A 111,792-nucleotide genomic window follows, 5' to 3' on the forward strand; every position below is an offset into this window, starting at 1 on the left:
ACCGCAGTCCGGTCAATTGCTTCGCCAACATCCTGTGTGGGCTGATTGCCTATTGCCACCAGCCGAAGAAGCCTGCTCTGAGATTAGATTGGGCTTTGTCTCCTGCGGCTTAACCATAACTGAGGTTATTTCGGTGTTTGAGTTGTTGAATGTGCTCTCCACGAATTAGTGTCAGATCAGGGAGCGGTTTTTAGGTTCTCCCCGTACCTCTAGCTCCAGCCCATGTCCCCGTATGCGATCGGTTCCCAACAGCAGAGCAAAAAAGAGGAACAACCGATTCGCAATTTGAACGTTTTTTCCCGATTCGGGTGGCAGCTCAATTAGCTCTCCATTAAATAGCTCATACAATGCATCCGTCCCGTCGTTGTAAGACAGGTACTCGTCGAAGCTGAGGAATCGGTGCTTAGTCTGAGTCATGAAAACAGCATAGATGAAATGACGAGATTCAGTGCGCCCAGAGAGCCCACAACATAGCGCCCATAACTCGCAACAATTCGCTAGGGCTAAGGCACAGAAGATAAAGCATCAAGAATCAGCATGGATGACATGGACTCAGTCATTGGGGAACTCGACTGTTAAACTTTGTTCCAGAGTTCAGCGTGCATCTTGAGCCGATCGCCCCTCAAGCGATTTACTGAATTAGCAAGATACTGGTTTGTATCTCGCATGGTTTGTTGATCGCAAAGCAAGATTGAGGATTCAGTCAATGCGCCAAATTAATTTTGTTGTCATATTCGTCATTTGCTTGGCTCTGGTTTTGTTTGGGATTGAGAACACAGAACCAGCCGTCATTCACGTGGTGCAAGGCGTCGATTTAAAGGCACCCCTGTCTATTGAGCTGATTCTCTCAATGGGAATTGGCGCTGTGCTTGCCTGGATCTTTAGCGTATGGACCCGTCTGCAAAACATGTTGGAATCGGGACGAAAACTCCAAGAGCGCGACGATCGCATTCAAGAGCTAGAGCAAGATGTGCAGCGGTACAAGGTCGAGCTTGAGGAACAGCAGCGATTGTTGCCTGCCTCCAAGCCCCAAGCCGAAGAGATTGAAGTCACTGAAGTTTACTCATCTTAACGACAGTTTCGGTTAAGGGCTTTTCTGAGATTTGCGCGACGTGCAAATCTCAGAAAAGCCCATGTTTGCGTGTGCGACGCGCGCAAACATGGGCACTGCAGTTTATCCAAAACTCAGGTATTTTAGGTTGGGGCATTAATTTGGGGTGCAATTCTTGGCACACCAAGGATTTTTCGCCCACGTTTGTGAACCAGGCTAGGGGCTGGCTCAGTTGGTTCAAGCTTTCAACTGAACAAGCTTTCACTTTCACTAGGCATGATGGCAGCCTCTAGTGCCCAGTTTGGGTTAATGCATAACTATCTATCCGGCCCCATTCATCAAAAGACCTCCTGCACAAATGGCGTTTGGGGAACATAATTTGGGGAACATAAATGGTTGTGCGGTTCCACCACACAACCATTTATGCAAGAGTTCTAAAGATCTAACCATTGGTTTGGCTTCACCATATGCATTCATCGCTGGTGCTGTTAGAGTTGGTGATTAAGCCCCTGAATTTATGGAGCTTGTGGGTACCGATCGCACTGCTGGGGCTAATTATTGCGATCGCCATCTATTTTGTTCGCCTTCCTCAGTAGAAGCACAGTTCTGCATGGCTCTTTCCCTTGCTCAAAATGCGATCGCTCTACTGATTGACTTAGCAGAACGCGGCGAGATCGACCCGTGGGATGTCAAAGTTATTGAAGTGATTGACCGCTTTTTGAGCCAGCTCAAGCCAACTCAAACGGTAGAAGATGGCCGGGCTCCATTCGAGGCCGATCTGTCAGAATCGGGTCAAGCCTTCTTATATGCATCCATGCTGGTGCTGCTCAAAGCCGACAGCCTTGCCCGGCAAGACATCACCCCCGTCGAAACTGAAGAAGACGCTGAATTTATTGACGACAATCCCTTTAGCGATGCCCTGCTACCGCAAACGCTAGAGCGTCGCATTCGCCGCCGAGCCGTTGCCCGCCCCTACGAAAATCGTCGCGTTACCCTGCAAGAACTGATCTCCCAGTTGGAAATGATGGCCGCTGCTGTGACAGAGCAAAAGCCCCGCAGCCGCAAGCGCCGCCCTCGCCCCCAATCACGCTCTCAGGCAACCCGCACCATTGCCGAACTAGCCCACCAAGAAAATCTCTCGGAAATTGCGGCTGCACTGGAACAGTTTTTGAACGAGCAGTGGGATGAGGTTTCACAAGGCGAAGCCTGGATTGAGTTTGAGCACCTGCTCGATTTGTGGAAGGATTCGGAAGCCTGCCAAGTCACCCGAGGAACTGGTAGCCATCATGGCCCTCAGAGCGATCGCGTTGGCGTGTTTTGGGCGCTGCTATTTCTCTCGGCTCAGTCCAAAGTAGAGTTAGCACAGCAAGAGTTTTACCACGATCTCAACGTGCGCAGCCTAGCCAACCTCTCAGACGAAGCGCTGGCGGATCTCGCTAGCTTTTCTCTCCCCGATTAAAGAAACCCGCGCTAGGATTTGGGCAAACTTGTTTGCACACGGGCGTTCAATGTAGATTATGCAAACTTATTTGGAAATACCCGGGTATTTCAGTAAAACTGTGGAACACTAGTACAAAGCTGTAACGTACTGCAACATTTCTTCAAAGACCTATTCGAAGACCTAGCCGAGGGGTAGTGAACCGTTTATGAAAGCCATGATCCTTGCCGCCGGGAAAGGGACTCGTGTCCGTCCTATCACATACACGATTCCCAAGCCAATGATTCCAATTTTGCAAAAACCGGTGATGGAGTTTTTGCTGGAGCTGCTGCGGCGACATGGGTTTGACGAGATCATGGTCAACGTAAGCCATCTCGCCTACGAAATCGAGAGCTACTTTCGTGACGGGCAGCGGTTTGGGGTACAAATTGCCTACTCGTTTGAAGGTCGTATTATTGATGGCGATCTGGTAGGTGAAGCCTTGGGTTCTGCTGGCGGAATGCGCAAAATTCAGGACTTTTCGCCCTTCTTTGACGATACGTTTATCGTAATGTGCGGCGATGCGCTGATTGATTTGGACCTATCTGAGGCGGTGCGCTGGCATCGGGAGAAAGGTGCGATCGCCACCATCATCATGAAGTCGGTTCCCAAAGAGGAAGTATCGAGCTACGGCGTGGTCGTGACCGACGAAGAAGGCCGCATCAAAGCATTCCAAGAAAAGCCCTCGGTCGAAGAAGCCCTGAGCACCGACATCAACACCGGGATCTATATCTTCGAGCCGGAAATCTTCAAATACATTCCCTCGGGCGAAGAGTACGACATTGGTGGACAGCTTTTCCCCAGACTCGTAGAAGAGAATGCCCCCTTCTACGGCCTCAGCATGGACTTTGAATGGATCGACATTGGAAAGGTACCCGACTATTGGCAAGCCATTCGCAGCGTGCTCACGGGTGCCGTTAAAAATGTTGAAATTCCCGGCCATGAAGTGGCACCCGGCATTTACACCGGACTCAACGTGGCGGTGAATTGGGACAAGGTCAACATTCAAGGCCCGGTCTACATTGGAGCCATGACCAAAATTGAAGATGGAGCCACCATTATTGGCCCAGCCATGATTGGCCCCAACTGCCATATTTGCAGTGGTGCTACGGTGGATAACAGCGTCATCTTCGAATATTCGCGCTTGGGTCCAGGAGTGCGATTGGTCGATAAGCTGGTGTTTGGTCGCTACTGCGTAGACAAGACCGGAGCCTCAATTGATGTGCAGGCCGCCGCATTGGATTGGTTGATTACCGATACCCGCAGCGAAATGCCAGATAACCCTCCGTTTGAGCGGCAGGCGATCGCCGAACTATTGGGAACCGACGCAAGTTAGGGCGATCGCGCTCAACCAGCCAAACCGTTAAACTGCAACGCTACGCAGCTTACGCGTGTTTTCTACCAGGCTCTGGGCAAACTGGTCAAATCGTTCCGATAACTTGTCATCCACTAAGTTGCCGTTGGCGTCAAAGGCTTTCCAAGCTTGCCCAACGGCAATTTGTTCTGGGATGACCCAACCATGCACCCAGCGCATAATCACGCGCAAATCGTTCAAGGCGTTGCTGTTGGACTGCCCTCCCAGAACGCTAATTAACCCTGCCACCTTCCCCGACAGTTCATCAAAGCTCATCAGATCCAGCGCATTTTTCAGCACGCCGCTCAAGCTGCCGTGGTACTCGGGAGTTGCCAAGATCAGTCCATCCGCGGCCTTCACTGCTTGCTGCATGCGCGCCACATCCGGGAAATCGGAGTAATCGTCTCCGCCATCGCAAAACGGCAGCGTGAGCTGACGCAAATCTAAAATTTCGACCGAGGCACCCAATGCCTGTACTCTCTGGGCCGCGATCGCCAGTGCCAGCTGACTGTAGGAATCGGACCGCAGACTACCACCAATGCCAACAATTTTGACTATTTGTCCGCTCATATCTTGTCCGCTCATATCTTGTTCGCCCATATCTCGCTCCTGCTGCGTTTTGCGTTGAAGTCATGATCTGCGCACTCTATCCAGAATTCAATGGGTTCGATGAGGCTAGGTAAGCCAAACTGCCGAACCCTCAAATTTGCGCCATCGCCCTAAGCAAATTCGATCAGGACTTACGCAAGCCCACTAAATCTAGTAGTTGGTGTTGTGGGGTGGGTGCGACGCACCCTACCCACAACACCAATGCGTAAGTCCAGTCGATGACGTATGGAGTCAAAGTATCGCGGATCTTTACAACCATTATAAAGTAAACTCATAATGAGTACGAGAAACGATCGCAGCATCAACCCCGATGCCGGGTTGATAAGGTTACACTAATGACAAGGCGGATTAGGGCTGTCCTGAGCAACGCCTAAGCCGCGCCATGAAACCATGCCATTGGTGAACAGGGAGGGCATGTGCTGCAATGCCAACTTCCGGCGATCGCACAGATCGGCACCCCAGCACCATTGGTGGGCACTCAATCCGAAGTCAGTTCGTCATGGCGATCGGTTACTGCCGCAGACAACAGGCCGCATACACCCGTTAGAACATGGCTAGATTTCTAGCTGCCGAGAGAAGGTTGAAGCAGGTATGAACAAGGTTCGCAAAACAGAGTTGGCTGGGCATACGACAATTCAGCATTTCGCAAGCCATTCCCCCAAACCCAAGGCTGCTCCAAAAAAAGGCGCGGCTATGGCCGGGGCAGTCACAGCCATTTGGCTGGTGTTGCAAGCGGCGATCGCCAGTCCGCCTGCCCTGAGCCAAACCAACCAAACGCGCCCTGAGCCCCTCACCTACACCGGGCTGCTCGAAAAAATTGAAGATGGAGATGTCTCTCGGCTAGAGGTAGACTCGGCCCGTGGCGTCGCCCAAGTTTATCTCAAAGGCCAGCCGGAAGCACCTCAAGAAGTGGCCTTGTTTGCTAATCAGGCAGATAATGACTTGATCATTGAGGCCGCTCGCAGCAATGGGGTAGAACTCGCCGCCCAATCATCCGCCGATAGCAATGCGGTGGCATGGCTGATTACCCACGCGCTGCTGGCCTTTTTGCTGATTGCGGGTCTGCTGATGATTTTACGGCGATCGGCCAATGCGTCGGGTCAGGCGATGAGCTTTGGCAAATCGCGGGCTCGCTTTCAAATGGAAGCCAAGACGGGCGTTTTGTTTGATGATGTGGCGGGAATTGAGGAAGCGAAAGAAGAGCTGCAAGAAGTCGTCACCTTCCTGAAAAAGCCCGAAAAATTCACAGCCATTGGTGCCAAGATTCCCAAAGGGGTGCTGCTGGTTGGCCCTCCAGGAACAGGGAAAACCTTGCTAGCTAAGGCGATCGCAGGCGAAGCGGGTGTTCCTTTCTTCAGCATCTCCGGTTCTGAATTTGTGGAAATGTTTGTTGGGGTGGGTGCATCGCGCGTCCGCGACCTGTTCAAAAAAGCCAAGGAAAACGCTCCCTGTATCATCTTCATTGATGAAATTGACGCCGTAGGCCGTCAGCGGGGCGCTGGCATTGGCGGGGGGAACGATGAGCGCGAGCAAACGCTGAATCAGCTGCTCACCGAAATGGATGGCTTTGAAGGCAACACGGGCATCATCATCATTGCTGCCACCAACCGTCCGGATGTGCTCGATTCGGCCTTGCTGCGTCCCGGTCGTTTCGATCGCCAGGTGATGGTCGATCTCCCCGGTTACAAAGGCCGTTTGGGCATTTTGCAGGTGCATGCCCGCAACAAAAAGCTGACTCCAGAAGTATCTCTAGAGGCGATCGCCCGTCGCACTCCTGGCTTTGCCGGGGCAGACCTAGCCAACATGCTGAATGAGGCTGCCATCCTTACGGCACGACGCTGCAAAGAGGCCATTTCGCCCCTGGAAATTGATGATGCCATCGATCGCGTCACCATTGGAATGACTCTGGCTCCGCTGATGGATAGCCGCAAAAAACGGCTAATTGCCTATCACGAGATTGGCCATGCGCTGTTGATGACCCTGCTGCCCCATACCGATGCGCTGGATAAAGTCACCATCATTCCGCGATCGGGTGGTATTGGCGGATTTGCCAAGCCCATTCCCACCGATGAGGACATTGTGCTGGAAACCCGCGCTCAACTCATCGATCGCATTACTGTCTTTTTGGGTGGACGTGCCGCCGAAGAAGAAGTCTTTGGATACGATGAGGTAACTCAAGGTGCCCAAAGCGATATTCAAGGTGTGGCCAACTATGCACGCAGCATGGTGACGCGCTATGGCATGTCGGACTTGGGACCCATGGCCCTAGAGCGATCGGGTGGCGAGGTCTTCTTGGGTCGCGACTTGATGAGCCAAGCGCCCGAATATTCGGAGGAAATGGCGACGCAAATCGATCGCCAGGTTCGCGAAATTGCGGTGCGCTGCTATAGCGAAGCCCGCCGACTGATTCGCGAAAATCGCCAGCTCGTGGATAAGTTGGTCGATTTGCTGGTGGATCAAGAAATTATTGAGGGAGAAGAGTTCCGCAAGCTTGTGGCGGAATACACCACCATTCCAGAGAAGGACTCTGTTCCCGTGGCGGCAAAGGTTTAATCCCCTTGTAAACCACATGTAAACCCACACTTCAAAGCCTGGTGCTGCAAGTCAGCACCAGGCTTTAATTTTTTTCATGCCCCCATGGGTGAATCTCACGTTGGTTCTGAGTAAACCGAAGCACCCATTTTTGCTTGTCGGTTGTGCTCATCACAATGGGCAGGTCTGAGGGGGTGCGCACTGCCCAACCCTCAGACCTACCTGGAACCGAAACTGACACAGGACTAACGCATTTGAATGATGTTTGGAGCGCTAAGCGCTCCAAACATCATTCAAACCCCTTGTTTTTCGGATGAAGTGCGTAAGTCCTATGACATTAACGCTGAGCAGATTGCATTGGGGAAGCAACCCGACGCTGCTGCAACTGCTGCATGTGGTAGAAGAGTTGCCAGCAGTAGGGTTCTGGCAAACCACAGGTTGCAGCACCGCGCATGACCACGCCAAAGTACCAATCATTTGGGGCGTGCTCTTCGGTCGTTTTTTCAATGACGGTGTACGTGCGAACGTTGGCAAAGGAACGATCGCCCTGATGTACGGTCACCAATTCGTGACAATAGCCTTCTTCGCGTTGGTCGAGGCGATCACTCAGCCGCATGGGCAACCGATACAACACCCCCTCCACCGATGCCTGCGGATCGGGCACCACATCCAGCACGCCACAGTTGCGAAACAGCGATCGCCGGAAAAACCCCAACCGATATCCCCGCAGTGTTGCATGGCCAATCACATAGGGATGCGTGCTCTCACCCAGCGATCGCTTGAGATCAACAGGGCACATGCAGGAACCATAGGCAAAGTAATAAAACCATTGGTCTCCTGACTGAGCTGGCGATGCCGGATGGGAGTTGACGAAGCGAGGGTGGCTGTGGGAAGCAGGCTGGTAGTCACGGTTCGACTGCTGGCTCATAGCAACTTAAAGAGGAGTGAAGTATTGGGGGATGAACACAAGCTCGTTTGAGGTTAAGCACGATTGTAACCGATCCATTTTCGTTTTTACATATTCCCGATGGGTTTATCGTAGATTCATAAACAACCGTAAAGCAGGATTGACGAGAAGCGACATATCGTTCGGAACTCATGCATGGAAGGTCGGGTCTGAATCAACCGAAGCGTCGATATTTGCAGGATTGCATACGCCAAAAAGCGCGATGGAATTGGCGATCGCCCTTCCTACCCTCAGCCTCTCACTCCTGGGAGCCATCTATCACTCCCGAAAAGTCTGCCTGGTTGAACATGGTTGGATCAAACCGAGCTTGGGTAATGTTGGCTCCAGCAAAAGAGGTGCCAGTTAAGCGACGCATTGCATCCCTGGCGGCGCGTAGAGCCCTCACAACACACCAGATATAGATCAGAGAAATGGTGCCCAAGAGGAGGCTCCATCCGTAGCGTTCGGTCTGCAACCAGGCGATCGCCACCGTCCACACTAAAAATGCAAACCCATAGGCCGCAACAGCCCCCATCGCTGGCATCACCACAGCCATCCTTTTGGCAAAACGCACCCTCAGAGCTGCCATCACTCCAGCCCCAACAACGGCTCCAGCGATCGCCGCTTGAGCATTCTCATTGGCGGCACTGCCAACGTAGAAAAACCCCGTCAGCGCCCCCGAGCACATTCCCGAAATATCCATTGCCCAACGTCCCAGTGGAGAATGCCATCTCAACAGAGGCCGACTCGCGGCTCCGGCCCCCGCCATCCCCAAAAACAGGTGCAGCACCACAACCGACAACCAGGCTGGCTGCTCTGGAGTTTGCCCCAAAGACGCGAACACCAAATGCGAAGCGCCATAGGCCAACATCCCTGCAAACCCGAGCGCCATCGCCACCAGAGGCAGCAGTTGTTGGCTAGTGGCTCCGGCTCTGGCTTGTTCAAAGTTTGCCCCAATCAGCTCGGCATTGCCAAAGTTGCAGCCTCGAATATCAGCGCCCCGAAAGTCTGCACCGATTAAGTTTTTTCCTTGAAACGAGCGATTTCGCAAATTGCGATTGCTAAAATCGAGGCGACTGACATCACTCATACGCAAACCTGTGGTGAAACGACTTGGGCAATGCTGGCAGGCTCAATACTGGCAGGCTATTGTTGCAATCGGTTTGATGCTGCCGTTGCTGGTGTATGCCCTGTTGGCGTTTCAGTTGCCTCCTAGGGCTCCGTACCAGCAAATGCTGTTTCCTGGCATGGATTATCAACGGTTGGTGTTTTCTTCGCCGCGTCCCTACATTCTGCATCTGGTCACCGTAGATTTGACTACTCCTGGCCTACAAGCGTTTGTCACTCCAGGACGGGCTGTGGATCGGCGTGGCGAAACTGTGGCCCGCACCACGTCGCAGTTCTTGCAGGAATTTAATCTGCAATTAGCTGTCAATGCAAACTATTTTTATCCCTTTCGGGAAAAAACTCCGTGGGACTTTTATCCCGGTGTGGGCGATCGCGTTAATGTTGTCGGCCAATCCATTTCCAATGGCGATCGCTATGCCCCGGGGCGAGATGATTGGGCAGCATTGTGCATTTCCACCAGCAACCGTGCGCAGATTGCTGCCCATGGTAACTGCCCTAGCGATACGGCCCAAGCCGTTGCCGGACGAGAAGCACTCTTACTCAATGGCAACCCCATCCCAGCTAAACCCGATGCCGAACCCGACAAGCCCTATCCTCGAACGGCGATCGCCCTCGACACCACCGGAACCACGCTCTGGATTGCGATCGTGGATGGCAAACAACCCCTCTATAGCGAAGGTGTAACGCTAGCAGAACTTACCCGCATTTTTCAAGAACTCGGTGCGGATTCAGCCCTCAATTTGGATGGCGGCGGCTCAACAACATTAGTCGCCAATTTGCACTCAAAACCCACCGTCTTAAATGCCCCCATCCACACCAAAATCCCCACACGAGAACGCGCGATCGCCAACCACTTAGGCTTTTATAGTCAACCGTAAAATTGGGCATTGCTTTAATGTTGTTCAGCAATCAGGGAACACGTAGAGAGCAATTGATTAGGTTTAAATACTCACAATAGTCACTTGTGGAGCAATCTTTATAAACGGGACATAAAGCTTGTGTGATTTCCTAAAAAATAATTGATATCGAGAATAAATAAACATCTCAGCGCGGGAACACTACAAACAGCAGTAAACGTGCCTGGAAGCGCCCACCTTATGACTACCACAACCAGCAGTCTTCGAGCCGCCTTAAAAAGCCTTCCTGAAAACGCCCCAGAAGCCGTTGTTGATCAGCACTTTTCAACACAATTACTGGAAACATTGGGATTTACCTCTCAAGAAATTCTTCCTCAATATCCTGCTGGTAACGGCTCAGTTGATAAAGCAGCTCGAAAGACAGTTGGGGACGATGTCTTCTTATATACAAGAACCAATCCCTATCTTTTTGTAGAGCTGAAAGGGAGGGATGTAAATCTATCGAGCGGTTCTGCACAGTATCAGAAGACAGTTAAGCAGCTGAAAGGCTATCTTCTGGCACCAAACTGCGAAACAGCTCAGTGGGGCATCATTACTAATTCTTGTCACATTCAACTGTTTCGTAAGCATGGAAAAGTCATTTATCCGGCTACTCCGTGTCTCGAAATCAATGACGAGAAAGTTGATGAGATTGCCGCTTTAATCCGCAAAAAAATTGAAAGACCTAACAAAGCGCTAACGATCACCGTTTACAACAATAAAGGTGGGGTTGGAAAGACAACTACTGTCGTCAACTTAGCGGCTATTTTGACGCTTTTTGGTAAGAGAGTACTAGCGGTTGACTTTGATCCTAACCAGCAAGATTTGACCAGCTCATTAGGCATTCCATTAAGCGAAGGAACAGTCTTTAATGCGCTCACACAAAAAGACATCGAGCTTCAAAGTGCTGCACACACTTATAAATCTCCTGTAAGAAGTAGAAATTCAGAACTTAAATTTGATGTGCTTCCGGCTGACATAACACTAGAAGATCAGCCTCAAGTACAGCTTCGGAGTTTGTTAAAGACCAACGCATTACATCGAAAACTAGAATCTGCACGACAAGAATACGACTACATCTTGATTGATTCCCCACCAAACTGGAGGATATACAGCCAACTTGCCGTCTATGCAGCAGATGTTGTTCTTATTCCTGCTAAGCACAACAATCTTTTCTCATTAGAGAATGCAGCCATGGCCATCAAGCAGTTTCTTCCCGATGCGCAAAGTAAAAAGGGGGATGGCACGCCTGTTGCATTACCTATTTTCTTCAACGGAGAAAAGATTACACCAGCTCAGCTAGAAATTGCACAAAAAGAGATTCAAAACATTCTCAAAGCTGCAAAGAGTGAGGGGTTTAACTTACTACCTTATTTTTACTCTAGATACACCAGCTCCAGACGAGATCTGCACATTCCTCATGTGCCAAGCTATGCCAATATCGCAGGCGCTGCATTTTCTCGAGTCCCAGCAGTTTATCGCGATCGGTACGCCCACGAATATTACACAAACCTAGCTAAGGAGTACTTTTTACAATGAGTAATCTCAGTGATATTGGGAATCTCATGCATCTCTATTTAGATGAGATTGATCCCGGCGAAGGAACAAGTGCTCCAGAATTTTTAATTACAGCTTCTGCTCATCTACTGAATCAAAAAGGGGGCAGAAATTGGATTCCCGTCATTGTGAAAGAAACTGGAGAAGATCAGTATCAAGTGATTGGAAACTCATTCATATATGCAGTTGCAGAGGAAGCTGGCTTAGAGAGGGTTTGGTGCATCATTGCAGATGACAGTGACGACACAGCCGAAGTCGTCAAAGTCTTGACGGGAGAAGAGATTCCTAAGATTAACCTCTCCAAAGCATCCAGAGATGAAATTCAAGCAGCTATAGAATACCTAATTAGTCAACCCGACAGCGCGCTTAAAACCGTCAAGGCAGCGATCGCAGTCAATCGGATTGATGAAGCACCCCGCCAATACTGGAACTCTTTTGATCCAATCACTGGCTTAAAGTGTGGCATCACAAGAGGCAAAAAACTTGATGCTCTGAAGCAAGTTTTCTATTTAGATCCTCAACCAATGCCAGAGACAATTACTGATGTTGATATTCTCAAAGGAATGTCAACATCCGAGCTAAAAGCAATGGCCAAGAAGCGAGGAATTACAGGCATTAGCAAAATGAAAAAGGATGATCTCGTTCAGCTGCTTAGTAAATCTTGAATTCCGGTAGTGAAGATGAGAATTGGCTGAAGACGTTATCAGGATTTGTTCAGCTTTTTCTCAGAGACAAATCATGGCTAGCTCATTCAACTCCCTTGAGCCAGGGCTAAGGTGAATGCCATATCCAGCACACAGACCCGGAAACAGTAAATTCGCCTTTTATCACTGTTGCTGTTCAACATTCATTCACATGTTTAACAGCAGCGATGAAGAGAGAAGGGCTTGATTTGTGTTGCCCAGCTGATGTGCATTGCGCACCGATTAGGGAGATACCCGATGATGAAGCCCAACAATTTGAACCGCCCCAACTTTTGGATGGGAGCTGCCCTGGCTGTTGTAACCAGCGTTGCCCTTGCTCCAGAAGCGATCGCCCAATCTGTTCACTTCAATTCACAAAACCGAGCGGATACAGCCATTACCATTGCCCAGGCCCAGCGCGAAACCATCACAGCCAGAGTCGTAGAAACCTCGCCTCGCGAAGATACGATTACGGTTCAACTGCCCAATGGCAACCTGCGCATGTTGTTGGTTTCCGCCCAAGACATTCGCAGACTGGAGCTAGCAGCCGGAGTAGACGTAACCCTAAACATGGAAGGAAGCCGCGTGATCACCATGTCTCGCATGATGTCGATTGAGCCTCAAGAAAACATGAGCGCCACAATTTTAGATACCTCTCCCGATGAGGATACAGTGCGCGTTCGGCTAGCAGATGGCGGCATTCGCAGGCTGTCGATTGCGGCTCATGAGCAACTGCGCCTGGGGCTATCGCGCGGCTCCGAAGTCACCTTAAATATGCGAGGCACCCGCATTGTAACCATGGCCCGAAACAACATGACCGTGACCGTGACTGAGGATGCAGCTCAGGCGTTCTAGTACCTGTCCGAACTACCCATCAAAAAAAGCCCAGTTCACTAAGTGAACTGGGCTTTTTTATGCCCCCTACAATGAGGACGTTTGCTAGTTGCAACCTACTCCAAAAATTTTTATGCGTATTAAAGTTATCAACCCCAATACGACCGAGGCCATGACCGCTGCGATCGGTCATATCGCCCAGGCCCATGCAGCCTCCGGCACCGAAGTCGTGGCAGTTAACCCGGCACGGGGTCCCATCTCCATTGAGAGCTTTTATGACGAATATTTGGCCATTCCCGAAGTGCTAAAGGAAGTGCAGCGCAACGAGTCGGAGTTTGATGCTTATGTGCTGGCCTGCTGGGGCGATCCGGGGTTGGATGCCGTGCGCGAAATCACCCACAAGCCTGTGGTGGGCATTGCCGAAGCCTCAATGTATGCAGCAAATGCGATCGCCCCTCGTTGGTCGGTCGTCACCACCCTCAAGCGCAGCTACCACATGGTCGAACACGCCGTACAAAAAGCCGGATTGCACGATCGCTGTGCTTCAATTCGCTGTGTAGATATGCCCGTGCTGGCTTGCGAACAAGACCCCAGCGCAATCATCAAAGGATTGGAAGAAGGAGGCCGCTTAGCCTTGCAGCAAGATGGAGCCGAAGCCATCATTTTAGGCTGTGCAGGCATGGGCGGCATGGATGAGAAGCTGTCGTTTTTGCTGGGGGTACCCTGTGTCGATCCGGTGGCAGCAGGCATTCGCTTTGCCGAAATGCTGGTTGGCATGGGGTTGCAAACCAGCAAGTGGCTCACCTACCGCGCCCCCGAAGTGAAAGAGCGTAAGGGCATGGAGTAGAGCGATCGCTACGGATGTACATAGCCACAGAGCAAGAACATGGACAAAGTTAACCTAAATGATAAGCTGGCTCAGTTTTCGGAGTATTGGTCGCCAAGAACGGTGGCCCAACTCAATCAATACGATGTCATGGTGGTTAAGGTTAAGGATGAGTTTGTTTGGCACAAGCACGATGACACCGATGATTTCTTCTTTGTGCTGAAGGGTCGGCTTACAATCCAACTGCGCGATCGCGACATTCACTTAGAACCTGGCGAACTGTTTGTCGTGCCGCGTGGCGTAGAGCATCGCCCCGTTGCCAACGAGGAGGTGCACCTCCTATTAATTGAACCAATGGGAACACCCAATACTGGAGACAAAGCGACAGCCGCTCCCCGACAAGTGATTTAACATGAACAGGACTTACGCGAGTCCACTAAATCTGGTGTGTTGGTGTTGTGGGTAGGGTGCTTCGCACCCTACCCACAACACCAATGCGTAAGTCCAGATGAATTCGAGATAAGCTGGAAAGCCCAGTTTTGCCTGCGCGTAACGCAGGCAAAACTGGGCTTTATCCAAGGTCGCACGTCGGGCGACCTTGGATAAAGCTCTTGATCCGAACTGACGTTGATTTGGGATTATTGCAGAGCTGACTATAGCGTGGCTAGGCTGGCCACCGATTCCTCCATACCCAACTCTTGCTCTACAAAATCCTGCACGATTGCCCGATATTCCCGCAGCGTTTCGTCAACCCAGCCGCGATCGCCACTATCGGCATACAAATGCACCAGCGGCTCTCCGGCATCCGGCAAAATCAAAATCCAGCTATCGTGTTGCGGGTTAAAGATTTTGACCCCATCAATGAGTTCCAACCGATCGGAGGCGTGGGTTTCAACCAGGTGCCGCATGAGTGAGCCCTTCACCGTCCAGGGACAGCGAACGGTCAACGTTTTGTGGCAGACGCGGGGCAAGTCGGCGCGAATTTGGCCCAGCGTTCGCATCTGGCCACCATTGGTCGGATGCTCCTGCAACGCCAGCAGCTCAATCAGCTTAGCAATACAAAACATGGCATCAAACCCGGGGTGCAACTGGGGAAAGATGAAGCCCATATCGCCACTGCCGCCCAGCACCACACTCGGGTTGGAATGGGATGCCTCCATCAGCGCCGTTGGGTTGACCTTGGTGCGCACCACCTCTCCCCCGTGCCGCCGCGCAATTTGCTCGATCGCACTCGAGGCATTGACAGGCACCGCGACGGTGCTGCGGGGATTCTGCATCAGCATCATGTGCACCATCAGCGCTGTCAACACTTCGCCACGAATAGAGCTCCCCGACTCATCCACCAAAATCAACTGTTCGCCATTGCCCGAAACCTGCACCCCAAAGTTTGCCTTGAGCGCTTCTACCACATGCCCTAGCTGGCTCAACAATGCTTCGCGATCGGCAGCGGTGGGGGCGGTTTGGTTTAGGCTGGCGTTGAGCACTACGGCATCGCAACCAAACTTGGCCAGCAGTTGCGGCAGCACCGCACCGGATACCGCATAGGCGTAGTCGATCACGACTTTAGAATTGCTGTGACGAATCGCATCAACCTTGAGCATGCGCTCAAAGCTGGTGCAGTAAATATCCGCCGCCTGATCCACATACATGATGTTGCCAATTTCCTGAACCAGCGCCCGCCGAAAGTCTTCCTTAAAGTACGCGCCTTCAATCTTCTTTTCTCGCGCTTTGGAGAGGTTAATGCCTTTGTGATCAAAAAATTCGATGAGAATATGATCCGATCGCTCAGGATGAACCCGCACATGAATGCCACCTGCCACATGGCGCGAGGGAGCCAGCGATCGCGACAACGGAATTGCCGTAGCTTCCAAGTTTTGAATGTGCACCCCAACCGACATTAAGCCTGAGATGAGCGATCGCGACACCATGCGCGAGATATTGCGCTGATCGCGAGACACAATCACCTGGGAACCAGGACGCAGCGTAGAACCAAACGCCGCCCCCAGCCGCACCGCAAACTCTGGCGTAATATCCACATTGGCCAAGCCCGAAACCCCACGTTGACCAAACAGATTGCGATGAGCCGCCTGTCCCCAAATCAGGTTCATGTTGACGATCGCCCCCGGCTCAATGCGTTTGCTAGGCCACACTCGCACATCGGGATTGATCAGCGCCTCCTCGCCCACTACGGAGAGCGAACCCACAATCGCGCCTTCCAGCACATGCGCCCGCCGATCGATCCGAGCGCCCCGCGCCGCCACACAGGCCCGCAGGTGCGCCTCATCGCCAACCGTTACACCATTCCACACAATGGGCCGCTTCAAATCCGCATCGGCTCCCACGGTCACGTTGTCGCCAATAACCGTACCCGCATCAATTTGAGCACGGGGACCAATGCGGCAATTGCTGCCAATCAGCACCGGAGTTTCGATTTGGGCCGTCGCGTCAATAAAGGTGTTTTGGCCGATCCACAATCCGGGCGATCGCTCCTCATAATTTGGGTCGAGCCGGACCCGTTGTTGCAAAGCGGCGTACTGAGCCTCCCGATACGCATCTAGATTGCCCACATCGCACCAGTAGCCATTGGCCACATAGCCATACATGGGCAAGCCTCGATCCAGCAACATGGGAAACAAATCGGTCGAAAAATCAACCTCTTGATGGGCTGGCAAAAAGTCCAACACTTCTGGCTCCAAAATGTAGATGCCAGTATTGACCGTGTCAGAAAAAATTTCGCTACTCGAAGGTTTTTCCAAAAAGCGTCGAATGCGCTGCTTGCCATCGGTAATGACTACGCCAAATTCCAGCGGGTTGGGCACCACCGCTAAAACGAGGGTTGCTTTGGATTGATGTTCTTTATGAAATCGAATCGCCGCCGACAGGTCAATATCGGTCATGCTGTCGCCGCTAATAACCACAAAGGTTTCATCTAATAAATCGGCAACATTCTTGACACAGCCCGCAGTTCCCAGCGGTTGGTCTTCCTCAACGGCGTAGGTCATTTGCACACCAAAGTTGGTGCCATCTTGAAAGTAGTCCCGCATGACATCGGGCAAATAATGTAGGGTTGCAATGATTTCCGTGATGCCATGCCGCTTCAACAAATTCACAATATGCTCGGCAATGGGGCGATTCAGGATGGGCACCATCGGTTTCGGCAGATCGCAGGTGAGCGGTCTCAGTCTGGTTCCCGATCCACCCGCCATTAATACTGCTCGCATATCATCCTCCTAATAGCCTGTGGCGATCGCGCAATGCGGCATTCTGCGAACATTTGTTAACCTTTGCACCTTGCGTCTTCTTCAACTGTGACAGAAATCTTCAGAAGCTTCAGAATCTATCGGCTTTTTTTTAATAGATAAGGCTTGATCCCTGTTGCTCTATTCGGTCTTCTGCCTAAAGCGTCGCGCCAGATTTCTCAGGCTATCTATTGATCATGCAGGATTCTCTCGCCATAGGCTGGATTCCATCAGTTCGGGTTTCTGGATAGATAGGAGGGGTTACGAACCCAGGATGCTCCTTTACACTGGAATCACATGCGCTTGCATTCATTGAATCGTTGGCAAATCGTTGGCTCAAGGAAGGTTGGATTCCATCGCATTGCCGATTTCAATGACGCGATCGCCTATCCACTATTGCGAACTGAGGAGATGCTCCGGTGAACTTATTAGCCATCATTTTGCTTGGGGTATATGCCTGGGGCGGCTGGAAGTTTTGGAATGGCTTTACCCGCACCAGCTTTAGCCAAAATCGCTTGATGCTGACGCTGGCGTGGCCTGTTCTGTTGTTCAATCCATCCTACCGACAAAACTTTAATCGGGCGCTCAAGGGCTAACGTTACAGTTTTTGGGGCGATCGCCCGTCTGGTATCGGGTTTTGCGATGGGTGTGCTAGGCTGTCCAACACAGCAATTTCGCATGGACAGCACCCTCATCACCGCATGGCTAGTTCATCTAAATCTTCGGGTGGCGGCAATCTTTCTGGATTTCTATCCACCACACACAGCTACAAGGGCGATCGCTGGCAGGAGCAACTGTCGGCGATCGCCCTTCGGTTTAACAAAGAGTTGCAGCGGCAAGACTTTGACCTACCCGACGAGGTGAAGGCGTTGCCCGTCTATGAAGAGTGGACTTCGGGTCTGCTCGCCGCCAAAATTGCTTCCCCTTTTTGGGAAGTGTCCCAGCCCAAAAAGAATCAGCGCTGTCTGGATTTGGGCTGTGGCGTTAGCTTTTTGATTTATCCCTGGCGCGAGTGGGATGCCTACTTTTACGGGCAAGACATTAGCACCTTTGCGCGAGATACGCTCAATGCGCGGGGCTCCCAACTCAACTCCAAACTGTTTAAGGGGGTGCAGCTCGCCCCTGCTCATCAGCTCGATTACGAAGCCAACCAGTTTGATGTGGCGATCGCCACTGGCTTTAGCTGCTACTACCCGCTGGATTATTGGAAAGAGGTAATGCAAGCAGTCAAGCGCGTTCTCAAACCCGAAGGCGTGTTTGTGTTTGATGTGCTCAACCCCGATGCACCACTGGCGGAGAACTGGGCCATTCTCGAAACCTATCTGGGTGCCGAAGTCTTTTTGGAATCGCTAGATGCTTGGAAAGCCCTGATCAAAGAATCCAACGCCAAAATCGTGAAGCAAAAACCCGGCGAACTCTTTCACTTATTTAAAGTGCAGTTTTTGTAGAAATTAGAGCGATCGCTTACCACTCGACACCTTCCAATGCTTGTCCAACCCTCTTGAATCAACAATCGACTGTGGGGCAATCACATGACCCAGCTCTTAGACAAACCCACTGAACAGCGATTTGTTCAAACCGGGATTAGCTGGGAGAGTTTTAAGGCAATTCAACAGGGATTTGCTAACTCTCCTGGAGTTCGGCTGTTTTATTACCAGGGAGAGTTAGAAATTTTGTCGACCTCGCCAGAACACGAAATTGTCAAAGGCAATATTGGCTATCTGGTTGAGGATTACCTGTTGAATCAGGGATTGGACTTTATTGCCACGGGCTCGTTTTCTCAGGAAAAGGAAGCGATCGCCTCAGTTCAAGCCGATGAATCTTACTGCTTTGGCGAACGAAAACCGATTCCAGATTTGGCGATCGAAGTAGTCATTACAAGCGGCGGACCCAACAAGCTGGCTCGATACCAAGCCTTGGGAGTGCCAGAGGTTTGGTTTTGGGAGAACGGCCAGATTCGCATCTATCAACTAACCGAAACAGCGTATCAAAAAACCAATACAAGCCAGTTTGTTCAAGGTATTGACATCGCTCGGCTAGCTGAATGTGCAGCGCTGGAATCGCGATCGCAAGCCGTACGAGTTTTCAGACAAAGCGGTTGAACATTAACTCCTAACTTGAACCGGCATAACGAGGTAGGTCATCTTCACGCCGCCGAGGGGGGTGAGGATGCAGGGGCTGGTGGCGGTGTTGCACTGCATTTGCACTTCGCTCGTGTTGAACACCTTCAGTCCTTCCAGCAGGTAGCGCACGTTAAAGGCAATTTCCAGGTCATCGCCCGAAATTTGGGCAGGAATCACTTCACGACCGCTGCCCACATCTGGCGCATCTACGGAAATCGTTAGCGATTGACCGCTGCTATCCAGGTTTAGCTTCACAATATTGTTCTTTTGGTCGGCCAGAACCGCAATCCGCTCCAACGCGGAGGAAAACAGCTTGCGTTCTACCGTCATTTGGCGCGAAAACTGGCGCGGAATCAGCTGGCGATAGTTGGGATACTGTCCATCCAACAAGCGGCTAGTAATGCGCTGATGCTCCCATTCAAAAATCATTTGTCCCTGGTCAAACCGCAGGGCGATCGCCTCGGTAGAAGGGTGCATTTGAATCATGCGTTCCAGCTCGCGTAGGGCTTTTCCAGGAACCGTCACATCAAATCCCTCCTGGGTCGATGCCGTCCCAGCCTCCTCATTGGTGGTTTGCACCACCGCCAAGCGGTGACCATCCGTTGCGGCAAACTCCATCGCCTCCGGTTCTACCGTCAGGTGCACCCCTGTCAGCACCTGCTTTGCCTCATCGGCACTGGTAGAAAACAGCGACCCACGCAATCCCTCAATCAATGCCTCAACGGGGAGTGTACGGCCATCGCCCGCCTCGATCACGGGCAGCTCAGGATACTCATCGGCACTCATGCCCCGCACTTGGTAGCGGCCCGACGAGGCCGTAAGCGTAGCCGCCATATCTTCCGATGCATCCAGCGTTAGCTCGCCATCGGGCAAGCGCGACACAATATCCCCAAACAGCTTGGCTGGCAGCGTTAGCTTGCCTCCATCCTCCACCTGAGCCGCAAAACTCGTTTGCACCCCTAAGCTCAAATCAAACCCTGTTAGGCTAACCCGCTGCGTTTCCTCATCGGCAATCACCAACACATTGGCCAGTACTGGGTGGCTCGGACGAGACGGAATTGCCCGGCTGACAAGAGACAGGTGGGTATTGAGGTCGCTTTGGGAACAGGTCAGTTTCATATCTAGGACGTGATGGGTGGGATGGATCGGATTGGCATGGAAGGTGATCCTATCACCCTTATTTCACCGGGACAACGCAACCAAAAACAAAAAAATCGCGCGTCTTTTTTCTTGTTTTAAACTCCGGATCTCTTGTTTAAAACCTTTTAAAGAGAGTAGTAGTAGAGCATGTGGAAACTGTGGAAAAACCGTTGGGATCGCTGCGGAGTCTTCGGATCGCATGTTTTCAACCTGTGGAAAAAGTGTGGAAAAACTGGAAGGTTATCCACAGGTTGAACGGGCTGTCAGAACTTTTCCAGACCAAGGGGGTAGTTTTCCACGGTCTTTCCCCAAAGTTTTCCACAGAAAGGGGATAGTTTTCCACAGGCGATTCCGCTAGATTTAGCGCTAATTCTTGCCGCACGACACAAAAGTTTGAAAATGCTCAGCTCAGCGTTCTCGCTGGTAAAACCTAGTGAGTAGATCCAGGTTTGGCTTGAATTGATGACGACCCCTCGGTAGACTGTTAGAAAGGTTTGATTACATTTCGTCATACATCGCCAACTAGCATTCCCAAGCTCGAAACACTGGGGTTGCTTATGGCGATCGCTCTCTGTCTGGAATGCTGGGGTGATAGCAGACTGGCTAGAGCTTTTTTGAATGTATTGCAATTGAGCAGATGACGATGACGATGGTAGTTGCTGAAATTTGTGCAATGGCTGCTGCACCAACCGCAGCGCCAACAAAATCGAGTCAAACGGTTCGCAAGACCTACCCCAACTACAAGGTGATCGTGTTGAACGATGATTTCAACACGTTTCAGCACGTGGCGGAATGCCTACTCAAGTACATTCCCAATATGACGAGCGATCGCGCTTGGAGCTTGACCGAAAGAGTCCACTTCGACGGTCAGGCAATGGTGTGGGCTGGTCCACAAGAGCAAGCCGAGCTGTATCACCAGCAGTTGTCTCGTGAGGGTCTAACCATGGCTCCTTTAGAAGCCGCCTAGAGCTATTTATTGAGGATTCCAAACAATGAATTCCCGCTTGAGCAAGGACAGAAACGCCCGTGGGTGACCAGCAACGACGCGATCGCAAATCATCCGCATCGGCTAAACAAAACACCTCAACCGGGCGTTTAGTTTGGAATCACTCTACCCATGTTCCGGGGCTGATCCCAATTTTGACCACGCTGACGCAGGTTTCTGGAATTCAGACCATTACGCCAGCGGTGATTGGGCATGCCCGGTCGAATTCGCCAGCACTCAAACTGAGAGTGTCTGTGCCAATTCGTGGCGGCTTTAAGCTGATTGCGCGCAAAGGCAAGCTGTTTCAAGAAGTTTTTGTGATGACGCAGCTGAGTCAGGCTGAGCTTGAGCATGCGATCGCCCACGTGCTCAAGGCATAGCGTCGGAAGCCTACATCACTTCAATTCCGTCAATCCGGCGCATATCTCGATCCACTTCGTACCACAGCTCTCGATTGCGCGGATCGGTGCGGAGTGCTTTGTTGAGATACAGTTTTGCCTTCTCGGGCTGATGGGTATCAATCAGGTGGCGGCCCCAACGTTGGTAGGCGATCGCCATCCACTGCCGTACTTCCACATCATTGGGCAAGCGCTGTGCCAGTCCTTCTACTAGGGTGATGGCTCGGGGAAATCGCTGTTCGCGCAGCAATCGCTGAAGCTGGCGATACACGGCTTCTTTAAGCTGCTGATCGGTTTCGGTTGAGGTGGAATAGGTGCGAAAGGTGGTGGTTTTGTAGCGGGGTGTGGTGGCCGTGGTGGCGGATGTAGGCGCAGAGACGGTGGTGGGTGAGCTGGTGTTCTTCGTCTCCAAAATGCCTTCGGGCTTAACGGCATCTAGAAGCTGCTTGTACGCCTCTGCCAGGTGGATAAACTTTTCTTGGGCTTCTCGGCTGTTGGGGTTGGCATCGGGGTGATAGCGACGTGCCAAGCGCCGATACGAGGCTTTAATGTCCTCGTAGGATGCACCATCGCGCAAGCCCAACACCCGATAACAATCCGTCAAGTTCATTCAGTCTGATTCGTTCCAAGAGAGCAAGCGTACAATGTCTGTTTAACCCTATCTGTTTAACCATTGGCCACCATGACCATCGGCAAACATCAAGCAGAGTTATCTGAATTCTGCCACCATAACTGAAAAAAAAATCAAACTCTTTTATAAAGCCTAGAAAATTCGAGCCTTGGGCGGCAGTTCTCGTGAGCTAGAGGCTCTATCAGCGGGAGGGGAGTGGGGCGATCGCTGCATCTCCAGAGACATCTCCAGAGACACAAATGGAACCCGCACTTGATACAGGTTCCATAAGGACAGCCATCAATTAAGAGACGGTGAGGAACAAACTAGTTTGCGCCACCCTTATCTTCAATCACCCGATCAATAAGGCCATAGGCCATCGCTTCTTCTGCCGACATAAAGTAGTCGCGATCGGTATCTTTTTCAATTTGGGCAACCGATTTGCCTGTATGAAAGGCCATCATGTCGTTCAGCTCTTTTCGCACGCGCAAAATTTGCCGAGCTTCGATGTCAATATCCGTCGCTTGTCCGCGACCTGTACCGCCCATGGGCTGGTGGATCATGATGCGAGAATGCGGCAGCGCCGTGCGCTTACCCTTGGCACCTGCCGCCAGCAAAAACGCCCCCATCGACGCGGCCAAGCCCACGCAAATGGTGACGACTTCGGCTTTGATATGCTGCATGGTGTCGTAAATGGCCATGCCCGCCGTGACCGAACCACCGGGTGAGTTGATGTACAGATAGATGGGCTTTTCAGGATCATCGGAGTTGAGATAGAGCATGGATGCGACGATGCCGTTGGCAATGTTGTCATCCACTTCGCGGCTAAGGAAGATAATGCGCTCTAAGCTCAGGCGATCGTAAATGTCGATCCACTGCTCGTAGGCGCTGCCAGGAAAACGGTAGGGGACTTTAGGAACACCAATAGGCATAGGACATCCAGAAGTAATGCAAAAGGACAGTGGACGAAATGAAACAGGCTAGGCGTGAACTGACTCTAGAAGGGTCTGGGACGTTCTAAGATGCCGTAGCGGCCAACGCATCGATTTTGTGAGAGCGCAGGATGTGATCGACGAGGCCGTAATCTTTCGCTTCTTGCGGCGAGAGATAGAGGCGGCGATCGGTATCCTTATCCAGCCGTTCGACGGCTTGCCCAGTATTCTTGGCAAAGATATCGAGCACGATGGATTTGTCCTGCAGCACCTTATTCGCCAAAATTTGGATATCGGTGGCTTGGCCCCGGGTGCCGGTATAAAAGGGATTGAGTACCAGCTCGGCATGGGGCAAACAGGCGCGGTAGCCCTTGGTGCCCGACGACAGTAGCATCACCGCTGTACCAGCCGCCATTCCCAAGCAAATGGTGTGAATGGGGGCTTTGACCTGTTGCATCGTGTCGTAAATGGCCAACCCTGCCGCGACCGAAGCCCCGGCTCCCATCATGGCGACATCGCCGGGGGAGTTGATGTACAGGCTGATGGGCTTGCTGGAATCTTCGGCATCCAGGTGTAACAGCACGCTCACAATAAAGTTGGCCAGGTTGGCATCGATCGCACTATCCAAAAAAACAATGCGCTCAAAGAACAAGCGGGTGTAAATGTCGACCAACTGGGTATTGGTGCTGCCAGGATAGCGATACGGAACTCTCATAGGCGCGTCAACAGCAAAAGTTGAGATAAGAAAGCAGAAGGGCGATTGCACAAGGGTCGCCCAAGAAACCAAACGAGCTGATGGAGACCCTTCGAAACCGTTTGCCTGAAGACTAGACCATGGCCGGTAAAGACTTCGGTAAATCTTTGCTGCTTTCTAGCACTCGGTCAATGAGGCCATATTCCATGGCTTCGTAGGGTGTGAGATAGAAAGTGCGATCGGTGTCTTTGGCGATTTTTTCGGCGGGTTGGCCCGTGTTGCGCGACAAAATATCCAGCACAGCGGTGCGGTTTGCCAACACTTCTTTCGCTCGAATCTGAATGTCGGTGGCTTGGCCCTGAGCTCCCGCTTTGGCTTGATTGAGCACGATGGTGGAGTGGGGTAGGCTGGCCCGGTAGCCCTTAGTACCTGCCGACAAAATCATGGCGGCGGCTCCCTGCGCTAGGCCAATGCAAATGGTGTGAACAGGTGGCTTAATGTAGCTCAGGGTGTCGCACACGGCAAAGGCTTCGGTCTCAAACCCAATGGTTTCTCCGGTGTACCAGGTGGTGCCAGTGGAGTTGATGTAGAGGAAGATGGGCTTTTCGGGATCTTCGAACTGAAGATAGAGAAGTTGCGCGATAATCAGTCGGGTAAAGTCTTTGCGAGGGTCTAGCTTTTCGTCATCGAGGGAATGCAAGGGGCCGCCCAAATAGACAATGCGCTCCTTGAGCAGCAACGATGGCAGATCCGGCGGAGGGGTGCGGGTATACGCATCGCCGTAGAAGGAGGACTGAACAGCCTTAATCGGTTGATTCATACGTTGCGATTGGTTGCAGTTGCTTGAGCCAATGCCCGGTTGATGGGCATTCCTCTTACCATAGTAGCGTGAACCTGAGAGGGGGATCGGGTTTCGGAGTTTTGGCGGCGATCGCCCCTGATTTTTCTGGACTTGCGCTGGTTTTGGCTGGTTTCACACCATCATGAGATTGAAGCGCAAGATGGAAACTTGGGTGGGTTCTCCGGAGTGGGCGATCGCGGCGGTGAGGTTATTAACGTATCGGCGTTCAGTGTCTTGAGGAGCGTGGGCTATGAAGGTTGGTCTGCAAGCAGCATTGAGTGATGTGAACTTGGATGTGTCGCAGGCCAGCAGCCAACGGCAGCTTGCGGTGTCGATTTCGGCGGTGCCAGAGGCTCTGGGGCGTACCGCTCCGCTGAATTTGTGTTTGATTTTGGATCACAGCGGTTCCATGAGTGGGCGACCGCTGGAAACGGTGAAGCAGGCTGCGCTGAAGATTTTGGATAATCTGTCACCGGGCGATCGCCTCTCGATTGTGGTGTTTGACCACAAGGCCAAGGTGCTGGTGCCCAATCAGGTCATTACCAGTTCAGCCGGGGTCAAAGTCGAAATCAACAAACTAAAACCCAGCGGCGGTACGGCCATCGACGAAGGCATGCGCCTGGGCATTGAAGAATTGGCCAAAGGCAAGAAAGAAACGATTTCCCAGGCATTTTTGCTGACAGATGGCGAAAACGAGCATGGCGACAACGATCGCTGTCTCAAATTGGCTCAATTGGCGGCAGGCTACAACATGACGCTGAGTACGCTGGGCTTTGGCGACAACTGGAACCAGGACATTCTGGAAAAAATTGCCGATGCAGGTGGTGGCACGTTGGCCTATATTCAACAGCCAGAAGCCGCTGTAGAGGAGTTTGGTCGCCTGTTCAAGCGGGTGCAATCGGTGGCGCTGACTAATGCCCATTTGCACATGTCGCTGCGGCCTGGCGTACGGTTGGCAGAGCTGAAGCCCGTTGCCCAGGTCGTGCCCGACACGATCGAACTTGGGCTGATGCAAGAAGGCACTCAGGCGATCGCCCGATTGGGAGACCTGATGGTGGATTCGCCCCGGGTTGTATTGGTGAACCTCTATGCCAGCCAGTTGCCCGAAGGTCAGCAGCCATTGCTGGATTTGCAGGTGCGCTACGACGATCCAGCCCACAATCAAGAAGGGCTGATGTCTGAGTCGTTAACGGTGTCGGCAACAGTAGGCCAGGGCTACCAACCTCAAACCAATGCCGATGTGCAGCAGCATGTACTGGCATTGGCTAAGTATCGCCAAACCCAAATTGCCGAAACCAAACTGCAACAGGGCGATCGCACTGGAGCTGCCACCATGCTGCAAACCGCTGCCAAAACAGCCCTGCAAATGGGCGATCAAAATGCCGCCACGGTGCTTCAGCAAAATGCTACGCGCCTACAAGCCGGAGAAGATTTATCCGAGAGCGATCGCAAAAAGACCCGCATTGCATCCAAAACGACCCTTCAGGGGCAGTAGCGGTTGTTTGCTCTAGTTGTTTAGCTCTATCTGTCGAGTGATGCAGAATCTGCACTTCCGCTAGAGGCTGGAAGAACATCATATTTCTTTCCAAAGGGCTGTTCTTGCGAATGCCCTTGTTGATGTTTACTGTTGCTGTTCCTGCCTAACTCATGCATCGCCTCACCAACGCCCAATATTTTCAGCGTGTGTTGATCACCGTCGGAGTGGTGATTGCTGTGTTTGGGCTGGTGTGGTTGCTGTGGACGATTGCGAATATGCTGCTGCTGGTGTTTTTGGGCATTCTGATGGCGATCGCCCTGCGAACGAGCGCTAAGCCCCTTGCCCGATACACACCACTCTCCCACAAGGGTGCTGTGATTGTGGTGTTATTAACAGCTTTGGTGGCGCTCGGACTGGGCGGATTTTTCTTTATTCCCGAAGTCCTTAACCAGACCGATCAGTTGGTAGATACCCTCGCTGTGGCTTGGGATCAGATGGATGCCTTCATTTCGCAAACCTTGGGCGACTCTCCGTTGGAGCGCATTTGGGGTGATCAACAGTCTTTGCCCGGTCCCAACCTCATCGCTCGCCTTACGGGAACGTTTGCCAATACGTTGGGAATTCTGGCCAACGTTCTATTTATTGTGTTTACAGGTGTGTTTTTGGCGATCGAGCCGCGTCTATATCGTAAGGGTGTGATTACCCTCATTCCGCCCAATGGCCGCCAGCGAGCGCAGGAAGTGATCAGCCAAATTGTGGATGGACTACAGGCTTGGCTGTTGGGGCAATTAATTGCGATGGTGACGATTGGTACTGTCGTGGCGATTGGGCTGATGCTTCTGAATGTGCCACTGGCAATACCGCTAGGAGTTGTGTCGGGGCTGTTGGAGTTCATTCCTATCGTAGGATCGCTGTTATCAGCGGTTCCCGCTGTGCTGATTGCCTTTACCCAGGGTATTCCCAAGGCTCTTTACGTGGCGCTGTTCTTTTTTGTGGCGCAACAGATAGAGGGCAATATTCTCACGCCAATTGTGCAGCAAAAAACGGTATCTTTGCCGCCTGCCCTCACGCTAAGTGCCGTTCTGATTATGGGATTTTTGTTTGGGCCTATGGGGGTGTTGGTGGCTACCCCAATGGCAGCGGTGGTCTACATTTTGGTGAAGCTGCTGTATGTTGAGGATCTGTTGGGTACCCGTAGCGATCGCCCGTCCAAACCACACAAAGCACCTGTCATTCGGTAATGCACGAGTGCTGCCCAACACGGCCTAAAGGCGATCGCAGTAATCTTGCTTTCCCACTTATGCTCCAACGTTGCCAGACAGGCGTGACGCACCGGCCTGCACTCAGGTGCAAGTTCTAGTCAGAACCAACGAACGTTGGCGTGATGGGAACTCGTGGGCACTTTTGTAAAGGGAAACGGGTCTATCGATTCTGCTGTGTGAGCGTGGGCGATCGGGTGCTAACGTTGATGGCAGTGGAGGTTAGGTATGAATAGACGACACTTTTGGAAACGGTCTTGGCGACTTGGAATTTTTGCTGTGCTGGGTCTGTGCTTGAGCTGGCTGATGAGCTGCAGCCCCTCACAGCCGCCCCAGGCATCGGGTAATGGGGCAGATGGCAATGCAGAGATCGAGTTTTGGACGATGCAGCTTCAGCCTCAGTTCACGGATTATTTCAACGAGCTGATTGCCAAGTTTGAGCAAGAAAATCCGGGCATTACCGTGAAGTGGGTAGATGTGCCCTGGGGCGATATGCAAAGCAAAATTCTGACGGCTGTGTCGGCAGGAACCGCACCGGATGTGGTGAATCTGAATCCAGATTTTGCGGCGCAGTTGGCCGGACGCAACGCCTGGCTGATGCTGGATGACAAGGTGCCTGCCGAGGTGCGTGACCAATACCTTCCCAAAATTTGGGAAGCAAGCATGCTGGATGGTCAAACCTTTGGGTTGCCCTGGTATTTGACGACCAGTGTTGCCATCTATAACGCTCAGCTACTGGAGCAGGCGGGAGTCGCTCAGCCACCCACAACCTACGAGGAATTGGCAGCAGTTGCAAAACAAGTGCGCGATCGCACGGGTAAGTACGCTTTCTTTGCCACGTTGGTTCCCACCGATTCGGCCGAGGTGTTGCAATCCTTCACCCAAATGGGCGCAACATTGGTGGATGAGGACGGAAATGCTGCGTTCAACACTCCCGAAGGTCGAGCCGTATTCCAGTATTGGACGGATTTGTATCAGCAAGGGCTGCTGCCTCGCGAAGTGCTGACACAGGGGCATCGGCGCGGCATTGAGCTGTTCCAAGCTGGCGAAACTGCTGTACTCTCGACTGGCCCTCAGTTTTTGAAGACGGTGGAGACGAATGCTCCGGCGATCGCCGAAGTGTCTGCAACCGCCCCACAAATTTCGGGCTCTACAGGCAAAAAGAGCGTTGCCGTAATGAACCTGGTTGTCCCTAAAGGGACTGACCAGCCGGATGCGGCAGTTGCCTTTGCACTGTACGTTACGAATAACGAAAACCAGTTAGCCTTTGCCAAGGCTGCCAATGTGTTGCCCTCAACCCGTGATGCATTGAACGATGCCTTTTTTACCGCGGGTGCTGAAGGTGGAGCGCCCATCGACAAGGCTCGTGCCGTTAGCGCCACGCAAATGGAGTCAGCAGAAGTGCTGCTACCTCAAATCAAAGATGTGAAAGAGCTGCAAAAGATTGTGTACGACAACTTGCAAGCGGCGATGCTCGGCGAAAAAACAGTTGACCAAGCCGTAACCGATGCGGCGACTGAATGGGATGCTCGCTAAGCGCTGGGCTCATCGCCAAGCGGTTGCTTCCTGAACCTAAAAGGCGTGTTTGTTTTGTGAAACAAACACGCCTTTTGTGATGAAAGCGAAAAGGAACGTTTCTTCCAGCTCAACTCGATGGTTAATCTCTCGCCATGGGTTGACCGACTGTGCGCATCGCTGCTTGTCGCAAGCCTACTCATCATGGTTTGGTGTTCCAGCACTGTGGAAGATGTGGTGCTGATGGTTCAAGCTCTTCCAATCAAGCGAGCGACTCCATGGCTATGCTCAGTTGCTGCTTTGAATTATCGGTGGCTTACTTTTGTTTGACCGAGAAGTAGTTGTAACCCAAAAATGCGATCGCAATTAGGCCAAACGAAAACAGCGTCGTGAGCGTTCCAAGGGCATACAGCGCAGGCGATGTCACATTCGTCGTCATGCCAAAAATTTCGAGCGGTAGGGTGTTGCCCGATCCCGAAATGAGAGAGGTTCGCGTAAATTCGTCGTAAGACAGGGTGAAGGACAGAATGCCAATGCCCAACAAGCTTGGCAAAATGAGCGGAAAAATGATGTCCCAAAAGGTGACGACATCGCTGGCTCCCAAATCGCGCGCAGCTTCCTCATAGGATGGGTTGAAGCGGTTGAAGATGCCCAGCACAATTAAGAAGGCAAACGGTACCGTCCAGGTGAGGTGTGCTCCTAGGCCAGAGGACAGCCAGCCCGTCGGCAAATCCAGCACTTGAAACACAATCCCAATTCCCAAAGAGATGAGAATGCTCGGCACAATCAGGCTGGCAATGGTGAGATAAAACAGCGTACCTGCCCCCTTGAACCGATTGCGAAAGGCAAGCCCCGCCGTGACGCTAACAATCAGGGATAGCAGCATGACAACCAGACCCAACACCAGCGATCGCCAAAAGGAGTCCACAAAGTTGCCAACCCGCTGCTCCTGAAACACCTGCCCCAGCCAATAAAAGCTAAAACCCCGCATCGGAAAGGTGAGTCCACCCTCTGGCCCCTGAAGCGACAGGGCAAAAATCGAGAACATGGGGCCGTACAAAAACAGCACAAACAATGCAAAAAAGGCAGCTAGCACATAAAACGTGAGCGATCGCTTTCTCATAGCCTGGTTTCCTAACGCCTGTCTTCTATGTGTATCGAGCGGGCTACAGTTCTTTGCGGATATCGACAACGCGCAAAATAGCCAATACCAAAATCATGGTGACCAGCAGCAAAATCACCGCATTTGCCGCCGCCAATGGGTACTGAATGCTGCCAATTTGCGTTTGGATCAGCTTGCCAATCGATGCTGACTGGCCGCCCCCCATCAACCGAACCGTGACAAACTCGCCCATCACCAGCGTCACAACAAAAATGGAGCCAATGGCAATACCCGGAGCCGACAGCGGCAAAATCACTTCCTTAAAAATCTGCAATCCGGATGCGCCCATATCTTCCGCAGCGGTAATGAGGTTGCGATCGATGCGCATCAAACTATTGAAGATGGGAGCGATCATAAAGAAGTTGTAGAGGTGCACCATGCCCAGCACCACCGCAAAGTCGGAATAGAGCAGCCATTCCAGGGGTTGCTGAATCAGACCCGCGTTCAGCAGCAGCGAGTTGACCAAGCCCTCGCGCCCCAACAGCGGAATCCACGAGATCATGCGGATGATGTTGGATGTCCAAAATGGCACGGTACAAATCAAGAACAGCAAGATTTGGAGTCGCTTATCTTCTACATAAAACGCTAGAAAATAGGCAACTAAATAGCCAATCACTAGCGTAAGGCTCCACACCAGCACCACGTACTTAAAGGTGTTGATGAAGGTGCGCAGCGCCACATCCGACGAAAAGATAGCGGTGTAGTTGTCGAGGGTAAAACCTGGCTCCATGGAGAACCCGGTGAATTGCCAAAAGCTCACGATGAAAATCATGGCAATGGGCAATACCAGAAATAGCAGCAAGACAAGGGTTTGTGGGGCTGCTAAGAGATAGGTTTGCAGAGTTTTGGAGGTTCTATCCATGGGATGTGTCCATGAGGAAGCCAAACAAGAGAAGCGATCGCCCGAGGTAATGGCGAAACAAGTAAGCTAGGTTTTTGGTTCAAGTGTCAGGGGAGAGGCGATCGCCTCTCCCCTGACACTCTATTTAGGGATGCACCTCGTTATGAAGCAATAAACTCATTCCACTTCTGCACCAAATAGGTGTTCTCTTGCATGGTGGAGTTCCAGCACACAATGTTGCCAAACCGCTCTTTAAACGAGCCACCATCGCGAACAGCACCCTGCTTTTCAAGGGTTTTGTTAAAGGGATCTACCATATCTTCGGCAGCAGGCTTGCCCTCATACCAGAAATCCCATTCGGCCTGGGACATATACTTCTTCGCCAGCTCAGGTGCTGCGCTGTAGTAGCCTTGGCGACCCAGGAACGCGCCAACCCAACCTTCCAGCATCCAGTTGATGTATTCGTAAGCGGCATCCAGGGCAATACCGCTGAGGTTCTTGGAGAGGCCGATACCGCCGCCCCAGCCGCGATACCCTTCCTCCAGCGGTGCATATACGCATTGAATATCGCGTGACTTCACCGCAGTCACCGCAGGCGACCACATGGATTGCAGCACCACCTCACCCGACGACATCAAGTTCACCGATTCATCAAAAGTCTTCCAAAAGGCGCGGAACTGTCCGTTGGCTTTTTGCTCTTTCAGAATGTCAATGATTTGATCAATCTCTTGGCGGGTCATATTGCCCTTGTCGCCAAAGGACATGAGGCCAGCCGCCTCGGCCACCATGGCCGCATCCATAATGCCAATCTGAGGAATATCGAGAATCGAGGTTTTTCCACGAAACTCGGGGTTAAACAGCTCGGCCCAAGAGGTGATTTCGCGACCAACCAAATCGGGGCGATAGCCCAGCGTGTCGGCATTGTACTGGAACGGAATCAGCGTTGCGTAATCGGTTGGGGTTGAAGAAAACTCCTTGGAGTCAGGGCCAGTGACGTACATCACCTTGTAGGGAGCGGTGCCTTGTGACTGCTCAACGGGCATTCCGTCAAATTTACCACTGGTAAAGAAGGGCACGATTTGGTCGTAGTTGGTCACCCGCTTCACATCAATGGGCTGCAAGTTGCCCGATGGAATGACCAATGGCAGGCTGAAGTACTCTCCATCAAAAATATCGTATTGACGAGGTTGGGTGATGGCGATCTGGTTGTTTTCTTCGGTACTGAGGGCGCGGGGCTCAATCTTAAAGCCCAAATCTTCCTGGGCTTTATTACGAATTTCGTTGATTTGAGACACACCCGTTCCAATGAAGCGTAGGGTGACATCTTTGATTTGATTGGTATTGACCTGAGGACCCGGAGATGGGTTGTTCGGGGTGCCAGCGGGGGCATCGGTGCGGGCACAACGGGTAGCGGCAAATGCGGCACTTGCTGCTAGACCTGTGCGAATGAGTTGACGACGAGAAATGTTAGACATAGACCTTATGAGTTGAATGAAATGATGAATTGGTTCGTGAGTGTGAGGACGCGGATAGGGCCATGACCTGATGAGGTTGACATTGCCGCGTGGGAGATCACCCTGAGCTGAGGAGCTAGAGCGACAGCCAGACTACGCAAAGACGCATGGACAACAATTAGTGGGACAGGAAGATGCAGTCTTCAATGCCCCACGTTAAGGTGACAAGCTGCCCTTCTTGTGCCGCAGTCGATGACCAATCATGGCTGCGAACTTTGTAGGTGACCTCTTCTCCGGTCGTTTCGGTCATGAGCGAAACCCGAGTAATGTATCCGGTAAATTCGATCGCGGTCACTCGGGCCGTTAGCTGATTGACCGCATGCGCCTGGGTGGGGGGATAGGGCACCATGGTGAGGCGATCGCTCCGAACGCAGCAAGCCGCTGTCATCCCCACGCTGGCTCCAGTTCCCCGGCAGTGAAACGTGCCCAGCTGATCGACTTCTAAGGTCACCACGCTACCGTAGGTTGCATTTGGCTCTATCGCTGTAACCTTGCCAACAAAAATATTGTTGTCCCCGACAAACCGCGCCACAAATCGAGAGGCCGGTGTGGTGAAAATTTCTTGGGGAGTCCCTTCTTGATCAACGCGTCCATGATCCATCACCACGATCTTGTCGGATAGGGCAAATGCCTCATCCTGCCCATGGGTTACTTGAATGAACGTCATGCCAAATTGCTTTTGCAATCGGCGCAGTTCGCTGCGGGTTTTGACTCGTAGGTTTTCATCCAAGGCGCTGAGGGGCTCATCGAGCATGAGCACGGCAGGCCGGGTAACCAGTGCCCGTGCCAAGGCTGCACGCTGCTGCTGACCACCGCTCAGCATATGAGGTTTGCGCTGGGCAAACTTACCCAAGCCCACAATGTCAATCACCTCATCCACACGACGCGCCCGCTCTGCTTTGGCAATGTTTTGCATTTTCAAGCCAAACTCAATATTCTCCCAAACCGTTTTGTGAGGAAATAGCGCATAGTTTTGAAACATCATGGCGGTGTTGCGCTTGGTGGCTGGGAGATTGTTGACTCGGGTAGAGCCAATGTAGAGATCGCCACTGGTAATGGATTCATGGCCTGCAATCATGCGCAGGGTTGTGGTTTTGCCGCAACCGCTAGGGCCAAGCAAACAGCAGTAAGACCCTGCCGGGATTTCCATGTCGATGCTTTCAACGGCGAGAAACCCGTTGCCATACCGCTTGGTGACTGAGCGGAGCGTAACCCCAGCTGAGTGAGACGCCAACTCTTGCTGTAAGTTGCTGGCAGCGGTAATTGAGGCTTGGGTTTGCTCTTCACCGATGGAGGAGGTGGTTGCCGAAAAGGGAGGATTGACCATGATTTTGCATTGGAGAGGGAGAGTAGGCTAGGCGCAAATCTGATGAACACTTAAATATGTTTTGCCACGGTTGAGTTGTATTTTACGTTACTTTTTTTAAGAGACCCTGCTCTTGGCGGTTGACAGCTAAGGCTGAAATATGCGTGTGGCGTTGGCGATCGCGGCTAGGGTTCAGTCTAAATCACGCAAATCAACTGCATAAAAATTTAAGATGGGGCGAAGACTTCGAATTTTGTTACCGCTGCATCACTTTTAAGTGCCGTAATCTGTATACTGTATACAGGTGTTGGCAGATTTGAACTGTGTTTCTATACACATTTCTTCGTTGAAAAATTTCCTTTTGAGTTTCCTGGTGTTGTGAGCGTTGGCGCAGCAACGTGGGAAACTTGAGGACACGCTCTCAAGCTGGGGTTGTTGAGCGAACAGTGTCGATCGCCATTTCTGTGTTGCACTTGTAGGCATCTCATCTGCCGGTTGGGGTGTTGGTTCTTTGCAGAAACGAGTGTGCTGAACTCATTTGGGCGATCGCCAACGGTGCAAGCGACTGTGCAAACTAACCAGCCACACGTCAAAAATTCACGTTTAAGGAGTACACCAGCGCTATGACCCAGGCTGAAACAAAGCGGATTTTTATTTGCGGGTCTGCACTGCGAGGCCAGCCAGATCACCAAAATTTGGGTGGGGCAGCGTTTGTCTGCGAGGCAAAAACTCAGCCTATCTATCGGCTTCACTCGGTCAAAGATGGCTGGCATCCTGGCATTTATGAACTGGGCGAAGGCGGCATTTCTATTCCTGGCGAAGTGTATGAAATGACCTTAGAACAGTACGAATACTTGGCGGCCAACGAGCCTCCAAATATGTATCCTGCCGAGGTCAAGCTAGAGGGCGGAGAGACGGCGATCGCCTTTCTGTATCCCCGTGAGCTGATCGAGCAATACGGTTGGGAAGATGTGTCGCACCATGGGGGCTGGTTGGCCTATAAACAGGCCGCTGCTGCAACAGCCTAAGGCAGCGCTGTCCTCTCTGCTGATCCATCGAGAGTTTTCTAAACCGAGCAGGTTTTCTTCCTTTTCACCTGTTGCGAACGATGATTCCTTGTTACAAAACGCAGTCCCTGGTTCGCCAGGGGCTTTTTTGCGTTTAGGGCCTTTCTGCATGCGCCATCCTCACAAATGAGTGCGTTGGCTCGTCCAGAACGCGTGTTTTTCATGGCATGGAGTGTCTAGCAGCAGCCCGTTTGCGATGTGGTTGATAGGAGAGATAAGTCCTGTGGATTTTCTTTGAGAAAAGTCAAGTTCCTCTGCTGAATCTCGACAAAGCCTTGTGCAACCGCAAATGCACGACACAATCAACAGTATAGGACTGACGCGTTATCCCAAATTCCTAGCAGTGTGGACGGAGTACGGCAGTCCTGAACGGTATGCACGGTGCATATAGATTCGTACTAAACCAAACTCCTATGACAAATGTTGTGCAAATCAAAGGCGGCCGCATTGTGACCGCTGTGGATGATTACGTTGCTGATATTTTTATTCGAAATGGGCGAATTGAGGCGATCGCCGCGAGTGATAGCGACATTAGTGCTGAATGGGTTGCGAACTCCAATTTGGAGGTGATTGACGCATCAGATTTGTTGGTGATGCCGGGTGGTATTGATGTGCATACCCACATGCAGTTTGACCTGGGCGATGCGCAAACCGTGGATAGCTACGAAACGGGAACGCGATCGGCAGCCTTTGGCGGAACCACCACCATTGTCGATTTTGCCCTACAGCGCAAAGGCCAAAGTCCTAAGCAAGCGCTGGATGCACGGTTGGCTTTAGCAGAACCGCAAGCCTGTGTTGATTTTGGGTTTCACATTATTCTCACTGATGTGAATCCTGATACGTTGGCCGAAATTCCTGACCTGATCGATCGCGACGGAGTTTCCAGCTTCAAAATGTTTATGGCGTATCCCGGCGTGTTGATGGTCAGCGATGCCGATATTTTTCGAGCGATGCGGGTCGCTGGGCACCACGGCGGCATGATCAACGTGCATGCCGAAAATGGCGAAGTGATTCAAGTCTTGATTGAAGAAGCGCTAGCTCAGGGCAATACCTCCCCCAAGTTTCATGGCCTGACACGGCCCCGCATTATGGAAGCTGAGGCGACGCATCGGGCAATTCGACTGGCAGAACTGGCGGAAGTACCCGTCTATATGGTGCACTTGTCGGCCAAGGAAGCATTGGATTCGGTGGTGGAAGCGCGCGATCGCGGCATTCCTGCCTTTGCCGAAACCTGTCCTCACTACCTGTTTCTCACGATTGAAGAATACGATCGCCCTGGGTTTGAAGCTGCCAAATATGTGATGACGCCCCCTCTGCGCGAGTCGGAGTGCCAACATGCCCTGTGGCGGGGCCTCAAGTTCGACGATTTGCAAATTGTGTCCACCGATCACTGTCCTTTCTGCTTTAACGAAAACCCGCATGGCCTAAATAAGTCGAAACAACTGGGGCTGGGTAATTTTGAGAAGATTCCCAATGGGGCACCAGGCGTTGAGTTTCGTCTGCCGCTACTGTTTGATGGTGGGGTAAACCAGCATCGCCTCACACTCAATCGCTTTGTGCAACTGACTGCTACTGCGCCCGCCAAAATGTTTGGCCTGTTTCCGCGCAAAGGAACAATCGCGGTGGGTAGCGATGCCGATCTGGTTCTGTTCGATCCCCGCAAACCCCATGTTCTCAGTGCTGCAACCCATCATTCGGTGGTAGATTACTCGCTGTACGAAGGGTTTCATGTATTGGGCAAGGTGGAAAAAGTCTTTTTGCGGGGGCGGATGATTGTGGATGGCGAGCAATGGTTGGGCGAAACGGGCATGGGCCAATATCAGCGGCGATCGGCTTCGGGTCGGATCATGGCATAGGCTGAATTCGCTGATGTTGGGATTGAACGTTTCTATGGGAAGGCTGAATGCCTGAGATGCTGGAGTGGTGTTGGTGCGCTATCTATCCAGGGTTGACGAAAGCTTTACACACGGGCAGCATGCAGGGCGATCGCGCAAAGGGCAAATGAAGAGTTTGCGAACCGAGGGGATATTGTGCGGATTGCGATTCAGTTGGCGAGTATTCATTCTTGTCCACTTCCAACCCGAATTGTAGCGATCGCCATTTTGATGAAGACAGTGAGAGCGGCTTTGCGGTCTCAAAACGTTCCCTGTCTTGACTAAGCGAGCGACAGCTATAGATCGCAGAGTCTTTATAGCGCCAGAACTATGCTGTGCAATGTAGAGGCGGCATGAGGGACATCGGCACTTGCTCACTAGCACTATGGAAATGGTCGTATGATAAGCCAGCTCAAACTTGGCACAAAGTTCACCTTGCTATTACTAATTGTGTACTTTGTTGGTAGCGCGATCGGTGGATTGGCGCTGTCCGAAGTACTGCAAAAGCGGGCTGAGCGGCAAATTATTTCTGAGGGCACTGTGCTCATGCAAAGCATCAATGCCGTTCGCACCTATACCGATCAGCAAGTGCGTCCATTGCTAGAGGCCCAACTAGCGCCTGATCAGTTTGTCCCAGAAGTCGTTCCTGCTTACTCGGCTCGACGCGTGTACGAAAACCTGCGGGCTACAAATTCTGAATACAGCCATCTGTCTTATAAAGAAGCGGTGCTCAATCCGACAAACTTGAATGATTTGGCCGATCCGTTTGAAGCAGATTTGGTCAACCAGTTCAAAGGCAATGAAAGCTTATCAGAATTGTCTGGATTTCGTACGGTGCCTGAGTTGGGGTCAGTATTTTATAGTGCGCATCCCATCGTCGTTCGTAAGTCTTCGTGTTTGAAGTGCCATGGTGTGCCGGATGATGCGCCTCAGTCCATGTTGAGTGTATATGGACGTGAGCATGGATTTGACTGGCCACTCAACACTCCAATTGGAGCGCAGGTGGTTTACGTGCCTGCAACCGAAGTATTTACCAGTGCTCGTCGGGCATTCTCGTCGATTATGGGCATTTTTGTGGGGGTGTTTGCGATCGCCCTCTTCTGCCTCAATCGATTGCTGAAGCCGACTGTGCTGCACCCGGTGCAGACATTGGCTCGCGTGTCCCAACAGTTGGCCGTGGGTGACATCAAAACTGAGAATGATGTTCACGACATAGAGATAGAAAAACTAACTGGTGTTGTCAAGCGGCGCGATGAGCTTGGGCAACTGGGCCGAATTTTTCAAACTATGGTGAACGAAGTTGTCGCCCGAGAACAACGCATGCGCGAGCAAATCCGTGAGCTAACCATCGAAATTGATCAAACCCGAAAGGCCAAGGAAGTTGCAGAGATTGTTGAAAGTGACTACTTCCAAGACTTGAAGAAGAAAGCTGGCGAAATTCGCAAACGTAAAGCATCTCCAGATACGTCGATCTAACGCTTGATCTGCTGCTGGGCGATTGGATGGCTGAGCCTAAACAGGGGTTTGCTATCACACGTTGGGCTGAAGATGGATGCATTACCTATAAATGGTTGCGATTGCTAAGATCTGCCTGCTTGTCGTAATCGAAGTAAGGCATCTCGTGCGGCGGCTTTCTCGGCTTCTTTTTTGCTGCTGCCCCGACCTTCTCCATAGGGCTCCTCCTTGACGTAAACTCGTGCGCGATACTCTGGTGCGTGGTCTACCCCTGACACGCGCTTTGTGATGTATGAGGGCAAAATGTGACCCATATGCCGCTGCACCCATTCCTGGAACTGGCTTTTGGGATCTTTATTCGTTGTAGTAATGCTGGTTTGTGACAGGCTCGATAGTGCTGGTACCGTGTCAAACAGCGCTTCAACTAAGGGCCGCAAGGTATCAACGGAGCGATCGCAATCCAAAAATCGCGCGCCCACAACGGCCTCAAACGTGCTGCTGAGCAAGTTGGGGTTTTGATTCCCACCATCTCGCAGGGCTCCCCGCCCCAATCGCATGCGCGCATCTAATCCCAAAGCCTTTGCAAATTTGGCGAGCTGCTGCTCATCGACCAGACGCGAGCGCCAGCGGGTCATATCCCCTTCGCCCATGTTGGGAAACCGCCGATACAGATACTCCCCACACAAAAACGTCAGCACCGCATCACCCAAAAACTCCAACCGCTCGTTATCCACCTCTCCCGGATTCTCATTCACAAACGAGCGATGCGTCAGCGCCTGAGTCAACAGCGCCTGATTGCGAAAATTTAATAGCTTTGATTTGCCTTTCATCATTAGGAATACAAGGTGACTAAAGTCGCCTTATGAGCATTAGAGCTGTGTTCAGTGATTCATATACCCCACTGAATAGTTAAAGCCCTTTAGCATTCCCAAACAACTTGCGGGAATGTTAAAGGGCTCTAGTTTATCTAAATTACCAGACTCAGACTATAAAGCAGAAAGGAACTGGCATTCATCAACAAGCTTTATGAGCTCATCATTTGCCTGTTTCTTATCATGAACAACAAGAATAACTCGTTTATTTTTGGCCTTCAACTCTCGAACAATCTGCCTAAAATCTCCATCTCCTGAAATTAAAACAACCGTGTGAATTTTAGGGTCATTAAGAGCGTAGCGTCTGATATGAGAAATAAGTTTTCGGTCTGCATTGTTTCTCTTTTTTCTTGATGCGATCGCATTAATGCATTCATAGTTCAAATCATCGAATAGAGATTCCCACTTCTCTGGTTCTTTCGACCAGTGAGCAAAGATAACTCGTGAAACAATAGAACCTTTGCTGCTAACAAACTGCTCTAACTTCTGTAGCTGTTCCTCAAACTTTACCTTGATATTCTGCCAATCCCAATAAATAGCAATGCGGAAATTTTTCACCGTCACATTATTGATCGAGGGTGTCATAGATGTGTCATTTAATTTTTTACTAGCGCAGTATTTGAGAGGCAGAAAGAAGCAAAACAATAGAAAACAGACTCCCCTCTAGAAGCTGTAATCCAAGAAGGCTGAATTTTCATTTCAGAAGCAGAACTGCGCGGTTCTGCTCTTGAAGCGAAAATCTAGGACATCATCTTTCTGTCTTGTTGTTAAATATGGCAAATATTTTTAGCCGCGTCAATGAATGACCAATAAATTTTCGATGAATTGGGTAAAAAAAGAGGTGCGTAAACCACGCACCTCCCAAACATAAAAACTCTTACACCAATTAGCCAACCAAAGATTTCACTTTGTTCATGATGCCAGTGGGGTCAATGCCTTGGTAGGGATACTGTTCCCACAGGCCACCGCAACCCTCGTGGTAGGTGCCCAGGTAGCCAAATTTGGGTGTGTAGCCCCGCTCCAGCAGCCAGGAGCCAAAGCGGCTGCCCAATCCGGTGCGGCGGTTGAAGGCTTCAACCGTTAGCACGAAGGGGGCTTTGCCGATCTTGGCCATCATGTCTTCGTCTACCACGTTGAGGGTGGTTTTGTTGATCAGGCCCACGTCGATGCCCTCTTGCTTCAAGCGCTCTACAGCATCCAAGGCGCGGTACAGAGCATCGCCAAAGCTGACGATGTAGCCAGCGGTGCCCTCGCGGACCACTTCATCCTTGCCGGGAGTGAAGGTGTAGCCTTCGCCGTAGAGTTCCTTACAGCTTTCATCCAGCAGGATGGGCGTTTTGGAGCGAGTCGAGAAAATGAACCGCAGACCCGGATTGAAGAAGATGGAATTCACCACTGCCTTCATTTGGTTCGCATCGGCGGGGAAGTAGAGCTTGGTGTCATAGCCGTCATCCAGGCCGTTGTCGGCAAAGAAGTTGTTGAGACCGAAGTGGCAGGTGTTGTCGGCCATGTCATCCACACCGGAGTGGGAGAAGTGGCACAGCAGGTTGGAACGGTTGAGGCGCGCCATGGTGATTTCGGAAATACACATTTCCAAGAAGGCAGCAAAGGTAGCAAAGATGCCTTGCTTGCCCTCTTGCATGCCGAATCCAGCGGCGGCGGAGATATTGCCCCGCTCCATAATGCCGGAGGGAATGAACACTTCGGGGTAAGCATCGTGGATTTTCTTGAGACCGCAGGAGCCTTCCAGGTCACTGTCGATCACGAGAACTTTGGCTTTGCGATCGCTCTCACTCATTCCGGCCAGCACGCCATTTACCGCATCGCCAAACACGTTTCGGTTGGAATCCCACTTGTCGCCAATCCCCAAGAAGCTGTAGCTATTCTTGGGGGCTTCAATGCCCTTGAGGTAGCCCACCGCAGCCGTGTGACCCTTGGATTCCAGATATTGCAGAGCGGCTTTTACCGAAATCACGTCATGACCGTGGTTGGAGCCTTCCAGTCCCTCAATGCCGGGACACATGGGCCGCTTGCAGATGACGGCGATCGCCCCTGGTGTATTCACCGCTTCGCAAATAGCCGCATACAGCGCATCCAAGTCTTCGCCATCCACCTCAAGCACCTTCAGCCCGTGTCCTTCCAACGTTTTCTTCACGCTGAAGCCAGGTAGATATTTGGAAGGATGGCCCGCGATCGTGACATCGTTGTCGTCAATGATCAGCTTTACATTCAGGTGCTGGGCCACCGCGAGGCGAGCGGCCTCCGCATCGTTTCCTTCCTGCTGGGAACCATCGGAACCTAGGCAGAACACAGTTTTGCCGGGGTTGGCGAAGGCCACACCGTTGACATAGGGCCACATGTGGCCCAAACGGCCCGAGCTAAATTCCACACCGGGGGTGAGGCCCAGTTCGGGGTGCCCGGGCAGGGTGGAGTCCGCCGCACGGTACTTCATCAACTGCTCGGCAGACATGTGACCGCGCAGCACCGACATCAGGTACTGAGTGCCCACTCGGTGTCCGGCCTCATCAAAAAAGATGGGTACAAACTGATCGGGCTGGCTGCGAAACAGGGCATCCAGAATCATCACTTCGGGAACGGTATCGTAGGGGCCGCCCGTGTGTCCGCCAACGCCCCGCGCCGCACCCGTTGCGGTAAAGAATACGATCGCATCACGACAGAGTTGAATGTTGGATGTGAGCGCCTCGCGCTGCTCGCTAGTGAGCGTTGAATTGGATGGATCGAGCGTGACAGCTTTATAGGCGCTCAGGTCGATAGGAAATGAGGTGTTGCTCATGGTTTCGTGACTATGAAAGGGCGTGTAGAACTAGCGAGCCGCTGTTGCAGCGCGAACCAAGGGTTGAATGCAAGCTGGGCAGCGAATGGTTGAAATCTTGAAGACAGCGTATCGCTTTGAGGAAAACGTGTCTTGTTGCCCAAAGCACCAGACGGCAGATCCAGTTCAATCGGTCTAACGTTCAGCTTGGAAATGGACTCAGCTTTTGCAGGGCAAAAATCCAATGCCTCAAAGTTCGCAGTCCAAAAAGCTGATGTCAGCCCTGGTGCTAGATCGTCTGATATCTACGCTGATGGTAGGCAATCATGGGATCGAATGCAAGGCAATTCTTGCGTTGGTGAGCGACCTGCGATCGCGGGATGGGACTTTCCCTCCAATAAAAGCCGCGAAATCCGCACATCCCCAAGCCTCCGATCCATTAAAAAGTCTGTAACGATCATGAATGTTGGCTTCGGAATTACACCCATGAAATTCTTTGCTCGCCCCGTTTATCAACTGTTTCGTAAACTGCTGGCTCATCCGAAATATCGCTGGTGGATGGCGGCAGCAACGTTGGTGTATGTGATTAGCCCGTTCGATTTTCTGCCGGATATGCTCCCGTTTTTAGGGCAAATTGATGATGCATTGCTTGTATCGTTGGTGCTGACGGAGTTATCGCCTGAAGTGATGAAATACGTGCGATCGCTTAAGCAAAAGAACTCCGCCCAGACCGAAGCGTAAGCGGGCTAAGCGTTGGCTGAGATTTGATGAGATCTCAATGATTTAGGATTCTGCAAACCTGAGTTTTGAATAAGCTGAAGTGCCTAATTTTGCGTGCGCGTCGCGCACGCAAAATTAGGCTTTTCTGAGGTTTGCGCGTCGCACAAACCTCAGAAAAGCTTTTAACCGAAACTGACGTTCTGCAAACCCGTGTTCTACATCTGTAGAGGCGGGTTTTTGAGTGGGGAGGATGCCTGGGGCAAACGGGAGCAGCGATCGCCCTCACGGTAAGCTAAGGGTTGCGTTGTTGAACACATTAATTTGGCATGATGACGGCTATGGACTGTCGCGTTGGCTGCGGGGCGTGCTGTATTGCTCCGTCAATTTCATCCCCAATTCCAGGACTGCCCAATGGCAAGCCTGCTGGAGTGCGGTGCATTCAGCTAACCGACGATAATCGATGCTTACTCTTTGGCAAACCAGAGCGTCCAGCCGTATGCAGCAGCCTCAAACCGTCGCAAGAGATGTGCTGCACCACAGCAGAAGAGGCGATCGCCCAATTGCTGCAATTGGAAGCGGCAACTGCACCCAACTCGACACCTTCGTCTCTCTAGCAGACGAGCAGATCGCCGTTTAAGAACCCATTGACCTCAATCTATCGTTGGTATCCTATCTAACGGGCTGCAATCTACATAACGTCAATTAACGTCAGTTTTGGATAGGCTGAAGCACCGTTCGCCGAAATCGAACTTCAACGGACATGAACTAAAACTGCTGCCGTGAATCGTTGGCTAGAAGTCTGACGTGGATTGGGGGCTTTGCGCTTGAGTGATTTGGACATGGATAGAACATAAGCGTCATTGAAGCATTGTTGGGTTCGAGACAAGGTCTCGAACCCAACAATGCTTTTGTTCCCTTGGCTGCCTGGATAGCGCCAAACCAAACAGCTCCAAAAGGAGTTGTGGAACTGGCTTTAGGAAACATTCAGCTGGCAATATAAGCAAGCTGAATAGTTGAGTTGAATTGCACAAGTGCAACAACGTCATAAAACATGGAACACACAACTGACCAACTTCAATGACTCAACTCACGAGCTGTTGCATTGAATTTAGCTGTATTCACCATAGGCGATTTTTTCATGAGAGCAAATAGGCGCTTGCGAGATTGTCATCGTTTTACGATATGGCCTGCATCGACATGCTGAGATCGAGCCAAGTTGAGCGGGTAATAGGAGCGCTGGTTGAAATAAAATCGACTCCGGTTTCGGCAATGGGGCGCAGCGTGTGAAGGGTAATGTTGCCCGATGCTTCAATCAAAATGCGATCGCTCTGCTCTCGAATGAGTTTGACTGCTTGCTGCATCAGGTCTATTGGCATGTTGTCTAGCATGATGATATCGGCCCGGTGCTCTAGGGCCTCGGCTACCTGCTCCAACCGCTCTGTTTCTACCTCAATGGTGAGGGGATAAGGCATGCGCTGCCGAATGTGGGCGATCGCCTGAGCAATGCCCCCTGCTGCGGCAATGTGATTGTCTTTAATCATGACTGCGTCATCTAAGCCCACTCGATGGTTGACGGCACCGCCCACCTGAGTGGCATATTTTTCTAGCAGCCGCAGCCCTGGAGTCGTCTTGCGCGTATCCACCAACTGGGTGGGCAAATCGTGAATGCAGTCCACATACGTGCGCGTGAGGGTGGCAATACCGCTAAGGCGCATGGCTAAGTTGAGTGCGACTCGCTCACCCATGAGCAAGGCATCCAACGGCCCCTCAATGCGAGCAATGACGGTGCCGCGATCGCACCAGGCCCCATCCTCCACCAACGGCACAAACGTGACCGTGGGGTTAAGTAACCCAAAAACACGCTGGGCTACGGGCAGCCCTGCCACAACGCCCGCTTCTTTGCACATCCACTGAGCAGCGCCGGCGGGTGCCCCCTGAGGAAAGATGCCCTGGGTTGTGCGATCGCCCCGGCCAATGTCTTCAAGTAACCATTGATTCAGTAGCGGATCAAGCACAAGGTGAGGCGGCAAAACAGCAGTGGAGACCATAGCGAATCGTGATGTCAAATTGATAGATGATCTTGAGAGCGTGCAGTGTCGCGCTCATCGGCAAATCCTAAAATAATTATTTGAAAAAGCATAAGTGAGCGACCTCTAAATCTACAGTGAAGTTGGCAAAAGCCGCCGACACTAGCCGCCGACACTTGGCCTAACTATTGGGGGCATCGATTCACGAGACAGACGTTCAGGGGTGCGATCGCTCAGCTCAAACTCTATCGGATTGATGATGATGGATTGCCACGGAAGCTGCAAAAATTTCCGAAAGGTCAATAAAGAAGCTCAAAATCGGGCGAAACCTGCTTCCACCGCCCATTTTCATTGATAAGCGTTACATATGCTACGCACTGTAGTAGATGGGAATGGTATCAAATCCTATAACGAGAAAGCGGAGCTAGAAACCTAGCTCCGCCGGATAGAAACAAATCTTCTGTGAGAGTGCAAGAGATATGCCCAATTCTGCAAAATTCGTCAGCATTGTTCAAATAGAACGTGATGCACAGTCTTGCAGGACAACACATTGCAGCGCAACAGTGGGGGGGCCTTAGTCGTTGAGCAGGCGACGTGAAGCGATCGCTCTTGCAGCTATTCAATTGTTCAGAAGATCATCGACCTGAAGCAGCGACCAGAGCCTCAATCTCCTCCTCATCGCTGAATCGCAAGCTGGGAAATAGGAAATGGTTCTCTTCTACATATTGAGCGCCAAACAGTCCCTTCTCAGCCCAAAAATAACGGTCAGTTGTATGCTCGTTGCGTTTAACCAACAGCAGCGCAGGAGGAACAATACCTTCTGCCTGAATGAACTTCCGAGCAGCGGTGACAGGCTTATCTTCACCACATTCAATACTGAACTGAGGGATTAATTCTAGAATTCGGCGTCCCTCTAAACGACGACGGCTCTTACGCTTGCGTCTCCTTGCCAACCTCCTTACCTCCTCTCTATAACGTTAGATGTAACTCTGGTTACATATTTCGGGAACCGTGGTAAGTATAGAAGGTTGAAACTAAAATTTCAACTTCCTTTAACCTATCGATACATTCCTGAAAAGACCCCTACTAAAGGTTCTCAAGCCCTTATCTGGGCTAAATATCAAAATTTTTTTAGATAGAACGTAAACTTGTGTAAGCAAAATTAAGGAAAGCTATCATTAAATTCAAGCAGTCGGTTAGTGTTGCTGGCCTCGCTCAGCAGCTCGTCCATCATGATGTAGTTGGGTTTTGATCTGCGAATGTTAATGTCTGCGAGCCCCGAATTCTTAGCTTTGTGTCGCTCTCAGGTGGCGTTGCTAACTCAGGGGTTTGGCGCGGCATTAAGCATTGTCTACCTCGCAGAAGGAACTACCGAAGAGGCCACTGCTGACTTGGTGCCAATCGTGGCATACCCTGAGGCTGCTGCCTCTTGGGAACGAGAGCAGGTTTTGTCTCTGTTAACCTCGACGCTGCAAGAGGTTGCCGAGCCGCGATCGCTCACGGCTCATCAGTTTTTGGTGGAAGAGTCGCCGTTGTTATTGCCGTCCTCTCAAGAGGCTGGAACGGTTTCGTCGTCGTCTCCCAATGCCGATGCAGCATTGGATCAATCGATGATGCATGAGCAACAAATGGTGTTGCCCCTCATGCATGAAGGGCTCGTGATGGGCCTGTTGGTCACGGCACGAGTCGATCGCCCATGGTTGGAGTCGGAGCGATCGCAGATTGAACGCATTGCGCGATCGCTGGCTTTGGCTTGTGTCATGGATCAGCGGTGGAACTGGGCCGAGCATGATTTGGCAGCCTTGCAACAGTTGCAGTCACAGCAAAGCGACCTATTTGATAACTTGCTGCACCAGTTTCGCAATCCGCTAACGGCCCTAAAAACCTTTGGCAAACTGTTGATCAAGCGCCTATCCCCCACAGACAAAAATCGAGAAGTGGCGGAGTCGATCGTGCGCGAAAGTGAGCATTTGCAGGAGCTGCTGCGACAGTTTGAGCAGGTGACCCAACTTCAAGCCGAAAGACGGCTTGGCTCAGCGGCCTCCTCCGCTTTGGATGCAGGCAGTGCAACCTTAGAAGCGAACGATCAGCGTTTGTTGTCGGGGGCGAATGCGCTCACGGCGATTCCGCTCACGCTGTCGTGGCACCGCTTTGATGAGGTACTGGAACCCTTGCTAGAGTCGGAATTGGCGATCGCTCAGGAGCGTCGAATTCGGCTAATTGCAACCATTCCGCCCCAACTGCCCAACGTGCAAGTTGATATGGCGGCACTCCGCGAAGTGTTAAATAATTTGCTGGACAATGCCATAAAATACACGCCTTCTGGAGGACAGGTAACGGTGTTGTTGGGGCTGCACCGCACTCTGGGCACCCGCGACCAACAGGGGATTGCCATTGTTGACAATGGCCCTGGCATTCCCCACGAAGACTTGCCGCGCTTGTTTGAGCGGCACTTTCGTGGAGTGCAAGCTAACTCGGCAATTCCCGGCACAGGCTTGGGATTGGCGATCGCCCGACAGCTAGTGGCACAAATGGGAGGAGACATTCAGGTCTTTAGCCCAGCCCATGAAAGTGGCCTCACCAGAAGCACACAGCCCCCCGGAGCTGCGTTTGTGGTTTGGCTAAACGAGGAGTCAGGAGCCAGGAGCTAGAGCGCGCACGCAAACATGGGCTGTTCTGATGTTTGCACGCCGCGCAAACATCAGAACAGCCCCTACCCCTAACCGACACTGACGTGTCTGAACGGTTCCGCATTCCAGCGGTTAAGCGCCAGAGGGTTCAAGCTGGCGCTCAGATTGCTGCTGCTGTTGGGTGTAGGCGATCGCCGCTTTGACCACCCCATTAAACAAAGGATGGGGCCGGTTCGGGCGAGATTGAAACTCTGGATGGAACTGGCTGGCGATAAAGAAGGGATGATTGGGTAACTCAATCATTTCTACCAATCGGCCATCGGGTGACGTGCCGCTCACCACATAGCCGGATTCTAAAAACAGGGTGCGGTAGGCATTGTTGAACTCGTAGCGATGGCGATGGCGCTCGTACACGACTTCCTCATGATAGAGACGCTCGGCCAGACTGTTGGGGGCAATGCGACAGGGATACAACCCTAAACGCATGGTGCCGCCCAAATCGACAACATCGTGCTGCTCGGGCAGTAGGTTAATCACCGGATTAGGACAATCTGCATCGAACTCGGCGCTGCTGGCATCTTGCAGCCCTGCAACATGCCGTGCCCATTCAATGACCGCACACTGCATGCCCAGGCACAAGCCCAGGAAGGGAATGTTGTTTTCGCGAGCGTATTGAATGGCGGTAATCTTGCCATCAATGCCGCGAGTGCCAAAACCACCAGGCACCACGACTCCATGCACTCCTTGCAGTTGCTCCGCCACGGTTAACGGCTGAATCTCTTCGGAATTGATCCAGCGTAAGTTCAGGTCGGCTCCGTTTGCCAGAGCTGCGTGACGCAAGGACTCAACCACCGATAAGTACGCATCAGACAATCGCACATACTTACCCACGATCGCAATTTCTAACGGGTGGCCAGGACGATGGATTTGGTTGACCAGCGCTTGCCATTGGGTGAGGTCTGGCTCTCGTTGCTCAAGCTGCAAAATATCCAGAGCTTGGTGAGCTAACCCTTCGCGTTCTAGGTTGATGGGTACTTCGTAAATGCTGATGGCATCTTGCGAGGTGACAACGCACTCGACCGGAACATCGCAAAATTCCGAGATTTTTTCTTTGATGTGGGTTGGGAGAGGGCGATCGCACCGACACACCAAAATATCGGGCTGAATGCCAATCGAGCGCAATTCCTTGACAGAATGCTGAGTCGGTTTGGTCTTCATTTCTCCCGCTGAGGGAATCCATGGCAGCAACGTGACATGCATGTAAAGCACATTGCGCCGACCCACTTCTTTACGAAACTGGCGAATCGCTTCTAGAAATGGTAGGGATTCAATATCACCAACGGTGCCGCCGATTTCGGTAATCACCACATCGGGGTTTGTGTTTTGGGCAACGCGCAATACCCGATCTTTAATTTCGTTGGTGATGTGGGGAATGACCTGTACCGTTCCACCTTGATAGTCGCCCCGGCGTTCTTTGTTGATCACGGCCTGGTAAATGGCGCCTGTGGTGACACTGTTGAGTCGTGACATTGAGGTGTCGGTAAAACGCTCGTAGTGCCCCAAGTCGAGATCGGTCTCGGCCCCATCTTCGGTAACAAACACCTCTCCATGCTGGAAAGGGCTCATGGTGCCAGGGTCGACGTTGATGTATGGATCGAGCTTAAGAATCGAGACCGAATAGTTGCGCGATTTGAGTAGGCGACCTAAGCTGGCGGCAACGATTCCCTTACCAATACTTGAAACAACTCCACCCGTTACAAATACAAACTTCGTCATAAGAAAATGATTGTGCTGTGCGCCTCGGTTTGAGCTGGGCGAGTCCATCTGTGGCGAAGGCATTCGCCATAACCCATACATTCTGCCATGAAGTGCCCTGATGTGCGGGGCGATCGCGCAGGGATGTTCGGGTTAGGCATTGCCTAGGCGATCACAAAGGATGCGTTAGACTGTCATGAAGGTTTTGTGAGCTTTCTATTCTTAGCTTTCAAACCCGGATAAACCGAATTTAAGGTGTAAAAGATTACGGATTTGTATGGCTTACGCAAGCAGCTCGCCTTTGCCTCTGTTGAGTTGTCTTTCGCAGAGGGCGTAAGCCGCACCCTGTTCATTTGAGGAGCATTATTTATGAAGGCTTACGCACGGCTGACAGGCATGATTGCAGGGGTGGCTTTGGGCCTGTCGATGGGTTTGGCTCCGGTCTATGCCCAAACGTTGATCCTACAGGAAGAAGGGGCGCTGGAAGAAGGGGACATGGTGCTGCCTTCGGACAACAGCCTCTACGATGAGTTCAAAATTGAAGGCACAGCGGGCCAAACCGTTGTGGTGGATATGAAGAGTGGGGATTTTGTGGCGTACCTGGCCGTGCTCGATCCCGAAAATCCGGCAAACCCGGTTCTGGGCGAGAATGGCAATGTTTCCGGTACCAATGATGCTCGCTTAGAAGTAACCTTGCCTCGCGACGGTACGTTTGTGGTGATTGCCAATGGCTTGGATAGCAATAGCCGGGGAGAGTACACCCTTGAAATCACTCTTTTAGAAGAGTAAATTCATCATCTGTTCATTGAAGAAACAGGTGTAGGGGACAGTCTCGAAGGCCAGGAAGCGATCGCTTCCTGGCCTGTTTGTCTTTTCTTGTTCATGACCCAGGGTGTATGGCTAGAGGTTTGTAAAAAAACTGGGACAACTGCTAGCGCTGCTGCGTCCTGTTGGTATAGTTAGCCGCGTAAGGTTGAGGAATTGGGATGGGAATGCGATCGCTCGGCGGCCTGATCACAGGAACGATGGTGGGGCTAAGTTGGGCAACGGTGAGTTGGGCACAGCAACCTTTGTCGGTGGTGTATCCACCCGATGGCCACGAAACTACAGCGGAGCAAATTTTCCTCATTGGCACGGCTCCACCCGACGCAGATGTGACCGTGAACGGTCAGGAGATTAACCGCAGTCCTGCTGGCCACTTTGCTCCAAGCGTGCCGCTGCAACTGGGCGAAAATGTCATAACCCTGCGCCAGGGCGATCAAGAGCTGGTGCTGCGGGTGACCCGAGTGTCTCTTTCGTCGCCTGCTCCGGTGGGTGTTGCGTTTGCTGAAGGCTCGCTCTCGCCTGCGGTGGATGTGGCTCGCCCCTTGGATGAACTGGTGTGCTTTGGGGCAATCGCACCGCCCAATGCCCTGGTATCTGCCACCCTCAACAACCAAACCGTTACCTTGCAGCCCCAGAACAGTCTGCCTCAGCTGCCACCCAATTCTGCCGTGCTGACGGATCAGGTCGCTCCCATCTCGGTCGCCAATGCGCAAATCTATCAGGGATGCACCCCAGGCCGCACTTTGTTGGGAAGCGGCGTGCACGACGGCAGTCGTGAGGTTGGCGCAACTCGTCTCGGCCATTCCCAGTTTCGGCTAGAGCTAGATGGCGAAACCGTCACCCAGCAAGGACCGGGACAGGTGAGTGTATTACTACCCGGACAGCCGACGCTAGTTGAAGTGACGGCTGCCAGCGGCACGGCTCGCACGGGTCCTAGCACAAACTTTTCCCGCCTAACGCCACTTCCAACGGGCACGCGTGCCGCCGTGACCGCTCAGGAGGGTGAGTGGTACCGTCTGGATTATGGTGCCTGGATTCGCGCTTCGGAAGTACAGGTGATTCCGGGGTCGGTGCCTGTGCAGTCTATCATTCGGGGCGTTACGGCGCGTCCGGTGAATGGCTGGACGGAGGTGCGCTTTCCCCTACAAACGACCGTTCCTGTCGCGGTGCAGCAGGGTGACGACAACTTTACGCTGACCCTGTACAACACCACGGCTCAAACCGACACAATTTTTCTGAGTGATGATCCAGCGATCGCCCGATTAGATTGGTCTCAGCTAACGCCGGGGCAAGTGCAGTATCGATTTCAAATGAAATCGTTGCAGCAGTGGGGCTACAAGCTGCGCTATGAAGGCACAACGCTGGTGTTGTCCTTGCGGCATCCACCCACGCTTACGGGTGGGCGATCGCGCCCTCTGGCAGGAACCACTATTTTGATTGATCCAGGGCATGGTAGCTCAGAAGATTTAGGTGCACGCGGACCAACGGGTTTTCCTGAGAAAGATGTTGCGCTGACGGTCTCGCTATTGTTGCGCGATCGCCTGGTGGAGCGGGGGGCAAACGTAATCATGACGCGAGAAGAAGATGTCGATATTTATCCCAATCCCCGCGCCGACCAAATTAATGCAACCGAGCCAACGTTAGCTCTGAGCGTGCATTATAACGCCCTGCCCGATAGCGGCGATGCCGAAAATACGGCAGGCATTGGCACCTTTTGGTATCACACTCAAGCCCATTCCCTGGCGATGTTTTTGCACAACTATTTGGTGGAGCGGCTCGATCGCCCGTCCTATGGGGTGTTTTGGAATAACTTGGCGCTGACGCGTCCGGCGGTGGCTCCCTCGGTGCTGCTGGAGTTGGGCTTTATGATCAACCCCATGGAGTTTGAATGGATTGTGGATGAGGATGAGCAGGAGCGCTTGGCCGAGGCGTTGGCCGATGGTGTGGTCGCCTGGATTCAAGACACAACCCCATAAGGTTGAGCTAGCTCAGGTGCTGATTGATGAAGTGAATGGCAGTGGCAATGCCATCTTCGGCTCGAATCGCTTGCCCTAACTGTGCTGCTTTTGCCTGCATCGTGAAATCGCGGGTCACTTGGGCGATCGCCCCTGCCAACTGCTCCACGTTCAGCCGCTTTTGGGGAATGGGCCGTGACCCAACGCCCAACTCATAGACGCGTTGGCCCCAAAACGGCTGATCTCCAAAAAATGGGCAAATCACCGTAGGCTTTCCCGCGCGCAATCCGGCTCCGGTGGTTCCTGCACCGCCGTGATGCACCACCGCTGCACAGTAGGGAAACAGCCAATCATGGGGCACGGCATCTAGCAAATACACATTGTCGGGAAGGGGTTGAGCCTGCAAACCGCCCCAGCCCGTTGCGAGCACGAGCCGCTGTCCTGTCTGTTTTGCGGCTTCCAGCACGGTGGAAGTGGTGCGCTCGGCATCGACCGAGGGCATGCTGCCAAACCCTACATAAATCGGCGGTGGGCCTACATTCAAAAACGCTTGCAGCGGCTCAGGCGGTACCCAATCGGCTGGCGTTGGCAAGAACCAATAGCCCGAAACCAGCGTGAAGTCATCCCAGTCGCTGGGGATGGGCACAACATGGCGACTGTAGGCATAGATTTTGGGAACGGGGCGATCGCCAAGATGGGTGTCGTGTTTGGTAGGAGGGAGTTCTAGAGTGTGGTGTCGCCACGTGTTGATGAGGCCACGATAGGGAGCGAGAGCCAGTTTCCCCAACGCATCGTAGCTGAGGCGGTTGAGCCAGGCCCCCCAATCGTGGGCACCCAATGCGGGATTTGCAAATGCGCGCGTTGGGGAATAGGCAGGCAGCATCAAGGCCAAAAAGCCGGGAATGTTGAGCTTGTCCGCAATGTGGTACCCTGCCAGTGCCTTGGGATGGTAGACCACAGCATCGGCGTGCTGTGCGGCCAGCCAAGCATCTTCCAATACGTCTCGCATCATGGCTTTGGTGCTTTGTATGAGCGACCAGGGGTTGCCCTGACCTACTATGGCGGCTTTTCCCTGGGCGGATTTGGCCAGTTGCACAAAGTTGGCTCGCAAAGGGGCAAAGGATAGTCCGTATTGTTCTACCCACGGCTGAAAGCTGGGTTCTGTGACAAAAATGACGCGATCGCCCGCCTGCTGTAATCCTAACCCCAGGGCGATATAGGGCTGCACATCTCCCCGTGAACCCAGCGTCAGAATTGCAATGGTTCGGTTCGCCATAATGTCAACTCAGGCTGAGTAATGTTCTAGACATGTGAATGTGTGTGGTAGGAGGGCGGCTCTACCGTCCTCCTACCACACACATTCATAACAGTGAAATACAACCCTCAGGTTGAAGGAGCGCAGGACGTGCATGTCCTCACGCTACTTTTCGGTCATGGTCCACACGCCGTCGTCCCAGGCTTCGTCTGTGGGCGGATTGCTCAGCCAGTAGTTAATTCGCTTCAGATGCAGCTCGGCAGGTTTGTCGTGATTATCCAGGTCTTCCAAAATGGTGCCAAAGCGGGTGAGGGCGCTGGTGAATTGGCGCTTCAGGTAAAATTCGCGCCCCTGCTGGTAGAGTTCAATTTTGCGCTTTTGCCCATCCGTTAGGGTTTCGGTTTGCAGGCCCACCAGTTCGTAAATGCTAACGGGTTGGGTTTTACCTTTGACCCGAATCCGGTCTAGCTCTCGTACCCACAGGCGATCGCGACAAGGTTCGTAGGTGGTTTCGCTAATCACAATATCGGTGCCGTATTGTTTGCTGGCCCCCTCCAATCGAGAACCCAGGTTCACACCGTCGCCAATGGCGGTAAATTCCATCCGTTTGCTGGAACCAATGTTGCCGCTAATGACCGTGTCGGAGTTGATGCCAATGCCAATGCGGATGGGCGCGAGGCCACGCTCAACTCGCTGCTGGTTAAACACGGCAAGCCGATGGCGCATTTCGACCGCTGTTTGTACCGCCATCCAGGGGTGATCATCCAACGGCAGCGGCGATCCGTACACCGCCATGATGGCATCACCAATGTACTTATCCAGCGTGCCTTTGTAGGTAAAGACGGCATCCACCATGGATTCAAAGTACTGGTTCAGCATTTCCACCACTTCTTCGGCGGCCATCGATTCCGTTAGGGTGGTGTAGCTGCGAATATCGGAGAATAGGACGGAAACCTCTTTGCGATCGCCCCCCATCTTGGCCGCATCGGGATTTTCAAACAGCTGCCGTGCGACCTCTTCACTCATATAGCGCGACATGGTGAGCTTCAGCCGTTTCTCATCGCTCACATCTTCCATCACCACCAGCACACCCGAAATTTCGGTGCTGTCGGCAGCGTCGGCAATGGTATTCACCGACAGGTTAATGCTGTGTTGTTCTTCGCCTTCTAGCGATTGCAGCGTCAAGTCTGGATAGTATTGCTCGCGGCTCTTGTCGTCGGTGGCGGCTAGTGCCATGTCAATCCAGCGAGAGAATTCGCCTTTTTCTAAGCTAACGAGTTCCTTCACCAATCGCCCTTCTAGCACCGTATCGGGCTCGAGCCCCAGCAATTCGCGGGCGCTCTCGTTAGCCGCGATGATATGGCCGTTCTTGTCGGTGGAGATAACGCCATTGGTGAGCGATCGCAAAATATCGCGCTGGAGCTGTTCTTGCTGCTTCACCGTAGCGAACAGTTTGGCGTTTTGCAGAGCCACACCGGCCTGAATATTGAACGCCTTCATAAATTCCTGGTCATTCCGATTGAAGCTAGCCCGCCAAATTTCCGGTGCTTCAGGGTAGTTTTCAGGATTGTAGGGAGGATACTCGCCTTGCTTTTTCTTGTTGACCAGTTGGGTAACGGCAATTAAGTCGCCGTCGGCATTAAACACCGGCATACACAGCATGCTACAGGTGCGGTACCCGGTCTTTTTGTCGGTTTCCTTGGCGGTATCAGAATTAGGATGTTGGTACAGGTCAAACGGGATTAGCAGCGGTTCCCCGGTGGTGGCAACTCGTCCGGCAAAGCCTGCATCCATGGGAATGCGAATTTCTTGCAGAATTCCGCCAATGGGAATCTTCGTCCATAGCTGATGGCGATCGCGATCCAATAGCCACAACGTGCTGCGATCGGCCTGCATCAGCTCTTTGGCCTCTTCCATTACGCGGCCCAACGTTTCTTCCAAATCTAGGCTGCTCTGGCTGAGGGCTTTGGTTGCCTTCATCAGAGCTGAGGCGGCGCGCTGCTGTTGCGTGGCTTTGTAAAAAGAGCGCGAGGATTCCAGAATCAGCCGGATCGATGGCGCAAAGTCTTCAAAAACCTGCTCGTCGTACGTGGTGAACCCACCCAGGTCAATCTTTTCATCAAGCGGCAGGGTGCGATCGCAGTTGGTTTTTAGCTTGTTGATCAACTGCACCACAGCGACCAAATTGCCCTCATCGTTGAGCAGCGGCATGGCCAGCATGGTGTAGGTGCGGTAGTGATTCTTTTTGTCAAATTCCTTGGCGGCGGTAGAGCGGGGGTCGGTGTAAAAGTCGTAGGGAATGTTGACCACGCGCTTGTAGGTGGCTGCTTCGCCCGCAATCCCCACATGGCTGGGAATGCGTAGCTCCAGATTGTTGCCGTGTTCATCCTTGGCAACAATCGACCACAGCTCGTCTTTTTCTTCGTCTAGCAAAAAAATGGTGGTGCGATCGGCATTCAGCAGCTCCCCCGTTTTCAGGGTGATGGAGCGCAGCATTTCGTCCAAGATCGCGTCAAAGCCCTGGGAATCCAACACACTGTCCAACATAGACAGGGTTTGGTTGACGACCCGCAGCTTTTGCTCCACATCCGTAACAACCTGTTTGAAGGTGTCTTGGGTGAGGGGTGCCAAAAATGTCGAAAAGGAGCCTCGCGTGGTTGTGAGGGCGCCGCTTTGGGTTGTGGATTGTTCAGAAGCAACACTCACAGTTCCAGAAGAAGCGTCGGCATGGTCTGGAAACAGAATATCAACTTCGGCGATCGCTCCAGCTTCAGAGACGGTTGTCGTATCGCTGACCACCTCAACGGTCACGGTTTCTACCGTTTCCACGGTTACTGTCTCAACCCGAACGGTCACGGTTTCGGCTGAAGCCGAAGATGGTGAACTGTCGCCAGGAGGGCGATCGCTGGAAGACGGAGTAGATCGTTGCGACGGGGAAGCTGTCATGATGATGCACGCGCTCAGAACAAAAGTTGTTCAAGGTTAGGCAGGTGGTGAACAATCGCCATCCGTAGCATCGGTGCCTGCTGCATGGCCATGACCCAGATAATACAGGGACACATCGCCGCATGAAGTGGACTGTGCGACAGAATCAAACGATTGCTCAGAAACCAATGGGATAACTGAGCCTCAAGAATGCATCCACTAAGACTCTATCGATTTGGCTCCAATCCGACAAGCCGCAATTGATACCAATCCTTCTCAATTTTCCCATATCCGGTTGGATGGTCGGGCACCTGCTGAGAACTCTGTCACAGAGTACCCAAGATTGCATGGCACATCGACAGCTCGATTTTGCTTCTAAAAGGGATAGAATCTTGCGTCTATCCAGTGCTGCTGGGAGGAGTTATCCCTCGTGCCACAACGGTTTGGGTGAGTTGAAACGGTTTGGGTGAGTGCTGGTGATGAGCTGTGTTGTGGATATCTAAGCTGCCGTTGGGAGCGATCGCGCGCCCAAAATCGACTGGTAAAATCCCTGGAGCTGCTGAGTTGCCGCAGCCCAGCCCCACCGTTCGGCTTCGGCACGAGCATTGTGCCGTAGGGTTTCGCGCTCGGCGGTATTGGCCAGCAGCCGTTGAGTTGCGGCGATCGCTCCCTGGTCATCAGCCGGGTCAAACAGGTAACCATTGACCCCATCGGTCACAATGTCGGGAATGCCGCCCGCATTCGCTGCAATCACAGGACACCCCGCTGCCATAGCCTCCAGCAGCACCAGGCCCAGCGTTTCCGTCCGAGAGGGAAATACAAACGCATCGGCAGAGGCAAAGGCACTCGCCAACGTTTGCCCGCTCATGTACCCGGCAAAAAAGGCAGATGTTCCAGCAAAAATCTTCTCCAAATCGGCTCGGTAGGGGCCATCGCCCACCAGCGCCAACCGCGCATTGGGAATCGCTTCTAATACTGGCTTGATGCGATCGATTTCCTTCTCGGCTGAGAGGCGGCCTACGTAGAGTAACAACGGAGAATCAGGATTGCCCTGAGTCAAGTGCGATCGCATCTCTGCACTCGCCAAAGTCGGATCAAACAGCTCCACATCCACGCCCTTTTGCCACACATCTACCCGTTCAATTCCATGGCTTTCGAGCGCATCTTGCATCGCCGTCGAAGTCACCAAATTGATTTCGGCCTGGTTATGCATCAGCTTCAGCAATTCCCACAGCACACCTTCCAGCATGCCCAAGCCATAGTGCTCCAGGTATTTGGGCAAGTGAGTGTGATACGACGCTACTAGAGGAATGCCCAACGACTTGGCATAGTACAGACCGCCTACCCCCAGCACAGCTGGATTCACGATATGGATCAGATCGGGCTTGAATAGCTCCAATTCTTTGCGAATGGAGGGGCGAGGCAGCGCCAACTTTAATTCTGGATACAGAGGCAAAGGAAACCCCGGCACACCGTTAATTTTTGCTCCCTTATATTCGCTTAGCCCGCCATCTGGCGAAAATACCAACACCTGATCGCCCAATCGCTGCAAGTGGTCAACGGTGTGGCTGAGGCGTGTAACGATGCCATCAACCTTGGGCAAAAAGGTTTCGGTAAATAGAGCAATACGCATAGGGAATCAACACAAAAGAACGGTTAAACAAGCGATACAACACACCAAAAAAAAGGATAAAGACTGAAGAATGAACATTCATTCGGTCTTTATCCTCTTTATCTTACGCACTTAGGCTTTCCACTTCACTTTGGGAAGGATTTCCTTCTCATCTACTCGGTGCTTGTACTTGATCGCAAAGTTGAGCAGGGAATCTAACAGCGAATCGGAGAGATAGTGAGGTTCCAATCCCAAGCTGATAAGGCTAGTATTCTTGGCGTTGAAGTAGTGCTCTTCTAGCTCGACGCGAGGGTTCTCAAGGTTATCAACTTGTATCTTCAGGCCCAGGGATTCTCCTGCTTTTTGCACCATGTTGGCCAGGTCACCCACGCTAAACAGCTCGGTGAATTGGTTGAACACGCGGAATTCACCTGGTTTTGCTGGATTTTCGCAGGCAATTTCGATACAGCGTACAGTGTCGCGAATATCGAGCAGGCCACGGGTTTGGCCGCCCTTGCCATATACCGTGAGGGGATGGCCGATCGCCGCTTGGATACAGAAGCGGTTAAGCGCGGTACCAAACACACCGTCGTAGTCGAGACGGTTGATCAGCAGTTCATCCATGCCGGTTTCTTCGGTCAGCACACCGTACACAATGCCCTGGTTGAGGTCGGTGGCGCGCAGACCCCAAATTTTGCAAGCAAAGTGAATGTTGTGAGAGTCGTGAACCTTGCTGAGGTGATAAAAGGAGCCGGGCTGCTTGGGATAGGGAAGGGTATCCTTGCGGCCGTTGTGCTCAATGGTGATGTAGCCTTCCTCGATGTCAATATTGGGGGTGCCATACTCACCCATGGTGCCCAGCTTGATCAGGTGGCAATCGGGGAAGTGCTCGTGCATGGCATAGAGCAGATTGAGGTTGCCGATCACGTTGTTGCTTTGGGTGAGAACGGCATGCTCTCGGTCGATCATGGAGAAGGGGGCAGAACGCTGCTCACCAAAATGCACCACGGCATCTGGTTGGAATTGGAGCATGGCGTTCTTCAAGAATTCGTAGTTGCAAATGTCACCGATGAAGAGATCGATGGATTTGCCGGTTAAATCTTTCCAACGCTGAAGGCGCTGCTGAATGGGGGCAATGGGCGTGAGGGTGCCGATGCATAGCTCGTTGTCCCAGTGACGACGCACCAAGCTGTCTAGAATACCAACATCGTGACCCCGGTTTGATAGGTAGAGCGCTGTTGCCCAACCGCAGTATCCGTCTCCGCCAATAACTAGGACTCTCATCTGCTTAGCCATACTTACCGATACTCCGCTAAACATACCAGAGTTTGCACCCGGTTTGGATCTTCCCTAGAGGAAAAGGTTTGCCGGTTGAAAAACCGAATTTTGGTGCGATTTGTTAGGGTTGGCGAAACTGTGAAATAGCTGGTACCGCGATTGTTGAAGCTTAATGTGCTGTTAACGTTGCTTGAAGAATTGGGGTGGTTGGCTGTAGGAATGGGGTGGCATGATGCGATCGCCCTTTTGGTCATCTTTTGAGGTGGCCTCCGATGAGCTGAGCATGAGCGTCAGCCTCGTGTCTGGTTCGTTCATTGGGTTTGCTTTTCGCCAGGGGGTTTAGTTGATGGAGTTACTTGGTCTTCAGCATGAACTGGGTAGGCGACAAAATTTCAACTCTAAAAGAATTTCAACTTCAGGCTCAAACATGAGATCTTCTGCATGAATCATTGCGTGGTTCTGCTGCGCAATGATTCATGCTTTTACAAGAGCCCTGTGCAGGTTGGCTGATGAAACACTGAATTAAAATTTTGTCTAAACAAAAAACTAACAAGAGAGATTCAATCATTAGGTTGTGTTGGTTGAGTTCTCACTTCCTTAGATGATCCATAGATTTCAAGTTAAAGATATGTGGTCGGCTTTTATCACCAATCGTGGCCAAAGCTGAATACAAAGTGGTGATTTCAGGTGTGGTTTCTAGAGATGGATACACTCGAAATTAGTGGCTTTCACGATTGTCAGGATGGGGGATAAAAGTCGTCTGCGAAAGCAATTGCTGACCTTCCAATGTGGCTAGTTTTGCTGTGGGCAAGCTGCCCAATGTTTTGGAAGAGATGTCGAATATGTCATGTGTATAGACAGGAAATTTGGATATGAGATTTGATGCTTTGCGGTTTGGGGTGACCTCGGTGGCGATCGCTGCGGTGGTCTCGATGGCGGCTGCGATGCCAGCACTGGCCAATACGGCAACCCTTGTGGGCAGCTCAGGAAGTCGAATTAACGTACGAGAGTCACCTTCGACACGCGCTCGCATTCGTCACTATGGCCTTCCGGGCGATCGCGTCAATATTTTGGCATCGACCAATGCCTCTGATGGTTACACGTGGTACTCGGTGCAGTTTCCTCAATCTGGCGCACGCGGCTGGATTCGGGGTGACTTGCTGCGGCTCGATTCTGCCGGAGCACCGCCCGATTCCTTTGCTCCACAGCGGATTTCCTTTGCACCGGGCACCTCTTCGGCCAACGTCGGCGGACGAGTGCAGGGCGGCCAAGTGCGCGAGTACATTCTGAACGCTCGCGCTGGGCAATCCATGTTTACCCAGCTCACGGGAACCAGTTCCTTCTTGCAAGTGTTGGTGTATGCACCCAACGGGAATAACGTGTACGTGGGAGGGGGAAACTGGTCGGGGAGATTGCCTAGCAATGGCGACTATCGCGTGCAGGTACGAATTGTGCCCGAAGAGCAGGCAAACGCCAGCGGTGAATATAGCCTTACGGTTGGCATTCAGTAGCTTTCCTGGTTAGCCGTTTTGTGTGTGCCCGATGGGATTGCAGCATGGCTGCGTGGCAAAGGATGGGGATGAACCTTCGTCATGCTTTTGGATCATCCAAGTGGGTGAATCCCCTTGTTCCATTGGTGTGACAGCATAGAACCCGCGTCGGTAAATGAGATAGACCTGGGCTTACCGGAACTTACCTCCTCTATAAGCTGCCAGGTCTTTTTTCCGTGTGTGACTGGTGATCGCAATGGTCAAGCCGCGAGGGATGAATGCAGCCCGGTCTGAGCATGTCAAGTTTTGGCGAGACTCTCGCTATGCCGATCTGGAACTGCTGTACGCCCACTACATTACCCACTCCTTTGCTCGCCATACGCACGATACGTTTGCGATTGGGGTGATTATGCAAGGCGCAGAGGCGTTTGTTTATCGCGGTGCGCAGTACGTGGCTCCGACAGGGCATGTGGTGGTGATCAACCCTGGTGAGGTGCACACGGGATCTGCGGCAACGGAGATGGGCTGGACCTACCGGATGCTGTACCCGGCGGAGGAATTGTTGCGACAGGCGGCAACCGAGACATGGGGAGGTGCTGCGAATACGCCTTATTTTGCCGAACCGGTGATTTGGGATGAAGACTTGCGGCGATCGCTCTTGCTCCTCCATGCTGCATTGGAACACTCGGATTCGCCTTTGGAGCAAGATTCGCGCATGGTGTGGACGTTGGCCCAAATGGTGCAGCGCCATGCAATCGCCCATCGATTTGAGCCATCGGTGGGGCGAGAGTCGGGCGCGGTGCAACGGGTGCAGCGCTATCTGCACGACCATTTTGCCCAATCAGTCACGCTGAATGAATTGGCTGCGATCGCCAACTTAAGCCCGTATTATTTTCTGCGAACGTTTCGGCGACAAACGGGATTGCCGCCCCATGAGTATTTGAATCAGGTGCGGCTGAGACAGGCCAAGGTGTTGTTGCGACGGGGATGGGCGATCGCTGATGTCGCCCACCACGCAGGCTTTTCCGACCAAAGCCACCTGACTCGCCAGTTTAAGCGCATGATGGGCGTAACTCCCGGACAGTATCGGCAATCAACAGATTGACCTCAGAAAAGCCCATTTTTGCGTGTGCGTTGCGCACGCAAAAATGGGCACTTCAGATTATCCATAACTCACGTCAGATTAGAAAAAGCTGGCCGGGGTTCACCCATCAAGCCCAGCACTGAGCATCCCACCTTGCCAACAGGAAATTTTGTGTTGGCACAAGACAAGCGCTAGATGCGATCGCGCTTGTTGCTGCTGGGCAAGGCGGGTGGGCGATCGTAGGGCATGGGAATGTACTGCACAGATGGGCGACCGGCAGCAGGTTGTGGGTACAGTTCCATCAGGGCGTAAATTTCCAACGGTAGACCCACGATCACAGGTAGCCCCAACTCAGTTGCTTCTTCTACGGTGACTGGATAATCGTGCGTGACTTGTCCGGTGGTGAGGGCATCAATGATGCGATCGATATTTTCAGGCTTGATTTTTTGGGCAGGAAAGCTGTCTTCCAGCAGTGTTCGCACAAACCGCTGCACCTGCCGAATGGCCTTTTCCGCCAGATCAGCAGTAATGATAGTTTGATCATCAATTTCGCTGATGGGCTTGGTTTGTAGCACCTTGAGCACACTGGCCGCCGCCACATTTCCCAATTGCGGATCGACCGGGCCTAGCACGGCGTTCTCATCCATCACAATTTCGTCGGCGGCCATGGCCAGCATGGTGCCACCGCTCATGGCGTAGTGCGGCACAAATACGCTGACTTTGCCGCGATGGCGCACCAGAGCGCGGGCAATTTGCTCGGTTGCGAGGACCAATCCGCCGGGGGTATGCAGCACCAAGTCAATGGGCACGTCGGGCGGCGTAAGTCGAATGGCCCGTAGCACCTGCTCAGAATCTTCGATGTTGATGAACTTGGCCAGAGGAATGCCCAAAAAGCTCACGGATTCCTGCCGATGAATCATGAGAATGACGCGGCTTCCGCGCTTTTGCTCGAAGGCGCGAATGGCTCCCAATCGGCGGGCTTGGGTAGTAAATCGGGCGATCGCAGGCTGCACCACTGAAAAAATGACGAAGATAAGAAATAGGTTGCCAAAGTCCATGGTTGATTCCTTTGTGAAAGGGGGCTGCACGGTTCACACCTGAGTTTAATCACGCCGTTTTAGGAGCGCAATATCGTTCAAGACGGATTTCTCATGCAGTTTCTAGACTGAGATATGGTGCAAAGTTTGGAGAGCCTATGCAAGAGTTTTGGCGTGGAGCAGGGCGGGCGTTGGGGGTGGTGGTTGGCTTTTTGCCGATTGGCATGAGCCTGGGGGCGATCGCCATTCAAACAAAACTCTCGTCTGCGGTGACTATCTTCATGTCGATGTGGCTGTATGCCGGAGCCTCCCAATTTGCACTGGTCGAAGCGGCAAAGCAGCAGTTGCCCTGGCTCAGCATTTTGATCACCGTGCTGATTATTAATTTGCGGCACATTGCCATGAGTTTGTCGGCGCAGTCGGTGTATGGGCATTTTCCACGATGGCAGCGGTGGGTGCTGGCAGCGGGGCTGATCGACGAAACCTTTGCCCTGGAAATGACGGAGGAAGCGCGATCGTTTCCCTACTATTTGGGCATGCATGTGTGCTGCTGGCTGTCGTGGGTGGGGGCAACGGCGATTGGGTGCCAGTTGGGGTTGCTGTTGCCAGAGCGCTGGCTGCAATTTGCCCTGCCAGCGTTATTTCTGTGTTTGCTTTTGGCCAATGTGCGGCGGCAGGGGCGAGGCATTTGGGCCGTGGTGGCGATCGCTCTGGCTTTGGTGCTGATGTTGCAGTCCTTTGGCTCAACGGGAATTTTGCTGGCAATTTTGGGTGTGGCGATCGCGGCCTCTGTTTTGCTGCGTCCCCAAGCCAGCACCCAACCTTAGGGATGCTCAACTTTAGGGATGTCCGTTTTAGTCCTAACCTTTCACGCGAAATCGCAATATGAACATTTGGTGGACGATTGTTTTGGCTGGAATTGGAACCTACCTGATGCGGAGCGTTGGTGTGTGGCTGCCGTCGAAGTTCATTCCGTCGGCATGGCTAGCGCATTTGCCCCTGGCCGTAATTTTGGTGCTGACCATCAGCAGCCTGACTGGATTTACAGAAACCACATCAGGGACTGTGGGAGCGATCGCCGCGAGCTTGGTAGTTGGGGTGGCAAGTTGGTACAAGCTGCCGTTGGTAGTGTGTATTGCGCTGGGGTGTGGCGTGTTTGGTCTGCTGGCTGGGGGGTGGGATTTGGGATCTTAGATTTGGTGATTGCGGATTGAGGATGTGAGAGGGCTGTGTGTTTGGCTGTTGCGCATCCAAGAAGGGAGATTGCAGCTCAGAAAACCGAAGCTGGATAGGCCACGTGAGGCCACATGCTCTAACCAATCCCCAAGTCAGGAGTAATCCAAAACCCTCAATCCAAGATCTAAAATCCAAAATCTAAAATCCCAATGTCCTAAAACCGATGTCCCAGGCCCAATTGCGCACGAACGGGTTCTTCGCCAGGGGTATTCACCGGGCGGTAGCGGACATCTCCGTAAATCACAATGTTGCGGTTGATGGCGGTTTCGGCTCCAGCTGTGATGACGAGTCCGTTGCGATCGCCCAGCAATGTTTGCTCACCGGGGCGAACGATCGCGTATCCTGCTCCGGCAAACACATTAGCAGCTCGGCCAACCGGAACATCATAGGTAACGGTCGGTAGCACCGCCTCAACCTCGTTGCCAATCACGACCGTACCTCGAATGGAAACGGGAGAATCTTGCAAGTCTACTCGGCCTTGAATTTGCCGCTCGTTGGCATGGGGCGAACTGGAACTGGCGGCATTGCTGCGCGGGGTGAGCTGGTCGCCAAGCCATCCGGCAGCGCTATTGGTGCGCACGAGCGATCGCAGCCCAGAGTCCACATTGTTGCCATCGAGTGTGACCCCAAGGTAGCTGCCTTCCATGCCTGCCGAGCGAGGATTGGCCAACACCGGATTCCCCAACAGTGCAACCCCAACCACGCCTAGCACCAAACCCAGAGTATGCATATTGCCACGATTGCCTCACTAAAACGATGGCCTCAAAACCCTCTCACTTCAATCAACCGCCTTAAGAACCCTAGAGTTGCGGCACAAGAAGTTGGATTTTCTGGTTTCCAAATATTTTTCCATCATTGGCGTTGCTGCTCCGGGAAATTCAGCCTGCATGGAAAACTTTCATCCCCCCTCCGAGATGCCACTGAAAATGACCCAGACTAAGCCAAACTAAAACGGCCGCAGCACATCTTGAGTGAACCGTACTTCAAATACCTGATTGGGCTGGATGGTAACCTCTTGTGGCGCTGTAATAAAGGTGGTTGCGGCACCGCCCGCTGCGCCTGCCAGGATTCCCAACAAGCCAATGCCGCCCGTGAGTGCTCCCAGCAGCCCAACGCCCGCCGCACCAATCGCCGAGTTACGAATCAGATCGCGTTCTGAAACGTCGCGATCGCCCCCCAAAGAGTTGGATTCTGCTTCAACCAGGATGTTGCGATTGTTGAGCGTAACTGCCTGGGCAATAAAGCGTCGCCGTCCGCCTGAGCGAGTTTCAAACCGACCAATTACCTGACTTCCCACAGGAATGACCAAGCGGCCATAGGGGTCGTAAACGGGCGAATTGACCAGCAGTACCTCTTGCCACTCCTCGCGGGATGTAAGCGCTAGCGGCGTTGAGCCTGGATAGCGCAAAAACATGATGGTGCCTGCGGGAACCAGCGCATTGGGATTGAACTGCTGCACCGGAGCCTGCGACTGGTTATAGGGAATGGCGGCGGGAGCCGGACTGGTCGTTGCCGAGGGAATGCTTTGGGGAATGATGGTCGGAGAAGGGGTTCCCAAGGTTGGGGGTGGCACGGTTACGGTGGCTGGCGTGCGCACTTCGGGCAGGGCAGGAGGCAGGCCGTAGTAGTTTTGCGCGATCGCCCCCATGGGCTGGGTTGACCCACTGACGGGCTCAACTGCAATTGGAATGGCGTTGGGTTCGAGCGATGGCAACGGTGCTGTTGCGGGCGCGGCCACACTTGGAAACACAGGCTGAGTCGAAAATTCGCTGGGAACGAGGTCGCTGCTGGCGGGTTGAGTCAGCAAGGTATCGGCTCCGGTGCCCACCAAAACGGGTGCGGCCTCGCCTCCCATGGCGGCTGCGCTAAAGGGCAACGGAATTCCGGCTGCTACCGACGCATCTTCGGTGAGCGCTGTGTCGGGCTTGAGCTGGGGCACAAACGGTACGGGTAGCAGTTGAGATTCTGCGATCGCCATTGTCGTTGGGCTGCTGGTTCCTAGAACTGCTGGCTCAGCCGTATCTGCATTGGCAAGATCATTAGCAAGATTGGGATTGGCGAGATTTTCACGACCGAGATTGGCGCTAGCAAGATTGGCGTTGGCGAGTAGGGGCCGCAAAGCCCAGCGCACCTGTCCCGACTCCTGCCCTGATTCGGTGGTGGCTGTTTGGGGAGTCACCGCTTGCAACGACACTTGACCCGGAGCCAATTCCACTTCGGGAGCTAGCTCCAGCACAATGCGAGTAATTCCCGGCTCAAATTCGCTCACTCGCACGGTACGCACTGCCCCAGAGTAGGCGTGTTGGGTGGCGATCGCCCCTTGGTCTGCGGTGGGCACATCCAGCACAATGCGAGCCGGTTGCGCCAGCATAAAGTAGCGCGGAGTCACCCCGGCGGGCAGAGTGACTTCTAGCTGGTCCGTATTGGGGTCAAAGCTCCAGGGGGTGGGGCTGGCCGCGTGTAGCGAGGTCGCGCTCAGCATGACCAACAGTCCGGGAGTGGTGCCCATCGTGAGGGCCGATAAGCCCAGGCTGATCCAAAATTTGCAAGATTGTTGAATGAGTGTCATAAGAAATCGTCTACCGGAGGGTGTCCAGTAACCTCATGCGGAATGATGGGCAACTATGGGCTGTGTTGGCTGAGCAAGCGTCTCGCCTTGGCTCAAATTTAATTAAACTCTCGCAAAAGGATAATAAATTTTGGGCGCAATGGCTCACGAATGGGTTGGATCGTGGCGAAATTGATCGCGGTGTTGGGCCAGGGTGCGATCGCACCCGGATCGGGTTGAGGCGATCGCACGATCGCTGGGATGGATGCTCCGTGTGGGCTGTTAAGTTGCGAATGGGCTGGAAAATCGGCCGGAACGGTGTCCCAGGCGATCGACTAATTCCGCAAAAAACGGCCCAGAATTTTTGTAGAAAAATTAAGCGATGACTTCGCTTTAAATTATTTGCAAGTCTGCTATTATTAGTATTCGGCACTCCTATTTGGAGAGGTGGCTGAGTGGTCGAAAGCGGCAGATTGCTAATCTGTTGTACGGTTTAGACCGTACCGAGGGTTCGAATCCCTCCCTCTCCGTTCAAAATCAACCTTTCAATCCTGAACCAGAATGCGACAATAATCGTGTCTGGTTTTGTTGTTGATAGGGCGATCGCCCTATCAACAACACTAAAATTACATCCCTCAATGTTTGCCAAAACTCATGAGCGATCGCGTCCAGATTGAGCCGCTGTCTTCATTTCAAGATTCGCGTGGAGTGGTATTTAAGCCGCTGCTAGCGGACGAGTTGGCCCAGCAGCGCGATGTGCATGTGGTCGTTACCGAACCGGGCTGTGTGCGCGGCAACCATAGGCATCAGCACGGCACGGAAAGCATGACGGTGTATGGCCCTGCCTTGGTGCGCTGTCAAGAAGGCGACACCATCACCGATACAGAAGTGGCCGCAGGCGATATCGTTCGTTTCACCATTCCTGCTGGGGTAGCCCACGCAGTCAAGAATACGGGCGATCGCCCCAGCTTGATGGTGGTATTCAACTCCGATGCCTACAACGACAATCAGCCAGACGTAACCCGAGTGCAACTGTTTGAGTAGCGCTGCTGATGCGAGTCTCAACGGTTTCAAAATCGGCAACCCGTCAGAATTTCCTTATATTCGTTTGCTAGAGTTTTGAGCATTCGCCAATTGGCGTTGCGCGGTTTTGCCAGGAGCTGCCCCATTCTACAGGCACCTGCAACATGGCAAATCACGGTGCGATCGCCTTGGCTATGCCACCATCCCCCAAGGTGAGCGCGGAGTCAGCAATCGACTGACCATTTCGTTTTAGGTGTGAGTTTGATCATGAAAAAACTTGCGTTTTCCAGAATGTTTGCGGCTGGACTCAGCCTCACTGTTTTGGGCCAGGGGATTGCTGCTGCGGTTCCCTCGCCGTTGCCCCAACTGGCCCAAACGTCATCCCCCTGGTACAACTGCCTCACTCGCGAGGTCTTTACTCCCGAAAAGCAAGCCTGGTGCGATCGCCTCAATACGCTCTTCAATGCCACGTATCCCATGCCCACGCTAGGGCCAGACCCCCAAGTGGGGACCGCTACATTTGAAAATGGACAGTTTTCGGATCCCAATCGTGAATTAACGATCACTCTATTTCGTGAACAGGGTCGTATCGCCATGGGTGATATTGACGATGATGCTTCCATGGATGCAATCGTGACCATGGTGATGAATACGGGCGGTACGGGCAATTTTGTGTATTTGGCACCCGTGCTGAATGTGGATGGCGATCGCGTTCCCTTGATGCCAATTGGATTGGGCGATCGCGTTCGCATTGTGGATATCGAAATTTTGGGGAACAACCGCTTTAGCGTAGACATGGTGACGCAGGGGCCAAATGATCCTGCTTGCTGCCCATCGCTAGAGGTGGTGCAATACTACGAGCTGCGAGATAGGGAGATTGTACAAATTCCCCAACCGGATGATGTTGCACCCAACCCCGCTGTATCGATGCTTCCCAATGGCACCACGATCGCTTTCTTTCAAACGGGTGGCTATGCGGTGCGTGTGTTCGTTCGCGATGGCATCACTCGCATGAACTTGTTCAATAAGCAAACCGGACGTTTGGAACTGAATGGCGTTTCTGCTGTGGTGTCAATGGATCCTGAAGGCGTAACCTACAGCTACGATGGCCCCAACTGGACTCATGTATACCTCAACAATACAAGTGGCCAATCTCTCTCGATGAATGGCGAAGTGCAGCAAGATGTCGCATCGGTGTCGGGCACGATCACGTACCGTCCCCGGATTGCGCTGCCACCCAATGCGATCGTGGAGGTCTCGCTTGCGGATGTGAGCCGCGCCGATGCACCTGCGCGAGTGCTGGCCTCGCAAACCCTGGTGACTCAAGGCCGCCAAGTTCCCTTTGCCTTTGAGCTAAACTACGACCCCAGCCAAATCAGCAACCGCGATCGGTATGTGGTGCAGTCTCGCATTACTGTTGATGGCGAACTGCAATTTATCAACACTTCGGCGATCAACGTTATTACCAACGGCAACCCTACACAAAATGTTGAGGTTGTGGTTGATCCGGTGTAGTCCCTCTTTGTAGGGCTGAAGATTGTTTTATAAGGGTGCGATCGTTGGGGTGCCTGCTCTGGTTGCCCTCACCTCCCCAGCCCTCCTCTCCCAAATCTGGGAGAGGAGGGAGTAGAACTCTTTTTAGCCCCCTGTTTCTAAGCTTGGAAAAAGCTGGAATCAGAGCCATTGGCGAGAGGCGCAAACCCCTTCCGGCTCCCTTCTCCCAGATTTGGGAGAAGGGCTGGGGATGAGGGCCAAAGCGTTATGCCCTCACCTCCCCAGCCCTCCTCTCCCAAATCTGGGAGAGGAGGGAGCACAGCCCCTTCTGGGTTACTGCAATCACATCAGAGAATCTGGAAGACCTTTTTAGGTGTGGGCACTCTAGTCGAGATGCTGTCATTACTGATGCCAAAGGACTATCCTCGAATTCGGGGGACAACTCGGGAAATTGAGATTGCCGCTCGTCAGCTACGACGCAACCCAACACTTGCGGAAGCACAGTTATGGAGCGCTCTGAAACGGAATCAACTTGGTGGGCTCAAGTTTCGCCGACAGCACCCGATCGGGCGATTCATTGTTGATTTTTGCTGTCCATCCTGCAAGCTAGTCGTGGAGGTGGATGGAGACATTCATCAGCAGCAAGCAGGCTATGACGAGGCCCGGACAGAGCAACTGCAAGCATTTGGCTATCAGGTGTTGAGAGTGACGAACGAAGACGTTCTCAACGATTTACAAGCGGTTTTAGTGCGTATCGCTCAAGCCGCAGAAACTCAGCTTCCAGTAGAAGCGATGAACGACTGAAACTGGCAAACTGCTACAACCCGAATATTGCAATTGCCCAGTTTCGTAGCGCAACTCAACTGACCGACACAACCTAGTACCCGGTGCCAGGTATCGGAACCTCGAAACACCTGTTTTTCCGTGTGGAGGGGCTTCACAATAAACTTGTGGGATCGGACTGAAGCGCTTATCTGCTACAGTTTACGAGTCGTGATGAGAGAGAAGAGACAACCACTACACCACCATTCCTGCTCCCCACACCAACCACCTCAACACCACCAACCCATACACCCACAACCACAAAAACCCACAGAAATGGGAGACTTCCCCGTGAAGAGGAAAGAGAGGGATTGAGAGCAGAGTAGCTCAGGTAATTGCCATCCTCACGCCAGCCGACGCGATCGCAAAATTCACCCCAAATTTTATCGCCTGGATACTCACCATCTAATGTTGCACCACAGTCTACATAAATTTGCTTCTGTACGCTAAAGCCAAACAGTCCGTTGCTGTACTTTATCCACAGCCCATCTATGGCTAGTAGATCTTCGCAGGGAAAGTTGAGCAGTTCTTCTCTCTCAAACCATTGGCCTTCTTCTTTGCCTACAGCAGTGATCATCAGCCGATAGGTTTCTTCGTCAGCTTCTTTCCACTGTTGCACTTTCAGCAATGCTTCTAAGGTTTGGTATTTTGAGCGTTGCGCGGTTATTTCCAGGCTTTGTAGCATGGCGAGTAGGTCGTCGCTGAGCTTGTCTGGACGAGGATACTCTTGGAGGCAAAGGGTTGCCAGGTCTGCGGCTTCGCTGCCCATGTCACAGGCTTTTTGAATCACTGGAGCCAACAATTTAGGTGGCAGTTGGGCGGTGTAGAGCAGCACGGTTTCTCGCCAAATTGCGCCGTTCCAATGCTGCAAGATTAAGCCAGCATTTTTTTGTAGCGTGATTTTGTCTTCGACTTGGGCAAGCTGAGTCGCAGCAAAAAATCCCTGAAAGCTGGCATGGGGAAACTCATATTCCTTCGGTTCGCGTTCCACCAGCAGTTCGCTTACATCCACAATTTGCTTGAGCCAATCGGCTGGGTCGATTTCTTCGTCTTGCACAAGGGGATGTTGCTCAACAAAGGTGAGCAATGCCTGCTGAGAAATGGTGAGCTGGTTAGTTCTCAACATCTTCAATGCAAGCGATTGCAGCAGTGCATTACTTTTGGCAAAGGGCAGCAGCATTTGAATTCCCCGCGCCTTGGGACGATCTTCCAGTTGCAGTTTGCAAATCCCGCGATAGAGTCCAAGACGTTGCTGTGGTAGCTCCTGGGTAGGGTCAAACCGATGGTAGGTAACCAGCATATTGAGTAGCAGCGGGTTTTCGGCCATGTAGCCTAGCTCGCCCCGACGCTGATTCAGTTGGTCAATTAGGCTAGTGGCGCGTTCTGCGGCAACTCGTTTGGCAATGCGGTACTGTTTTGGTGAACGACAGCACTGCTCTTGGCACAGATACCAGCGGTGAATAAATTGTGCTTGCTGTTCGAGTGTGAACTTGTTGACATAAATGGGAATAGCAGGCTTTTGAGCGGCGTAGTCTTTATATCCGGCAGGGCGCGACGTAAGGATAAAGACCGATCGCGGATATTCCTGCATTTGGGCGCTGAGCCATTGGCTGACATGGGTGCGTTTGGCTTCGGGGATTTCATCAAATCCATCAAACATCACCAATGCTTCGCCGTTGACCAACAATTGCTCGGCCCATCGAGGTGGTGCGGTTAGGGGATGGTTTTTGGATAGGCTGGGAATGTGGCAGTTGGTGATGAGTGCAAGCAGGCTGGGAGGTTGGGCTTGGCTGAGTTCCTCAACCCAATCGCGTAAGCGCAGCAACACGGGAATATAGGCAGGAGCGCGATAACGCCTCTGTTTGCGCTGGCCATAAATTAAAGTGACGTGGCGTAGTAGCGTAGTTTTGCCCATGCCACCCTTGGCCAAAATACACATTTGTCGAAATTGGCGATCGCTCTCTGACCGTTTCAGCAAATCCCAAATGCTGAGGTTGGGGCTGGGTAGCAATAGCTGACGATTGGAGCGGTTGGGTTTCAACGCACCACTGCTGACCGCACCGCTTAAATCCAGTGGTACAAACACCTGCTCTAGCAATGGAATAGCGGTACGATCGGGGTTGAATCCTTCTGAGATAAATTCTTCGCACAGTCGGGCTTGCTTCTCCAGGTAGTCCTTTGTAATGTCTGACGTGATAGCTGACCAACCGTTGAGGAGCGATCTTTCGACAGCTCCAATGCCCCAATCCAAAAGCTGATCAATTTTGGGAGCCAGCTTCTTCCCGGTTTTGATAACCAACCAGACTGCGGCGGCTACTGCAAAGCACCATCCCGCTTCCGTCCATTCGCTTCTGGTCACTTTTGCAATACCAACCGCGCTTAACGCTCCAGGCACCCCAAAGGTAACCAGCTTGCTATCTAACAGCTCAAATACTTTTTCAAGAGTGGTTGGAACAAGGTTTGAAGGCTCGTCTGGCATGGAGCTTTATCGACAGATGAATGATTTATTTGTAGCGCAAAGCAGTTCAATCCTTCCAACTAAGGAGACCAGATGAAAAAAATGAGTGCCAAACTTATGATTCGTTAAGGGCAACGCAGAGTTCTTAAGTGAGTTGCATATCCCAATAGGAGGCTTCGATTTTGTGTCCATCAAGGTCGCGGACAAAGCAGCCGTAGTAGGGTTCGCCATAGGCGGGGCGGGGGCCAGGTGCGCCATCATCTACACCACCAGCGGCGATCGCCGCCTCATAGAATGCATGCACCTCCTCCTTGGTAGCAGCCATAAAGGCAATGTGCGTGCCATTTCCTACCGTTGCCGTTTGCCCATCAAACGGAGTTTGCACCCAAAACTCGGGATATTGTTTGCCATAGGCGACTGCGCCGGGATGCTCCATCATGCGCTTGCACCCTAGCGTGGGAAGGACGCGATCGTAAAAGGCAACCGCCCGGTCAAAGTTATTCGTACCCAGGGAAATGTGGGAAATGATGCTGGGAGATTCGTCCATCATTGCCTCCAAAAAACGCAGTACTTCAGAACAATTGTACTGTTTTTCTTTGGCTGAGGGTTCGCTTGTAACAACCCGAAACCAACCTCTAGCGAAGCAGCTAGAGGTCATCATCAAGGTTGGCTAAGGGTGCGATCGCCCGTTGCTAATGCGATCGCCCATTGCTAAGTGACAGTGGCCGTAGGTTCGGGCTGCAACCAAGGCCCAAATTCTTCCACAAAGCGATCGCTCAAAATTGACTCGCGAATGCGTTGGGTAAAGCGAATCAGCTCATGAATATTGTGAATGGACAGCAGCGTAAATGCCAACAATTCGCGGGCGTGTAGCAGGTGGCTAATGTAGGCACGGGTGAATGTGCGGCAGGTGTAGCAATCGCAGGCTGCATCCAGCGGAGTGAAATCGCGACGAAAGCGATTGTTCTTCACATTCCAGCGATCGCCCCCAACCAGCGCACAGCCATGCCGCGCTAGCCGGGTGGGAATCACACAGTCAAACATGTCAATGCCAGAGGCGATCGCCTGCACCATTTCTCGATAGGTGCCCACCCCCATCAAATATCGCGGCTTGTGGGCAGGCAGCATGGGCGTGGTGGCCTTCACAATTTTTTCAATCAGCTCTGGAGGTTCCCCCACGCTCACCCCACCAATGGCGTATCCGTGGGCATCCATTTGGGCGATCGCCTGAGCCGCCGCCGCCCGCAAATCCAGATAAGTGCCGCCCTGCACAATTGGAAACAGCGCCTGGTCTGTCCGCTGATGAGCAGCAAAGCACCGCTCTAGCCAACGTAACGTGCGATCGGTTGCCGCCTGTACCTCTTCGCGGCTGGCTGGATACGGCGGACATTCATCAAACGCCATAATCACATCTGCACCCAGCGCATTTTGAATCTGCATCGATCGCTCTGGAGTGAAGTGAATGATCTGGCCATCGCGGGGCGATCGAAACGTAACGCCCTCTTCTGTAATGGTGCGCATTTCGCTCAGGCTGAAGACCTGAAACCCGCCAGAATCGGTAAGAATGGGGCCATCCCATCCCATAAAGCGGTGCAGCCCGCCCGCCGCTGCCACAATGTCTTCTCCCGGTTGCAAGTGCAAATGATAGGTGTTGGCCAAAATCATTTGCGCCCCGGTCGCCTTTAGGTGCTCGGGCGTAACTGTTTTTACATTTGCCAAGGTGCCCACTGGCATAAACCGAGGCGTTTCTAAAATGCCGTGCGGAGTGTGAAACACGCCAACTCGCGCCTTGGTGTGGCGGCAAGTGGCCTGAAGCTGAAACGAAAAACCCAACGGAACAACCCCTAAGCCGAGTGTAATGCGAACCTCATTTTAGCCCACGCCGACTGCTCGCGTGTGCTTGAGCAGGTTCTGGACTAATTCTTGGCTGCGCATTGCGACCAATCGGCAGGCCTACATCGAAAAGTTTTCTTCGTCATCAATTCGCACATCCCAGCCAGCCGACAGCACTTCGGCAACGACGGCTTCTAATGCTGCAACGTTGAGCTGCCGACGACTCTGCTCTTCTAGCGGGTTGGAGAGCGGAATGATTTGCAATTGGCGACTATCTTGAACAAGCTCAAAGCAGGGTTGACCATCTGCAGTTTGCTTCAGTTCCAAGTAATCAAAGCTGTGAACGTTGAGGTAGAGCGAATAGTTAGCCACCATGGTCGATCGCTGCGGGTCGGAAAAAACTTCCATCACGTAGCCTTCGCTGTCACTGCTCAACTGGTTGTCTTGAACATAGCGGTAGCGGACACGACCCAAATCGGAGAGCAACCGTTCCATGTCCTGTTTATTTGCAATGATGCCAACGTCAACAAGACAAGGAGCAGGTAGCCTGTTGTTACCAAAGCGTTGTTCGTGACTCATACCAAAGGTTTGTGTTGTACGGTGAACAGCCCTGCGACAAAAGACTGCGTTTATAAATGCGTAATGCAACGAAACGGGCTTATGAAGGTTGCTGAGAACAGAATGAAGCCTGTATCAGCTTTATTCTATAGACCACCCTGATGATTTGAAATGAACGGTCGCAAAATTGTGGGGGATGGTGGGTAAGCTATAGCTCGGATCGGAAGGTTTGTAGGATGAATATTTGGCTGAATGGAACTCTAGCTACCCCAGCGATCGCCTAAATAGCTAAACCCAAATCTGTAAAGCCAAAATGGTATTCACTGAAACAATCTTAACTTACAGAAATATATTGATCTCCTAATGTAAGGGTTGAACGGCTGATTCAGCCTGCATTCCAGCAACTTGAAGAGAAATTCTTGAACGCAATATTCAGATTATGGCTTTAATCTGATGGAAGAGATTCAGTGTTATGGCTGAACCTCTTTTTGGGTGAATGTGGTATGAAAAAGCAGCAATGAATCAGCGATCGCAACGACACAACGGAGTTTGGCGCTTTAAGGCAGTCGGTTTTGAGCTACTGGCGGCGATCGCTTTCTATACCCGCATTCCTATTCCTGTACGCCGCACGTTGGAGTTTGCCCATATTTCTCGCTATGTGGTGTTGGTGGGCCTGTTGATTGGTCTCCTACTAGTAGGGATTTCTGTTGGCCTATCGGCAGTGGGCGTTCCCAATCTCACCCGCTGTGGGTTGCTGGTCGTGGCTTGGATTGGGCTGACGGGTGGCCTCCACTTAGACGGGGCGATGGATACTGCCGATGGCTTGAGCGTCACCGATCCCCAACGACGGCTAGATGTGATGAGCGATAGTCGATCAGGGGCATTTGGTGTGATGGCGGCGATCGCCCTCATGCTCCTCAAAACGGCGGCTCTAGCCGAGGCTCGCCATCCGCTGTGGTTGATGCTGCCGTTGGCCGCTGGGTGGGGGCGCTGGGCACAACAGGTGGCGATCGCTCGCTATCCCTATCTCAAAGCCATGGGCAAAGGCTCATTTCACAAAGCTGCCCTCCCCTCAATTTGGTACACGGTTCCTAGCTTGCTGCTATTGCTAGCGCTGTGCACCCTTCCTTTGCTGCACGGTTCGCAACTCTGGTTAACCAGCTTGGGATTGGCCTTGAGCGGAGGAGCGATCGCCCTGCTGGTGCCAGCTTGGTTCCATCACCAGCTCGGTGGCCACACCGGCGATACCTACGGAGCCGTTGTAGAGTGGACAGAGACCCTCTTCCTCGTCGCCGCAACCGCTCTCTAGAATTGATGCTGAACCACTCCTAACCCCTAGCCCCTAATTCCTCCCCTCCTCCTAATTCCCTACTCCCCTCTCCCCCCTATGGACTGCGACATCCTCGCCCCAGATTCCTTCTCTGCCTGCATTACCGCGCTAGGGCTCAATACCATTCAGCGGCATGTGTTCATTTGTGCCGACCAAACAGTGCCCAAATGTTGTGACAAGGGCGAGAGCTTGGTCGCTTGGGATTATTTAAAGAAGCGGCTGAAGGAATTGAAACTGGATGCACCCACGGGCGATCGCCCCTCTTGCGTATTTCGTACCAAGGCCAACTGTTTGCGCGTATGCCAGCATGGCCCAATTTTGGTGGTATATCCCGATGGCGTGTGGTATCACAGTGCCACCCCCGAAGTGATTGAACGCATCATTCAAGAGCATTTAATCGGAAACCAGATTGTGCAGGATTACGCCTTTTTGCAGCACTCATTGCCAGATCCAGTCCAGTAATTTACCAGGCTGAATGAAATGAGTGTAGCCCGGCGATAAATCTCTCCAACGCTGGCGGCAACCTTTCTGACTGGAGGAGGCAACTTGTGGTGCGGTTCAATCTCGTGTGGCGTCATGAATGGCGATCGCAGGATGATTGAGATAGGACTTACGCACGTCATCCGAAAAAACAGGGGGTTGAATCATGTTAGAGCCAGTGGTTCGCCAAGCAGGGTGGAAAGCCCTGGCTGAACATAGATAGATGCCCTAAACCCGATCGCCCTTCCTGCATCGGGGATGTTCTAGTCATGTGCAACACACCCACGCATCGAGTGTGACAGAGTGTCAAAGATCATCAATATAAATTGGGCAAAGTTTAAGAGATTTTGGCGAACTTTGCGTGTTTTTACAAATGCCCTCAGAATAAAAGCAAAACTGTTGCGATTGTTTGCCTAAGCTTGTAGCAAGCACAACTCGGCAACCCAGCCCTGCAATGGCACCATAAACGCTATGTAATGCGCAAGGCAGTCTAACAGGCCGCCTCGCTTGCCGCCACTCACCAACGACCCCCATGTTTGAATACCTGCCCCCCCTGAACGAACACAACCTGCCCTACCCCGACACCATTCATCCCATCGTGGTTCACTTTGTGATTGCCATGGTGTTGTTTGCCTTTGTGTGCGACTTGATTGGCTACTTTGGCAAGAATAGCCGCTTATTTGAAGTGAGCTGGTGGAACTTATTCTTCGCTACTATTTCTATCTTCATCGCCATTCTCTTTGGCCAAATAGAAGCAGGATTGGCAGAACCCTACAATGCTGCCGTGCGCGAGCTCAACTGGCATACCACGTTAGGGTGGTCGCTATCGGCCATTTTGTCGGGGGTGACGGCATGGCGCTATATCCTCCGCTCGAAAGATCCAACGACTGTGCCCATCCCCTACCTTGGGGTGAGTGTGCTGCTCATGCTGCTAGTCTGCGTTCAGGTTTACTGGGGCGACAAGTTGGTGTGGGTTTATGGCTTGCATAGCTTGCCCGTGGTCGAAGCCATGCGGGAGGGAGTGCTGTAATGAGCGATGAACTTCTAAATGAGGTGGCTTCTCGCCTTGGTCCCAATGGGTTGCCCTATGCAATTCCGATTCATCCCAACTTGGTGCATCTAACGTTGGGCCTGTTCATTATTGCGATTGCCTTTGATGTGGCAGGTACCTTATTTCCTCTAGAGCGTCCCTTGCTCAAAATTTTGGCCATTCCCGCGACGCGTTCCAACTTTTACGATGTGGGCTGGTACAACCTATTGGCCGCGTCCATCATCACTTTCTTCACTGTAGCGGCTGGCTTCTTTGAAATGTTTTTGGCAACGCCCGCGGCTAACCTCAAAAGCGCCTGGGGACTGGGGCCAACCACCACCATGCTGGCCCATGGCGTCGGTGGGGTAATTTTGCTCTTTTTCATGGTGGCAATGACGGTTTGGCGAGGGTTTCAGCGATTTTCATGGCGCAAAGATCGGGCGCAACAGGTGCAGTGGACTTACCTGGGAGCTGGCTTTGTCATGCTGTTTCTACTGTTTGTACACGGAACTCTAGGAGCTCACTTGGGCGCAGAGTTTGGCGTACATGTCACTGCCGATGACTTGCTGCGCATAGGCCAAGATCCCAATGCGGTGCTGAGATAAGCTGCGAGGAATGTATGAATATTCGTTTGATTGGCAGATTGGCATTAATCCTTGCGTTCATTACCCCCATCAGTTGGTGGATGGGACGGGTTTCCTATACGTGGCTCCCCGTTGAGGCTAGTGCCGAGGCCCAGCTCATTGATGAAGTGTTCAGCCTGTTTGTGGCATTGGGCACGGCTGTGTTTTTGGGGGTGGCAGGCACGATTGGCTACTGCCTCATCTTCAACCGGGCTGGCAAGTATGACAACAGCGATGGCCCACCGATTGAAGGCAACATTCCGCTAGAGGTGGTCTGGACGTTGCTTCCGATCGCACTCGTCCTCTTCCTCTCAACTTATAGCTACCAACACTACGAAAAAATGGGCATTCAAGGCCCCATGCAGGTGGTGCATTTTCACAATCCGTTGGGGATGGAGCCTGCCTACGCTGCCGAATCTGCTGATCAAAAACCCATCGAAGAAATTGAAGTCTACGCTCGGCAGTGGGTGTGGGAGTTTCGCTATCCTCAGCACAACGTCACCACAACGGAGCTGCACTTACCCGTCGATCGTCGGGTGCACCTAACGATGCAGACCGAGGATGTAATCCACGGCTTTTACATTCCCGCCTTTCGCGTGAAGCAGGATATTGACCCAAATCATGTGACCGAGCTGGAATTTACTCCTGTGCTGGAAGGTGCCTATCGGTTGGATAACTCTCAGTTCAGCGGCACCTATGCAGCGGTGATGAATGCGGATGTGTTTGTGGAGTCGTTGGAGGAGTACGATCGCTGGCTGGCCGATGCCGCCCGCTCAACCCCCCGACCCGCCACCAACAAAGCCTTTACCGAGTACGCCCGCAAAGAGGAGCAAGGGTTTGGGGGGTGGCCCTCAATTGCCCCTGCTCCTCCTCCATTGGTGAATTACCCCACCCAGCAGGGGCGAAAAGTGCCCTCGGCTCCCACCACGTTGAGAGAATCCTAAATCTTTAACCACTGTTCTATTCCCCTGTAGACGCCCGTTCACGAAGGATCGTTCTCCATGACTAATGCTTCATCTGTTGATGCGCCCAATCAGGCCAGTCATCCCGAGCCGCAAGGTGGCTGGCGGCGCTATTTCAGCTTCAGCACCGATCATAAAGTGATTGGAATTCAGTATTTAGTGACGTCCTTTGGCTTCTTTATGATTGGTGGCTTTATGGCCATGGTGATACGAGCCGAGTTGATCACACCCGAAGCTGACTTGATCGATCGCACGGTGTACAACAGTTTGTTCACCATGCACGGCACCATCATGATCTTTTTGTGGATCTTTCCGTCGCTGGTGGGGTTGGCCAATTATTTGGTACCGCTGATGATTGGCGCACGGGATATGGCCTTTCCTCGGCTGAATGCGATCGCCTTTTGGTTGGTTCCTATCTTTGGCATTTTGCTGCTGTCGAGCTATGCCCTGCCCGGTGGTACAGCCCAAGCCGGATGGTGGTCTTACCCGCCTGTTAGTATTCAAGATCCTTTGAATCAACGCATCAATGGCGAAGTATTTTGGCTGCTGGCGGTGGCCATTTCGGGAGTGTCGTCCATTATGGGCGGCGTCAACTTCGTTGCCACGATTATGAAAATGCGGGCACCTGGCATGACCCTGCTGCGGATGCCTGTATACGTGTGGACTGTGCTAAGCGCCCAAATCATCCAGCTATCGGCGCTGCCAGTGTTGACAGGTGGAGCCATCATGCTGCTGATGGATATCACGCTGGGAACGGCTTTCTTCAATCCCGACAAAGGCGGCAACCCCATCCTGTATCAGCACTTTTTTTGGTTCTACTCCCATCCGGCTGTGTATGTGATGGTGCTTCCCATTTTTGGAGTGTTTTCCGAGATTGTGCCTGTTTTCTCGCGTAAGCCGTTGTTTGGCTATCGGGTGGTGGCGCTGTCATCGGTGGTGATTGCAGTCGTGAGCGAAATTGTGTGGGTACACCACATGTTTGCTAGCTACACGCCTGCCTGGATGCGCATCTTTTTTATGTTCACGTCGATGTTGGTGGGAGTGCCAACGGGCGTCAAGATTTTGGCATGGACAGCCACATTGTGGAAAGGCAAGATTCGCCTGGATACGCCCATGCTGTTTGCGTTGTCGGGGATTGTCATGTTTCTGTTTGCGGGCATTACAGGAATCATGCTCGCTTCGGTTCCCATTGATATTCACGTGAACAACACCTATTTTGTGGTAGGTCACTTCCACTACATTGTGTATGGCACCATCACCATGGGTTTGTTTGCGGCGTTCTACTTTTGGTTCCCCAAAGTGACTGGGCGCACGTATAACGAGGGGCTTGGCAAGGTTCACTTTTGGATGGCGTTTATTGGTACTAATCTCAACTTCTTTCCCATGCATCCGGTTGGGTTGCAGGGCATGTTGCGTCGCATGTCGTCCTATGCGCCAGAGTATGCCTACTGGAATGTGATGGCCAGCCTTGGCGCGTTTTTGCTGGGAATCTCGACCCTGCCGTTCATTCTCAATATGGTGGGCTCGTGGGTGCAGGGCAAAAAAGCACCCGAGAATCCGTGGCGATCGCTCAGTCTGGAGTGGACGGTTCCTTCTCCACCTCCCATCGAAAATTTTGAGGAAATCCCGGTGATTGTTGGCGATCCCTACGGCTACGGCCAATCCAAACCCCTGATCGCCAATCCCGAAGCCACCGCCACCCAAGAAGCCTAACCCCCAACTCTTTCAACCCCCACTCCCCACTCCCTACTCCCGATTCCCTACTCCCTCCCCCTCTACCCCTAACTCCTAGCCCCTACCCATGGATAGCTCAATTCAAACCGAAACTCTGCACGAAACTGCCCACCACGGCGAAGCCCACAGCCACGATGTGGAAGGCACCAGCCTGTTTGGTTTTATCGTGTTTTTGTTGTCAGAAAGCGTGATCTTTCTGAGCCTGTTTGCGGGGTACTTCATCATGAAGACCACCACAGAGCCTTGGTTGCCTGCGGGTGTGGAAGGCTTGGAAGTGCGCGAACCGCTGATCAACACTGTTGTGTTGGTGTCTAGCAGTTTGGTGATTTACTTTGCAGAAGAAGCGCTAAAGCGGAAGCAACTCTGGCTATTTCGCGGGTTGTGGCTGCTGACCTCGGCTATGGGGATTTACTTTTTGTGGGGGCAGGCGGTGGAGTGGTCGGGCTTGTCCTTTGGTGTGACCGATGGCATGTATGGCAGCACTTTTTACCTACTCACTGGATTCCACGGGCTGCACGTGCTAACGGGTGTATTGCTGCAACTGTTGATGCTAGGGCGATCGTTTTTGCCGCGCAACTATGATACGGGTCACGTTGGCGTCACAGAGGTCTCGCTGTTTTGGCACTTTGTGGATGTGATTTGGATTGTGCTGTTCATCTTGATCTACATCTGGCAGTAAGCGCCAATGTGCCGCGTCGCCCCACTGCTGTTAACCCTCTCATTTGCCCATTGCCAAACGTTGTAAGGAGAGCCCCCATGATTATCGACGACCAGTTTTATGACCTGATCATTGTGGGAACGGGAGCGGGGGGCGGCACACTGGCCCGACACCTGGCCGATTCGGGCAAGAAAATTTTGGTGCTGGAGCAGGGTGAGTTTTTGGATAAAGAGAGCTCGGAGCTGGTCGATCTAGAAGTCTTTAAAAAAGAGCAATACCACGCGCCAGAGCAATGGTACGACAGCGCTGGCGAGCCGTTTCATCCCCAAACGAGCTACTCCGTCGGTGGCAACACCAAGGTGTATAGCGGTGCGCTCATGCGAATGCGGGAGCGCGACTTTGAGGCGGTACAGCATCAAGAAGGGATGTCGCCGGAGTGGCCGCTCAAGTATTTGGATTTTGAACCCTACTACACCCAAGCCGAGGCGCTATATCAGGTTCACGGCAAGGCCGAAAACGACAGCACTGAGCCAGCTCACAGCGGTGAATACCCATTTCCAGCACTGGCTCATGAACCCCAGATTCAAGACATCTGCAATGCGCTGACCAAGCAGCAGTTGCATCCATCTTCCTTGCCGATTGGTTTGGGAAATCAGGGGCGCACTGATTCGGAAGATACTGGAATTTCGCCGGCACTCCAGCTCGACAATGTTGTGCTGAAGACGGGAGCCAGAGTGGTGCAACTGCATACCAATCCGTCGGGAACGGCGGTGAAGGGTGTGGAAGCTATCATTGGCGGGCAATCGGTTTTGTTTATTGGCAGCATCATTGTGCTGTCGTGTGGAGCGATTAATTCGGCGGCGCTGCTGCTGCGCTCTACCAACGACAAACATTCCAATGGGTTGGCCAACGGGTCGGGTTTGGTGGGTCGCAATTTGATGAAACAGCTGATGACGGTGGTGGTGCAGGTGCGCTCCGTCTCGAATTCGGGCTTGTTTCAGCGAACGGTGTACGTGAATGACTTTTACTGGGGCGATCGCGACTTTCCCTATCCCATGGGTCACATTCAAAACTCCGGCGGCATTTTGCAGGATGTGATCTTCTCAGAATCGCCCCCCATTTTTTCCGCAGCGGCAAAGCTCATGCCAGGATTTGGGCTACGACAGTTGGCGACTCGATCGATTGGCTGGTGGCTGCAAACCGAAGACCTACCCGACACCCACAACCGGGTGCGCGTCGATGGCAACAAACTCTATATCGACTACACCGCCAACAACGCCGAAGCCCACGATCGCTTGCTGTACCGCTGGCAAGATGTGCTAAAGACCATTGATGCAGACGGTGGCACTGCCCTATCTCGCAATTTGTATCCCAACAGCAGCGCTCCGGTGCAGGTGGTGGCGCACCAATGCGGGACTTGCCGCTTTGGCGACGACCCGGCCACGTCAGTGCTGGATCTTAACTGCCGCACACACCAACTCGATAATTTGTACGTGGTGGATAGTAGCTTCTTCCCCTCTAGCTCTAGCACCAGCCCTGCCCTTACGGTGATTGCCAATGCGCTGCGAGTGGGCGATCATTTGCGCGATCGCCTGAAATAACCTCAAATCAGAAATCCCCTCAAAACAACCCATGTCTATGTGCGCGTCACGCAGGCAAACATGGGCACTTCAGCTTATCCATAACTTAGGTCGCAATAGACCTCAATGCAACGCCTATTCAAACCTGCTGGAATTTGGCTTACAGGTTTGCCTTACAAGCTCAACACCAGTTGCAAGCCGGGTTCTGCTCGGGCTTCGTCGGGAATAGGATCGGGATCGGGATGCATGGCCGAACAATACCGTCCATAGGCGCAGCGATCGCACTGATCCCCAGGAAATGGAGTCCACGTGCGGTCATACCGCAACTGCATCGCCAAGTCGGAAATAATTGACTCCACCTGATGACGGTGATCCGGCGTGACATCAAAACTCACCTTTTCCGCTGTGCGTAGATGAATTAAACTCAGCCGCTTCAAGCTTTTTTGATACCGCTGCTCTAGCGCCAAATAGTAGAGCCCAATCTGCAAATCAACCTCATCCGAGAGCTGCATATCGGGATCTTTGGTGGATTTGTAATCAATTAGCTCCAACCCATCCTCAAAATAATCGAGGCGATCGTACCGACCCGATAGCGTAAACTCCAAATTCTCAACCTGGAGTGTTCCTTGAATGCGGCCTTCTACCGCAACCGGCCGCCGAATGGCACTTTGCGAACAAATAAATGTCTCGTAGTAACGTTGGAGAATGCTTCTCCCTTCTGTGACTTGCTTGGAAGATAGGCCCTCTAGCTCCTGGTTCCAGCAATGTTCTAGCCATTCAATTTGGGGAATGGGCTCCTGGTAGTGCCAGTCCTGATAAATTCGTGCCAACGCCTGATGCAACGAGGTGCCCAACGCGGCTGAGCTAAAAAATGCTGCACCGGGAACCCTACGTTCATACCGAAAGTAGTAAGACAATGGGCAGCGGTAATAGGTTTGAAGCTTTGCAGCGGATAAAATGTAGGTCATGTCCGATACCCTAACTGGGTGCGTCGCCGCAGCACTATTGATACTCTACAAGTGCTCTATCGCCCAATCATGACACTAGATATAGCGATCGCGCTAGAGTGCGTTTGATCTATAGTTGCCTTGTTTCCACCGTCCCATTGGTTCGGATACTCTTGCCCCTTCACCTGAGCGCGCCGTATTCCAGCAGATTGCTGTATTTCAGTTTCTTAACAATTCCTTAGAGTAGATTATAGAAACGTTTCCCCACACCCCCCCATGCTCAGCACTATCAAAGACCTCGCGGCCAACCTTGCTCCACGCTTAACCGAAATCCGTCGCCATTTGCACAGCCACCCCGAGCTGAGCGGACAGGAATACCAAACGGCGGCCTATGTGGCTGGAGTGTTGTCTTCCTCAGGATTGCAGGTGCAGGAGCTAGTCGGAAAAACAGGCGTTGTGGCTGAGCTAAGGGGCAGCGGAGTCGATTCCCGGCTGCTGGCCATTCGCACCGATATGGATGCCCTACCCATTCACGAGCGCACCAACCTGGAGTTTGCCTCGCGGCAGTTAGGCATTATGCACGCCTGCGGTCATGATGTGCACACCACGGTTGGTCTGGGCACGGCCATGGTGTTGGCTCAGCTTGGGGTACCGTTGCCAGGAACGATTCGGTTTCTGTTTCAACCGGCAGAAGAAACGGCCCAGGGTGCCAGCTGGATGATTCGCGATGGCGTGATGCAGGATGTCACGTCCATTTTTGGGGTGCATGTGTTCCCCACCATTCCGGGTGGGTCGGTGGGCATTCGCTATGGGGCGCTCACGGCAGCCGCCGATGATCTAGAAATTATTGTGGTGGGGGAATCGGGCCACGGAGCGCGGCCCCACGAGGCTATCGACGCGATCTGGATTGCCTCCCAAGTCATTACAACATTGCAGCAGGCCATTAGCCGCACACAAAATCCCCTGCGGCCTGTGGTACTCACGGTTGGCCAAATTCAAGGGGGACGCGCGCCGAATGTGATTGCCGATCAGGTGCGGATGCTGGGTACGGTGCGATCGCTCCATCCCGAAACCAGTGCCAATTTGCCCGCGTGGATTGAGCAAATTGTGGCCAGCGTGTGTGAAACCTACGGAGCCAAATACACCGTCAACTATCGCCGGGGTGTGCCCTCGGTGCAAAATGATCCTTCGCTCACCCAAATTACCGAATCTGCTGCAACGGAGGCGTGGGGGAGCGATCGCGTCCAAATTCTCCTGGAACCATCCCTAGGGGCCGAAGACTTTGCGTTGTATCTCGACCATGCACCAGGCACAATGTTCCGCCTAGGAGTTGGGTTTGATGATCAACCCAACTATCCGCTGCATCATCCCCAATTTGTTGTCAACGAAGCCTCGATCCTCACAGGCGTGGTGACCATGGCCTACGCCGCCTACAAGTACTGGCTGTAGCAGTCTCCAGTCCAGCTCTTGCAAAACGTTAGTTTCGGTTAAGGGCTTTTCTGAGGTTTGCGCGTCGCGCAAACCTCAGAAAAGCCCATTTTTGCGTGCGCGTCGCGCACGCAAAAATGGGCACTTCAGCTTATCCAAAACTCAGGTTTGCAAACAATAAACGCTGGCAAAGCAGCGTGAGTGAATCACAGCCTTTGCCAGCGATACCCTTTCGTGTGCTTCAAGCGTAATGGAAGCATGTATGCTTTTGCGGATGCTCCTCTCTCGAAACCGATGCATTGCACCGCTTTCGAAAAGAGAGCTAGTTCAATCGATGGTGCGCATCATCAGCGCAACCCTTGATTGATGTCTACAGCTGTCTCTTAACGCCCGAAGGTGGACAAGTGTGCGAAGGGCGAGGCAGATCATCGTCAATGGTGGCAGAGATATCAAACCGTCGATGCAAGATGTGGAGTGGTTGAGAGGGTTGGCCAGGGGGCAAAGGGTCAGAAGAATGACCTCGATTCACAACTCTAATCATGGGTTACACCTGAAACGTCATGACGTTGCAATGTTTGCAAAGGTGGAGACACAACTCGTCTTTCTCCTGCCGCCCGTTTTGACTGGTTTCAGCGTTGAACTGAAAAAAAAAGAGGGGTATAGGAGCAATGATTCCGATAGGGAATGTTGTTCCGACCCCTCTTATCAACGAGCAACTTGGAGATGTGATCAATCTGGTCAATGTGTCGATGAACGATGCGCTGTTATCGACACACGATCATCTATACGCTGTAATCCACCCCTCGGTATTTGAGCTGAGCAGCAATGTGGCGTTGGCTTGTGTTGTGCTGCTGAATGGTGAAGCGATTGCCCAAAAAAATGCCGACTTGATGAGTTTCGGTGGAATTAATGCTAGAGGTGCTGGTTTCGTAAGGAATGCCGCGATAAAGCGCTTTCATGTTGAACTCCTAAATGAAGGTGGGGCTACGTTCGAATCGGAGACAGACAAAATCCCAAGGAGGGCAGACAGAGAGGGGGTTTGTGGGGGCTTGGGGCGATTGAGCAGAGAAGGGGCCTCTTAATGCTCTGTGGGTAAGTTAGGCGTTGTAACTTACACCGCGATATTTCAGTAATGCCGCACCATGACGCTGGCTGACATTGTGCTGCTGTATCGCAAAGCGATTACCGAGAAAAAATCCGGGTTGCGGACTTTCGGTGGTATTAATGACGGGGCTGTTGGTTTCGTAGGGAATGCCGCGGTAAGAGACGTGCATAGGGGTACTCCTTTTTGGAGAAGTGGGGGCTGGGTCTTGGGAGGGGTGGGTGTGGAGTCACTTCGTTTCCCTCGATGACATCAGTTTGCGGTGTTTCAAGGGATTGCACCACCTGGGTTTAGGATCTTAAGCAAGAACTTAAGGTGGTTTGCTGGAAAAAGGGTGAAAAGCTTTGCTGTAGGGCGATCGCAGCTGTTTTCTTAAAGGTGAGCCAGATCGTTATCTTCGGAAACGAGGCCGTGCCAGCATAAGAACCTTTAACCTGAGTCGTTCTCTCTATCTCAGAGAGGTATTATTTTTCAAAAATCAATAAACGATAGGCCTACGCAAGGATATAGCCCCAATGATTCCCTGCCCTGATGAGCTGACGTCGTCAACCTCATCTTCCAAGCGCCGCCGCCGCCGTGGTGTCATTCTTACACCCACTGGATTCGACAAGGTTCAACAGGCAAAAACTGACGTTGAGTTTCGAGACAATGGAGGCAGTCGCTACACGCTAGAGGCCTTGAGTGAACGCACAGGATTGGCGGTTGATACCTTGATGAAGGTGTTTGCTTGCGAGATGGGTGTAGATAAGCAAACGCTAAAGGCTTACTTTCGCTCGTTTGGCCTGACTCTTGAGCCAGCAGATTACGATTACCCGGATCCCTCCGCAGATGAGGGGAACGCTGCCGATGCCAATGAGACTAAGGAGCCGGAGGGTGAGCCGGAGCCCGATTTACCGGGAGGGCAGGTGCCGTTGGGATCGGAATTTTATATTGAACGAACGGCGATCGAAGCTGACTGTTATAAAACCGTACTGCAACCGGGCGGGTTAATTCGTATTAAAGCGCCCCGGCGCATGGGCAAATCATCTCTCATGACTCGGATTTTGCAGCAGGCAGCGCACAAGGGTTGCCAAACGGTGTCCCTGAGCTTTCAGCTGGCGGACAAGGCCATCTTCAAAGACTTGGATCACTTCTTGCAATGGTTTTGCGCCAATGTCGGGTTAGGGTTGCAAATTCCCAAGCGCTTGGGCGATTACTGGGATGATTTGTTTGGCAGCAAAATCAGCTGCAAGATTTATTTTGAACAATATTTGCTGCCCCAAATTTCGCAACCGCTGGTGCTGGCGCTGGATGATGTGGATCGCCTGTTTGAGTATCCCGACTTGGCGGATGAGTTTTTTGGGTTGTTGCGGAGCTGGCACGAAGAGGCCAAGAACCGCGACATTTGGAAGCAGCTGCGGCTGGTGGTGGCGCATTCGACCGAGGTTTACATTCCGCTGAATGTGAACCAATCTCCGTTTAATGTGGGGTTGCCAATCGAGCTGAAGGCGTTTACGCCAGAGCAGGTGCAAACGTTGGCCAAGAGGCATGGGCTGGATTGGGATGAGGCCCAAACTCAGCAGCTGATGGATTTGGTGGGAGGATATCCCTATTTGATTCAGCTGGCGCTCTACCATTTGTGGCATCAGGATGTGACGTTGGAGCAGTTGTTGCAACCTGAGGCGATCGCCACTGGCATTTACAGCGAGCACTTGCAGCGACAGTTGTGGAACCTGCAACAAAGCCCGGAGCTGGCTGTAGCCTTTTCGCGGGTGGCGAGTGCCGTCACTCCTGTGGAATTGAATCTCGTTCACGCATTTAAGCTGCAAAGTTTGGGTTTGGTGCAGTTGCAGGGCAGTCAGGCTGTGCCGGGCTGCAATTTGTATGCTCGATATTTTGGCGATCGTCTTAGAGATATTCCCGCCTTATGACGCTACTGATAAAACCTCTCATTGCTTTGCTCAGACGACGATCGCTGCGCTCGGTTTTGATTGTGCCCTTTGTGTTGCAACTGGCCGGGGCGGTGGGTTTGGTGTGGTACTTGTCCTACCGCAACAGTCAAGAAACCGTGCGGGATATGGCAGCCCAACTGCGCCAGGAAATTACAGCCCGAATTGAACTTCAGCTCAGTTCGTATGTTGATATTCCTCACTCCATGAACCGCATTAATGGCAGTGCATTGCTTAATGGCAACTTGAAAATTCAAACGGCGGAGGGGTTCAATCAATTTTGGGAGCAAGCCAAAATTTATCCCAATATCAACTTGATTTATTGCGGCAGTGAGCGCGATGGCGCGTTGCTGGGGGTGGGACGCAATGAAGATAGCCGTGAATTGCAGTTGGTTGTTTACAACCCCTCGACCAACTATCGGGGACACTACTATGGGCTCAACAGCGTGGGCGATCGCACCAACCTTCAGCGCACGGGCGATCGCAAATATGATGCCCGAGTTCGTCCCTGGTACCAGGCAGCTCAGCAGCAGGGAAGAGCCACCTGGAGCGAAATCTATCTCGATTTTGATACGCAACTCCCCACCATCACCGCCAGCACCCCGGTTTACGATCGCTCGGGGCGTACGCTTATTGGAGTGTGTGCCACCGACTTTATTTTGCCAGCTGAAATGAGCACATTTCTGCAATCGCTCAATATCGGTAAATCGGGTGAAACCTTCATCATGAAGCGCTCTGGCATCTTAGTAGCTGCTTCAACCCCCGAAAAGCTGATCAAAGGCGAGGAAGACAACATTGAATATCTCCCAGCCGTTGAGAGCAGCGATCCCCTGATTCAAGGAACAGCCCAGTATTTGCGCGATCGCTTTCAAAACTTCAACACCCTCCAGCAGGCAAAGCAACTCGAATTTGATCTCGAAGGTCACCGCCAGCTCGTTCAAGTACTGCCATTTCAGGATGGCCGTGGCATTGATTGGCTCATTGTGGTCGTCATGCCTCAATCCGACTTTACTGGTCGTATTGATGCCAACACCCGCGTAACCACTGGCCTCTATCTTCTTTCCCTTGTGTTGGCGATCGGCATTGGCATTTTGACCGTGCGCTGGCTCACTCGTCCACTGCTGCGCCTCAACACAGCCGCAAAACACATTGCCCAAGGTCAGTGGAACCAGCCCGTCGAAATTCATCGAACCGATGAGCTGGGCGAACTTGCCTACTCGTTCAATCAAATGGCCAGCCAGCTACAAGACTCCTTTTTGGCCCTAGAACATCGCAATACCGATCTACAGCAAGCCCGCGACGAACTCACCAAAGCCAATGAACAGTTAGAAGCTGTGCTGAATGCGGTTCCAGGCCCAATTTCCTGGATCGCCGCAGAGGGCTTTTATTTGGGCATTAACTCTCACCTGGCCCAAAGCCTCAACCTGCCGCCAGAAGCGGTGATTGGTAATCCTGTTGGGGTCGTAGGAGATAACCCAGCCTATGTGGATTTCATCAATCAGTTTCTCAGTGCACCCGAAGGCGCTGCTTCTCAAGAAATTCCCATTCAGGTCAATGGGCAGGAGCGTTACTACCTGCTAGCCGCCCAAAAATATCAACAGGGTATGGCCACCGTCGTCGTTGGGATTGATATTACAGAACGACGACAGGCACAGGAATCTCTACGACGCGCCCAAATGACCAACCAGGCGATCGTCAGCGCAATTCCTGACTTGCTCATGCGCATTCGTAGCAATGGCGTTTATCAGGGCTTCAATTTGGGGCGCGCGACCCGAGCTCTCAACGAAGATCATCTCCATGCAGGAACCAGTATCTATGAGCTGATGCCCGTGGAACGGGCCGAGGAGCGAATGCACTTTGTGCAACAGGCTTTGGCAACGGGTGAGCTACAAGTTTATGAGTATGAGCTGGAAGTTGATGGCCGCATTCAGTATGAAGAAGCGCGGCTCATGCCCCTTGGCCAGGATGAAGTGCTCGTCATGGTTCGCGACATGACTCAGCGCAAACTATCGGAACAAGCTCTGCGTCAAAGTGAGGCGAACGTTCGCGCTTTGATCGAGGCCATTCCCGATTTGCTAATTCGAGTGGCTCGTGATGGCACGTATCAGGATATCCAAGGCCGAAATCGCCTCATGCTCTACGATGGCGAAGATTTTTGGGAAGGCTCGAATGTGTATGATTCGCTGCCACCTGTTGAGGCACAGCGGCGTATGCAATACATTCAAATGGCGCTGCAAACTAACACGATGCAGATTTATGAACAGCAACTGTCGATTGATGGACAACTCCAGCACGAAGAAGTGCGAATGGTTGTGACCGGAAAAGACGAAGTGTTGATGATTATTCGCAACATTACTGAGCAAAAGCGGGCCGAAGCGGCTTTGCGTATCGCCGAAGAAAACTATCGGGGAATCTTTGAAAATGCGCTAGAGGGAATTTTTCAAGCAACGCCTAATGGTCGCTACATTCGCATCAATCCGGCGATGGCTCGCATTTACGGCTACGGTTCAGCCGAGGACATGATTGAGCATGTGGACGATATTGCTTTGCAAATGTATGTTGATCCGGCTGATCGCCAGGAATTTCATCGGCAAATGGATACGCAAGGTACGGTCAAAAATCAGGTGTATCAAAGCCCTCGCAAAGATGGCAGCCTGATTTGGGTGGAGGAGAACACGAGAGCTGTCCAAGACGAAAATGGCAACCTGCTCTACTACGAAGGAATTCTTGAGGACATTACTGAACAGAAGCGACGAAATGAAATTTTGGAAGAGCGAGTAAGAGAGCGTACGCAGGAGTTGTCGGAAACGCTGCAAATTTTGAAGGCAACTCAGGCCGAGTTGATGATTGAAAACGCGCTGTTAAGAAGCTCGGAAGATTTAGAAACGTTTGACTATCAGGTGGGAGGCAGTTTGCCGTTGGATGCGCCAACCTATGTGGTGCGGCAGGCCGATCGCTACCTCTATGCTGGGTTGAAACGAGGGGAATTTTGCTATGTCTTTAATGCTCGCCAAATGGGTAAATCGAGTTTGCGGGTGCAAATTATGCGCCGGCTGCAGGCGGAAGGTTTTGCGTGTGCAGCGATTGATATTTCTGAAATTGGCAATCGTCGCCTAACACCAGAGCAATGGTATGCCGGGTTTATGTATACGCTGGCTAATGGGTTTAATCTTGTAGATCAACTTGATATTCGAACGTGGTGGCGCGATCGCAGTCTTCTCTCGCCAGTGCAGCGGTTGGGCGAGTTCATTCAAGATGTTCTCCTTCCCCGCATTTCCCCAAAAATTGTCATTTTCATTGATGAGATTGATAGTGTAATTAATCTTGACTTTGAGATTGATGACTTTTTTGTGCTGCTGCGGGCCTGTTACAACAAGCGAGCTGACCAGGCTGCTTATCAACGATTAACGTTTGCTCTGTTTGGAGTGGCAACTCCGTCACAACTGGTGCGAGACAAAGCCCGTACCTCGTTTAATATTGGCCAAGCGATTCAGCTAAAGGATTTTCAGTTGCATGAGGCACAACCGTTGCTTCAAGGCTTGACAGAGAAGGTCGAGAATCCCCAAGCGGTGTTGAAGGAAGTGCTGTATTGGACCAACGGGCAGCCTTTTCTTACCCAAAAGGTATGTAAGTTAATTCGCAATGCACCGTCCAAAGTGCCAACGAATCAGGAGGCGGAGTGGATTGAGCAATTAGTTCAATCTCACATGATTGAGAATTGGGAGTTCAACGATGAACCTGAGCATTTAAGAACAATTCGCGATCGCATTTTGCGAGATCCGGTTCAAGCGGTGCCGTTGCTAACGCTCTATCGCCAGGTGCTAGAGCAGGAAGCAGTGGTTGCTTTGGATAGCCCAATTCAAGTAGAGTTGCTGCTGTCTGGATTGGTGATCAAGCAACAGGGCACGTTAAGGGTACATAACCGCATTTATCAAATTATTTTTGATGCGAATTGGGTTGATCAAAAACTTCTCAATTTGTCATCCACATTGAGTTAGGCCGTGATTGTGCAGTTGCGATCGTACAATGGCGAGGGTCTCGTACCCACTGTGTGAGTGGCCCTATTTTTAGGAAACCCTTGTTTGATAAGGGTTTCCTAAAAAATACTTGTTTGAAACAATCTGAGTGTTGCTATATTCGTACAATCTTAAGAGGCGATCGCGCACTAAGCCGTCTATGAGTTGTGCAAATTAGTTGATGAATGAGGGTTTTTCTCTCAACATCTGCTACTCAACCAAACCCATTCTCACCATCACCCAGTACCCCTCTGGAACATCCTCTGGTGAAACAAGATCGGGTATGGTATATCAGGTTTATTCCCAAGGAAGAAGCAATGGATATTTTAGATTCGTACGTATTGACAGAACCCAGTAGCCAAAATGTAATTGATATTTTTCAGGGAGAATGGTCATCCGTACTGCCTGCCCAATTTGGGCTCACAACAAAACCGGGTACGGCTGGTTTATTTGAAGATCCTCGTGTTACTTGGGCTGAACAAACCTTTGGCGGCTTTAGCAATTGGAATATTTTGGAGCTAGGTCCTTTAGAGGGCGGCCATTCCTACATGTTTCAAAATGGCAACGCTAGTAAAGTAACTGCCATTGAGGCGAATACACGGGCTTTCTTGAAATGTTTGTGTGTGAAAGAAATCCTCAAACTTGATAGAGTCGAGTTTAAGCTGGGTGACTTTATGCAATTCCTTGAAAAAGCAGATCTCACTTACGATATGGTTTTTGCAAGTGGCGTTTTGTACCATATGGAAGAGCCACTTCGACTGTTAAACTTGGCTTCTAAAGTTTCAGATAGATTATTTATTTGGACGCATTATTATGACCATGAAATTATTACCAATACCGAGAAACTAAAACATAAGTTCGAACCAGTTCAAGTTGTCGAATTTGAAGGAGTTCCTTACGAAACATCGCAGCAATCTTATAAGCAAGCTCTAGCTTGGAGTGGTTTCTGCGGTGGCCCTCAGCCGGTAAGTCGCTGGTTAACTCGCGATAGCATTATCAAAGCATTGAATCAATTTGGGTACAAAGATCTGTCGGTTAGCTTTGAACAACCAGACCACCCGAATGGGCCTGCATTTGCGATCTGCGCTCGCAAGTAAACGATGTAGATTTTAATATCGACAGCTATAGTTTGTTGTTTTTGTCGAGAATTGGTCTAGAAAACAGGATGAGAGGTTGGCGATCGCCAACCTCTCATCCTGTTTTCTAGACCCTAAACAATATGGAGCTTAACGTCAGTTTCGGTTAAGGGCTTTTCTGAGGTTTGCGCATCGCGCAAACCTCAGAAAAGCCCATTTTTGTGTGCGCGTCGCGCACGCAAAAATGGGCACTTCAGCTTATCCAAAACTCAGGGGAGCTTAGGCTTTGCCATTGCTTGTGCTGGTGACCAAGACTTCACCTTTCAGCATGCGTTGGGCAGCGTCTAACAGCATTTCCTCTAGATAGGGCTTGGTAAAGTATCCCTTAGCGCCTAACTGAATTGCCATTTGACGGTGGCGATCGGCTCCACGCGAGGTCAGCATGGCGATCGGAATGTGATTGAGATGGTTGTCTTTTTGTAGACGCGACAATAACTCTAGGCCATCCATTCGCGGCATTTCAATATCGCAGAAGACTAGGTCGCACGGTAAGCCAGAGCGTAGCTTCTCCCAAGCCTCTTGACCATCGCGAGCTTGCTCCACCCGGTATCCAACCTTGTTGAAGGTCATCGACAACAGCTCTCGTACGGTAATCGAGTCGTCTACGATGAGCACGGTGGGTTCCGTCTTGACATCGGCGGGCTCGGTTTGAGCCGGTGTGCCGCTCTTTTCCCAAAGCGAGCTACCCGCTTCGCGACGGATGCGACCCATAGATAGATCAATCAATTCCAACACGTCGGCGATGGGCATAATGCGGCCATCCCCCAGAACGGTTGCTCCAGCGATGCCCACAGGTTTGGGCATGGGGCCTTCTAACTGTTTGATTACAATCTCTTGCTCGCCTAACACCTGATCAACTTGTAAAGCGAGATAACTACCAGCATTACTGCGTAGGACGATTACCGAAACGATGTCATCTTCTTGGTTACCACCGTACACACTGCCCCGACCCAGGCTGCGGTTAAATTTCAGCAGCTCAGATAGGGGCTGGAATGGCAGCAGCTGATCGCGCCATTGAATGCAGGGACGGCCTTGATCATCCGTTTGGATGCGATCGCGCGGCACATCCAGCATATCTTCAACCCCATCCATGGGGAATGCAATCCGAGCCCGGTTGCTAATGCAGCACAGCGCCTTGGAAATGCTGAGCGTCAACGGGAGACGAATCGTGAATGTGGTGCCTCGTCCAACGGCGGAGTCAATATTAATGACCCCTCGCACTTCGTTCAGGCTGGTGCGCACCACATCCATGCCAATGCCTCGTCCGGCAAAGTCATCTGCCTTGTCGCGGGTGCTAAACCCGTGGTGGAAAATCAGATCATACACATCTAGCCGAGACATGGTTTGAGCTTCGTACTCGGTGACCAACCCCTTCTCAATGGCTTTGCGTTTAATGCGCTCAGGATCAATTCCGGCACCATCGTCACTCACCGAGATAACGGTTTGGTTGCCTTGGTGGAAGGCGCGAATCGTGATGCGTCCTGTAGGAGCTTTGCCCGACGATGCTCGCTCATCGGGTGGCTCAATTCCATGGGTAATGGCGTTGTTGACCAGGTGGGTCATTGGGTCATACAACTGTTCCAAAATCATCTTATCGATCAAGGTTTCGCGGCCCTCAATCACCAGTTCGGCCTGTTTGCCGCAGCGTAGCGAAATGTCGCGTACGGCACGAGGCAGGCGATCGGCGGTTTGGGCAAAGGGCACCATTCGCGCCCGGGTCAGGCTTTCTTGAATTTGGGTGGTGATTTGGCGGAAGTTGCGGGTAATTTGATCCGTTTCTTCAACCACAAAGTCGATGTCAGATGCCGATTCCCGAACTCGCACGATCAGCTCGATCATTTCTTGCGAGAGGGTGTGGAATCCGGTAAATCGGTCCATTTCCAACGCATCAAAGCTCATGCCAGTAGCGTGGCTGCTGGCGGCGGCCGGCGAGGTCCCAGACGACGAAGATTGGTAGCTGCGTCGGCTAGAGAGCAATGAACTTTCCAAGAGCGATCGCTCATAGAGATCGCGCATCCGTTGGCCCACGTCGCTGAGCTGCTGTACTTGATACAGCAAGTTGTCCAAAAATTGGCGAAGGCGTTCTTCCGCTTGCTCTAGGCTGTTGCGGTTGACCACCAGTTCCCCAACCAGGTTATTGAAGTTGTCGAGGTTTTTGACAGAAACCCGCATCGTTTGGTCACTGAGAACCCCTGTGCTTCGGGTCGGACGACGATTGGCCGTAGCAACTGGGCTCCGCACTCCGCGAACCGTTGGCGATCCACCCAACGTTTGGTCCGCAGACTCAAGCAATTTCTCTAGGTCGTCAAACTCATCGCCTGAGTCTTCAGCCTCAATGGGAGGAGAGGTTGGAGGAATGGTAGAGATGGGATCGCTTCCCAGCATCGCCTCTAAGTCTGCAAAGTCATCTTCGGTAGATGACGAGGTGCTGGTGAGTTGGGGAGATTCTGAGGGGGTGTCTAGCAGCGCATCCAGACCTGCAAAGTCCTCATCCAGGTCAGTATCCAAATTGGAGAAACTGTCGGTCAAAGAGTCGTTTGCGGTGGGGTTGGCCTCAAGCAAACGATTATTCAACAGATCGTCGAGTCCGCCAAAGTCCAGTTCATCGAAGCTACTGTCATGGGTGCTACTGTCATCGATGCTGGTGTCACCTGTACTGGTCAACTCGGCGCTGTCAACCTCTTTACCCAGCAGTGCATCCAAATCATTCAAACCGTCTAAGGTCTCGTCTGTCGTAGTTGCCTCTGCGGCGATCGCATCCGAGGCAAACGCATCATCCAAGAAGTTATCGAATGTGCCGAACCCGCTCACCTCCAGATCGGTTGTTGCCTCAGCGCTGGCAAATTCCTGGCTCAACAGGTCATTCAGATCATCGGCTTCCTGATCGGAATCGTTGGTTGGCTCGTTCAGCAGATCGTCCAGACTATGCGTGTCTGTGGAAGCAACGCTTTCGTCTTCCATCAGATCCTCAAACGCAAAAAGCTCGCCTGCGTCATCGGCTGAGATATCAGCGGCGAGACCGTCTTCTTCTCCGAGATCAAGCGTGAATGCTAAATCGTCTGTGCTACTAGCGAAGCCAGCTGAATTCGAGGCATCCAAATCTAAATCTGATGAGTCAGCACTTAAGGCTTCTAGTCCAAGGTCAAATGAATCAGAGGTGTCGTTATCTAGCGCTTCTAGCCCGAAGTCAAATGAATCAGAGGTGTTGTTATCTAAGGCTTCTAGCCCTAAGTCGAATGAATCGGTCTCGGATGTCTCGGGGCTAGTATCTGTGTTTTCTGCTGATTCATGATTCAGGCCCAAATTCAGCAGATCAACGTCAAGGTCTTCCTCGTTGGATGGGGAGAACTCATGGCTTGAAGCATCTAGGGCGGCGTTCAAGTCAAAACTACCATCAAGTTCTGCAAATTCCAGGTCATCCAGACTTTGGCCTTCTTGAGGGCGATCGCCCTCCAAGTCTTCTTGATTGAGCAGACTATCTAGCGCAAAATCGTCTGCCTCCGATGTGTCTAACGTTTCGAGATCGGTTGCGCTGATGGAATGATCCTGAACTGTCAGCTCAGACTCATCTGGAAGTTGATCACTGGATGGAAGTTCATCAAGAGCATTCAGCGGATGCAGCGGGTCATCCAAATTGCTGGAAGGATCTGCCCACAGATCGGCACTGACATCGGCATCGGCACCATCCCAAAGAGCTGGAGCCGTTTCCAAGGCTTCCAGACCATCTTCAGAGTCAAGGGCATCTAACCAACTGATTGCCGGAAGCTCGGTTGATTCGGTTTCGGCGTATGCCTCGGTATCGCCATTGATATCCGCAGCCCTGTCCACATCCACGGCCTCTGTCGCAAAATCCGTTTCAGGGTTGAAGGGCTGGTCGGTAATTTCGATATCTTCTGAGAAATCGATGGAGTCGAAGCCAGATGTCTCAGTACTGGCCAGATCTCCCGAATTCTCGTCAAATAAACCTTCAAACTCCGATATGTTGGCATCAGTGTCTGAGGTTAGCGAAGCTTCAAAAAGGCTGCTGTCATCTAGCGATTCGGTGTTGATGCTGCCAAAAAGCTCGCCCAACTCGCCGAACTCTCCGCCATTGTCTGTGTCCGGTGGGATGCTATCGAGTGGTTCTGTGTCAGCTGATAAATCCAGCAGATCCTCAAACGGATTGCCAGTGTTTTCCTCAAGTGCCACTTCGGGAAGCGCTTCATGACTGGCTTCTGAACTGGTGAAAGCGTTCTCAAAGTCTATGGAATCTGCGGTACTCTCGCTGAGATCGTCAGAGCCCTCAGCAAAATCCATCGAGTTAAAGAAGCCAGATAGATCTTCCTCTTCTACCACGTCGTCTTGGGCGGTAGCGGTGTCCGTGTCTTGGTGAGTCAGCAAATCGGAAAAGTCGTTGGATTCGTCCAGCTCAAGGGGTTCTGGCAAGACGGCATCGATAGAGCTGATCGCTGTGTCTTCTTCCCAGTTCAAGCCTAAATCAGGAGCGTCAGCCTCAAAGAGGTCTGCCAAGCTATTGAGTTCTGCCATGCCAACCTGAGGCCCGCGATCGCTCACGCTTCCAGCAGCTGGCTCATCCTCCAGCAGCTCATCCATCGACAGGATTTCGTCAGGCTGTTGTACATAAGTGCCATCTGTGATGGGCTGGTTGGCTTCGGCCATCAATTCTTCAAAGCCAAAAGCGGGTTCGCTCTCGCTCACTTCGGCTAGGTCGGCTAGGTCGAGTGCTGGAGCATCGGGTTCGCCAGCAAAGAAGTCAAAGACATCCAGCTCTTCTAGCTCGGGTTCAGCCAGAACTGGAGTCATGGAGCGAAGCGTTTCGCTAGCAGCAATTTGGGCAGAGTTTCCCGCCAAAACTTGCTCTTGTGCTTGCTTAATGTCTTTGATAATGACGGGAGCAAGCGCACGGAAGCTGTTCTCGGTATGGGCGATCGCCCGCTTGGCAACCTCGACGAGATCTCCCCAAGCCGTGAGATCAAACTGTTCTCCTGCTTGAGTAAGCGACTGGCACAGATCTAGTAGCTGCTGCCGTACCTCGGGCACGTCAGGTTGCTTAAATAGCTGCAGCATATCGCGCAAACGGGCTGGCACATCGCTCTGAAAAATGAGCAAAAATGCGCTGTCTTCTCGGCTTTCACTAACAGCCGCTGCAGGGCGAGAAACAGGTGCGGGTGTCGGAGTAAGCTGCACATCTTCTGGCGGGGTGCTACCTGCTTGCTGAACCAGCGTACTGAGGTGACTGTTCAGCTCTGTAAACACAGGCTCAATGGATGCCATGACCTCATTGGCTTTGTCATCCGTTAGCCCAAATGGACCCTGTAGCTGATCGAGCAATTCTTTTAATACGTCAAACACGTTGAGCAACAGCGTTTCAAGCCTTTGATCAACGCGAATAGGACACTCTTTCAAGACTTTGAAGTAGTCTTCCAGTCGGTGAGAGGTCTGCTGAATGCTGTCCAACCCCAACATGGCGGCTCCGCCTTTGACGGAGTGAGCAGCTCGAAAGACTTCACTTGCCAGCTCCGCATCGGCAATGGTGCTTTGGAGGTTTAGCAGTCCTTGCTCAATAGTGTTGAGATGATCCTTGGCCTCCTCAATGAAGTACCCCAAGATCCGCTGTTGTTGTTCCGACAGCATAGCCGTATTCCTTGTATGTCGTGGGATGCGTCCTGCTTAACGACGGCAGTAAACAGGTCTTTCTTAAAACAGTGCAACTCGTGCGATCAACCGTATCCGTGGCGCTGTGAGTAAACATGCTGGAGAAGCATGATTGACACCTCCCCATTCCTTGCCTTTAATGTACCCGATTCGGTTGGAATCGCGATCAACCTGCTGATGAGCCTACTTTTCAACGCGGAATCGTTCCACAGAGTTGAGCAGGTCACGGGCGACTCCCACCAGATTTTGCAAAGAGCCAGACACCCGTTGCGCTTCTTGCGAGGTCTCTTGAGCGGTCAATTCTACCGACTGCATCACCTGGGCCACGGCGCGGGAGGTTTCGGTTTGCTCAACGGTGTCTGCCGTAATCGATCGCACCAGTACGTCAATGCGGTTCGACACCTGAATGATATCCTCGAGCGATCGCTTAGCTTGTTCGGCCAGACGGGTCCCCTCAATAACCTGTTGGGTGCCCTCTTCCATGGCCGTCATCACGGATCCGGTTTCACTTTGAATCTGCAACACGATTTGCTCAATTTCCTTCGAGGCCTTGGCGGCTCGGTCGGCCAACTGTCGCACCTCATCGGCCACAATGGCAAAGCCTCGTCCGGCTTCACCCGCTCGCGCCGCTTCAATACTGGCGTTCAGAGCCAACAGGTTCGTCCGTGAGGCAATTTGGGAAATCAAGGCCACAATCTTAGAAATTTCTTGTGAAGATTCGGCGAGACGCTTCACTTTGCGGGTCGTTTCAGCCACCGTTTCCCGAATCTCGAGAATACCGGATACTGTGCGTTCCACGGCTTCCCCACCCTTCAAAGCGGTGGCAGATGCAGAACGGGCCACTTCCTCGGCCTCGCGAGCGCTCTCGGCCACCCGCTGAATCGAATCGGTCATCACCTGTACGGAATTCAGCGTCACAGCCAACTCTTCTGCTTGACGCAAAGCATCCGATGAGAGCGATCGCGCAAAAATTTCGTTCTCCGCAGAGCCCTTGGCAACTTGGCGAGCCGCAGTTTTCACCTGCTCCACAATTTCCCGCAGGTTTTGAATCGTCAGGTTAAACGAGTCAGCAACCGCACCCAGCACGTCGGCCGTCACCTCTGCTTGCACCGTCAAGTCGCCTCGGGCGGCCCCTTCCACATCGTCTAGCAAACGAATCACCTGACGCTGCAAATCTTCTTTGGCCTGCTCTTGCTCTTCGGCTTTCCGCTGGGCCTCGCTCGTCGTAGTCAAAATCACTCGCGCCATCCGGTTAAAGCCCGCCGACAGTTGGCCAAACTCATCTTCCGAATATACGGTCGCTTGGGCATTCAGATTTCCCTGAGATACCGCATCAAACTGCGCTTGCAAATCACTAACGGAGCGTCGGAGCTGTTTATTCGTGACCCAGCCCAGTGCCGCCGCCGCTCCTGCTCCGATAATGCCTGCTGCGGCTGCTTGTGCTAAATCCGTGGTACGGGCATAGGGGATTACCGTTGGCTTGTCTTCGTTCGTCACAAAAAAGTTTGATGCGACAAAGCCCACAGTTGCAACCGCCAGCATGGAGACAACACCCGTTACACCAGCGACAATCCAACGCTTGGTTGACAGAGGTGCATTTTCAATCGGAGCTAGCCAGCCCTGGTCTACCGAAACTTCTAGGTCATCCCCGTGACTTTCGGTGAACATTGGCAACGAATCCGATGTTCCAGAAATACTGAAAATTTCGTCTTCGCGAATAACGGACTGATCGGCACTTTCGCTAAAGTCAAAATTGATGTCGCTTGAAGAGACGCCTTTACTGTTAATGGCAAAGCTGTCTCCAGCGACCGATGGACTGGTAAACCCAGCCGAATTATCGGAGAGATCAAAATCAGGCAAACTGCCTAAATCGTCGAACTCTTCAAAGTCATCCAAAAAGCCAGAACTACTTGTTTCCGAACTAGTTGAACTGATGCGGGGGTCTTCACTCGTAGAAAAGTCTTCTAAGCTGTCAAGCTCCTCAAAGTTATAGCTGTGATTTCCATTGGGTGAGACCAATGTGTAATCATCGTCTTCAAGGTCGCCGCTTTGCTGCCCGTAGGTGCTGGGGGCAAACTCAGAAGAGCCAGAGCTAGGGTAGCCAAACGTCTGTTCAGGATTGGAATTCGCTTCAAACTCATCCGCTCCCATAAACAGGGTTTCGTCCTCTCCCGATTCTTGGTTGGCCGAATAGCCACCCATGTTGGTAGGCGAAGTGTAGCCTAAATCGCTTTCAGGGGTTGAAAAGTCATAGGCCGATGCATCAGGAGAGGAAGAGAGATAGGAGTCGTCTAGCCCTAACTCATCGCCTTCACCAAAGTCGGACGAGTTGCTGAAATCAAAATTATCGAACTCGGGACTGTTGTTATAGTCGGTGTCGCTCAGGTCATTAATACCGCTTGGAAATGGCTCGTAGTTGTCTGGTGTTGCGGAGTCAAACGGTGAGCTTTGGGCAAAGGGATCGCTGCCATAGGCATCCGAGTCATCAAGCGGTGTGTAGTCTGAGTCGGTGGCTGCGAAGGGATTGTCGAAGGATGCTGCTGGCTGAGCATCTGCGAAGGCATTGTCGGCACTGCCTAGCCCAAGATCGTCAAACTCATCAAAATTAATTTCATCTCCGAAATCGCTTTGAACTTCTTCGTACTGTCCGTATTGCGAGTCGGTGGTGCTCAGAAATTCGGCATCGATATCGGCATATCCCGCTTGGGGGGCTTCATCGTTAAAGTCAGGCTCGGCGCTGGTTAGGCCGCTTTCCTCTTCGAACTGAGCTGCGGTTGAGAGTCCATTGTTGGCGTATTCTAGAAATTCAGGATCGGACGTGAGGGTGAGTACTTCCTGATATTGCTCTTTGGCAAGGCTATATTGCTGCAGGCCATAACAGTAGATATGACCACGCAGCAGGCGGATACTTGGATCGCTGGGGTGGCTTTCAACCAAACGATCGATGATTTCGGCTGCAGTTTCGTAGTTTCCCTGCATATAGGCTTTTTCAGCCTGCTGATATTCTTGTGCGTAGTCAGTGCCTGATCCCATTTGCCTTGCTCCTACCCATGCATTTGTCCGAATCTGCTGAATGCTGAATATCTCTGCCTATGCGGCCCATCGTGCCGAACGAAGAATCGCGACCTGATCAAGCAACCGAAGTCGGCGATCGCCCTCGTTATGAAATACCCACTCTCCTCGGAGAAATGGAGCCATTCCGTCTGGGACGTTGGTTGGCATGAGAATCTCTTCAATATCGAGCCAAACCATGCCATAAATGCGGTCAACTGCTAAGGCTAACATAGTGTCTTGATCTTCGACCGCAACAACAGAAATCTCGGGGCGATCGGTGCTAAGCAGAGTCGCATCTCCCAAGAATTGTCCTAAATCCGCCACCCAAACAACTCTACCCCGCACATTGAGAGTACCCAATAGCAGTGGAGAAACGTTCGGGATCGGGGTAATTCGATCTGGAGGAACGGAGATAACCTCTTTGATGCCCGTGGCCGGTAAGGCAAATTCGTCACCGGATGTGGTGAAAAACCGAAGATGCAACTCCCCCTCAGGACTTTCAAGCGCCTGTAACTCAGGTGCTTGATCGGGGCCTCTAGCGGTCAAAAAATCCGGATTGCCAATCATGAGGGGGTGTCCTATCTGCGTAACAGTTGCTTTACGGTGCCAACCAGTTCAGTAGGTTGGAAGGGCTTTGCGATGTAAGCGTCTGCCCCTTGTTTCATGCCCCAATATCGGTCAAACTCTTCTCCTTTGGAGGAGCACATCACAACGGGAATGTTTTGGGTAACAGGGTTGGATTTGATTTGGCGGCAGACTTCATACCCATTCATGCGGGGCATCACAATGTCGAGAACGACAAGGTCAGGGATTTTGTCTTGAATTTGCTCAAGGGCTTCCACTCCGTCACTGGCGACAGCTACGTCGAGTCCGCTGCCCTTGAGCAGATCGGTGATCATTTCTCGTTGAGTGACGCTGTCTTCTACGACCAGGACTCTACTCATAGCTGTTTACTCTGTAACCAATTAGTTCTAAGGGGTGGAATGGGATTGATGATGGGGTGGACATGGCTGATGACAGGGTTTAAGACTCAACCAAGACATATCGACAGGTTCGCTGCCTAAGTCAATGGGGCAATCGATGGAGATGACTCGGCAATATCAATTTCTAACTCATTTTCCAAGTCTTCGGCTAACAATTTGTCGGGCCTGGGAGAATTCACATCACCCGGCCCGACGTAGGTTTCGATGAGGGTTAACAGTTCTCCTTCACCGAACGGCTTGGTGAGGTAGTCGGTGGCACCTACGATCTTGGCTTTGATGCGATCGATAAAGCCATCTCGTCCGGTCAGCATGATGATGGGAGTTTGGCGGAAGCGATTGGACTTGCGGAGCATGGCACAAATTTCGTAACCATCCAGCTCGGGCATGGAAATATCACAAAGGATGAGATCTGGCTTGAGCTGAAAAACCAGGCTCAATGCCTTAAGCGGATTGCCAATGGAGCTGGCTTCGTAACCATGTTCGTTGAGAATGTGTTCGACGGTTTGACGGATGGCGATGCCGTCATCAATACATACAATGCGGGGGGGCAGGGCTGTATGACCGGGATCGGGCAGCGAAGCGATGGCTGGCGTTTGACTAATTGGTGGATGTAGATGGACAAGACCCTGCTGGATACATGGATAGATCGCTCGCGCTACGGTTAGAATGTCGCGGTTGAGATAGCGAGCAATTTGCCGAATTGAAGTTTTGCTATCAACCCATTTGGCTAGGTTGTTGAAGGTGGTAATGCTCAGGGTGTCTTTGAGCTGGGCAACGTCGGCGATCGCTGGACATTGGTCAGGAGACTGAATCAGGGGATGAAGCTGCTTCCATCCTTGCACCTGTTTGATGATGTCTCGCGCTAGGGGTTCGATTTCCAGTTCCACAAGTTGGGGTGCCAACGGCTGACCCATTTCAAAAATGAAGGAGCCGTGATGCAGCGTCAGCAAATCAAATAAGGTCTCCTGCACCATGCTGCGAATAATGGTGCGCCCTTGGGCTGGGGTCAGGGTGTGGTTTTCGAGCAGAGCCCAAAGGTGTCCATACTCGGGCGTATTGATGGTGGCGATCGCCGTTGAAAAGGTTAGACTGCTGAGCCGTTTGCCAACTTTGTAGCGTCGTAAGTGGTCTTGCAGGCGCGAAAGATCGGAACCCGTGTCGCCTGCGTACACAATGCGACCATTTACAAAAAACACAAACCATGACCGCTCAAGCGGGGCTTTGGTCGCACGGTTCCACAGGGCCGAACGACGATGAGCCCCTGTTTCTCCCAGGCTGCTAGGAGTGCTGTACGCCTCCACATACAGCTCCCCTGTGCGTTGACCCAGTTCGATCAACTGCAGGATGCTGCGAATATCAATTTCGTTCAAGTTGCCCTGCATGTAGCCAAAGGTTCCATGAAAACCACTCGGACCTCTTGAGCTTTAAGATTCCCCACTCGGCTCAAGGAATAGACATCGAAGAACAGAATGATTGAACTGCCGGCGAAACACCGAGGCCCTAAAACTGATGCACATTGGCAAAAGTGGCGAAAAGCGTTGCTCTAAGCTCTTGTTAAGCCGTTGGCTAAACTGAATCAGGGTCAGGGAGAAACTTAACTTAGTCTAGTGTTGTCATCAATATAGCGTCCGTTGGTCGTCCTAGGTACGGATCCCATAAGTTTGTCTGGTGAGATGAAGGTTGGCTGATTGCAGATTGACTGAACGGTTAACCCAACGGTTAACTGAACATTGATGAAACTTAGCAGAGTTTGATCTCAGGTTTTGACGGCTACCGTCATGGGCTGTCTGCAGGCTGTTGAGACTCGAATGAAAAGTGCAGGGATAGCTGTTGACTGTTGACAAAATACGGGCATGCTAGGTCATGAGGACGGTGGGTTTGGAGTTTTGGCTGAGGCGGTAAGTGGGTAGGGCGAATATTTGGCTGGTTCTACATGGCGATCGCTATCTGCTTGGCTCTGTTAAGGGAGCCGTAGATCAAGATCGAGCTGAGTCGGTGCAGTGAGTGAACGTGAGGAACGGTTGATTGAAGGCGATCGCCCAGTCACTCTCACATTGAGCTGTGCTTGATCAAAACTAGAGGCATCCTGGCGAATTCAGCAGTAGAGGACTGCCTAAATGGAATGATGATGTTAAATTTGATGAGATAAGAGCGATGGAGCCTTTCAGCTCAAGTAGCCAACCTAAATTCTCAAGCTACACTGGATTGCAACTGCATCTCCTTTTACAAAGACAGTTCAATTCTCTACATAATTTAAATTTCAGTTTCACCGACCAAGACCAGTTCAAATTAATCGACAATCTTGACCAATAGATTGCCAAATAATTTTCTGGTATAGATTAAGTCTCTGAAAAAAATCGTTTTCAATTGTGTAACTGAATTCGATTGATGAAGGCTCTTGAGGCTCTACAGCGTACCGTTTAGGTATGACGTAACACTTGAGCGATCGTCTCCTTGTTGGTTGCGGTTTCCACCCTGTGGTGATGTGCTGAATTCGGTGTGTTGCACCGATTGAAACGGTAGCGGTTTCATAATTTTAAGGAGATCCACTCAGGACTCTGATAGAAACCGCGAATAGGTCTAGAGTTAGTTGTGATCGAACACTGAGAAGATACGGAAGAGGATTACTGGCGTGCTGTATCTGGCAGAAGTACAGAGAAAGAAAGGGGTTATCGGCAGTGGTAAACCTGAGCTAAGGCTGCTCGCGTGCCAGAGGGGCGAGAACAGCTGGAGCGCAGTACCGGGTGAGGAAGTCATTTCGGCACCCGATGATGTCGCCTACGCCGCTGGTGTATTGGTGATGGCTGAGGTGGGTGGCAACCGCCAGGTACAGCGTATTAATGAGGCGGGTCGCCAGTTGGTCAGCATTCTGCAGGGTTTTACCCGGATGCAGGATAAGTTCAAAACCCAAGAAGAAGAAATCGAGCAGTGGAAGCAGTCGCTCACCTATCAGAGCCAAGAGTTGAATCGGCGGGAACTAGACATGGAAGCCCGCGAAGAACAGCTTCAACAAATGGAAGAGGACTTTGAAAAGCTAGAGCAGCAGCGGCAAGAAGTCGAAACCCATAAAGAAGAAGTTGACAATCTGCGACAAGAATACGATCGAAAGAGCCAAGAGCTAGAAGGGGCGTGGGCACAACTGCGGGGCGAGATGGCCAAGCTCGAAGAAATGCAGGCGGATGCAAGTCGCGCGGTTGGCCTGGATGAGGACAAAGCTCGGCAGATGCAAGAGTTGTTGGATCGCCTTTCGGGGGCGATCGCACCCACTGAGGCCGTGCGTGACCAGCTCAACCACTCGTTTGAAATCTTGGGGCAGCACCAGAGCACGGTTGAAACTCAGCATCGAACCATCGAGGAGCAAAGGGCACAGGCTCAGCAGCACGAAGAATCGCTCAATCAGCAAATTCAGGATATTCAGGCTCGCTGGCAAGAGTGGAAGCAAGCGCAAGCAGCGCTTGAGCAGGCAAAAGCTGAGCTGCAATCACGCCAACAGGCCCTTGACCTAAAGCAGACCTACATTGACAGATTGACTCAGCAAGTTAAACAGCAAGACGAGCTGTACAAACAGTTTTGCCAACTAGTCGAAAGCTCAGACAGCTTTAGCATTGGGGGCAAGGTTGATATTGCCGCCTTGGAAAACATGTCGCTAGAGGACTTGGAAACCACCGTTCGCGACATGGAAAAAGATCTAGAAAAAATGTCGGGCTATGTGGGGAGCCAGGAAGAGGAACTAAAGGCGCAGCAAGAAGCCATTGACGCCCTTCAGCAGCAGATTCAAAACACCTCTGAATATGAGCGATTGCAGCTGGAATCGGAGATGGCAGACGAGCAAGACCGTTATCGGATGCTTGATGAAACGTTGGTGGGCCAGCGCCGTAACCTGCAAGAGCGGCGCGAAGTCTTAAAACAACACCAAGCTGTTTTAGCGCGACGCCAAGGGATTTCGACAGGAGATAGTTTGGAGCCGGCAATTGATCTCTCGCCTGTGATCAATCAGTTGGAAGCCCTGAAGCAAGACTTGCTGCAAACCATTCAAGCGGTGCAGGCCGAGGTGCGCGAACTCCAAAGTTCTGCCGACCAAGCCCGGGCGTCTGTGGAGCAACAGGCTGGAGAGCAAGAGGCTCGCTGGCAAGCGATTCAGCAGCAAGAGCAAGAGCTACAGCGCCAAAAGGCGGCGGCGGGTGAGCTATGGGGTAGAGTCAATGTCTACCAAGACGTGATGCAAATGGTTCACGGTAGTGTCGATGGCCTCAAGGAAAAGCTGGAAGCAATTTCTGGCGTTATGTCGGAATTTCAAGAAGCCAGTGACTATCAGCTACAGGCGATCGCTGAAATGCGCCAAATGATTGCTGTTCTTACCCAAAGCCAAACTCCTGAGTACGTTGCTTCTTAATCGTTGCTTCTTCGCACTCACTGTACTCGATTACAACTTGATTACAGAGTAGTTAATACAATCCAGTCACCCTCTACTCGTGCGATCGCGCCTTTGGGTAGAGGGTCTGTTTGGGAGCGGTTTGGGGCGGTAATCAAGGCGTGCAGTTTGCCGACCTGCTCAAAATTGGGATGGTTGGGCAAATGCATTTGTAAGAATTGCCGCAGCGCTCGCCGCTGGAGGGCGGTTGCTGCCGAGTGCAAGATGCGACGATTCACCGCAGGTTTGCCACTCGGCGCGATCGCTTGAGCCAACAGGCGCGAGGCCTCCGCTTCTAGGTATGCCACATCGGCTTGGAGTAGCTCAGCGGTTTGGCTTAGATGGTGCTCAACCTTTGGGTTGAAGTGCGTTTGTAGATAGGGGAGTAGATCGAGACGAATGCGATTGCGAGCGTAGCTTCGATCCGAATTTGTTGTATCTTCCCAAATGGAAATACCGTGCTCCTGGCAAAATTTCCCCGTTTCCTGGCGCGTTGTGTTCAATAAGGGCCGAATGAGCTGAATCCTCTCGGTGAGCGATCGCCGCCAGGTTAGCGCTTGCAATCCATCTGCACCGCTCCCACGCATGAGGTTGTGCAACAAGGTTTCGGCGCGATCGCTCGCTGTATGACCTGTCACAAGGTACGAGTATCCCTGAACTTGCGCCATTTCGATTAAGGCTTGATAGCGCCAATCCCGAGCCGCTGCTTCTGTGGTCGGCAGCATCGATGGCGCGATCGCCACCTCATAGGGCAGATTCCAGCTTTGGGCAAACGTTTCAACATGGGCTGCATTGGCATGGGCATCATTCCGCCAGCCATGGTTACAGTGCGCTACGCCCAGCGTCCACTCCCACTTTGGCTGCAAATCTCGCAGCAGCTTGAGCAAACAAAGAGAATCTTGCCCACCAGACACAGCAACCAAAATCCCTTGCCCAGGTGGTAGCAACTGCCGCTTGAGCAACGTTTGGTGTAGCCGAGCATGCAATGGAGTCCACGAAGACGCATTGGGCATATGCAGAGTCAAAGGGGCGCAGAAATTTCGACAGAGCAATTGCTTGCTGATTTGTAGGCTTCTTCAGGAGAATGGCAATCGCAGCCATTCAGGAATCTGTGAGATGAGTGTTGGCCCTCAATAGGGTGCTGTTTGTCATGGGCAGTTTGGTGAAGCCCTTGGGCAAATTTTGCCGTGAGCTGCCCTTGCTGAAAGGAATGCAATTGCTACCCTAAGGTGTGAGCAACCATGCGAGAGCGATCGAAGTAGGACTGACATTAAATCAGTCTTCAATAGAGCAAGCCCATACCCGATTGCTCATAGCTACCACTTGCAGCTACCGTTCTAACTCCCATTGCCGATATTTGACTATGTTCTCTAGTACTCATCGTTGAACTCATCGTAGACAGGTTCAACCGTTGTATACACTTCATCGCGGTAGGCAGGGCGCTCGGAGCGATTGGCATGACGTGGTGTTTCTTCTTTTAATAGCTTTTGTGGCTCAGGATAAAACTCGAGGCGAATACGCACACGTCCCCGCTGCCAGCCCTGATTGGCTAGGCGCAATGCCTCACAGCGTAGGCCAGTACTAAACCAGCCCTCGCACTCATCGGACCACTCTGCCTCTTGTTCGCTAATGACCTGAGCCAGCGCATCCAAAAATTCGCTGACTTTGAAGGTGGCATTGGGCATCAAGATCCGTCCCGATCTGATGTGCAAAACCTCATCATCACTCAACAGGCTGTAATCGCGATCCATTCGTTTTGTCCCTCTATGACTGCGCCAACATCATTCTTGCGCGAACCTATATTCTTGCGCCAATCTATCCTAGCGCTTGCTGCTTCACAGACAACCAATCCCAACGACAGACAGGAGGCAATGAGATGTAGTGCTAGGTCGTGTACTGAGAAGAATAGAAGAATACGTTAAAAGAACCAGCCGTAGCTGTGGAGCCCTTTGCCCAACAGATTGACCCCAAGGTAGCAAACCCAAACCACCAAAAACCCCGAAGCTGCCAAAAAGGCAGGACGACGACCCTGCCAGCCACGAGTAATTCGGGCATGTAAGTAGGCTGCAAATACCAGCCATGTAATGAGCGCCCAGGTTTCTTTGGGATCCCAGCTCCAGTATGATCCCCAAGCTTCGTTGGCCCACACCGCCCCAGCAATAATGCCAATGGTGAGCAGCGGAAAGCCAAGGCCGATGATGCGGTAGCTGATGTTGTCGAGTGTGTCGGCTATGGTAAGGCGTTGTGGCGACAGGGTTTGAGTTGCGCCTGTCGCGGTGGCGGGTGCCAAAACTGCGGTGCCGCCGCTGGGGTTAGGTTGCGGTGCAGACTCAATCACTTCGCCATGGCGGCGTAGTCGGTAACGGGCATCTCGGTAGGCTCCGGTGCCGACTGAGCTACCGCGCAGCTCGATCGCTTGACCTCGGGTAACGATCAAGAATGCGATCGCCAACAACGCTCCCACCATGAGGCAGGCATAGCTGAGTAGCATCACGCTCACATGCATCATGAGCCAGTTGGACTTGAGTGCAGGTACCAGGGGTTCGGAGTGTTGCATTTGGTCGGGAAGAGATAACGCAGCAAACGCTGCGATCGCCATGGCAACTGGTGCAGTGAACGCTCCCACCAAACGACTGCGGCTCATTTGCTCAGCAAGGAAGTGAACGGCGGTGATGCCCCAGGCAATAAAGAACAATGATTCGTATAAATTGCTGAGGGGAAAGTATCCAGCTTCGATCCACCGAGCCCCAAGCAATGCTGCCATGCACAGGTTGGCGATCGCCATGCCAGTAGAACCTAGCGTTGCTAAATAGGGTGCAGTTGGAAATGCAACCCCTGTCCAGTACACCAGCATTGTGGCAAACAAGACGGCAAATGATGCATTATCTAACCAACCTTGTAGGGTTACTAAATCCATACTGCTATGCTCCTGGCCATTGTTGCAGTCAACGCATGATCACTATCACTCTCTATCCTATCGAGTCTTGGAGCATTGAAGGGAGGCTAATGGCATGAGAACCTGGGTCGGGTCAAGGAAGTTTGGCTAGCTACGCACGTTGATGTTGATGGCTATCGTGTGAACGAGCCTCCCAGTGACACGATCAGGACTGACGCAAGCCCACTAAATCTGGTGTATTGGTGTTGTGGGTAGGGTGCGAAACCCTACCCACAACACCAATGCGTAAGTCCAGACGATTTAGAAACGGTGGCGATCGCTCATGACCGAGTTGTGGGATCGCTGTTTTGTAGCCGGGTCAGCACCAAATCGATGAAACCGAACAAAAAGGCCAGGAATTGCATCCTGGCCTTGGAGTCATCTAACTGTCTAGAGATTGAGTCTCTGAAAGAGAACCGTTAGAACCGTTCAGTTTCGCGAGGTAACGCATTCTCTCCAAACCCAGGCTGATTCAAGAACAAATTCTTAGCAGCGTCGTTTTGGTATACGCAGTCAATCTTGGGCTTTTCGTTGGGACGATCGAGGTTACCCGTAAAGCCAAAGGTGTTCAGCCGTTGACGGCACTGGCGTACATCGTCAGAACTGACCAAATTTTGGCGCTCCAAAATGGACCAGTTGGTGCTGCGGAGAACACAACCGGGTTGCATTGCTGGCTGCGATACATACACGTTAAACGGGTTAAGCGTAACGAAGGCGCGCAAGTCCATCGTGATGGAACTTGCCCCATACTGGGCACACATTTCTGCGTTGGGTGCACTGCGGTCGATAACTTCGCGGGAGGCAATATTTTCAGGGCCAAAGTTTGCAGTTGAGCTAAAGGCAATCCCCAACCCAATTCCTAAAATGAATACCGCCGCCATAATGGCAGCCGTGGTGTAGTTGAACGCAGCAGCGACTGGATTTCGGTTCTGCGGCTCTACCGGAGGTCTTTGCGACACGTTTCTGGGCGGCATGGGTCTTCGTCTCATAGTGAGAGGAATGAGGGGTAGGTTGACAAATTGCCGGGTGCAATGCACCACAGACTTTAACGTTCAGTATAGCTTTTGATTACGAAAACCGTCTCTATCAACTCTCAGAACATCGTCATCCATGAAATGGCCTGAATGGCTTTTACATCTGTTCGTGAGCTGAACCCATAAGACTCAACTCAGCCGCATCCATTTAGCAATTAACAGAACTTACGCAAGTCTGCCAGCTCTAGTGTGTGTGTTGTGGGGGGGGGGGGGGGGGGGGCCCCACCCCCC

General features: G+C 52.2%; 93 protein-coding genes, 1 tRNA gene and 1 pseudogene. 51 read left to right on the forward strand and 44 right to left on the reverse strand.

Features of this window, described 5'->3' with window-relative positions; all coding sequences use genetic code 11:
- Positions 1–113 (forward strand): annotated as a pseudogene (locus tag ACQ4M4_RS15810) (IS982 family transposase); the annotation flags it as partial.
- Positions 114–171: 58 nt separating this feature from the next.
- Here the strand turns inward: ACQ4M4_RS15810 and ACQ4M4_RS15815 are convergent.
- Complete coding sequence (locus ACQ4M4_RS15815) at positions 172–417, reverse strand: hypothetical protein (RefSeq protein ID WP_430685401.1); 246 nt, start codon at positions 415–417, stop codon at positions 172–174.
- Between the two features lie 289 nt (positions 418–706).
- On the opposite strand from ACQ4M4_RS15815, the gene ACQ4M4_RS15820 reads away from it, so the two are divergent.
- The 4 genes from ACQ4M4_RS15820 (at position 707) to ACQ4M4_RS15835 (ending at position 3,864) form a co-directional block, all read left to right on the forward strand.
- Positions 707–1,072 (forward strand): LapA family protein, encoded by a 366-nt coding sequence (locus ACQ4M4_RS15820; RefSeq protein WP_430685402.1) that lies wholly within the window; start codon positions 707–709, stop codon positions 1,070–1,072.
- A gap of 446 nt (positions 1,073–1,518) precedes the next feature.
- The gene (locus ACQ4M4_RS15825) at positions 1,519–1,647 is read left to right on the forward strand and encodes a hypothetical protein (RefSeq protein WP_430685403.1); all 129 of its coding nucleotides are present in this window, start codon (positions 1,519–1,521) and stop codon (positions 1,645–1,647) included.
- Between the two features lie 14 nt (positions 1,648–1,661).
- On the forward strand, positions 1,662–2,510 hold the full coding sequence (locus tag ACQ4M4_RS15830; protein WP_430685404.1) for a segregation/condensation protein A: 849 nt from the start codon (positions 1,662–1,664) through the stop codon (positions 2,508–2,510).
- Positions 2,511–2,697: 187 nt separating this feature from the next.
- Positions 2,698–3,864 carry a sugar phosphate nucleotidyltransferase gene (locus tag ACQ4M4_RS15835; RefSeq protein WP_430685405.1) on the forward strand — a complete coding sequence of 389 codons (1,167 nt, stop codon included), beginning with the start codon at positions 2,698–2,700 and terminating at the stop codon, positions 3,862–3,864.
- A 27-nt stretch (positions 3,865–3,891) separates the two neighbouring features.
- On the opposite strand, the gene ACQ4M4_RS15840 is transcribed toward ACQ4M4_RS15835, so the two are convergent.
- Positions 3,892–4,482 carry an NADPH-dependent FMN reductase gene (locus tag ACQ4M4_RS15840; RefSeq protein ID WP_430685406.1) on the reverse strand — a complete coding sequence of 197 codons (591 nt, stop codon included), beginning with the start codon at positions 4,480–4,482 and terminating at the stop codon, positions 3,892–3,894.
- A 433-nt stretch (positions 4,483–4,915) separates the two neighbouring features.
- Here ACQ4M4_RS15840 and ACQ4M4_RS15845 point away from each other — a divergent pair, with 433 nt between their 5' ends.
- Positions 4,916–5,038 carry a hypothetical protein gene (locus ACQ4M4_RS15845; RefSeq protein ID WP_430685407.1) on the forward strand — a complete coding sequence of 41 codons (123 nt, stop codon included), beginning with the start codon at positions 4,916–4,918 and terminating at the stop codon, positions 5,036–5,038.
- A gap of 146 nt (positions 5,039–5,184) precedes the next feature.
- On the forward strand, positions 5,185–7,044 hold the full coding sequence (gene ftsH, locus ACQ4M4_RS15850; RefSeq protein ID WP_430685493.1) for an ATP-dependent zinc metalloprotease FtsH: 1,860 nt from the start codon (positions 5,185–5,187) through the stop codon (positions 7,042–7,044).
- 316 nt (positions 7,045–7,360) lie between these two features.
- Here ftsH and ACQ4M4_RS15855 read toward each other — a convergent pair whose 3' ends face one another.
- Together ACQ4M4_RS15855 and ACQ4M4_RS15860 are read right to left on the reverse strand one after the other, a co-directional pair.
- The gene (locus tag ACQ4M4_RS15855) at positions 7,361–7,951 is read right to left on the reverse strand and encodes a gamma-glutamylcyclotransferase family protein (RefSeq protein ID WP_430685408.1); all 591 of its coding nucleotides are present in this window, start codon (positions 7,949–7,951) and stop codon (positions 7,361–7,363) included.
- Positions 7,952–8,228: 277 nt separating this feature from the next.
- Complete coding sequence (locus ACQ4M4_RS15860; RefSeq protein ID WP_430685409.1) at positions 8,229–9,059, reverse strand: pentapeptide repeat-containing protein; 831 nt, start codon at positions 9,057–9,059, stop codon at positions 8,229–8,231.
- 10 nt (positions 9,060–9,069) lie between these two features.
- Between ACQ4M4_RS15860 and ACQ4M4_RS15865 the strand changes: the two genes are divergently transcribed.
- The 6 genes from ACQ4M4_RS15865 (at position 9,070) to ACQ4M4_RS15890 (ending at position 14,304) form a co-directional block, all read left to right on the forward strand.
- Positions 9,070–9,975 carry a phosphodiester glycosidase family protein gene (locus ACQ4M4_RS15865; RefSeq protein ID WP_430685410.1) on the forward strand — a complete coding sequence of 302 codons (906 nt, stop codon included), beginning with the start codon at positions 9,070–9,072 and terminating at the stop codon, positions 9,973–9,975.
- 219 nt (positions 9,976–10,194) lie between these two features.
- On the forward strand, positions 10,195–11,532 hold the full coding sequence (locus tag ACQ4M4_RS15870) for an AAA family ATPase (RefSeq protein WP_430685411.1): 1,338 nt from the start codon (positions 10,195–10,197) through the stop codon (positions 11,530–11,532).
- The gene (locus ACQ4M4_RS15875) at positions 11,529–12,215 is read left to right on the forward strand and encodes a Rho termination factor N-terminal domain-containing protein (RefSeq protein ID WP_430685412.1); all 687 of its coding nucleotides are present in this window, start codon (positions 11,529–11,531) and stop codon (positions 12,213–12,215) included. The genes ACQ4M4_RS15870 and ACQ4M4_RS15875 overlap by 4 nt, the downstream gene beginning before the upstream one ends.
- Positions 12,216–12,491: 276 nt before the next feature.
- Complete coding sequence (locus tag ACQ4M4_RS15880) at positions 12,492–13,088, forward strand: hypothetical protein (RefSeq protein ID WP_430685413.1); 597 nt, start codon at positions 12,492–12,494, stop codon at positions 13,086–13,088.
- A gap of 112 nt (positions 13,089–13,200) precedes the next feature.
- Positions 13,201–13,914, forward strand: coding sequence for an aspartate/glutamate racemase family protein (locus ACQ4M4_RS15885; protein WP_430685414.1), 714 nt, complete (start codon positions 13,201–13,203; stop codon positions 13,912–13,914).
- Between the two features lie 39 nt (positions 13,915–13,953).
- Positions 13,954–14,304 carry a cupin domain-containing protein gene (locus ACQ4M4_RS15890; RefSeq protein ID WP_430685415.1) on the forward strand — a complete coding sequence of 117 codons (351 nt, stop codon included), beginning with the start codon at positions 13,954–13,956 and terminating at the stop codon, positions 14,302–14,304.
- Between the two features lie 242 nt (positions 14,305–14,546).
- Here the strand turns inward: ACQ4M4_RS15890 and ACQ4M4_RS15895 are convergent, their stop codons facing one another.
- The gene (locus ACQ4M4_RS15895) at positions 14,547–17,114 is read right to left on the reverse strand and encodes a sugar phosphate nucleotidyltransferase (RefSeq protein WP_430685416.1); all 2,568 of its coding nucleotides are present in this window, start codon (positions 17,112–17,114) and stop codon (positions 14,547–14,549) included.
- 437 nt (positions 17,115–17,551) lie between these two features.
- Between ACQ4M4_RS15895 and ACQ4M4_RS15900 the strand changes: the two genes are divergently transcribed.
- The 3 genes from ACQ4M4_RS15900 to ACQ4M4_RS15910 all read left to right on the forward strand — a co-directional run bounded on the left by ACQ4M4_RS15900 (position 17,552) and on the right by ACQ4M4_RS15910 (position 19,234).
- The gene (locus ACQ4M4_RS15900; RefSeq protein WP_430685417.1) at positions 17,552–17,728 is read left to right on the forward strand and encodes a hypothetical protein; all 177 of its coding nucleotides are present in this window, start codon (positions 17,552–17,554) and stop codon (positions 17,726–17,728) included.
- Positions 17,729–17,833: 105 nt separating this feature from the next.
- On the forward strand, positions 17,834–18,580 hold the full coding sequence (locus ACQ4M4_RS15905; RefSeq protein ID WP_430685418.1) for a class I SAM-dependent methyltransferase: 747 nt from the start codon (positions 17,834–17,836) through the stop codon (positions 18,578–18,580).
- Positions 18,581–18,664: 84 nt separating this feature from the next.
- Positions 18,665–19,234, forward strand: a complete 570-nt coding sequence (locus tag ACQ4M4_RS15910; protein ID WP_430685419.1) for a Uma2 family endonuclease — start codon at positions 18,665–18,667, stop codon at positions 19,232–19,234.
- A gap of 3 nt (positions 19,235–19,237) precedes the next feature.
- Here the strand turns inward: ACQ4M4_RS15910 and dnaN are convergent, their stop codons facing one another.
- A complete protein-coding gene (dnaN, locus tag ACQ4M4_RS15915) occupies positions 19,238–20,374 on the reverse strand; it encodes a DNA polymerase III subunit beta (RefSeq protein WP_430685420.1) in 1,137 nt (378 codons plus the stop codon).
- Positions 20,375–21,038: 664 nt separating this feature from the next.
- On the opposite strand from dnaN, the gene clpS reads away from it, so the two are divergent.
- Together clpS and ACQ4M4_RS15925 are read left to right on the forward strand one after the other, a co-directional pair.
- The gene (clpS, locus tag ACQ4M4_RS15920; RefSeq protein WP_430685421.1) at positions 21,039–21,362 is read left to right on the forward strand and encodes an ATP-dependent Clp protease adapter ClpS; all 324 of its coding nucleotides are present in this window, start codon (positions 21,039–21,041) and stop codon (positions 21,360–21,362) included.
- Between the two features lie 59 nt (positions 21,363–21,421).
- Positions 21,422–21,760: a DUF2103 domain-containing protein gene (locus ACQ4M4_RS15925; RefSeq protein ID WP_430685422.1), complete on the forward strand. Its 339-nt coding sequence runs from the start codon at positions 21,422–21,424 to the stop codon at positions 21,758–21,760.
- A gap of 10 nt (positions 21,761–21,770) precedes the next feature.
- On the opposite strand, the gene ACQ4M4_RS15930 is transcribed toward ACQ4M4_RS15925, so the two are convergent.
- The 4 genes from ACQ4M4_RS15930 to ACQ4M4_RS15945 all read right to left on the reverse strand — a co-directional run bounded on the left by ACQ4M4_RS15930 (position 21,771) and on the right by ACQ4M4_RS15945 (position 24,834).
- Positions 21,771–22,388 carry a DnaJ domain-containing protein gene (locus ACQ4M4_RS15930; protein ID WP_430685423.1) on the reverse strand — a complete coding sequence of 206 codons (618 nt, stop codon included), beginning with the start codon at positions 22,386–22,388 and terminating at the stop codon, positions 21,771–21,773.
- A gap of 326 nt (positions 22,389–22,714) precedes the next feature.
- Complete coding sequence (locus ACQ4M4_RS15935) at positions 22,715–23,320, reverse strand: ATP-dependent Clp protease proteolytic subunit (protein ID WP_430685424.1); 606 nt, start codon at positions 23,318–23,320, stop codon at positions 22,715–22,717.
- An 85-nt stretch (positions 23,321–23,405) separates the two neighbouring features.
- Complete coding sequence (locus ACQ4M4_RS15940) at positions 23,406–24,035, reverse strand: ATP-dependent Clp protease proteolytic subunit (protein ID WP_430685425.1); 630 nt, start codon at positions 24,033–24,035, stop codon at positions 23,406–23,408.
- A gap of 112 nt (positions 24,036–24,147) precedes the next feature.
- A complete protein-coding gene (locus ACQ4M4_RS15945) occupies positions 24,148–24,834 on the reverse strand; it encodes an ATP-dependent Clp protease proteolytic subunit (RefSeq protein WP_430685426.1) in 687 nt (228 codons plus the stop codon).
- Between the two features lie 271 nt (positions 24,835–25,105).
- Here ACQ4M4_RS15945 and ACQ4M4_RS15950 point away from each other — a divergent pair, with 271 nt between their 5' ends.
- From ACQ4M4_RS15950 to ACQ4M4_RS15960, 3 genes are all read left to right on the forward strand, one after another.
- Positions 25,106–26,350: a vWA domain-containing protein gene (locus ACQ4M4_RS15950; RefSeq protein WP_430685427.1), complete on the forward strand. Its 1,245-nt coding sequence runs from the start codon at positions 25,106–25,108 to the stop codon at positions 26,348–26,350.
- 152 nt (positions 26,351–26,502) lie between these two features.
- A complete protein-coding gene (locus ACQ4M4_RS15955; protein ID WP_430685428.1) occupies positions 26,503–27,573 on the forward strand; it encodes an AI-2E family transporter in 1,071 nt (356 codons plus the stop codon).
- Positions 27,574–27,819: 246 nt separating this feature from the next.
- Positions 27,820–29,127: an ABC transporter substrate-binding protein gene (locus ACQ4M4_RS15960; RefSeq protein ID WP_430685429.1), complete on the forward strand. Its 1,308-nt coding sequence runs from the start codon at positions 27,820–27,822 to the stop codon at positions 29,125–29,127.
- 295 nt (positions 29,128–29,422) lie between these two features.
- Here the strand turns inward: ACQ4M4_RS15960 and ACQ4M4_RS15965 are convergent, their stop codons facing one another.
- From ACQ4M4_RS15965 to ACQ4M4_RS15980, 4 genes are all read right to left on the reverse strand, one after another.
- Positions 29,423–30,229, reverse strand: coding sequence for an ABC transporter permease (locus ACQ4M4_RS15965; RefSeq protein ID WP_430685430.1), 807 nt, complete (start codon positions 30,227–30,229; stop codon positions 29,423–29,425).
- A gap of 43 nt (positions 30,230–30,272) precedes the next feature.
- Entirely contained in the window at positions 30,273–31,130 is an 858-nt protein-coding gene (locus ACQ4M4_RS15970) for an ABC transporter permease (RefSeq protein WP_430685431.1), read from the reverse strand.
- A gap of 140 nt (positions 31,131–31,270) precedes the next feature.
- Complete coding sequence (locus ACQ4M4_RS15975; protein ID WP_430685432.1) at positions 31,271–32,584, reverse strand: ABC transporter substrate-binding protein; 1,314 nt, start codon at positions 32,582–32,584, stop codon at positions 31,271–31,273.
- Positions 32,585–32,741: 157 nt separating this feature from the next.
- Entirely contained in the window at positions 32,742–33,950 is a 1,209-nt protein-coding gene (locus tag ACQ4M4_RS15980; protein ID WP_430685433.1) for an ABC transporter ATP-binding protein, read from the reverse strand.
- Positions 33,951–34,552: 602 nt separating this feature from the next.
- On the opposite strand from ACQ4M4_RS15980, the gene ACQ4M4_RS15985 reads away from it, so the two are divergent.
- The 3 genes from ACQ4M4_RS15985 to ACQ4M4_RS15995 all read left to right on the forward strand — a co-directional run bounded on the left by ACQ4M4_RS15985 (position 34,553) and on the right by ACQ4M4_RS15995 (position 38,346).
- Complete coding sequence (locus ACQ4M4_RS15985; protein ID WP_430685434.1) at positions 34,553–34,957, forward strand: allophanate hydrolase-related protein; 405 nt, start codon at positions 34,553–34,555, stop codon at positions 34,955–34,957.
- A gap of 452 nt (positions 34,958–35,409) precedes the next feature.
- The gene (gene hydA, locus ACQ4M4_RS15990; protein WP_430685435.1) at positions 35,410–36,852 is read left to right on the forward strand and encodes a dihydropyrimidinase; all 1,443 of its coding nucleotides are present in this window, start codon (positions 35,410–35,412) and stop codon (positions 36,850–36,852) included.
- 417 nt (positions 36,853–37,269) lie between these two features.
- On the forward strand, positions 37,270–38,346 hold the full coding sequence (locus ACQ4M4_RS15995; protein ID WP_430685436.1) for a c-type heme family protein: 1,077 nt from the start codon (positions 37,270–37,272) through the stop codon (positions 38,344–38,346).
- Positions 38,347–38,450: 104 nt separating this feature from the next.
- Here the strand turns inward: ACQ4M4_RS15995 and rnc are convergent, their stop codons facing one another.
- From rnc to ACQ4M4_RS16010, 3 genes are all read right to left on the reverse strand, one after another.
- Positions 38,451–39,158 (reverse strand): ribonuclease III, encoded by a 708-nt coding sequence (gene rnc / locus ACQ4M4_RS16000; protein WP_430685437.1) that lies wholly within the window; start codon positions 39,156–39,158, stop codon positions 38,451–38,453.
- 153 nt (positions 39,159–39,311) lie between these two features.
- On the reverse strand, positions 39,312–39,782 hold the full coding sequence (locus tag ACQ4M4_RS16005) for an NYN domain-containing protein (protein WP_430685438.1): 471 nt from the start codon (positions 39,780–39,782) through the stop codon (positions 39,312–39,314).
- A gap of 301 nt (positions 39,783–40,083) precedes the next feature.
- Positions 40,084–41,991, reverse strand: coding sequence for a transketolase C-terminal domain-containing protein (locus ACQ4M4_RS16010; RefSeq protein ID WP_430685439.1), 1,908 nt, complete (start codon positions 41,989–41,991; stop codon positions 40,084–40,086).
- Between the two features lie 465 nt (positions 41,992–42,456).
- On the opposite strand from ACQ4M4_RS16010, the gene ACQ4M4_RS16015 reads away from it, so the two are divergent.
- Positions 42,457–42,711 carry a YkvA family protein gene (locus tag ACQ4M4_RS16015; protein WP_430685440.1) on the forward strand — a complete coding sequence of 85 codons (255 nt, stop codon included), beginning with the start codon at positions 42,457–42,459 and terminating at the stop codon, positions 42,709–42,711.
- A 305-nt stretch (positions 42,712–43,016) separates the two neighbouring features.
- Positions 43,017–43,304, forward strand: a complete 288-nt coding sequence (locus tag ACQ4M4_RS16020; protein ID WP_430685441.1) for a YkgJ family cysteine cluster protein — start codon at positions 43,017–43,019, stop codon at positions 43,302–43,304.
- A gap of 561 nt (positions 43,305–43,865) precedes the next feature.
- Here ACQ4M4_RS16020 and nadC read toward each other — a convergent pair.
- Together nadC and ACQ4M4_RS16030 are read right to left on the reverse strand one after the other, a co-directional pair.
- Complete coding sequence (gene nadC, locus ACQ4M4_RS16025) at positions 43,866–44,738, reverse strand: carboxylating nicotinate-nucleotide diphosphorylase (protein WP_430685442.1); 873 nt, start codon at positions 44,736–44,738, stop codon at positions 43,866–43,868.
- A 614-nt stretch (positions 44,739–45,352) separates the two neighbouring features.
- Complete coding sequence (locus tag ACQ4M4_RS16030) at positions 45,353–45,670, reverse strand: DUF3155 domain-containing protein (protein ID WP_430685443.1); 318 nt, start codon at positions 45,668–45,670, stop codon at positions 45,353–45,355.
- Positions 45,671–45,976: 306 nt separating this feature from the next.
- On the opposite strand from ACQ4M4_RS16030, the gene ACQ4M4_RS16035 reads away from it, so the two are divergent.
- On the forward strand, positions 45,977–47,368 hold the full coding sequence (locus ACQ4M4_RS16035) for a GAF domain-containing sensor histidine kinase (protein ID WP_430685444.1): 1,392 nt from the start codon (positions 45,977–45,979) through the stop codon (positions 47,366–47,368).
- A 111-nt stretch (positions 47,369–47,479) separates the two neighbouring features.
- On the opposite strand, the gene ACQ4M4_RS16040 is transcribed toward ACQ4M4_RS16035, so the two are convergent.
- Entirely contained in the window at positions 47,480–49,123 is a 1,644-nt protein-coding gene (locus tag ACQ4M4_RS16040) for a CTP synthase (protein WP_430685445.1), read from the reverse strand.
- Positions 49,124–49,471: 348 nt separating this feature from the next.
- Here ACQ4M4_RS16040 and ACQ4M4_RS16045 point away from each other — a divergent pair, with 348 nt between their 5' ends.
- A complete protein-coding gene (locus ACQ4M4_RS16045; protein ID WP_430685446.1) occupies positions 49,472–49,891 on the forward strand; it encodes a hypothetical protein in 420 nt (139 codons plus the stop codon).
- A 197-nt stretch (positions 49,892–50,088) separates the two neighbouring features.
- Positions 50,089–51,903, forward strand: coding sequence for an N-acetylmuramoyl-L-alanine amidase (locus ACQ4M4_RS16050; RefSeq protein ID WP_430685447.1), 1,815 nt, complete (start codon positions 50,089–50,091; stop codon positions 51,901–51,903).
- Between the two features lie 7 nt (positions 51,904–51,910).
- Here ACQ4M4_RS16050 and ACQ4M4_RS16055 read toward each other — a convergent pair whose 3' ends face one another.
- From ACQ4M4_RS16055 to ACQ4M4_RS16075, 5 genes are all read right to left on the reverse strand, one after another.
- A complete protein-coding gene (locus ACQ4M4_RS16055) occupies positions 51,911–53,158 on the reverse strand; it encodes a glycosyltransferase (protein ID WP_430685448.1) in 1,248 nt (415 codons plus the stop codon).
- A gap of 144 nt (positions 53,159–53,302) precedes the next feature.
- The gene (locus tag ACQ4M4_RS16060; RefSeq protein ID WP_430685449.1) at positions 53,303–56,083 is read right to left on the reverse strand and encodes a GAF domain-containing protein; all 2,781 of its coding nucleotides are present in this window, start codon (positions 56,081–56,083) and stop codon (positions 53,303–53,305) included.
- A gap of 478 nt (positions 56,084–56,561) precedes the next feature.
- The gene (locus tag ACQ4M4_RS16065; RefSeq protein WP_430685450.1) at positions 56,562–57,695 is read right to left on the reverse strand and encodes a glycosyltransferase; all 1,134 of its coding nucleotides are present in this window, start codon (positions 57,693–57,695) and stop codon (positions 56,562–56,564) included.
- Positions 57,696–57,806: 111 nt separating this feature from the next.
- On the reverse strand, positions 57,807–58,970 hold the full coding sequence (locus ACQ4M4_RS16070; RefSeq protein WP_430685451.1) for an NAD-dependent epimerase/dehydratase family protein: 1,164 nt from the start codon (positions 58,968–58,970) through the stop codon (positions 57,807–57,809).
- 162 nt (positions 58,971–59,132) lie between these two features.
- Positions 59,133–59,267: a hypothetical protein gene (locus ACQ4M4_RS16075; RefSeq protein WP_430685452.1), complete on the reverse strand. Its 135-nt coding sequence runs from the start codon at positions 59,265–59,267 to the stop codon at positions 59,133–59,135.
- Positions 59,268–59,824: 557 nt separating this feature from the next.
- On the opposite strand from ACQ4M4_RS16075, the gene ACQ4M4_RS16080 reads away from it, so the two are divergent.
- Positions 59,825–60,463: an SH3 domain-containing protein gene (locus ACQ4M4_RS16080; RefSeq protein WP_430685453.1), complete on the forward strand. Its 639-nt coding sequence runs from the start codon at positions 59,825–59,827 to the stop codon at positions 60,461–60,463.
- A 235-nt stretch (positions 60,464–60,698) separates the two neighbouring features.
- The gene (locus ACQ4M4_RS16085) at positions 60,699–61,547 is read left to right on the forward strand and encodes an AraC family ligand binding domain-containing protein (RefSeq protein WP_430685454.1); all 849 of its coding nucleotides are present in this window, start codon (positions 60,699–60,701) and stop codon (positions 61,545–61,547) included.
- Positions 61,548–61,717: 170 nt separating this feature from the next.
- Here the strand turns inward: ACQ4M4_RS16085 and ACQ4M4_RS16090 are convergent, their stop codons facing one another.
- Positions 61,718–62,584 (reverse strand): SDH family Clp fold serine proteinase, encoded by an 867-nt coding sequence (locus ACQ4M4_RS16090; protein WP_430685455.1) that lies wholly within the window; start codon positions 62,582–62,584, stop codon positions 61,718–61,720.
- A 137-nt stretch (positions 62,585–62,721) separates the two neighbouring features.
- Here ACQ4M4_RS16090 and ACQ4M4_RS16095 point away from each other — a divergent pair, with 137 nt between their 5' ends.
- Together ACQ4M4_RS16095 and ACQ4M4_RS16100 are read left to right on the forward strand one after the other, a co-directional pair.
- Positions 62,722–63,390, forward strand: a complete 669-nt coding sequence (locus tag ACQ4M4_RS16095) for an AzlC family ABC transporter permease (RefSeq protein ID WP_430685456.1) — start codon at positions 62,722–62,724, stop codon at positions 63,388–63,390.
- Positions 63,391–63,448: 58 nt separating this feature from the next.
- Positions 63,449–63,757 carry an AzlD domain-containing protein gene (locus ACQ4M4_RS16100; protein ID WP_430685457.1) on the forward strand — a complete coding sequence of 103 codons (309 nt, stop codon included), beginning with the start codon at positions 63,449–63,451 and terminating at the stop codon, positions 63,755–63,757.
- Between the two features lie 196 nt (positions 63,758–63,953).
- On the opposite strand, the gene ACQ4M4_RS16105 is transcribed toward ACQ4M4_RS16100, so the two are convergent.
- Together ACQ4M4_RS16105 and ACQ4M4_RS16110 are read right to left on the reverse strand one after the other, a co-directional pair.
- A complete protein-coding gene (locus tag ACQ4M4_RS16105) occupies positions 63,954–64,529 on the reverse strand; it encodes a hypothetical protein (protein WP_430685458.1) in 576 nt (191 codons plus the stop codon).
- A 216-nt stretch (positions 64,530–64,745) separates the two neighbouring features.
- Entirely contained in the window at positions 64,746–66,368 is a 1,623-nt protein-coding gene (locus ACQ4M4_RS16110) for an AMIN domain-containing protein (protein WP_430685459.1), read from the reverse strand.
- A gap of 20 nt (positions 66,369–66,388) precedes the next feature.
- Between ACQ4M4_RS16110 and ACQ4M4_RS16115 the strand changes: the two genes are divergently transcribed.
- The 5 genes from ACQ4M4_RS16115 to ACQ4M4_RS16135 all read left to right on the forward strand — a co-directional run bounded on the left by ACQ4M4_RS16115 (position 66,389) and on the right by ACQ4M4_RS16135 (position 69,668).
- Entirely contained in the window at positions 66,389–66,733 is a 345-nt protein-coding gene (locus ACQ4M4_RS16115; RefSeq protein WP_430685460.1) for a hypothetical protein, read from the forward strand.
- 55 nt (positions 66,734–66,788) lie between these two features.
- Positions 66,789–66,877: transfer RNA gene (locus ACQ4M4_RS16120), tRNA-Ser, on the forward strand.
- Positions 66,878–67,001: 124 nt separating this feature from the next.
- On the forward strand, positions 67,002–67,391 hold the full coding sequence (locus ACQ4M4_RS16125) for a cupin domain-containing protein (RefSeq protein WP_430685461.1): 390 nt from the start codon (positions 67,002–67,004) through the stop codon (positions 67,389–67,391).
- A 246-nt stretch (positions 67,392–67,637) separates the two neighbouring features.
- Positions 67,638–68,885: a YbaY family lipoprotein gene (locus ACQ4M4_RS16130; RefSeq protein WP_430685462.1), complete on the forward strand. Its 1,248-nt coding sequence runs from the start codon at positions 67,638–67,640 to the stop codon at positions 68,883–68,885.
- A 387-nt stretch (positions 68,886–69,272) separates the two neighbouring features.
- Entirely contained in the window at positions 69,273–69,668 is a 396-nt protein-coding gene (locus ACQ4M4_RS16135) for an endonuclease domain-containing protein (protein ID WP_430685463.1), read from the forward strand.
- 166 nt (positions 69,669–69,834) lie between these two features.
- On the opposite strand, the gene ACQ4M4_RS16140 is transcribed toward ACQ4M4_RS16135, so the two are convergent.
- From ACQ4M4_RS16140 to ACQ4M4_RS16155, 4 genes are all read right to left on the reverse strand, one after another.
- On the reverse strand, positions 69,835–72,165 hold the full coding sequence (locus ACQ4M4_RS16140; protein WP_430685464.1) for a GUN4 domain-containing protein: 2,331 nt from the start codon (positions 72,163–72,165) through the stop codon (positions 69,835–69,837).
- Positions 72,166–72,289: 124 nt separating this feature from the next.
- Positions 72,290–72,694, reverse strand: a complete 405-nt coding sequence (locus ACQ4M4_RS16145; protein ID WP_430685465.1) for a VOC family protein — start codon at positions 72,692–72,694, stop codon at positions 72,290–72,292.
- Positions 72,695–72,855: 161 nt separating this feature from the next.
- On the reverse strand, positions 72,856–73,977 hold the full coding sequence (gene tgt / locus ACQ4M4_RS16150; RefSeq protein WP_430685466.1) for a tRNA guanosine(34) transglycosylase Tgt: 1,122 nt from the start codon (positions 73,975–73,977) through the stop codon (positions 72,856–72,858).
- Between the two features lie 120 nt (positions 73,978–74,097).
- A complete protein-coding gene (locus ACQ4M4_RS16155; protein WP_430685467.1) occupies positions 74,098–74,556 on the reverse strand; it encodes a hypothetical protein in 459 nt (152 codons plus the stop codon).
- Positions 74,557–75,052: 496 nt separating this feature from the next.
- On the opposite strand from ACQ4M4_RS16155, the gene cobS reads away from it, so the two are divergent.
- The 8 genes from cobS (at position 75,053) to ACQ4M4_RS16195 (ending at position 82,953) form a co-directional block, all read left to right on the forward strand.
- A complete protein-coding gene (cobS, locus tag ACQ4M4_RS16160; RefSeq protein ID WP_430685468.1) occupies positions 75,053–75,844 on the forward strand; it encodes an adenosylcobinamide-GDP ribazoletransferase in 792 nt (263 codons plus the stop codon).
- A 78-nt stretch (positions 75,845–75,922) separates the two neighbouring features.
- Entirely contained in the window at positions 75,923–76,327 is a 405-nt protein-coding gene (locus ACQ4M4_RS16165; RefSeq protein WP_430685469.1) for a (2Fe-2S) ferredoxin domain-containing protein, read from the forward strand.
- A 550-nt stretch (positions 76,328–76,877) separates the two neighbouring features.
- Positions 76,878–77,375: a DUF2231 domain-containing protein gene (locus ACQ4M4_RS16170; RefSeq protein ID WP_430685470.1), complete on the forward strand. Its 498-nt coding sequence runs from the start codon at positions 76,878–76,880 to the stop codon at positions 77,373–77,375.
- A complete protein-coding gene (locus ACQ4M4_RS16175) occupies positions 77,375–77,980 on the forward strand; it encodes a DUF2231 domain-containing protein (RefSeq protein ID WP_430685471.1) in 606 nt (201 codons plus the stop codon). Before ACQ4M4_RS16170 ends, ACQ4M4_RS16175 begins: the two co-directional genes overlap by 1 nt.
- 14 nt (positions 77,981–77,994) lie before the next feature.
- Positions 77,995–78,942, forward strand: a complete 948-nt coding sequence (locus ACQ4M4_RS16180; protein ID WP_430685472.1) for a cytochrome c oxidase subunit II — start codon at positions 77,995–77,997, stop codon at positions 78,940–78,942.
- A 57-nt stretch (positions 78,943–78,999) separates the two neighbouring features.
- On the forward strand, positions 79,000–80,673 hold the full coding sequence (gene ctaD / locus ACQ4M4_RS16185) for a cytochrome c oxidase subunit I (protein ID WP_430685473.1): 1,674 nt from the start codon (positions 79,000–79,002) through the stop codon (positions 80,671–80,673).
- 88 nt (positions 80,674–80,761) lie between these two features.
- Positions 80,762–81,373, forward strand: coding sequence for a cytochrome c oxidase subunit 3 (locus ACQ4M4_RS16190; protein WP_430685474.1), 612 nt, complete (start codon positions 80,762–80,764; stop codon positions 81,371–81,373).
- A 77-nt stretch (positions 81,374–81,450) separates the two neighbouring features.
- Positions 81,451–82,953: a GMC oxidoreductase gene (locus tag ACQ4M4_RS16195; RefSeq protein ID WP_430685475.1), complete on the forward strand. Its 1,503-nt coding sequence runs from the start codon at positions 81,451–81,453 to the stop codon at positions 82,951–82,953.
- Positions 82,954–83,105: 152 nt separating this feature from the next.
- Here ACQ4M4_RS16195 and ACQ4M4_RS16200 read toward each other — a convergent pair whose 3' ends face one another.
- Positions 83,106–83,900, reverse strand: coding sequence for a RecB family exonuclease (locus ACQ4M4_RS16200; protein WP_430685476.1), 795 nt, complete (start codon positions 83,898–83,900; stop codon positions 83,106–83,108).
- 255 nt (positions 83,901–84,155) lie between these two features.
- Here ACQ4M4_RS16200 and ACQ4M4_RS16205 point away from each other — a divergent pair, with 255 nt between their 5' ends.
- Positions 84,156–85,328, forward strand: coding sequence for a M20 family metallopeptidase (locus ACQ4M4_RS16205; RefSeq protein WP_430685477.1), 1,173 nt, complete (start codon positions 84,156–84,158; stop codon positions 85,326–85,328).
- A 761-nt stretch (positions 85,329–86,089) separates the two neighbouring features.
- On the opposite strand, the gene ACQ4M4_RS16210 is transcribed toward ACQ4M4_RS16205, so the two are convergent.
- Complete coding sequence (locus ACQ4M4_RS16210) at positions 86,090–86,266, reverse strand: DUF4278 domain-containing protein (protein WP_430685478.1); 177 nt, start codon at positions 86,264–86,266, stop codon at positions 86,090–86,092.
- A 138-nt stretch (positions 86,267–86,404) separates the two neighbouring features.
- Entirely contained in the window at positions 86,405–86,581 is a 177-nt protein-coding gene (locus ACQ4M4_RS16215; RefSeq protein ID WP_430685479.1) for a DUF4278 domain-containing protein, read from the reverse strand.
- A gap of 343 nt (positions 86,582–86,924) precedes the next feature.
- On the opposite strand from ACQ4M4_RS16215, the gene ACQ4M4_RS16220 reads away from it, so the two are divergent.
- The 3 genes from ACQ4M4_RS16220 (at position 86,925) to ACQ4M4_RS16230 (ending at position 93,450) form a co-directional block, all read left to right on the forward strand.
- On the forward strand, positions 86,925–88,319 hold the full coding sequence (locus ACQ4M4_RS16220) for an AAA-like domain-containing protein (RefSeq protein ID WP_430685480.1): 1,395 nt from the start codon (positions 86,925–86,927) through the stop codon (positions 88,317–88,319).
- Positions 88,316–92,335, forward strand: coding sequence for an AAA-like domain-containing protein (locus ACQ4M4_RS16225; RefSeq protein WP_430685481.1), 4,020 nt, complete (start codon positions 88,316–88,318; stop codon positions 92,333–92,335). Before ACQ4M4_RS16220 ends, ACQ4M4_RS16225 begins: the two co-directional genes overlap by 4 nt.
- Positions 92,336–92,670: 335 nt before the next feature.
- Complete coding sequence (locus ACQ4M4_RS16230; protein ID WP_430685482.1) at positions 92,671–93,450, forward strand: class I SAM-dependent methyltransferase; 780 nt, start codon at positions 92,671–92,673, stop codon at positions 93,448–93,450.
- Positions 93,451–93,708: 258 nt separating this feature from the next.
- On the opposite strand, the gene ACQ4M4_RS16235 is transcribed toward ACQ4M4_RS16230, so the two are convergent.
- The 5 genes from ACQ4M4_RS16235 to ACQ4M4_RS16255 form a co-directional block, all read right to left on the reverse strand.
- Positions 93,709–99,123: a response regulator gene (locus ACQ4M4_RS16235; RefSeq protein WP_430685483.1), complete on the reverse strand. Its 5,415-nt coding sequence runs from the start codon at positions 99,121–99,123 to the stop codon at positions 93,709–93,711.
- A 204-nt stretch (positions 99,124–99,327) separates the two neighbouring features.
- Positions 99,328–102,177 (reverse strand): methyl-accepting chemotaxis protein, encoded by a 2,850-nt coding sequence (locus ACQ4M4_RS16240; RefSeq protein WP_430685484.1) that lies wholly within the window; start codon positions 102,175–102,177, stop codon positions 99,328–99,330.
- A gap of 57 nt (positions 102,178–102,234) precedes the next feature.
- The gene (locus ACQ4M4_RS16245) at positions 102,235–102,765 is read right to left on the reverse strand and encodes a chemotaxis protein CheW (RefSeq protein ID WP_430685485.1); all 531 of its coding nucleotides are present in this window, start codon (positions 102,763–102,765) and stop codon (positions 102,235–102,237) included.
- Positions 102,766–102,776: 11 nt separating this feature from the next.
- Positions 102,777–103,142, reverse strand: a complete 366-nt coding sequence (locus tag ACQ4M4_RS16250; RefSeq protein WP_430685486.1) for a response regulator transcription factor — start codon at positions 103,140–103,142, stop codon at positions 102,777–102,779.
- A 116-nt stretch (positions 103,143–103,258) separates the two neighbouring features.
- Positions 103,259–104,563 (reverse strand): response regulator, encoded by a 1,305-nt coding sequence (locus tag ACQ4M4_RS16255; protein ID WP_430685487.1) that lies wholly within the window; start codon positions 104,561–104,563, stop codon positions 103,259–103,261.
- Between the two features lie 1,250 nt (positions 104,564–105,813).
- On the opposite strand from ACQ4M4_RS16255, the gene hmpF reads away from it, so the two are divergent.
- The gene (hmpF, locus tag ACQ4M4_RS16260) at positions 105,814–107,574 is read left to right on the forward strand and encodes a pilus motility taxis protein HmpF (protein ID WP_430685488.1); all 1,761 of its coding nucleotides are present in this window, start codon (positions 105,814–105,816) and stop codon (positions 107,572–107,574) included.
- 41 nt (positions 107,575–107,615) lie between these two features.
- On the opposite strand, the gene tilS is transcribed toward hmpF, so the two are convergent.
- From tilS to ACQ4M4_RS16280, 4 genes are all read right to left on the reverse strand, one after another.
- Positions 107,616–108,605, reverse strand: coding sequence for a tRNA lysidine(34) synthetase TilS (tilS, locus tag ACQ4M4_RS16265; RefSeq protein WP_430685489.1), 990 nt, complete (start codon positions 108,603–108,605; stop codon positions 107,616–107,618).
- Positions 108,606–108,962: 357 nt separating this feature from the next.
- Positions 108,963–109,343, reverse strand: coding sequence for a KGK domain-containing protein (locus ACQ4M4_RS16270; protein ID WP_430685490.1), 381 nt, complete (start codon positions 109,341–109,343; stop codon positions 108,963–108,965).
- Between the two features lie 167 nt (positions 109,344–109,510).
- The gene (gene ccsB, locus ACQ4M4_RS16275) at positions 109,511–110,509 is read right to left on the reverse strand and encodes a c-type cytochrome biogenesis protein CcsB (protein WP_430685491.1); all 999 of its coding nucleotides are present in this window, start codon (positions 110,507–110,509) and stop codon (positions 109,511–109,513) included.
- A gap of 437 nt (positions 110,510–110,946) precedes the next feature.
- The gene (locus ACQ4M4_RS16280; protein ID WP_430685492.1) at positions 110,947–111,501 is read right to left on the reverse strand and encodes a DUF3172 domain-containing protein; all 555 of its coding nucleotides are present in this window, start codon (positions 111,499–111,501) and stop codon (positions 110,947–110,949) included.
- Between the last annotated feature and the right edge of the window lie 291 nt (positions 111,502–111,792).

It is taken from the genome of Leptolyngbya sp. AN02str (assembly GCF_050565595.1).
In the GTDB taxonomy this organism is placed as follows: Bacteria; Cyanobacteriota; Cyanobacteriia; order Elainellales; family Elainellaceae; genus Kaiparowitsia.

Excerpts from the sequence above, each read along its gene's own strand:
- ACQ4M4_RS15995 (WP_430685436.1), top strand. The coding sequence starts at position 37,270 with ATGATAAGCCAGCTCAAACTTGGCACAAAGTTCACCTTGCTATTACTA.
- ACQ4M4_RS16055 (WP_430685448.1), bottom strand. The coding sequence starts at position 53,158 with ATGGCGAACCGAACCATTGCAATTCTGACGCTGGGTTCACGGGGAGAT.
- ccsB (WP_430685491.1), bottom strand. The coding sequence starts at position 110,509 with ATGGATTTAGTAACCCTACAAGGTTGGTTAGATAATGCATCATTTGCC.
- ACQ4M4_RS16220 (WP_430685480.1), top strand. The coding sequence starts at position 86,925 with ATGATTCCCTGCCCTGATGAGCTGACGTCGTCAACCTCATCTTCCAAG.
- ACQ4M4_RS16225 (WP_430685481.1), top strand. The coding sequence starts at position 88,316 with ATGACGCTACTGATAAAACCTCTCATTGCTTTGCTCAGACGACGATCG.
- ACQ4M4_RS16235 (WP_430685483.1), bottom strand. The coding sequence starts at position 99,123 with ATGCTGTCGGAACAACAACAGCGGATCTTGGGGTACTTCATTGAGGAG.
- ACQ4M4_RS15825 (WP_430685403.1), top strand. The coding sequence starts at position 1,519 with ATGCATTCATCGCTGGTGCTGTTAGAGTTGGTGATTAAGCCCCTGAAT.
- dnaN (WP_430685420.1), bottom strand. The coding sequence starts at position 20,374 with ATGAAACTGACCTGTTCCCAAAGCGACCTCAATACCCACCTGTCTCTT.
- ACQ4M4_RS16020 (WP_430685441.1), top strand. The coding sequence starts at position 43,017 with ATGATGACGGCTATGGACTGTCGCGTTGGCTGCGGGGCGTGCTGTATT.
- ACQ4M4_RS16165 (WP_430685469.1), top strand. The coding sequence starts at position 75,923 with ATGGACTGCGACATCCTCGCCCCAGATTCCTTCTCTGCCTGCATTACC.
- ACQ4M4_RS16135 (WP_430685463.1), top strand. The coding sequence starts at position 69,273 with ATGCCAAAGGACTATCCTCGAATTCGGGGGACAACTCGGGAAATTGAG.
- ACQ4M4_RS16180 (WP_430685472.1), top strand. The coding sequence starts at position 77,995 with ATGAATATTCGTTTGATTGGCAGATTGGCATTAATCCTTGCGTTCATT.
- ACQ4M4_RS16270 (WP_430685490.1), bottom strand. The coding sequence starts at position 109,343 with ATGGATCGCGATTACAGCCTGTTGAGTGATGATGAGGTTTTGCACATC.
- ACQ4M4_RS15855 (WP_430685408.1), bottom strand. The coding sequence starts at position 7,951 with ATGAGCCAGCAGTCGAACCGTGACTACCAGCCTGCTTCCCACAGCCAC.
- ACQ4M4_RS16100 (WP_430685457.1), top strand. The coding sequence starts at position 63,449 with ATGAACATTTGGTGGACGATTGTTTTGGCTGGAATTGGAACCTACCTG.
- ACQ4M4_RS16065 (WP_430685450.1), bottom strand. The coding sequence starts at position 57,695 with ATGCGTATTGCTCTATTTACCGAAACCTTTTTGCCCAAGGTTGATGGC.
- rnc (WP_430685437.1), bottom strand. The coding sequence starts at position 39,158 with ATGATGAAAGGCAAATCAAAGCTATTAAATTTTCGCAATCAGGCGCTG.
- ACQ4M4_RS15945 (WP_430685426.1), bottom strand. The coding sequence starts at position 24,834 with ATGAATCAACCGATTAAGGCTGTTCAGTCCTCCTTCTACGGCGATGCG.
- nadC (WP_430685442.1), bottom strand. The coding sequence starts at position 44,738 with ATGGTCTCCACTGCTGTTTTGCCGCCTCACCTTGTGCTTGATCCGCTA.
- ACQ4M4_RS15820 (WP_430685402.1), top strand. The coding sequence starts at position 707 with ATGCGCCAAATTAATTTTGTTGTCATATTCGTCATTTGCTTGGCTCTG.
- ACQ4M4_RS15955 (WP_430685428.1), top strand. The coding sequence starts at position 26,503 with ATGCATCGCCTCACCAACGCCCAATATTTTCAGCGTGTGTTGATCACC.
- ACQ4M4_RS15890 (WP_430685415.1), top strand. The coding sequence starts at position 13,954 with ATGGACAAAGTTAACCTAAATGATAAGCTGGCTCAGTTTTCGGAGTAT.
- ACQ4M4_RS16190 (WP_430685474.1), top strand. The coding sequence starts at position 80,762 with ATGGATAGCTCAATTCAAACCGAAACTCTGCACGAAACTGCCCACCAC.
- tilS (WP_430685489.1), bottom strand. The coding sequence starts at position 108,605 with ATGCCCAATGCGTCTTCGTGGACTCCATTGCATGCTCGGCTACACCAA.
- ACQ4M4_RS16245 (WP_430685485.1), bottom strand. The coding sequence starts at position 102,765 with ATGATTGGCAATCCGGATTTTTTGACCGCTAGAGGCCCCGATCAAGCA.
- ACQ4M4_RS16200 (WP_430685476.1), bottom strand. The coding sequence starts at position 83,900 with ATGACCTACATTTTATCCGCTGCAAAGCTTCAAACCTATTACCGCTGC.
- ACQ4M4_RS16280 (WP_430685492.1), bottom strand. The coding sequence starts at position 111,501 with ATGCCGCCCAGAAACGTGTCGCAAAGACCTCCGGTAGAGCCGCAGAAC.
- ACQ4M4_RS15895 (WP_430685416.1), bottom strand. The coding sequence starts at position 17,114 with ATGCGAGCAGTATTAATGGCGGGTGGATCGGGAACCAGACTGAGACCG.
- ACQ4M4_RS16145 (WP_430685465.1), bottom strand. The coding sequence starts at position 72,694 with ATGATGGACGAATCTCCCAGCATCATTTCCCACATTTCCCTGGGTACG.
- ACQ4M4_RS16205 (WP_430685477.1), top strand. The coding sequence starts at position 84,156 with ATGCTCAGCACTATCAAAGACCTCGCGGCCAACCTTGCTCCACGCTTA.
- ACQ4M4_RS15980 (WP_430685433.1), bottom strand. The coding sequence starts at position 33,950 with ATGGTCAATCCTCCCTTTTCGGCAACCACCTCCTCCATCGGTGAAGAG.
- ACQ4M4_RS16175 (WP_430685471.1), top strand. The coding sequence starts at position 77,375 with ATGAGCGATGAACTTCTAAATGAGGTGGCTTCTCGCCTTGGTCCCAAT.
- ACQ4M4_RS15960 (WP_430685429.1), top strand. The coding sequence starts at position 27,820 with ATGAATAGACGACACTTTTGGAAACGGTCTTGGCGACTTGGAATTTTT.
- ACQ4M4_RS16255 (WP_430685487.1), bottom strand. The coding sequence starts at position 104,563 with ATGCAGGGCAACTTGAACGAAATTGATATTCGCAGCATCCTGCAGTTG.
- ACQ4M4_RS15880 (WP_430685413.1), top strand. The coding sequence starts at position 12,492 with ATGATGAAGCCCAACAATTTGAACCGCCCCAACTTTTGGATGGGAGCT.
- ACQ4M4_RS15910 (WP_430685419.1), top strand. The coding sequence starts at position 18,665 with ATGACCCAGCTCTTAGACAAACCCACTGAACAGCGATTTGTTCAAACC.
- ACQ4M4_RS16075 (WP_430685452.1), bottom strand. The coding sequence starts at position 59,267 with ATGAACGAACCAGACACGAGGCTGACGCTCATGCTCAGCTCATCGGAG.
- ACQ4M4_RS16250 (WP_430685486.1), bottom strand. The coding sequence starts at position 103,142 with ATGAGTAGAGTCCTGGTCGTAGAAGACAGCGTCACTCAACGAGAAATG.
- cobS (WP_430685468.1), top strand. The coding sequence starts at position 75,053 with ATGAATCAGCGATCGCAACGACACAACGGAGTTTGGCGCTTTAAGGCA.
- ACQ4M4_RS16040 (WP_430685445.1), bottom strand. The coding sequence starts at position 49,123 with ATGACGAAGTTTGTATTTGTAACGGGTGGAGTTGTTTCAAGTATTGGT.
- ACQ4M4_RS16125 (WP_430685461.1), top strand. The coding sequence starts at position 67,002 with ATGAGCGATCGCGTCCAGATTGAGCCGCTGTCTTCATTTCAAGATTCG.
- ACQ4M4_RS15875 (WP_430685412.1), top strand. The coding sequence starts at position 11,529 with ATGAGTAATCTCAGTGATATTGGGAATCTCATGCATCTCTATTTAGAT.
- ACQ4M4_RS15970 (WP_430685431.1), bottom strand. The coding sequence starts at position 31,130 with ATGGATAGAACCTCCAAAACTCTGCAAACCTATCTCTTAGCAGCCCCA.
- ACQ4M4_RS16090 (WP_430685455.1), bottom strand. The coding sequence starts at position 62,584 with ATGGACTTTGGCAACCTATTTCTTATCTTCGTCATTTTTTCAGTGGTG.
- ACQ4M4_RS15840 (WP_430685406.1), bottom strand. The coding sequence starts at position 4,482 with ATGGGCGAACAAGATATGAGCGGACAAGATATGAGCGGACAAATAGTC.
- ACQ4M4_RS15935 (WP_430685424.1), bottom strand. The coding sequence starts at position 23,320 with ATGCCTATTGGTGTTCCTAAAGTCCCCTACCGTTTTCCTGGCAGCGCC.
- ftsH (WP_430685493.1), top strand. The coding sequence starts at position 5,185 with ATGGCCGGGGCAGTCACAGCCATTTGGCTGGTGTTGCAAGCGGCGATC.
- ACQ4M4_RS15965 (WP_430685430.1), bottom strand. The coding sequence starts at position 30,229 with ATGAGAAAGCGATCGCTCACGTTTTATGTGCTAGCTGCCTTTTTTGCA.
- ACQ4M4_RS15905 (WP_430685418.1), top strand. The coding sequence starts at position 17,834 with ATGGCTAGTTCATCTAAATCTTCGGGTGGCGGCAATCTTTCTGGATTT.
- ACQ4M4_RS15845 (WP_430685407.1), top strand. The coding sequence starts at position 4,916 with ATGCCAACTTCCGGCGATCGCACAGATCGGCACCCCAGCACCATTGGT.
- ACQ4M4_RS15860 (WP_430685409.1), bottom strand. The coding sequence starts at position 9,059 with ATGAGTGATGTCAGTCGCCTCGATTTTAGCAATCGCAATTTGCGAAAT.
- ACQ4M4_RS15940 (WP_430685425.1), bottom strand. The coding sequence starts at position 24,035 with ATGAGAGTTCCGTATCGCTATCCTGGCAGCACCAATACCCAGTTGGTC.
- ACQ4M4_RS15950 (WP_430685427.1), top strand. The coding sequence starts at position 25,106 with ATGAAGGTTGGTCTGCAAGCAGCATTGAGTGATGTGAACTTGGATGTG.
- ACQ4M4_RS16095 (WP_430685456.1), top strand. The coding sequence starts at position 62,722 with ATGCAAGAGTTTTGGCGTGGAGCAGGGCGGGCGTTGGGGGTGGTGGTT.
- ACQ4M4_RS16070 (WP_430685451.1), bottom strand. The coding sequence starts at position 58,970 with ATGGCTAAGCAGATGAGAGTCCTAGTTATTGGCGGAGACGGATACTGC.
- ACQ4M4_RS16010 (WP_430685439.1), bottom strand. The coding sequence starts at position 41,991 with ATGAGCAACACCTCATTTCCTATCGACCTGAGCGCCTATAAAGCTGTC.
- ACQ4M4_RS16240 (WP_430685484.1), bottom strand. The coding sequence starts at position 102,177 with ATGGGATCAGGCACTGACTACGCACAAGAATATCAGCAGGCTGAAAAA.
- ACQ4M4_RS16170 (WP_430685470.1), top strand. The coding sequence starts at position 76,878 with ATGTTTGAATACCTGCCCCCCCTGAACGAACACAACCTGCCCTACCCC.
- ACQ4M4_RS15835 (WP_430685405.1), top strand. The coding sequence starts at position 2,698 with ATGAAAGCCATGATCCTTGCCGCCGGGAAAGGGACTCGTGTCCGTCCT.
- ACQ4M4_RS16195 (WP_430685475.1), top strand. The coding sequence starts at position 81,451 with ATGATTATCGACGACCAGTTTTATGACCTGATCATTGTGGGAACGGGA.
- ACQ4M4_RS16080 (WP_430685453.1), top strand. The coding sequence starts at position 59,825 with ATGAGATTTGATGCTTTGCGGTTTGGGGTGACCTCGGTGGCGATCGCT.
- ACQ4M4_RS16110 (WP_430685459.1), bottom strand. The coding sequence starts at position 66,368 with ATGACACTCATTCAACAATCTTGCAAATTTTGGATCAGCCTGGGCTTA.
- ACQ4M4_RS16015 (WP_430685440.1), top strand. The coding sequence starts at position 42,457 with ATGAAATTCTTTGCTCGCCCCGTTTATCAACTGTTTCGTAAACTGCTG.
- ACQ4M4_RS16050 (WP_430685447.1), top strand. The coding sequence starts at position 50,089 with ATGGGAATGCGATCGCTCGGCGGCCTGATCACAGGAACGATGGTGGGG.
- ACQ4M4_RS16105 (WP_430685458.1), bottom strand. The coding sequence starts at position 64,529 with ATGCATACTCTGGGTTTGGTGCTAGGCGTGGTTGGGGTTGCACTGTTG.
- ACQ4M4_RS15975 (WP_430685432.1), bottom strand. The coding sequence starts at position 32,584 with ATGTCTAACATTTCTCGTCGTCAACTCATTCGCACAGGTCTAGCAGCA.
- ACQ4M4_RS15830 (WP_430685404.1), top strand. The coding sequence starts at position 1,662 with ATGGCTCTTTCCCTTGCTCAAAATGCGATCGCTCTACTGATTGACTTA.
- ACQ4M4_RS16035 (WP_430685444.1), top strand. The coding sequence starts at position 45,977 with ATGTTAATGTCTGCGAGCCCCGAATTCTTAGCTTTGTGTCGCTCTCAG.
- hydA (WP_430685435.1), top strand. The coding sequence starts at position 35,410 with ATGACAAATGTTGTGCAAATCAAAGGCGGCCGCATTGTGACCGCTGTG.
- ACQ4M4_RS16210 (WP_430685478.1), bottom strand. The coding sequence starts at position 86,266 with ATGAAAGCGCTTTATCGCGGCATTCCTTACGAAACCAGCACCTCTAGC.
- ACQ4M4_RS16215 (WP_430685479.1), bottom strand. The coding sequence starts at position 86,581 with ATGCACGTCTCTTACCGCGGCATTCCCTACGAAACCAACAGCCCCGTC.
- ACQ4M4_RS15985 (WP_430685434.1), top strand. The coding sequence starts at position 34,553 with ATGACCCAGGCTGAAACAAAGCGGATTTTTATTTGCGGGTCTGCACTG.
- ACQ4M4_RS15870 (WP_430685411.1), top strand. The coding sequence starts at position 10,195 with ATGACTACCACAACCAGCAGTCTTCGAGCCGCCTTAAAAAGCCTTCCT.
- ACQ4M4_RS16230 (WP_430685482.1), top strand. The coding sequence starts at position 92,671 with ATGGATATTTTAGATTCGTACGTATTGACAGAACCCAGTAGCCAAAAT.
- ACQ4M4_RS15930 (WP_430685423.1), bottom strand. The coding sequence starts at position 22,388 with ATGAACTTGACGGATTGTTATCGGGTGTTGGGCTTGCGCGATGGTGCA.
- ACQ4M4_RS16005 (WP_430685438.1), bottom strand. The coding sequence starts at position 39,782 with ATGACACCCTCGATCAATAATGTGACGGTGAAAAATTTCCGCATTGCT.
- ACQ4M4_RS16140 (WP_430685464.1), bottom strand. The coding sequence starts at position 72,165 with ATGCCAGACGAGCCTTCAAACCTTGTTCCAACCACTCTTGAAAAAGTA.
- ACQ4M4_RS16060 (WP_430685449.1), bottom strand. The coding sequence starts at position 56,083 with ATGACAGCTTCCCCGTCGCAACGATCTACTCCGTCTTCCAGCGATCGC.
- ACQ4M4_RS16045 (WP_430685446.1), top strand. The coding sequence starts at position 49,472 with ATGAAGGCTTACGCACGGCTGACAGGCATGATTGCAGGGGTGGCTTTG.
- clpS (WP_430685421.1), top strand. The coding sequence starts at position 21,039 with ATGACGATGGTAGTTGCTGAAATTTGTGCAATGGCTGCTGCACCAACC.
- ACQ4M4_RS16085 (WP_430685454.1), top strand. The coding sequence starts at position 60,699 with ATGGTCAAGCCGCGAGGGATGAATGCAGCCCGGTCTGAGCATGTCAAG.
- ACQ4M4_RS16155 (WP_430685467.1), bottom strand. The coding sequence starts at position 74,556 with ATGAGTCACGAACAACGCTTTGGTAACAACAGGCTACCTGCTCCTTGT.
- ACQ4M4_RS15885 (WP_430685414.1), top strand. The coding sequence starts at position 13,201 with ATGCGTATTAAAGTTATCAACCCCAATACGACCGAGGCCATGACCGCT.
- ctaD (WP_430685473.1), top strand. The coding sequence starts at position 79,000 with ATGACTAATGCTTCATCTGTTGATGCGCCCAATCAGGCCAGTCATCCC.
- ACQ4M4_RS15815 (WP_430685401.1), bottom strand. The coding sequence starts at position 417 with ATGACTCAGACTAAGCACCGATTCCTCAGCTTCGACGAGTACCTGTCT.
- ACQ4M4_RS16130 (WP_430685462.1), top strand. The coding sequence starts at position 67,638 with ATGAAAAAACTTGCGTTTTCCAGAATGTTTGCGGCTGGACTCAGCCTC.